110 protein-coding genes, 1 tRNA gene and 2 pseudogenes (2 of these 113 cut by a window edge) are annotated in these 113,546 nt (G+C 59.6%); 49 read left to right on the top strand and 64 right to left on the bottom strand.

Annotated features, from left to right (window positions below; translation table 11 throughout):
* The 3 genes from PSPTO_RS11130 to PSPTO_RS11120 form a co-directional block, all read right to left on the bottom strand.
* Positions 1-1,572 carry the 5' portion of a non-ribosomal peptide synthetase gene (locus tag PSPTO_RS11130; RefSeq protein WP_011103871.1) on the bottom strand. The gene continues 6,306 nt to the left of window position 1, outside the view, so 1,572 of the gene's 7,878 nt are visible here — the first part of the coding sequence; it begins with the start codon at positions 1,570-1,572; its stop codon lies beyond the left edge, outside the window.
* Entirely contained in the window at positions 1,569-4,979 is a 3,411-nt protein-coding gene (locus tag PSPTO_RS11125) for a non-ribosomal peptide synthetase (RefSeq protein ID WP_046464036.1), read from the bottom strand. The genes PSPTO_RS11130 and PSPTO_RS11125 overlap by 4 nt, the downstream gene beginning before the upstream one ends.
* 189 nt (positions 4,980-5,168) lie before the next feature.
* The gene (locus PSPTO_RS11120) at positions 5,169-6,146 is read right to left on the bottom strand and encodes a TauD/TfdA family dioxygenase (protein ID WP_011103869.1); all 978 of its coding nucleotides are present in this window, start codon (positions 6,144-6,146) and stop codon (positions 5,169-5,171) included.
* A 313-nt stretch (positions 6,147-6,459) separates the two neighbouring features.
* Here PSPTO_RS11120 and PSPTO_RS11115 point away from each other — a divergent pair, with 313 nt between their 5' ends.
* From PSPTO_RS11115 to PSPTO_RS11080, 8 genes are read left to right on the top strand one after another with little or no spacing between them, the layout of a single operon-like run.
* Complete coding sequence (locus PSPTO_RS11115; RefSeq protein WP_044390137.1) at positions 6,460-7,674, top strand: PepSY-associated TM helix domain-containing protein; 1,215 nt, start codon at positions 6,460-6,462, stop codon at positions 7,672-7,674.
* On the top strand, positions 7,671-8,213 hold the full coding sequence (locus tag PSPTO_RS11110; protein ID WP_005770684.1) for a hypothetical protein: 543 nt from the start codon (positions 7,671-7,673) through the stop codon (positions 8,211-8,213). Before PSPTO_RS11115 ends, PSPTO_RS11110 begins: the two co-directional genes overlap by 4 nt.
* On the top strand, positions 8,210-8,542 hold the full coding sequence (locus PSPTO_RS11105) for a hypothetical protein (RefSeq protein WP_005770686.1): 333 nt from the start codon (positions 8,210-8,212) through the stop codon (positions 8,540-8,542). The genes PSPTO_RS11110 and PSPTO_RS11105 overlap by 4 nt, the downstream gene beginning before the upstream one ends.
* A complete protein-coding gene (locus PSPTO_RS11100; RefSeq protein WP_005770688.1) occupies positions 8,539-9,111 on the top strand; it encodes a DUF6162 family protein in 573 nt (190 codons plus the stop codon). The genes PSPTO_RS11105 and PSPTO_RS11100 overlap by 4 nt, the downstream gene beginning before the upstream one ends.
* 35 nt (positions 9,112-9,146) lie before the next feature.
* The gene (locus tag PSPTO_RS11095) at positions 9,147-10,079 is read left to right on the top strand and encodes a metal ABC transporter substrate-binding protein (RefSeq protein ID WP_010204647.1); all 933 of its coding nucleotides are present in this window, start codon (positions 9,147-9,149) and stop codon (positions 10,077-10,079) included.
* Positions 10,076-10,828 carry a metal ABC transporter ATP-binding protein gene (locus PSPTO_RS11090; RefSeq protein WP_005770693.1) on the top strand — a complete coding sequence of 251 codons (753 nt, stop codon included), beginning with the start codon at positions 10,076-10,078 and terminating at the stop codon, positions 10,826-10,828. Before PSPTO_RS11095 ends, PSPTO_RS11090 begins: the two co-directional genes overlap by 4 nt.
* The gene (locus PSPTO_RS11085; RefSeq protein WP_011103866.1) at positions 10,828-11,727 is read left to right on the top strand and encodes a metal ABC transporter permease; all 900 of its coding nucleotides are present in this window, start codon (positions 10,828-10,830) and stop codon (positions 11,725-11,727) included. Before PSPTO_RS11090 ends, PSPTO_RS11085 begins: the two co-directional genes overlap by 1 nt.
* Positions 11,728-12,657, top strand: a complete 930-nt coding sequence (locus PSPTO_RS11080) for a metal ABC transporter substrate-binding protein (RefSeq protein WP_005770697.1) — start codon at positions 11,728-11,730, stop codon at positions 12,655-12,657.
* A 119-nt stretch (positions 12,658-12,776) separates the two neighbouring features.
* On the opposite strand, the gene PSPTO_RS11070 is transcribed toward PSPTO_RS11080, so the two are convergent.
* From PSPTO_RS11070 to PSPTO_RS11055, 4 genes are all read right to left on the bottom strand, one after another.
* Positions 12,777-13,004 (bottom strand): MbtH family protein, encoded by a 228-nt coding sequence (locus tag PSPTO_RS11070; RefSeq protein WP_005770699.1) that lies wholly within the window; start codon positions 13,002-13,004, stop codon positions 12,777-12,779.
* 81 nt (positions 13,005-13,085) lie between these two features.
* Positions 13,086-14,498 carry an aspartate aminotransferase family protein gene (locus PSPTO_RS11065; protein WP_005770701.1) on the bottom strand — a complete coding sequence of 471 codons (1,413 nt, stop codon included), beginning with the start codon at positions 14,496-14,498 and terminating at the stop codon, positions 13,086-13,088.
* A gap of 163 nt (positions 14,499-14,661) precedes the next feature.
* Positions 14,662-27,672, bottom strand: coding sequence for a non-ribosomal peptide synthetase (locus PSPTO_RS11060; protein ID WP_011103865.1), 13,011 nt, complete (start codon positions 27,670-27,672; stop codon positions 14,662-14,664).
* A gap of 104 nt (positions 27,673-27,776) precedes the next feature.
* The gene (locus PSPTO_RS11055; RefSeq protein WP_044390135.1) at positions 27,777-28,535 is read right to left on the bottom strand and encodes a thioesterase II family protein; all 759 of its coding nucleotides are present in this window, start codon (positions 28,533-28,535) and stop codon (positions 27,777-27,779) included.
* A 316-nt stretch (positions 28,536-28,851) separates the two neighbouring features.
* Between PSPTO_RS11055 and PSPTO_RS11050 the strand changes: the two genes are divergently transcribed.
* Positions 28,852-29,388: an RNA polymerase factor sigma-70 gene (locus PSPTO_RS11050; protein ID WP_007246342.1), complete on the top strand. Its 537-nt coding sequence runs from the start codon at positions 28,852-28,854 to the stop codon at positions 29,386-29,388.
* Positions 29,389-29,462: 74 nt separating this feature from the next.
* On the opposite strand, the gene PSPTO_RS11045 is transcribed toward PSPTO_RS11050, so the two are convergent.
* On the bottom strand, positions 29,463-29,987 hold the full coding sequence (locus PSPTO_RS11045) for an SgcJ/EcaC family oxidoreductase (protein ID WP_005617103.1): 525 nt from the start codon (positions 29,985-29,987) through the stop codon (positions 29,463-29,465).
* 223 nt (positions 29,988-30,210) lie between these two features.
* Between PSPTO_RS11045 and PSPTO_RS11040 the strand changes: the two genes are divergently transcribed.
* Genes PSPTO_RS11040 through PSPTO_RS11025 form a run of 4 tightly spaced genes read left to right on the top strand, consistent with a single transcriptional unit; the run spans position 30,211 to position 34,845 of the window.
* On the top strand, positions 30,211-31,395 hold the full coding sequence (locus tag PSPTO_RS11040; protein ID WP_011103863.1) for a sensor histidine kinase: 1,185 nt from the start codon (positions 30,211-30,213) through the stop codon (positions 31,393-31,395).
* Complete coding sequence (locus PSPTO_RS11035; RefSeq protein ID WP_005617102.1) at positions 31,392-32,060, top strand: response regulator; 669 nt, start codon at positions 31,392-31,394, stop codon at positions 32,058-32,060. Before PSPTO_RS11040 ends, PSPTO_RS11035 begins: the two co-directional genes overlap by 4 nt.
* Positions 32,057-34,384: an ATP-binding protein gene (locus PSPTO_RS11030; RefSeq protein WP_046464039.1), complete on the top strand. Its 2,328-nt coding sequence runs from the start codon at positions 32,057-32,059 to the stop codon at positions 34,382-34,384. The genes PSPTO_RS11035 and PSPTO_RS11030 overlap by 4 nt, the downstream gene beginning before the upstream one ends.
* Positions 34,381-34,845, top strand: a complete 465-nt coding sequence (locus tag PSPTO_RS11025; RefSeq protein WP_003382984.1) for a response regulator — start codon at positions 34,381-34,383, stop codon at positions 34,843-34,845. Before PSPTO_RS11030 ends, PSPTO_RS11025 begins: the two co-directional genes overlap by 4 nt.
* Positions 34,846-34,871: 26 nt before the next feature.
* Here PSPTO_RS11025 and PSPTO_RS11020 read toward each other — a convergent pair whose 3' ends face one another.
* Positions 34,872-35,303: a universal stress protein gene (locus tag PSPTO_RS11020; RefSeq protein WP_005770721.1), complete on the bottom strand. Its 432-nt coding sequence runs from the start codon at positions 35,301-35,303 to the stop codon at positions 34,872-34,874.
* Between the two features lie 114 nt (positions 35,304-35,417).
* A complete protein-coding gene (gene dusA, locus PSPTO_RS11015; RefSeq protein WP_011103861.1) occupies positions 35,418-36,428 on the bottom strand; it encodes a tRNA dihydrouridine(20/20a) synthase DusA in 1,011 nt (336 codons plus the stop codon).
* On the opposite strand from dusA, the gene PSPTO_RS11010 reads away from it, so the two are divergent.
* Complete coding sequence (locus tag PSPTO_RS11010) at positions 36,399-36,617, top strand: hypothetical protein (RefSeq protein ID WP_162491832.1); 219 nt, start codon at positions 36,399-36,401, stop codon at positions 36,615-36,617. The two genes, dusA and PSPTO_RS11010, sit on opposite strands and share 30 nt — an antisense overlap.
* Before the next feature lie 177 nt (positions 36,618-36,794).
* Complete coding sequence (locus tag PSPTO_RS11005; protein ID WP_046464040.1) at positions 36,795-37,124, top strand: DUF2388 domain-containing protein; 330 nt, start codon at positions 36,795-36,797, stop codon at positions 37,122-37,124.
* Between the two features lie 35 nt (positions 37,125-37,159).
* Here the strand turns inward: PSPTO_RS11005 and PSPTO_RS11000 are convergent, their stop codons facing one another.
* From PSPTO_RS11000 to PSPTO_RS10975, 6 genes are all read right to left on the bottom strand, one after another.
* Positions 37,160-37,417, bottom strand: coding sequence for a DUF1652 domain-containing protein (locus PSPTO_RS11000; RefSeq protein WP_005617091.1), 258 nt, complete (start codon positions 37,415-37,417; stop codon positions 37,160-37,162).
* A gap of 236 nt (positions 37,418-37,653) precedes the next feature.
* On the bottom strand, positions 37,654-37,932 hold the full coding sequence (locus PSPTO_RS10995) for a hypothetical protein (RefSeq protein WP_046464041.1): 279 nt from the start codon (positions 37,930-37,932) through the stop codon (positions 37,654-37,656).
* Between the two features lie 117 nt (positions 37,933-38,049).
* Positions 38,050-39,177, bottom strand: a complete 1,128-nt coding sequence (locus tag PSPTO_RS10990) for a sensor histidine kinase (protein WP_046464042.1) — start codon at positions 39,175-39,177, stop codon at positions 38,050-38,052.
* Positions 39,178-39,258: 81 nt separating this feature from the next.
* A complete protein-coding gene (locus PSPTO_RS10985) occupies positions 39,259-39,510 on the bottom strand; it encodes a hypothetical protein (protein WP_003382970.1) in 252 nt (83 codons plus the stop codon).
* Between the two features lie 75 nt (positions 39,511-39,585).
* Positions 39,586-40,029, bottom strand: a complete 444-nt coding sequence (locus tag PSPTO_RS10980) for a S24 family peptidase (protein ID WP_011103857.1) — start codon at positions 40,027-40,029, stop codon at positions 39,586-39,588.
* A 109-nt stretch (positions 40,030-40,138) separates the two neighbouring features.
* Positions 40,139-41,386 carry a M20/M25/M40 family metallo-hydrolase gene (locus PSPTO_RS10975; protein ID WP_011103856.1) on the bottom strand — a complete coding sequence of 416 codons (1,248 nt, stop codon included), beginning with the start codon at positions 41,384-41,386 and terminating at the stop codon, positions 40,139-40,141.
* Between the two features lie 288 nt (positions 41,387-41,674).
* Between PSPTO_RS10975 and tal the strand changes: the two genes are divergently transcribed.
* On the top strand, positions 41,675-42,604 hold the full coding sequence (gene tal, locus PSPTO_RS10970) for a transaldolase (protein ID WP_005771350.1): 930 nt from the start codon (positions 41,675-41,677) through the stop codon (positions 42,602-42,604).
* Between the two features lie 74 nt (positions 42,605-42,678).
* On the opposite strand, the gene rssC is transcribed toward tal, so the two are convergent.
* Entirely contained in the window at positions 42,679-43,164 is a 486-nt protein-coding gene (rssC, locus tag PSPTO_RS10965) for an anti-sigma factor antagonist RssC (protein ID WP_003315067.1), read from the bottom strand.
* Positions 43,161-44,345: a two-component system response regulator RssB gene (gene rssB / locus PSPTO_RS10960; protein ID WP_011103855.1), complete on the bottom strand. Its 1,185-nt coding sequence runs from the start codon at positions 44,343-44,345 to the stop codon at positions 43,161-43,163. Before rssB ends, rssC begins: the two co-directional genes overlap by 4 nt.
* Positions 44,346-44,613: 268 nt before the next feature.
* On the opposite strand from rssB, the gene PSPTO_RS10955 reads away from it, so the two are divergent.
* Positions 44,614-44,913, top strand: a complete 300-nt coding sequence (locus tag PSPTO_RS10955; RefSeq protein ID WP_003382960.1) for a PilZ domain-containing protein — start codon at positions 44,614-44,616, stop codon at positions 44,911-44,913.
* An 87-nt stretch (positions 44,914-45,000) separates the two neighbouring features.
* Here PSPTO_RS10955 and PSPTO_RS10950 read toward each other — a convergent pair whose 3' ends face one another.
* On the bottom strand, positions 45,001-45,702 hold the full coding sequence (locus PSPTO_RS10950; protein WP_003382959.1) for an MlaA family lipoprotein: 702 nt from the start codon (positions 45,700-45,702) through the stop codon (positions 45,001-45,003).
* A gap of 199 nt (positions 45,703-45,901) precedes the next feature.
* On the opposite strand from PSPTO_RS10950, the gene PSPTO_RS10945 reads away from it, so the two are divergent.
* A complete protein-coding gene (locus PSPTO_RS10945) occupies positions 45,902-46,510 on the top strand; it encodes a phosphatase (protein WP_046464043.1) in 609 nt (202 codons plus the stop codon).
* A 101-nt stretch (positions 46,511-46,611) separates the two neighbouring features.
* Positions 46,612-46,881 (top strand): DUF4404 family protein, encoded by a 270-nt coding sequence (locus PSPTO_RS10940; RefSeq protein ID WP_007244210.1) that lies wholly within the window; start codon positions 46,612-46,614, stop codon positions 46,879-46,881.
* A gap of 341 nt (positions 46,882-47,222) precedes the next feature.
* Here PSPTO_RS10940 and queF read toward each other — a convergent pair whose 3' ends face one another.
* The 4 genes from queF to PSPTO_RS10920 form a co-directional block, all read right to left on the bottom strand.
* Entirely contained in the window at positions 47,223-48,053 is an 831-nt protein-coding gene (gene queF / locus PSPTO_RS10935) for an NADPH-dependent 7-cyano-7-deazaguanine reductase QueF (RefSeq protein WP_005771341.1), read from the bottom strand.
* A 109-nt stretch (positions 48,054-48,162) separates the two neighbouring features.
* A complete protein-coding gene (locus tag PSPTO_RS10930) occupies positions 48,163-49,407 on the bottom strand; it encodes a lipoprotein-releasing ABC transporter permease subunit (RefSeq protein ID WP_005771340.1) in 1,245 nt (414 codons plus the stop codon).
* Positions 49,408-49,481: 74 nt separating this feature from the next.
* Positions 49,482-50,165 (bottom strand): lipoprotein-releasing ABC transporter ATP-binding protein LolD, encoded by a 684-nt coding sequence (gene lolD / locus PSPTO_RS10925; protein WP_007244212.1) that lies wholly within the window; start codon positions 50,163-50,165, stop codon positions 49,482-49,484.
* Positions 50,166-50,172: 7 nt separating this feature from the next.
* A complete protein-coding gene (locus PSPTO_RS10920; RefSeq protein WP_007244213.1) occupies positions 50,173-51,423 on the bottom strand; it encodes a lipoprotein-releasing ABC transporter permease subunit in 1,251 nt (416 codons plus the stop codon).
* Between the two features lie 102 nt (positions 51,424-51,525).
* Between PSPTO_RS10920 and PSPTO_RS10915 the strand changes: the two genes are divergently transcribed.
* The gene (locus tag PSPTO_RS10915; protein WP_005771334.1) at positions 51,526-52,113 is read left to right on the top strand and encodes a PilZ domain-containing protein; all 588 of its coding nucleotides are present in this window, start codon (positions 51,526-51,528) and stop codon (positions 52,111-52,113) included.
* A 59-nt stretch (positions 52,114-52,172) separates the two neighbouring features.
* Complete coding sequence (locus PSPTO_RS10910; protein WP_003383089.1) at positions 52,173-52,895, top strand: glycerophosphodiester phosphodiesterase; 723 nt, start codon at positions 52,173-52,175, stop codon at positions 52,893-52,895.
* A gap of 42 nt (positions 52,896-52,937) precedes the next feature.
* On the opposite strand, the gene sthA is transcribed toward PSPTO_RS10910, so the two are convergent.
* Both sthA and PSPTO_RS10900 read right to left on the bottom strand, forming a co-directional pair.
* Complete coding sequence (sthA, locus tag PSPTO_RS10905; RefSeq protein WP_005771330.1) at positions 52,938-54,332, bottom strand: Si-specific NAD(P)(+) transhydrogenase; 1,395 nt, start codon at positions 54,330-54,332, stop codon at positions 52,938-52,940.
* A gap of 142 nt (positions 54,333-54,474) precedes the next feature.
* A complete protein-coding gene (locus PSPTO_RS10900; protein ID WP_005771329.1) occupies positions 54,475-55,458 on the bottom strand; it encodes an FAD:protein FMN transferase in 984 nt (327 codons plus the stop codon).
* Positions 55,459-55,893: 435 nt separating this feature from the next.
* On the opposite strand from PSPTO_RS10900, the gene PSPTO_RS10895 reads away from it, so the two are divergent.
* Complete coding sequence (locus PSPTO_RS10895; protein ID WP_011103852.1) at positions 55,894-57,192, top strand: MFS transporter; 1,299 nt, start codon at positions 55,894-55,896, stop codon at positions 57,190-57,192.
* 78 nt (positions 57,193-57,270) lie between these two features.
* Here PSPTO_RS10895 and PSPTO_RS10890 read toward each other — a convergent pair whose 3' ends face one another.
* Positions 57,271-58,533, bottom strand: a complete 1,263-nt coding sequence (locus PSPTO_RS10890) for an MFS transporter (protein WP_011103851.1) — start codon at positions 58,531-58,533, stop codon at positions 57,271-57,273.
* Positions 58,534-58,693: 160 nt separating this feature from the next.
* Entirely contained in the window at positions 58,694-60,157 is a 1,464-nt protein-coding gene (locus PSPTO_RS10885) for a glyceraldehyde-3-phosphate dehydrogenase (protein ID WP_007244218.1), read from the bottom strand.
* Positions 60,158-60,346: 189 nt separating this feature from the next.
* Here PSPTO_RS10885 and mfd point away from each other — a divergent pair, with 189 nt between their 5' ends.
* From mfd to PSPTO_RS10870, 3 genes are all read left to right on the top strand, one after another.
* Complete coding sequence (mfd, locus tag PSPTO_RS10880; protein WP_011103850.1) at positions 60,347-63,799, top strand: transcription-repair coupling factor; 3,453 nt, start codon at positions 60,347-60,349, stop codon at positions 63,797-63,799.
* An 11-nt stretch (positions 63,800-63,810) separates the two neighbouring features.
* Positions 63,811-64,335, top strand: coding sequence for a CsiV family protein (locus PSPTO_RS10875; RefSeq protein ID WP_011103849.1), 525 nt, complete (start codon positions 63,811-63,813; stop codon positions 64,333-64,335).
* A 74-nt stretch (positions 64,336-64,409) separates the two neighbouring features.
* Positions 64,410-67,166 (top strand): DEAD/DEAH box helicase, encoded by a 2,757-nt coding sequence (locus PSPTO_RS10870; protein WP_011103848.1) that lies wholly within the window; start codon positions 64,410-64,412, stop codon positions 67,164-67,166.
* Between the two features lie 7 nt (positions 67,167-67,173).
* Here PSPTO_RS10870 and PSPTO_RS10865 read toward each other — a convergent pair whose 3' ends face one another.
* On the bottom strand, positions 67,174-67,740 hold the full coding sequence (locus PSPTO_RS10865) for a cysteine hydrolase family protein (RefSeq protein WP_011103847.1): 567 nt from the start codon (positions 67,738-67,740) through the stop codon (positions 67,174-67,176).
* A 111-nt stretch (positions 67,741-67,851) separates the two neighbouring features.
* Between PSPTO_RS10865 and PSPTO_RS10860 the strand changes: the two genes are divergently transcribed.
* Entirely contained in the window at positions 67,852-68,601 is a 750-nt protein-coding gene (locus PSPTO_RS10860; RefSeq protein ID WP_005771315.1) for a 3-oxoacyl-ACP reductase family protein, read from the top strand.
* A gap of 177 nt (positions 68,602-68,778) precedes the next feature.
* Positions 68,779-68,868 (top strand) — tRNA-Ser (locus tag PSPTO_RS10855).
* 198 nt (positions 68,869-69,066) lie between these two features.
* Here PSPTO_RS10855 and PSPTO_RS10850 read toward each other — a convergent pair.
* From PSPTO_RS10850 to PSPTO_RS10805, 10 genes and pseudogenes are all read right to left on the bottom strand, one after another.
* Positions 69,067-70,311 carry an SGNH/GDSL hydrolase family protein gene (locus tag PSPTO_RS10850; RefSeq protein ID WP_011103846.1) on the bottom strand — a complete coding sequence of 415 codons (1,245 nt, stop codon included), beginning with the start codon at positions 70,309-70,311 and terminating at the stop codon, positions 69,067-69,069.
* Entirely contained in the window at positions 70,308-70,520 is a 213-nt protein-coding gene (locus tag PSPTO_RS10845; protein ID WP_011103845.1) for a hypothetical protein, read from the bottom strand. The genes PSPTO_RS10850 and PSPTO_RS10845 overlap by 4 nt, the downstream gene beginning before the upstream one ends.
* Positions 70,521-70,532: 12 nt before the next feature.
* On the bottom strand, positions 70,533-71,048 hold the full coding sequence (locus tag PSPTO_RS10840; RefSeq protein WP_011103844.1) for a DUF2514 domain-containing protein: 516 nt from the start codon (positions 71,046-71,048) through the stop codon (positions 70,533-70,535).
* Positions 71,045-71,578 (bottom strand): glycoside hydrolase family 19 protein, encoded by a 534-nt coding sequence (locus tag PSPTO_RS10835; RefSeq protein ID WP_011103843.1) that lies wholly within the window; start codon positions 71,576-71,578, stop codon positions 71,045-71,047. The genes PSPTO_RS10840 and PSPTO_RS10835 overlap by 4 nt, the downstream gene beginning before the upstream one ends.
* Positions 71,579-71,657: 79 nt before the next feature.
* Positions 71,658-73,085: a tail fiber domain-containing protein gene (locus PSPTO_RS10830; RefSeq protein WP_011103842.1), complete on the bottom strand. Its 1,428-nt coding sequence runs from the start codon at positions 73,083-73,085 to the stop codon at positions 71,658-71,660.
* Positions 73,086-73,112: 27 nt separating this feature from the next.
* A complete protein-coding gene (locus tag PSPTO_RS10825; protein WP_007244228.1) occupies positions 73,113-73,775 on the bottom strand; it encodes a hypothetical protein in 663 nt (220 codons plus the stop codon).
* Positions 73,772-74,140, bottom strand: a complete 369-nt coding sequence (locus PSPTO_RS10820) for a hypothetical protein (protein WP_011103841.1) — start codon at positions 74,138-74,140, stop codon at positions 73,772-73,774. Before PSPTO_RS10820 ends, PSPTO_RS10825 begins: the two co-directional genes overlap by 4 nt.
* The gene (locus PSPTO_RS10815; protein ID WP_011103840.1) at positions 74,137-77,418 is read right to left on the bottom strand and encodes a phage tail protein; all 3,282 of its coding nucleotides are present in this window, start codon (positions 77,416-77,418) and stop codon (positions 74,137-74,139) included. The genes PSPTO_RS10820 and PSPTO_RS10815 overlap by 4 nt, the downstream gene beginning before the upstream one ends.
* Positions 77,418-77,816 carry a DUF6950 family protein gene (locus tag PSPTO_RS10810; RefSeq protein ID WP_011103839.1) on the bottom strand — a complete coding sequence of 133 codons (399 nt, stop codon included), beginning with the start codon at positions 77,814-77,816 and terminating at the stop codon, positions 77,418-77,420. Before PSPTO_RS10810 ends, PSPTO_RS10815 begins: the two co-directional genes overlap by 1 nt.
* 2 nt (positions 77,817-77,818) lie before the next feature.
* Positions 77,819-78,139, bottom strand: a pseudogene (locus tag PSPTO_RS10805) (hypothetical protein); the annotation flags it as partial.
* Between the two features lie 98 nt (positions 78,140-78,237).
* Between PSPTO_RS10805 and PSPTO_RS30235 the strand changes: the two are divergent.
* The 5 genes from PSPTO_RS30235 (at position 78,238) to PSPTO_RS30230 (ending at position 80,866) form a co-directional block, all read left to right on the top strand.
* Positions 78,238-78,420, top strand: a complete 183-nt coding sequence (locus tag PSPTO_RS30235) for a hypothetical protein (protein ID WP_011103837.1) — start codon at positions 78,238-78,240, stop codon at positions 78,418-78,420.
* A 70-nt stretch (positions 78,421-78,490) separates the two neighbouring features.
* The gene (locus PSPTO_RS10795; RefSeq protein ID WP_046463351.1) at positions 78,491-78,964 is read left to right on the top strand and encodes a hypothetical protein; all 474 of its coding nucleotides are present in this window, start codon (positions 78,491-78,493) and stop codon (positions 78,962-78,964) included.
* A gap of 17 nt (positions 78,965-78,981) precedes the next feature.
* Entirely contained in the window at positions 78,982-79,233 is a 252-nt protein-coding gene (locus PSPTO_RS10790; RefSeq protein WP_011103835.1) for a hypothetical protein, read from the top strand.
* A gap of 65 nt (positions 79,234-79,298) precedes the next feature.
* A complete protein-coding gene (locus PSPTO_RS10785) occupies positions 79,299-79,976 on the top strand; it encodes a hypothetical protein (RefSeq protein WP_046463350.1) in 678 nt (225 codons plus the stop codon).
* Positions 79,977-80,032: 56 nt separating this feature from the next.
* Positions 80,033-80,866 (top strand): tail length tape measure protein, encoded by an 834-nt coding sequence (locus PSPTO_RS30230; RefSeq protein ID WP_011103833.1) that lies wholly within the window; start codon positions 80,033-80,035, stop codon positions 80,864-80,866.
* A gap of 90 nt (positions 80,867-80,956) precedes the next feature.
* Here the strand turns inward: PSPTO_RS30230 and PSPTO_RS10775 are convergent, their stop codons facing one another.
* The 6 genes and pseudogenes from PSPTO_RS10775 to PSPTO_RS10750 form a co-directional block, all read right to left on the bottom strand.
* A complete protein-coding gene (locus PSPTO_RS10775) occupies positions 80,957-81,409 on the bottom strand; it encodes a phage tail terminator-like protein (RefSeq protein WP_011103832.1) in 453 nt (150 codons plus the stop codon).
* Positions 81,406-81,786: a hypothetical protein gene (locus tag PSPTO_RS10770; protein ID WP_011103831.1), complete on the bottom strand. Its 381-nt coding sequence runs from the start codon at positions 81,784-81,786 to the stop codon at positions 81,406-81,408. Before PSPTO_RS10770 ends, PSPTO_RS10775 begins: the two co-directional genes overlap by 4 nt.
* On the bottom strand, positions 81,786-82,148 hold the full coding sequence (locus tag PSPTO_RS10765; protein ID WP_011103830.1) for a hypothetical protein: 363 nt from the start codon (positions 82,146-82,148) through the stop codon (positions 81,786-81,788). Before PSPTO_RS10765 ends, PSPTO_RS10770 begins: the two co-directional genes overlap by 1 nt.
* A gap of 2 nt (positions 82,149-82,150) precedes the next feature.
* The gene (locus tag PSPTO_RS10760; protein ID WP_011103829.1) at positions 82,151-82,528 is read right to left on the bottom strand and encodes a hypothetical protein; all 378 of its coding nucleotides are present in this window, start codon (positions 82,526-82,528) and stop codon (positions 82,151-82,153) included.
* 10 nt (positions 82,529-82,538) lie between these two features.
* A complete protein-coding gene (locus PSPTO_RS30225; protein WP_226992690.1) occupies positions 82,539-82,859 on the bottom strand; it encodes a HeH/LEM domain-containing protein in 321 nt (106 codons plus the stop codon).
* Between the two features lie 82 nt (positions 82,860-82,941).
* A pseudogene (locus PSPTO_RS10750) lies at positions 82,942-83,037 on the bottom strand (chemotaxis protein); the annotation flags it as partial.
* A 208-nt stretch (positions 83,038-83,245) separates the two neighbouring features.
* On the opposite strand from PSPTO_RS10750, the gene PSPTO_RS10745 reads away from it, so the two are divergent.
* The 6 genes from PSPTO_RS10745 to PSPTO_RS10720 all read left to right on the top strand — a co-directional run bounded on the left by PSPTO_RS10745 (position 83,246) and on the right by PSPTO_RS10720 (position 87,454).
* Positions 83,246-83,779 carry a hypothetical protein gene (locus tag PSPTO_RS10745; protein WP_024667440.1) on the top strand — a complete coding sequence of 178 codons (534 nt, stop codon included), beginning with the start codon at positions 83,246-83,248 and terminating at the stop codon, positions 83,777-83,779.
* Positions 83,780-84,707: 928 nt separating this feature from the next.
* Complete coding sequence (locus PSPTO_RS10740) at positions 84,708-85,001, top strand: hypothetical protein (RefSeq protein WP_005766829.1); 294 nt, start codon at positions 84,708-84,710, stop codon at positions 84,999-85,001.
* 64 nt (positions 85,002-85,065) lie between these two features.
* A complete protein-coding gene (locus PSPTO_RS10735; RefSeq protein ID WP_005766831.1) occupies positions 85,066-85,644 on the top strand; it encodes a hypothetical protein in 579 nt (192 codons plus the stop codon).
* A 120-nt stretch (positions 85,645-85,764) separates the two neighbouring features.
* Positions 85,765-86,268, top strand: coding sequence for a cupin domain-containing protein (locus tag PSPTO_RS10730; RefSeq protein WP_005766833.1), 504 nt, complete (start codon positions 85,765-85,767; stop codon positions 86,266-86,268).
* Between the two features lie 219 nt (positions 86,269-86,487).
* Positions 86,488-87,018, top strand: a complete 531-nt coding sequence (locus tag PSPTO_RS10725; RefSeq protein ID WP_011103825.1) for a hypothetical protein — start codon at positions 86,488-86,490, stop codon at positions 87,016-87,018.
* 67 nt (positions 87,019-87,085) lie between these two features.
* Positions 87,086-87,454, top strand: a complete 369-nt coding sequence (locus PSPTO_RS10720; protein WP_011103824.1) for a c-type cytochrome — start codon at positions 87,086-87,088, stop codon at positions 87,452-87,454.
* Between the two features lie 51 nt (positions 87,455-87,505).
* Here PSPTO_RS10720 and PSPTO_RS10715 read toward each other — a convergent pair whose 3' ends face one another.
* Positions 87,506-87,691: a DUF6021 family protein gene (locus PSPTO_RS10715; protein ID WP_005617022.1), complete on the bottom strand. Its 186-nt coding sequence runs from the start codon at positions 87,689-87,691 to the stop codon at positions 87,506-87,508.
* 150 nt (positions 87,692-87,841) lie between these two features.
* On the opposite strand from PSPTO_RS10715, the gene PSPTO_RS10710 reads away from it, so the two are divergent.
* Positions 87,842-88,261, top strand: coding sequence for a DUF4124 domain-containing protein (locus tag PSPTO_RS10710; RefSeq protein ID WP_024667446.1), 420 nt, complete (start codon positions 87,842-87,844; stop codon positions 88,259-88,261).
* A 1-nt stretch (position 88,262) separates the two neighbouring features.
* Here PSPTO_RS10710 and PSPTO_RS10705 read toward each other — a convergent pair whose 3' ends face one another.
* Positions 88,263-88,592 carry an EthD family reductase gene (locus tag PSPTO_RS10705; RefSeq protein ID WP_007244311.1) on the bottom strand — a complete coding sequence of 110 codons (330 nt, stop codon included), beginning with the start codon at positions 88,590-88,592 and terminating at the stop codon, positions 88,263-88,265.
* Between the two features lie 165 nt (positions 88,593-88,757).
* Here PSPTO_RS10705 and PSPTO_RS10700 point away from each other — a divergent pair, with 165 nt between their 5' ends.
* The 3 genes from PSPTO_RS10700 to PSPTO_RS10690 all read left to right on the top strand — a co-directional run bounded on the left by PSPTO_RS10700 (position 88,758) and on the right by PSPTO_RS10690 (position 90,963).
* Positions 88,758-89,051 (top strand): DUF6388 family protein, encoded by a 294-nt coding sequence (locus PSPTO_RS10700; protein WP_005738377.1) that lies wholly within the window; start codon positions 88,758-88,760, stop codon positions 89,049-89,051.
* A gap of 125 nt (positions 89,052-89,176) precedes the next feature.
* Positions 89,177-89,866: a crotonase/enoyl-CoA hydratase family protein gene (locus tag PSPTO_RS10695; RefSeq protein ID WP_005738376.1), complete on the top strand. Its 690-nt coding sequence runs from the start codon at positions 89,177-89,179 to the stop codon at positions 89,864-89,866.
* A gap of 125 nt (positions 89,867-89,991) precedes the next feature.
* Positions 89,992-90,963, top strand: a complete 972-nt coding sequence (locus PSPTO_RS10690; protein ID WP_005617011.1) for a magnesium and cobalt transport protein CorA — start codon at positions 89,992-89,994, stop codon at positions 90,961-90,963.
* A 59-nt stretch (positions 90,964-91,022) separates the two neighbouring features.
* Here the strand turns inward: PSPTO_RS10690 and PSPTO_RS10685 are convergent, their stop codons facing one another.
* The gene (locus tag PSPTO_RS10685; protein ID WP_011103822.1) at positions 91,023-91,751 is read right to left on the bottom strand and encodes an amidotransferase; all 729 of its coding nucleotides are present in this window, start codon (positions 91,749-91,751) and stop codon (positions 91,023-91,025) included.
* Positions 91,752-92,366: 615 nt separating this feature from the next.
* Between PSPTO_RS10685 and PSPTO_RS10680 the strand changes: the two genes are divergently transcribed.
* Positions 92,367-92,738: a rhodanese-like domain-containing protein gene (locus PSPTO_RS10680; RefSeq protein ID WP_005766850.1), complete on the top strand. Its 372-nt coding sequence runs from the start codon at positions 92,367-92,369 to the stop codon at positions 92,736-92,738.
* Positions 92,739-92,781: 43 nt separating this feature from the next.
* Here the strand turns inward: PSPTO_RS10680 and PSPTO_RS10675 are convergent, their stop codons facing one another.
* The 8 genes from PSPTO_RS10675 to PSPTO_RS10640 all read right to left on the bottom strand — a co-directional run bounded on the left by PSPTO_RS10675 (position 92,782) and on the right by PSPTO_RS10640 (position 101,116).
* Complete coding sequence (locus tag PSPTO_RS10675) at positions 92,782-93,612, bottom strand: transglutaminase family protein (protein WP_003378608.1); 831 nt, start codon at positions 93,610-93,612, stop codon at positions 92,782-92,784.
* Positions 93,609-94,568 (bottom strand): alpha-E domain-containing protein, encoded by a 960-nt coding sequence (locus tag PSPTO_RS10670; RefSeq protein WP_003378609.1) that lies wholly within the window; start codon positions 94,566-94,568, stop codon positions 93,609-93,611. Before PSPTO_RS10670 ends, PSPTO_RS10675 begins: the two co-directional genes overlap by 4 nt.
* A 12-nt stretch (positions 94,569-94,580) precedes the next feature.
* Positions 94,581-95,990 (bottom strand): circularly permuted type 2 ATP-grasp protein, encoded by a 1,410-nt coding sequence (locus PSPTO_RS10665; protein ID WP_005617003.1) that lies wholly within the window; start codon positions 95,988-95,990, stop codon positions 94,581-94,583.
* Positions 95,991-96,498: 508 nt separating this feature from the next.
* Positions 96,499-96,840, bottom strand: a complete 342-nt coding sequence (locus PSPTO_RS10660; RefSeq protein WP_005617305.1) for a ribonuclease E inhibitor RraB — start codon at positions 96,838-96,840, stop codon at positions 96,499-96,501.
* Positions 96,841-97,086: 246 nt separating this feature from the next.
* Positions 97,087-97,323 (bottom strand): hypothetical protein, encoded by a 237-nt coding sequence (locus PSPTO_RS10655; RefSeq protein WP_003378612.1) that lies wholly within the window; start codon positions 97,321-97,323, stop codon positions 97,087-97,089.
* Between the two features lie 190 nt (positions 97,324-97,513).
* On the bottom strand, positions 97,514-99,601 hold the full coding sequence (locus tag PSPTO_RS10650) for an LTA synthase family protein (RefSeq protein WP_011103821.1): 2,088 nt from the start codon (positions 99,599-99,601) through the stop codon (positions 97,514-97,516).
* 264 nt (positions 99,602-99,865) lie between these two features.
* Positions 99,866-100,726, bottom strand: coding sequence for a polyamine aminopropyltransferase (gene speE, locus PSPTO_RS10645; protein WP_005766858.1), 861 nt, complete (start codon positions 100,724-100,726; stop codon positions 99,866-99,868).
* Between the two features lie 198 nt (positions 100,727-100,924).
* Positions 100,925-101,116, bottom strand: a complete 192-nt coding sequence (locus tag PSPTO_RS10640) for a PLDc N-terminal domain-containing protein (RefSeq protein ID WP_002552853.1) — start codon at positions 101,114-101,116, stop codon at positions 100,925-100,927.
* Between the two features lie 154 nt (positions 101,117-101,270).
* On the opposite strand from PSPTO_RS10640, the gene PSPTO_RS10635 reads away from it, so the two are divergent.
* Entirely contained in the window at positions 101,271-102,188 is a 918-nt protein-coding gene (locus PSPTO_RS10635; RefSeq protein WP_007244314.1) for a ZIP family metal transporter, read from the top strand.
* Here the strand turns inward: PSPTO_RS10635 and PSPTO_RS10630 are convergent.
* On the bottom strand, positions 102,185-102,703 hold the full coding sequence (locus PSPTO_RS10630; protein ID WP_011103820.1) for a hypothetical protein: 519 nt from the start codon (positions 102,701-102,703) through the stop codon (positions 102,185-102,187). The two genes, PSPTO_RS10635 and PSPTO_RS10630, sit on opposite strands and share 4 nt — an antisense overlap.
* A 98-nt stretch (positions 102,704-102,801) precedes the next feature.
* Positions 102,802-103,347, bottom strand: a complete 546-nt coding sequence (locus PSPTO_RS10625) for an ankyrin repeat domain-containing protein (RefSeq protein WP_011103819.1) — start codon at positions 103,345-103,347, stop codon at positions 102,802-102,804.
* Between the two features lie 362 nt (positions 103,348-103,709).
* Here PSPTO_RS10625 and PSPTO_RS10620 point away from each other — a divergent pair, with 362 nt between their 5' ends.
* Complete coding sequence (locus PSPTO_RS10620; RefSeq protein WP_003315128.1) at positions 103,710-103,988, top strand: DUF3509 domain-containing protein; 279 nt, start codon at positions 103,710-103,712, stop codon at positions 103,986-103,988.
* Positions 103,989-104,128: 140 nt separating this feature from the next.
* On the opposite strand, the gene PSPTO_RS10615 is transcribed toward PSPTO_RS10620, so the two are convergent.
* From PSPTO_RS10615 to aroC, 6 genes are all read right to left on the bottom strand, one after another.
* Positions 104,129-104,851 (bottom strand): helix-turn-helix transcriptional regulator, encoded by a 723-nt coding sequence (locus PSPTO_RS10615; RefSeq protein WP_003378621.1) that lies wholly within the window; start codon positions 104,849-104,851, stop codon positions 104,129-104,131.
* A gap of 274 nt (positions 104,852-105,125) precedes the next feature.
* Positions 105,126-105,809, bottom strand: coding sequence for an acireductone synthase (mtnC, locus tag PSPTO_RS10610; protein WP_005766869.1), 684 nt, complete (start codon positions 105,807-105,809; stop codon positions 105,126-105,128).
* 16 nt (positions 105,810-105,825) lie between these two features.
* Positions 105,826-106,371 carry a 1,2-dihydroxy-3-keto-5-methylthiopentene dioxygenase gene (locus PSPTO_RS10605; protein ID WP_011103818.1) on the bottom strand — a complete coding sequence of 182 codons (546 nt, stop codon included), beginning with the start codon at positions 106,369-106,371 and terminating at the stop codon, positions 105,826-105,828.
* Between the two features lie 81 nt (positions 106,372-106,452).
* Positions 106,453-107,067 carry a methylthioribulose 1-phosphate dehydratase gene (locus PSPTO_RS10600; RefSeq protein WP_005616977.1) on the bottom strand — a complete coding sequence of 205 codons (615 nt, stop codon included), beginning with the start codon at positions 107,065-107,067 and terminating at the stop codon, positions 106,453-106,455.
* Positions 107,064-108,233 carry an MFS transporter gene (locus tag PSPTO_RS10595; protein WP_011103817.1) on the bottom strand — a complete coding sequence of 390 codons (1,170 nt, stop codon included), beginning with the start codon at positions 108,231-108,233 and terminating at the stop codon, positions 107,064-107,066. The genes PSPTO_RS10600 and PSPTO_RS10595 overlap by 4 nt, the downstream gene beginning before the upstream one ends.
* A 31-nt stretch (positions 108,234-108,264) precedes the next feature.
* Entirely contained in the window at positions 108,265-109,356 is a 1,092-nt protein-coding gene (gene aroC / locus PSPTO_RS10590) for a chorismate synthase (protein WP_007244321.1), read from the bottom strand.
* A 141-nt stretch (positions 109,357-109,497) separates the two neighbouring features.
* Here aroC and PSPTO_RS10585 point away from each other — a divergent pair, with 141 nt between their 5' ends.
* Complete coding sequence (locus tag PSPTO_RS10585; protein ID WP_011103816.1) at positions 109,498-110,529, top strand: alpha/beta hydrolase; 1,032 nt, start codon at positions 109,498-109,500, stop codon at positions 110,527-110,529.
* A gap of 96 nt (positions 110,530-110,625) precedes the next feature.
* The gene (locus PSPTO_RS10580; protein ID WP_011103815.1) at positions 110,626-111,429 is read left to right on the top strand and encodes an N-acetyltransferase; all 804 of its coding nucleotides are present in this window, start codon (positions 110,626-110,628) and stop codon (positions 111,427-111,429) included.
* 79 nt (positions 111,430-111,508) lie between these two features.
* Here the strand turns inward: PSPTO_RS10580 and prmB are convergent, their stop codons facing one another.
* The gene (gene prmB, locus PSPTO_RS10575; protein ID WP_011103814.1) at positions 111,509-112,417 is read right to left on the bottom strand and encodes a 50S ribosomal protein L3 N(5)-glutamine methyltransferase; all 909 of its coding nucleotides are present in this window, start codon (positions 112,415-112,417) and stop codon (positions 111,509-111,511) included.
* A 261-nt stretch (positions 112,418-112,678) separates the two neighbouring features.
* On the opposite strand from prmB, the gene PSPTO_RS10570 reads away from it, so the two are divergent.
* Together PSPTO_RS10570 and PSPTO_RS10565 are read left to right on the top strand one after the other, a co-directional pair.
* Complete coding sequence (locus PSPTO_RS10570) at positions 112,679-113,269, top strand: cysteine hydrolase family protein (RefSeq protein ID WP_003378637.1); 591 nt, start codon at positions 112,679-112,681, stop codon at positions 113,267-113,269.
* A gap of 176 nt (positions 113,270-113,445) precedes the next feature.
* Positions 113,446-113,546: the beginning of a hypothetical protein gene (locus tag PSPTO_RS10565; protein ID WP_003378639.1), read on the top strand. The gene runs 217 nt beyond the window's last position; 101 of the gene's 318 nt are visible here — the first part of the coding sequence; the start codon lies at positions 113,446-113,448; its stop codon lies off the right edge, out of view.

Below are 113,546 nucleotides of genomic sequence, written 5' to 3'. Positions count from 1 at the left end.
ATCCAGACAGCGGGCGGCCAGCGCATCGGGCTGGCTTTCGACCTGCCGGTCCCAGAGCTGCAATACCTGAGGTGCGGGCTCACGAACTTCGCGCGGCAGCTCCACCGCCAGCGCGCCAAGGCTGAACAGTGGCACATCCGGTGCATTGAGCAAGGTCTTGAACAGGTCGAGCAATTCGGGGATGAAGCCCTCGACGGTCGCACGCCGATACAGGTCGCTGGCGTAGGTCATGTCACCGTGGATCAGCGTGCCGTCGTCGGTAATGTCCAGTGCCAGATCGAAATGCGCACCCTGCTTTTCAAACGCATATTCGCTGACCTCCAGCCCTGCCAGCTTGAGGGCGGTTTTCTGTTTGAGGACCACGTTCTGGTTGAACTTGGCCTGGAACAGAGGGTTGTGCCCCAGGTTGCGCTCCGGCGCGAGGTGATCGACCAGCTGCTCGAATGGCACGTCCTGATGCGCCTGCGCGCCGAACGAGGTGTCGCGAATCTGCGCCAGCAAATCGAGGTAACTCAGGCGCTCGTCTATCTGGCAGCGCAGCACTTGAGTGTTGATGAAGAAACCAATCAACCCTTCGGTTTCCGCGCGGCCACGGTTTGCGTTGGGCACGCCGATGCGGATATCGCGCTGCCCGGCCTTGCGCGACAAAAACAACGAAAAACCGGCCAGCACCAGCATGAACAGGCTCATGCCTTGGGTGCGGGCGAAGGTATTGAGTTGGTGCGACAACTCAGCGCCGAAGTCGAAGCGCAGGTGCTCGCCCTGAAAGCTTTGCGTGACCGGGCGCGGGAAGTCCTGCGCGGCGTCCAGCAGCGGCTGCTCGTCACCCAACTGGCCGCGCCAGTAATCCAGTTGACGCTCGCCCTCGCCCGCCTCCAGCCAGCGGCGCTGCCAGATGGCGTAGTCGGCGTATTGCAGCGGCAACGCCGGCAGACTCGGTTCGCGACCTTCGACATACGCCTGATAGCAGTGGACAAACTCCTGAATCATCACGTCCATCGACCAGCCGTCGGAGACGATGTGGTGCATGTTCACCACCAGCACATGCTCGTCGCTGGCGAGGCGGAACAGGTGCGCACGCAGCAACGGGCCCGTGCGCAGGTCGAACGGCTGACTGGTGAGCGTGGTCACTTGCAGCGCCAGTTCAGCGTCACGCAATTCGCTATCGGCCAGAACCGACAGGTCAATGCTGTCCAGCGCGATGCTCTGGTTGTGCAGCAGCACTTGCAGCGCCTGATCGCCATCGGTCTGGAACACTGTGCGCAATACTTCGTGGCGTTCGATCAGGTGATCGAACGCACGCCTTAGCGCTGACTCGTTCAGCGGGCCTTGCAGACGCAGGCCGGTGGTCATCTTGTAGGCATCGCTCAGCGGGTCGAGCTGCCAGAGGAACAGCAGGCGCTGCTGGGCAAATGACAGTGGAATCGCGCTGAAATCATGACGACTGACCGGCACCGGCAACAGGCTGAAATCCTTGCCTTCCTGACGCAGGCGGGTAAGGAACTGTTGGCGTTGTTCCAGCGAAAGGCCAACAAAACGTTTCGCGATACGTGCAGCAGTGGTCGCGGTCATGCGCCAAATTCCTCCAGTGAATCCATGAACTGGTCCATGTCGCTCCAGTCGTTATCCGTTGCGTTGTCGGTCAGCAGCGCCACTTCGGCGGCGAGTTCGCCCAGCAGCGGTTTTTCAAACAGCACGCGTAGCGGCAGGCTGACGCCCAGTCGGGTCTTGATCCGCGCAATGACTTGCGCGGCGAGCAGCGAATGGCCGCCCAGCTCAAAGAAGTGATCGTCCAGCCCGACCTGCTGCGCGTGCAGGACTTCCTGCCAGATAGCCGCCAGGCAGATTTCCACCTCGCTGTGCGGCGCGCGATAACGGGCCTGCAACTGGCTTGAATCGGGCGCAGGCAACGCCTTGCGGTCCAGTTTGCCGCTGGGCGTGAGTGGCAATTGCGCCAGCAGCAACAAGTGTGTCGGCACCATGTAATCCGGCAGGCTGGCTTGCAGTTGACCCTTGATGCGCCGGCGCAAAGCCATTTGTTCGGTATCGCTGTTTGCCACGACACTTGGCACTACGTAGGCGACCAGTTGCGCACTGCCGGCCAGCGCAACCGCCAGTACCACCGCTTCGCGCACGCCCGTGCATTGCTGCAGGCGCGATTCGATTTCGCCCAGCTCGATGCGGAAACCGCGAATCTTCACCTGATGATCGACCCGGCCAATGTATTCGATGGCGCCATCAGCGCGCAGTCGGGCACGGTCGCCAGTGCGGTACAGTCGCTCGCCGGCAACGAACGGATCCGCCACGAAACGCTCGGCGCTCAGGCCTGGCTGGGCGTGATAACCCCGTGCCAGACCCGGCCCGCCGATGTACAGCTCGCCCAGCGCGCCTTGCGGCAGCAGGTTCAGTTGATCGTCGAGCACGTACAAACGACGCCCCGCCAGGCCTTTGCCGATCGGCACGCCGCGCCACGACACCTGCTCCGGGGTCAGCGCGCTGCAATCGTGAATGCTCGACACCACCGTGGCTTCGGTCGGGCCATAGGTGTTGAGCAGGCGCACATGCCCCAGCCCGGCGTGCTGCCACAGACGCAGGCCTTCAACGGCCATCGCCTCGCCGCCGACGTGAATCTGCCGTAATGCGCCGTAATGCACGGGCGGGCTGGCGGCAAAATCCTGAACCAGGGTCAGCCAGTAGGCTGCTGGCAGGTCCGCGAGGGTCACGCCGTGTTCGACGATGGCGTGATGGAAGGTGGCGCTGTCCCACAAACGCTCGTCACGCAGCACCACGGCCGCGCCGCGACACAGCGGCGGGTAGAACTGCTCGACGAAGCCGTCGAAACTTTGCGTGGCAAATTGCAGAACCCGATCGCCTTCGCGCAGGTCGCTGTAGTCCGCGCCCAAGGTGACGAACTCGGCCAGTGCGCCATGACTGATCGCCACGCCTTTTGGCCGGCCGGTCGAGCCCGAGGTGTAGATCACGTAGGCCAGATGGGCCGGATCGATATCGACAACCGGATTTTCTGCGCTGGCTGCTTCGCTGTTCATCTGATCAATGCACAGGCACTGAATGCCCGCCAGTTCAGGCAGCGTCGGCCGCTGTTCGCTGTGGGTCAGCAGCCGTTTCAGGCCGCTGTCTTGCAACACATGACGCAAACGCTCGCTCGGCGCGCTGAGGTCCAGCGGCACGTAGGCACCACCCGCCTTGAGCACGGCCAGCAGCGCGACGGGCATGTCCAGCGAACGGCCCAGCGCCACTCCGACCAGCACGTCCGGGCCGACACCCTGCTCGCGCAATTGCCAGGCCAAGCGGTTACTGCGCTCGTTCAGTTCGCAATAGGTCAGGCTCGGTGACGGGCTTTCACCGGCGAGGATCAGCGCCAGTGCGTCCGGCGTTCGCTGCACTTGCGCTTCAAACTGGCGATGCGCCGGGGTGGTGGTGTCTGCCTTGATGGCGCTGTCGACAGCCAGCAGGTGCGTGCGCTCGTCGGCCGAGAGCATCGACAGCTCGGCAATGGTTTGCAGCGGGTCAGCGCAGACCGACGTCAACAGGTTGCGCCAGTGCGCGGCCAGGCGAGCGATGGTCGGCTGATCGAAAATGTCGGTGGCGTAGGTGAAGGCGGCGTTCAGTTGCTCGCCCTCACCGCTGGTGGCGAGCATCAGGTCACTGGCAGCGGCGTGCGAGCGCTGGGCCAGTGCTTGTTGCTCGGCGGACAGATTGGCCACGCGCAGGCCGCCGCTCAGTTGCTTGTCCAGCAAGTCGGCCACCACCGGCTGGTGATTGAACATCACCTGGAACAGCGGGTTGTGGCTTTGGCTTCGCTCAGGCTGCAAGGCGTCGATGATGGCGTCGAATGGCAGCTCCTGATGCGCCTGGGCACCGGTCGAGGCATCGCGCACGGTGTGCAGCAAATCGACAAAGCGCGTCTGCGCCGTAACTTCACTGCGCAGTACCTGGGTGTTGATGAAGCAGCCGATCAGGCCTTCGGTTTCACTGCGCGTGCGGTTGGCGATCAGGCCGCCGACGCGAATATCGGTCTGCCCGCTGTAGCGATGCAGCAGGCTTTTGAAGGTCGCCAGCAACACCACGAACAGGGTCACGCCCTGCCGTTGCGCAAGGATTTTCAGGTTGCGCAGCAGCTCGGGCGCAAGCGCCAGTTCCAGACGCGCGCCTTCATGACTGGGCAATGCCGGGTACGGGCGGTCGGTGGGCAGTTCGAGTACCGGGTGTTCTTCACCCAGGTGCTTGCGCCAGTAATCCAGTTGGCGCTCTTGTTCGCCAGCCTCCAGCCAGCTGCGTTGCCAGACGGCGTAATCGCGGTACTGCACAGCCAGTGGCTGGAAAGGCAGTGGCTTGCCGCCCAGCAACGCGTCGTAACCGCGCAGCCATTCATCGATCAGCACGTTCATCGACCAGCCGTCGGTGATCATGTGGTGCAGGTTGAGCAGCAGCAGATGTTCTTGCTCGGCGAGGCGCAACACCTGTACGGTAAACAGCGGCCCGCGCTGCAAGTCGAAGGTCTGCGCCGACTGCTCGGCCATCGCCTGCCGCGCGTTCGACCAGCGCTGCTGCGGCGGCAACGGGCTCAGGTCGATCAGGCGGATATTGACCGGCGCGGGTGGCGCAACACGCTGAAACGTCCGATCGCCTTCCTGACCGAAGGTCGTGCGCAGGCTCTCGTGGCGCTCGACCAGCGCGCTGAACGCCCGCTCCAGCAGCGGCAGCTCCAGCGGGCCGTTCAGGCACACCGACATCGGCAGGTTGTAGGCTGCGCTGTGCGGGTCCAGTTGCCAGAGAAACCACATGCGCTGCTGGGCATAGGACAACCCGTCACGCTCGGCCAGCCCTGCGCAGGAAGGGATCGGGAACAGCGCGAAATCCATGTTCTCCTTGCGCATGCCATCGAGAAACAGACGACGTTTTTCAAGGGGCAACTCGACAAAACGACGAGCGAGTTTCTGGGCGTGTTCGGGGTTCATGGTCGAATCCTTGCTGAATGGGGCTGACCGTCGGGCGGGGTCGTATCAACAAGAACGAATTGGCGGGGAAATATTTAGAAAGGTTTCTCGAGGCTGGCGCTCTGCATTGCACCGCACACCCAAGAGAGGACGCAGAGCGTCCAGAACTGCATGCCTACGCGGAGCGCAGGCACGATAATCTACAGGCGGTTACTTATCCGAATGCCCCTGCGCCATGGCCACCACGACTTTGCGCTTGCCGGTGAACGGCGCTCGGGAGTGGGCGGTGAGCATGTTGTCGAGCATCAGCACGTCGTTTTCCAGCCACGGGAAGCTGACGGTGCAGTCGTCGAGTACGCCGCGAATCTCGTCCAGCAGGGTTTCTTCGATGGGCGAGCCATCGCCGTAGTAGACGTTGCGCGGCAGGTCTTCTTCATCCACAACGTCCAGCAGGGTTTCGCGCACTTCCGGTTGCAGGTTGGAGATGTGGAACAGGTGCGCCTGGTTGAACCAGACCGTGTCCTGGGTCACCGGATGGCGGGACACTGCCTGGCAGATTTGCCGGGTGCGCAGTTCCCCGTCGTCTTTCCATTCGCATTCGATGTTGTGTGCCTGGCAATACGCTTCGACTACACGTTCATCTTCGGTGTTGAACACCTGGCTCCATTCCACATCCAGCCCGTTGCCGTAGTTGCGCACGTACATGAGCTTTTTTTCAATGAAGCGATCACGAATGCGCGCCGGAATGCGTCGGTAGATCTCGCGACTGTCGGCAATCGGCGTTTCGCCGCCGGTCTGCGCCGCGATCATGCTGTAGAACCAGATTTTCATCGGCCAGTCCAGCGTGTAAGCCTGTTCGTTGTGCAGCGGGATGCTCTGGTGCGCCGGGTATTCGGTCGAGGTGTACACCCCTTTGGTCACGTTGCTGCGCGGCGTGGAGCCAAACTCATAATTGAGCAGCGGATCGCCGAAACCGGCCGCGAACTCACGAAACGCCTCGGCGCCGCCAACCTCGAAACCGCGAAACAGGATGCCACCCGCGCTGTACAGGTGCTCGGCCACCAGCGGCTTTAGCTCACCCAGCGCTTCCATCAAGTCCAGACCTGGCTCGGGCGCCTGCACCAGCATGGGCAACGTGCCCGCCCCCGCCAGCAGCGGCCGGATATCCAAACTCAACGCATGACTCATGATGTCTCTCCCTCGATGGCAAAAGCGCCAGAACCCCTGCGGCCTGGCGCAACACCCATGTGCAGATTGAACGTACTTCGCGGCTGAAAAATTAGCCGCCTTACGCCATTTCCGCCCCGCCACATTTGGCCCTCGATACCGCTGAAACAACTTTTTTCATTTAAACGCAAAATATTCCTACAGGAATCTCGTTCTCATTCGTCTTTAACTGAATGCGAGGCTTTATATCGCCCGCGCGTAAAGAAGCTGCACGTAAAAAACAGGGAGCCCGGCCTTGCGCACGCTCTACATCGTGAATCGAGATTGTTTATCCATGTCGAAGAAGTCCCGTTCAAAAATCTGGTTTCTCGTCCACAGCTGGCTGGCCCTGCCCATCTGGTTCTTCGTGCTGATCGTCTGCGTGACCGGCACGCTGGCGGTGATCAGCAAGGAAATCATGTGGCTGGCCAATTCGGAGATGCGTGACAACCGCCCCTCCGATGATGCCCAGCGCATGAACTTCGAGCAGATTCGCGCCACCATCGAGCGCAACGAGCCGGACCTGATCGTGGGCACGATCATGCAGCCCGACGGCGACTATTTCGCCCTCAGCGTGTTCGTGACTTACCCGGACGGCCGCTCGGTGCCGGCTTACGTCAACCCCTACACCGGGGTGATTCAAGGCCTCACGCCGTCTTTCGACTTCCGCCGCTTCACCCGCGCCCTGCACGGCTGGTGGCTGGTGCCGTTCACCAATGGCTATTCGTGGGGCTGGTATCTGGTGTCGATTCTTGGCCTGCCGTTGCTGGCTTCGCTGGTGACCGGGCTGGTGGTCTACAAGAAATTCTGGCGCGGCTTTTTCAAGCCGGTGCGTTTCAGCCAGGGCCCACGGATTTTCTGGGGCGACATTCATCGGCTCAGCGGCGTGTGGTCGATCTGGTTCATCGCGGTGATTTCCATCACCGGCACCTGGTTTCTGATTCAGGCGATTCTGGGTGATAACCAGATCAGTATTTCCAGCAAATCCCAAGTCGCGTCGATCATCCCGCACAGCGCCGTGCCACTGACCGCCGACGGCAGCCCCGCGCCGACCATCAGTCTGGAAAAAGCCGTGGCCATCGCCAAAGAGCGGATTCCAGGTCTCGAGGCGAGCTTCATCACCCCGCCGTTCAATGCCTACAGCAACATGCAGGTCGGCGGGCGCAGCTGGTACCCGCTGATGTTCCAGACCGCCGAAATCAATCCGTACAGCGGCGAAATAGCCGCCTCGCACCTGCTGTCGGACCGCAACAAGCTGGAGTTCGTCACTGAATCCATGCGCCCGTTGCACACCGGCGACTTCGGCGGTATCTGGATCAAGCTGATCTGGGCGTTCTTCGGCCTGATCCTGAGCATGATGGTCCTCAGCGGCCTGTTGATCTGGAGCAAGCGCACCGCACTGGCGACGCTTAACGCCCTCAAGCGTGAAGGCAAAACCAGGTCTGTCGCGTACACGCCGGAACCCCACACCTCGCCAGTGGCGACCCGCACCCCGGAGAACAGCCTGTGAGCAAGGTCGCTGTCGCACCACCTGCATCGTCGCTGAGCCGTTTCTGGCACAAGTGGCGCTTCCACATCAACGTGCTGCTGGTGCTGATCCCGCTGGGTTTCATGCCCAAGTACTTCTCCGACAACGCGCTGGATCGCGGCGACAAGGGCCTCGGTCAACGCGAGGTCGGCGAGATTCAGGTCGGTCCGTGGAGCCTGCGTCTGGCAGAGGACCGCAACGAAGCCCCGCGCCTGTCCGGCCCGTCGGGCTACATGAAAAGCTTCAACGCTGCGCTGTGCAACGCCTGCATCGACCGGGTCAAGGCCACGTACCTGCGCATCGGCAAGCCGCGCAGCCTGCGCACCGCCGGGGTGATTTTCTTCGGCGGCGGCTACCGCATGAGCGCGTTCATGCAGGTTGCCGAAAACACCAGCCCCGACTCCGACCTGTGGATCACTATGGAAGGCTGGGACGGCACCGTGTATCAGACTTCCATCCCTCTGCAACAGGCTTCGCCGACTACCGTGGCGTGGCTGAAAAAACAAGGAGCCACACCATGAGTGCCCGCCCTTCCCTGCGCTGGCTGACGGCCGGCGCCCTGTGCCTGCTTGGCCTGAGCGGCAACGCTCTGGCGCACAACCCGATGTGCGAATGCAAACAGATCGACAACGAGCAGATCCGCTGCACCGGCGGTTTTTCCGACGGCAGTGGCGCACCTGGCGTGACCCTCGACGTGATCGGCTACGACGAAACCATTCTGGTACCGGGCAAGCTGGGTGAAGATTCGACCGTGACCTTCAAGCGCCCGGCGTCCGAGTTCTACGTGCTGTTCGACGCAGGCCCTGGCCATGTGGTGGAAATCGATCAGGCGGACATCCCGACCCCATGAGTGCACCCACCCGACAAATCGTCCGTCCGGCAGGTGCCGGGCATGAAACCCTCTACGTGTTGCTGCTGTGCGTGCTGATCATGGCCGCTGCCGCCAGCGTGGTCAGCCTGCACCGCGAAACACAGGACGTGCACAGCGTGGCCAGCCATCAACTCGATGCGCGACGTGACCTGACCGCCGCCGAGCAAGGCATCTACGCCGACCTACGCGTAACGCTGGATGAGATTCGCTTGCTGACCGAAGAGCAGCAAACGCCGATTACCCCGCAGCAACTGGGCGAAGAAGGCTTTGCGCCGTTCGCCCAGGACGCCAGTTCGGTCAGCCGTGGCGGCCATGCCTGGCAAATGGTCGAGCAGTCCTATCTGGGCTTGAGCCAGACGCCAGGCGTGGCCGGTTCGTTTCTGATGCGCGTCGACTCATCCCGTGGCAATCAGGCCGACATCTGGATCAACCGCAGCGCCCCGATACCCCCTGTCAGCGACCTGGGCGACAAGGCCTTGATCGACGCCGGCTGGAAACAGGTCGTCGCGCAATTCGATGCAGGCGTAACCCGTCAGCACCCGCACTGAAACTCCGCATTCCTTTGAAAGAAGACCGCTTGCCCATGCCTATTTCATTCAAACGCCGCCCTTTCCTTCGCGTTCTGTTGCTCAGCCTGTTTGCCGCCATGCTGGCGCCCGCCAGCTTCGCCGCCGACCCGGCCAAGCGCCTGCGCATCGGCATCACCCTGCACCCGTATTACAGCTACGTGAGCAACATCGTTGGTGACAAGGCCGAAGTGGTGCCGCTGATCCCGGCCGGTTTCAACCCGCACGCCTACGAACCCCGCGCCGAGGACATCAAGCGCATCGGTTCGCTGGACGTGATCGTGCTCAACGGCGTGGGTCATGACGATTTTGCCGACCGTATGATCGCCGCCAGCGAAACGCCAGACATCAAGACCATCGAGGCCAATGCCGACGTGCCGTTGCTGGCGGCCACCGGCGTTGCAGCGCGTGGCGCAGGCAAGGTGGTCAACCCGCACACGTTCCTGTCGATCAGCGCGTCCATCGCTCAGGTCAACAATATTGCTCGCGAACTGGGCAAGCTGGACCCGGACAACGCCAAAACCTACACCACCAACGCCCGCGCCTACGGCAAACGCCTGCGACAGATGCGTGCCGACGCCCTCGCCAAGCTGACCAAAGCGCCCAACGCCGACCTGCGCGTGGCCACGGTGCACGCGGCCTACGACTACCTGCTGCGCGAATTTGGCCTGGAAGTGACGGCGGTGGTGGAACCTGCGCATGGCATCGAACCCAGCCCCAGCCAGTTGAAAAAGACCATCGACCAGTTGCGTGAGCTGGACGTGAAGGTGATCTTTTCGGAGATGGATTTCCCGTCCACCTACGTCGATACCATTCAGCGTGAATCCGGGGTCAAGCTGTACCCGCTGTCGCATATTTCCTATGGCGAATACACCGCCGATAAGTACGAGAAGGAGATGGCCGGTAACCTCGACACCGTGGTGCGGGCGATTCAGGAGTCCGGCGCATGACTGTTGCGCAGAACCTCGACATCGTCAGCCAGGGGCCAGGCATCGAGTTCAATCAGGTGAGCCTCACATTGGGGCGCACCACGATTCTCGACCAGGTGCATTTCAACGTGCGCGCCGGCAACGTGCACGCACTGGTCGGGCCGAACGGCGGCGGCAAAAGCTCGCTGATCAAGACCCTGCTCGGGCAAACACCGCATCAGGGCCAATTGAGTTTGCAATGGCCTGCCGCGCCGGGCCTGATCGGCTACGTGCCGCAGGCGCTGGAGTTCGACCGGGGACTGCCCATGACTGTGGACGATTTCATGGCGGCCATGTGTCAGCGGCGTCCGGCGTTTCTCGGTTTGTCGAAGCACTACGCAGGGGCGATTGGCGAGGCCCTGGAACGGGTCGGCCTGCAGGATAAACGCAAACGGCGCATGGGCGCGTTGTCTGGTGGCGAACGCCAGCGCGTGCTGCTGGCGCAGGGGCTGATTCCGGCGCCGAAATTGCTGGTGCTGGATGAGCCGATGTCGGCGCTCGATGAAGCGGGCATTCAGGTGTTTGAGCGTTTGCTGGGTGACTGGCGTCGCAGCGGCATCACGGTGCTGTGGATCGAGCATGATCTGGATGCGGTGCGGCGGCTGGCGGATCAGGTGACCGGGCTCAATCGCCGCGTGCTGTTCGACAAGCCTGCCGCCACGGCGCTGACGCCGGAGCGCCTGCTGACGTTGTTTTCTGCTCATCCCCGCAATGACGGGAGCACCCTGTGATGGATTACGAAACGTTTCGCCTGTTCATTCAGGGCCTCGCCTCTTCCGGTTATCTGCCCGAAGCGCTGGCGTATGGCTTTGTGGTCAATGCCCTGCTGGCCGGGCTGCTGATCGGTCCGGTGCTCGGTGGTTTGGGCACGCTGGTGGTGGTCAAGCGCTTCGCGTTCTTCTCTGAAGCCGTCGGCCATGCTGCGCTGACCGGCGTGGCCATCGGCATCCTGCTCGGCGAGCCCTACACCGGGCCTTATGGCGCGCTGTTCGGCTACTGCCTGTTGTTCGGCATCGTCCTCAATTACCTGCGCAACCGCACCGGGCTGGCGCCGGACACGCTGATCGGTGTGTTCCTCTCGGTGTCGCTGGCACTCGGCGCGAGCCTGCTGCTGGTGCTGGCCGGCAAGATCAACGTGCACATTCTGGAAAACGTGCTGTTCGGCTCGGTGCTGACCGTCAACGGCAATGACCTGCTGGTGCTGCTGATCGTCGGTTCGCTGGTCATGGGCCTGAGCCTGCCGTTGTACAACCGCATCATGCTGGCCAGTTTTAACCCGCAACTGGCGGCTGTGCGCGGTGTGGCGGTGAAGACGCTGGATTACCTGTTTGTGATTCTGGTAACGCTGATCACCGTGGCCGCCGTGAAAGTCATCGGCGCGATTCTGGTCGGTGCGCTGCTGGTGATTCCGGCCGCAGCGGCCAGGCTGCTGAGCCAGTCGCTGAAAGGCTTTTTCTGGATCTCGGTGGCTATCGCGACCGTCAGTACCTCGTGCGGCATTCTGCTGCCTATCGTCTTCGACCTGCCGGTGCCGTCCGGCGCGGCGATCATTCTGGTGGCCGGCGTTGCCTTCGCCCTGGCCGCCATCGCTCGCGGCACACTGCCCGGCCTGAAAGGGAATATTGGATAAATGCCTACTTTACGCACATTGACCCTGGCGCTGGCCCTGACCGGTCTGTTCAGCAACAGCCTGTATGCGGCCGACACCCAGGCCGACAGCGCTCAACCGGTACGGGTGCTGGCCAGCCTGCCGATCACCTATGGCCTGAGCGAGATGCTGCTCAAGGACAGCGGTGTCGTGCTGGAACGCGCTGCTGCGGCCAACCTGCCCGGCTCGCGCCAGACCGCTTACTTCACAGGTCGTGGTGCCGATGCCCTGCGCGGTCTGGCGAACAACGCCGACGCGGTAATCGGCTTGCGTTCGATCTGGGCGGATGACCCGCTCTACCCCAACGCCCGGCGCAGCAATATTCGTATCGTCGAGATTGATGCGGCGCGGCCGGTGGACGGTGGTTTGCCGGGGATCGCCGTGCAGCCGGGGTCGGGCACTGACGGGCTGAACAGCCAGCCGTGGCTGGCGAGCAACAACATGGGGCGCATGGCGGACGTGCTGGCGGCGGACCTGGTGCGTCTGGCACCGGCGGCCAAGCCGAAGATCGAGGCCAACCTGGCGGCGTTCAAGCAGCGGTTGCTCAAGCTGAGTGCCAGCAGTGAGGCGGCGCTGGCCGGTGCCGACAATTTAAGTGTGGTGAGTTTGTCGGACCGTTTTGGTTACTTGATCAGCGGGCTGAACCTGGAGCTGATCGACAGCCAGGTGCTGACCGATGAACAGTGGACGCCCGAAGCCTTGGGCAAACTGAGCGCGACCCTCAAGGATAACGACGTGGCGCTGGTGCTCGATCATCGCCAGCCGCCAGAGTGGGTGAAGGCTGCGATTGAAGCGGCAGGTAGCAAGTTGCTGGTGCTGGGGATTGATGGCGCTGATCCACTGGCCGAGTTGCAGGGGGATATTCAGGGGATTGTAAAGGCACTGGGTGAGAGCGGGAGCGTCGCACGATAGTTGGGTTATCGTTCCGCACGCTCCAGCGTCGGAATGCGGTTCGCGACGCTCTGCGTCGCAAAGAGGACGCAGAGCGTCCGGAACGGCATGGCGACGCGGAGCGTCGCACGATAGGTCAATCAGTGACTTACCGCCGTCTGCGCTTCCATTTTCTGGCGCAGGCTCAGGGGGCGCATGTCGGTCCAGACTTCCTCGATGTAAGCCAGGCATTCTTTCTTGAAGCCGCTTTTGCCGACCGTGCGCCAGCCGTTGGGGATGGCTTTGTAGTCGGGCCAGATCGAGTACTGTTCTTCGTGGTTGACTACAACTTGAAAGACGATGTCTTCCCGATCGAATACTGAAGTCATTGCTGCTCTCCGTGGTTGTTCAGTGCTGCCATGCCAATTCATGGCAGCTATAGGGATTGAACGTATCGCTACGTCGAAAAATTAAAGCTGTGCGACGGCGGCGTTAAGCGCACGACCAAAGATTTCTGCCACTTCGTCGATCTGCTCGGCGGTGATCACCAGTGGCGGCAGGAAACGCACCACGCTGCCATGCCGACCGCCCAGTTCCAGAATCAGCCCGCGCTTGAGGCATTCGCGCTGGATCAGCGGGGCCAGACGGGCAAACACCGGTGGATGACCTTGCGCATCGCGCGCACCCGCCGGGTCGACCAGTTCGACACCCAGCATCAGCCCGCGACCGCGAATGTCGCCCAACTGCGGGAAGTCGCGCTGCAGCGCTTGCAAATGACCGACCAGCCGCGCGCCCATCGCCGTCGCGTGCTCACAGACATTGTGTTCCTGGAGATAGCGCATCACCGCCGAACCGGTGGCCATCGCCATCTGATTGCCACGGAATGTCCCGGCATGCGCGCCCGGCAGCCAGGTGTCGAGCCAGGAACGGTAAACCACCACCGCCAGCGGCAGGCTGCCGCCGATGGCTTTGGACAGGACCACCACATCGGGAATGATCCCGGCGTGCTCAAAGGCAAACATTTTGCCGGTGCGCGCAAAGCCGCTCTGAATTTCGTCGACGATCAGCGCCACACCGGCCTTTTCCGTGATCCGTCGCACACCGCGCAGCCAGTCCAGATCAGCCGGGATCACCCCGCCCTCGCCCTGCACCACTTCAAGAATGACCGCGGCAGGCAATTGCACACCCGCTTCCGGGTCATTCAGCAGGTTTTCCAGGTAGTGCAGGTTGGCGCGCACGCCCTGTTCGCCACCCAGCCCGAACGGGCAGCGGTAATCGTACGGATACGGCAGAAACTGCACGCCGCTGCTGAGCAAGGCACCCAACGGCTTTTTCGGCCCAAGACTGCCCATCAGGCTCAACGCGCCCTGGCTCATGCCGTGATAACCGCCCTGAAACGACAACACGGTGCTGCGCCCGGTGGCAGTGCGCACCAGTTTCAACGCAGCTTCCACCGCATCGGTACCGGTCGGGCCGCAGAACTGGATCTTCGCCTCATTGGCCAGCGCTGGCGGCAGCAGGCCGAACAGGTCCTGCACGAACTGGTCTTTGACCGGCGTGGTGAGGTCCAGGGTGTGCAGCGGCAATTCATCGCTGATCACCTGCTGAATCGCGTCGATGATCACCGGATGGTTATGCCCAAGCGCCAGCGTGCCCGCGCCTGCCAGGCAATCGATGAAGCGCCGCCCTTCGACGTCCTCGACATGAATGCCCTTGGCGCGCTTGAGCGCCAGCGGGATGCGCCGTGGGTAACTGCGCGCGTTGGACTCCTGGCGACTCTGCCGGGCCAGCAATGGCGACTCGTCGAACTGGTAGAGCGTCTCGGCCGCTGCCGGAGTTATCCGGGTCAACTGATCATCGATAAACCTGGTAGCGACTGACATCTGTGCAACCCTCAATACGCTGGTTGAATGACCTGATGCATGACGGTGGGCCATGCCGGTTCAGGCGTTTATTCCATCCCTTGAAAACGCGCCAGCGCGCTGCGGATTTACACCCGGTAACGAGTTTTTTATCCGCAGCGCCGGCGCGCCGACCGAAGGCCGATCAGAACCCTTCCAGTTCCGCCATCAAGTCCGCCAGGCGGTCGAATTTCTGCTCGTCGACCTGCGCCCCGCCAAGGCTTTCAAGATGCTCGGCCAACGCCTGAACGGTGTTGAATTCGAACATCGCCCGCAATGGCACGTTACGTTGCAGCAGCTTCTGCGCACGGGTGACCACTTGCGTGGCCAACAGTGAATGCCCGCCCAATTCGAAGAAGTTGTCAGTGATGCCCACCCGCTCGACTTTGAGCACATCGGCCCAGATGGTCGCCAGTTGTTGCTCCATTTCGGTCTGCGGCGCGAGGTATTCCTGCTGCGCCTGGCTGACGTCCGGCGCGGGCAGAGCCTTGCGGTCGAGTTTGCCGTTCGGCGTCAGTGGCATCGCGTCCAGAATCACCAGATGCGCAGGCACCATGTAGTCCGGCAAGCTGGCCTTGAGGTGGCTTTTCAGCGCGTCTCGCAGCGCATCGTGATCCTGCGTGGCAGCGCTTGGCACCAGATACGCCGCCAGCACTTTGCCCAGCGGACCGTCGATGTCCAGCACCACCGATTCACGGATCGCCGGATGCTCCAGCAGACGGGTTTCGATTTCGCCCAGCTCGATGCGGTAGCCGCGAATCTTCACCTGATGATCGACCCGGCCGACGTACTCCAGCACGCCGTCCTTGCGCCGCCGCGCCAGGTCGCCGGTGCGGTACAGACGCTCGCCCGGCGCACCGAACGGATGCGGCACGAACACCGGCACGGTACGCGAAGGATCCGCGACATAACCACGACCGACCCCGGCCCCGGCGACGCACAACTCGCCCACTGCGCCCAGCGGCACAAGGTCCAGCGCGTCGTCGAGCAGGTACAGGCGATTGTTGTCAGTCGGCGAACCGATCGGCAGGTACGCGCTGCGTGTGGAGTCCGCGTCAACGCGGAAGAACGCCACGTCGTCGGAACATTCAGCCGGACCATAGGCATTCACCAGCCCGATAGCCGGGTAGCGTTGCAGCCACTGGCTGGCCAGCTCCGGCGGCATGGCTTCGCCGGTCGGCAGCAGCCAGCGCAGGCTGTCGAGGGTGGCGTGCTGTTCGGCAAGCAGGCCGGTAATCAGCGACGGCACGCTTTCCAGCACGCTGATGCGCTGCGCCTGCACATGCGCCAACAGGGCCTGCGGGTCGCGGGCGATATCGTTCGGCACGATGTCCACCCGCGCGCCAAACAGCGGCGCGGCGAGGAACTGCCAGACCGAGATGTCGAAACTTTGCGAAGCGGTCTGGGCGATCACATCGCTGTCGCGCAGGTTCAGGTAGGGCACCTTGCTCAACTGGTTATTGAGCATGCCGCGCTGCTCAACCATCACGCCCTTCGGCAGCCCGGTGGAGCCGGAAGTGAAAATCACGTAAGCCAGGTTATCCGCCGCGCTGTAGCGACCCGGATTGTGCTGCGCTGATTCGCTCTGCTGCACGTCTTCCCAGACCCTCAACTGCGGACGATGGGACTCGGGCAGCACCTCAAGCAGCGCCCTGCCCTGATCCAGACATTGCGCACTGCACACCAGCACCGGCGTGCGGCTCTGGGCGATGATGCCGCTCAATCGCACATTCGGCAGCGCCGGGTCCAGCGGCAGGTAACCGGCACCGGCCTTGAAGCTGCCGATGATCATGCCGAGCAATTCAGGCCCGCGCTCGGCCAGCAAAGCCACCGGCTGATCGAAGCCAACCCCGGCCTCGATCAGCGCATGGCCCAGTCGATTGCTGGCGATATTCAGCTCGGCGTAGCCAAGCTGGCGATCCAGACAACTGACCGCAATACGCTCTGGATGCGCTTCAACCTGCGCTTCAAACAGTTCGACGTAGCTCTTATCCAGCGGGTAAGCGTGATCGCTCTGGTTGCAGCCCTCGATCAGGAACGTGCGCTCCTGCTCGCTGACCAGCGCCAGCCCGGCCATGTCGCCATGGAAACCTTCGATCAGCGCCAGCAGCAGGCGCTTGAACTCGTCGAGCATGCTCTGCACGGTGGATTCGTCGAAATAACGCTGGTCGTAGGACAGGTGCAGGCCCAGGTCATCACCCGGATAGCACACGGCCGTCAGCGGATAGTTAGTGTGGGTGCGGCCGGAATCAGAGGTGGCATTGAGGCTTTGCGCACGGTCGAGCACCGAGACTTCCACCGGCGCGTTTTCAAACACGAACAGGCTGTCGAACAGCGGTTGGCCCTTGGGCAGCTCGCTGTTTTCCTGAATGGTCACCAGCGGCAGGTATTCGTACTCGCGCAGTTGCATGTTGCTGTCCAGCAACTGGCTTAGCCAGTCACGAACCGTGCAGCGCTGTTCGTCGCCCGGCATGCCCACGCGCAGGGCGATGGTGTTGATGAACAGGCCGACGGTGCGCTGCATCTGCGGCAATTCCACCGGTCGCCCGGCCACGGTAACGCCGAACACGACGTCGCGATCACCGCTCATGCGCCGCAAGGTCAAGGCCCACGCCGCCTGGGCGAACGTGTTGACGGTCAGTTGATGCTGCTGGGCCAGTTCACGCAGTTGTGCGCCGTCGCGCTCATCAAGACGGGTGTAACAATCGCCCACCACCATGCCGCCGCTGTCACCGGCATGTTCACGCAGGAACGGACGGTCGCTGGGGATCGGCGTCGGCCGTTCAAAGCCGCGCAGGTTGTGCTGCCACCAGTCGCGCGCCTGCACCAGGCCACGGCGTTGCAGCCAGCCGATGTAATCGCGATAGCGCGGCGCAGGCGTCAGTTGTGCTTCACGCCCTTCACCCAACGCGGTGTAAATGTCGAAGAAGTCGTTCATCAGCAGCGAACGGCACCAGGCATCGATGAGGATGTGGTGGTTGCTCATCATGAACCAATAGCGCGCTTCATCGACGCGGATCAGGCGCAGGTGGAACGGCGGCTGATTGAGCAGATCGAAACCAGCCTCGCGCTCGGACTTGAGCAAGGCCTGCAAGCGCGGTTCCTGTTCGTCCGCAAGCACATCACGCCAGTCCAGATAATCAATCGGCGTGCTGCCTGGCTTGTGAATGACCTGCAGCATGGTTTCGCCAATGTCCCAGCAGAACGAGGCACGCAGCGCTTCGTGACGGGCAATCACCGCCTGCCAGGCCTGGGCGAAACGCTCCGGGTCGAGCGCGCTGTTGATGCGGTAGCGGTCCTGCATGTAATACAGGCCGGTGCCGGGTTCCAGCAGGGTGTGCAGCAGCATGCCCTCCTGCATCGGCGTCAGCGGGTAGACGTCCTCAATGTGCGTCGCAGGGACCGGCAGCGCGTCGAGTTGCGTCTGATCCAGATCGGCCAGCGGGAAGTCCGAAGGCGTCAGACCACCGCTGCCATCGCTCAGGCAATGGGCAATCAGCGCCTGCAACTGATTCAGATAAGCCTGCGCCAACGCTTCGATGGCCGCGGGCTGATAACGCTCGGCGCTGAAGGTCCAGCGCAGCAGCAGTTCGCCGCCATACACTTGGCTGTCGATGCTCAGCTCGTTGGGCAGCGGCGCGTGCGGATCGTGGGCCGCGCCCGCCGACTCTTCCAGCGGACGGAACAGCGCATCGTCGGCGAAGCTCTGGTCGAACTGGCCAAGGTAATTGAAGGTGATCGGCGCCACTGGCAGCGCCTGCATGGCGGCCTTGCTGGCAGCGTCGGCCAGATAGCGCAGCATGCCATAGCCAAGGCCTTTGTGCGGCACCTGGCGCAGTTGCTCCTTGATCGCCTTGATCGAGTCGCCCGGCGCTGCGTCGGCAGCCAGTGCTGGCGTGAGGCGCAGCGGATAGGCGCTGGTGAACCAGCCCACGGTGCGGGTCAGGTCGATGTCGTCAAACAGGGTTTCGCGACCGTGCCCTTCCAGCTGGATCAGGGCCGATGGCTGCCCGCTCCAACGGCAGACCACTTGCGCCAGTGCCGTCAGCAGAAGGTCGTTGACCTGAGTGCGGTAGGCGCTGGGGGCCTGTTGCAGCAGTTGCCGGGTACGTTCGGCATCCAGCCGCACGCTGACCGTTTGCGCGTGACGATTCTGCTGGCCGCCCTGCGAGTTATGGCACGGCAGATTGGTCGCAGGACCGCCCAGTTGACGCTGCCAGACATGCAACTCTTCACGTAACGATTCATTACCCGCATAGGCCTGCAAGCGCGCGGCCCAGTCGCGGAACGCACTGGTCTTGGCGGCGAAACGCACTGGCGTAACGTCGCTCAACTGGCGATAAGCCGTTTGCAAATCGTCGAGCAGCACACGCCACGAAACGCCATCAACCACCAGGTGGTGAATGACCATCAACAGGCGTTGCTGGCCCTGCGCCCCGTCAACCAGCAAGGCACGCAGCAGCGGGCCGTTTTGCAGGTCGAGGCTGCGCTGGGTATCGGCGTACAAGGCTGCACATTCGGCCATGTCGGCAACCCGCGCCTGGATCAGCAGGGTTTCAGCGGTGACGGCGCGGTGCTCGGCCTGCCACTTGCCGTTCTGCTCGGTGAAACTCAGGCGCAAGGCGTCGTGCTGTTCAAGCACGGCCCGTAACGCCTGCTCCAGAATACGTGGATCAAGGGCGCTGACCGGCTCCAGCACCAGCGACTGATTCCAGTGCTGGCGCTGCGGGATCGGCGTGTCGAAGAACCAGTGCTGAATCGGCGTCAGCGCGGACGCACCTTCAAGCAGCCCCTGTTCGGCCTGAATCAGTTCACGGGTGGTCGCCACAGCGGCCAGGGTCTGCACGGTCTGATGCTGAAACAGATCACGCGGGCTGAAATGAATACCCGCCTGACGCGCGCGGCTAACCACTTGAATCGACAGGATCGAATCACCGCCCAGCTCGAAGAAGTTGTCGTTGAGGCCGACTTTCTCGACGTTCAGCACCGCGCACCAGATCGCCGCCAGTTGCTGCTCCAGCTCGCTGGCGGGCGCGATGTAATGCTGACGATTGAGCTCCGGGCCCGGTGCAGGCAAGGCGCGGCGATCCAGCTTGCCGTTGGCGGTCAGCGGCATGCTGGCGAGCAGCATCAGGTGGGTTGGCACCATGTAATCCGGCAACTGCGCCTTGAGGTGCGCTTTCAGCGATTCACGCAGTTGCGCCTGCTGTTCATCGCCCTGACCGGCCATCTCACTGACCAGATAGCCTGCCAGTTGCTTGCCCGACGGCGTGTCCAGCGCCAGCACCACGGCTTCGCGAATCGACTCATGCTCAAGCAATCGGCTTTCGATTTCGCCCAGTTCGATGCGGAAACCACGAATCTTCACTTGATGGTCGATACGCCCCAGGTACTCCACCAGACCGTCAGTGCGCTGGCGCACCAGGTCGCCGGTGCGGTACAGACGCCCGCCATTGCTGGCGAACGGATCAGCCACGAAACGCTCGGCGGTCATGCCGGGGCGCTGATGATAGCCCTGAGCCAGACCGGCACCGCCGATGTACAACTCACCACTGGCGCCCTGCGGCACCAACGCCAGATCGGCGTCGAGAATATAGGCAACGCGCGCCCCGACGATGCGGCCAATCGGTACGCTGGCTTCGCCTTCCTCCAGTTGCTGCGGCGCCAGGCTGGCCAGCGGCATGACTACCGTTTCAGTCGGGCCATAGGCGTTGAAGAACAGTTCCGGCTGAAAGACTGCACGAATGCGCTGCAAGTGTTCGCCGGTCAGCGCTTCGCCGCCGGTGATGCACATGCGCACCGGCAAGGTCTGACCCTGGATCGCCAGCCATTGCGCCAACTGGCTGCCATAGCTGGGGGTGAAACCGAGAATATTGACCTGCTGCTCACGAATCAGCGTGCAGATTTCTTCGGCGTCCCACTGGCCTTGCGCGCGCAATACCACGCGTGCGCCGCTGAGCAACGGCACCAACAGACGCTCGGTGGCGGCATCGAAGTTGATCGAATAGAAATGCAGTTCGCAGTCGTCCGGCTGCATGTCGAAGCGACGCATCACCGCCTGGCAATGCATGGCGATTTCACCATGGGACACCACCACGCCCTTGGGCTTGCCGGTCGAACCGGAGGTGTAAATCAGGTACGCCTGATGCTGCGGCAGGCTGATAAACGGCAGTTCATCGGACGAGAAAGCCTCCAGCAGAGGCTGATCGTCTTCCAGGCACCAGTGGGCCACACCGGCAGGCAACTCGCCCAACGCGGCAAACAACGCTCGATCGCTCAACAACAGACCGACGCCGCTGTCTTCGATCATGTAGTGCAGGCGTTCCAGCGGGTATTCCGGGTCGAGCGGCACGTAGGCGCCACCGGCCTTGAGGATTGCCAGCAGGCCGACAACCATGTCCAGCGAGCGCGGCAGCGCCAGACCAACCCGCACCTGCGGGCCGACGCCGCGCTGGCGCAGCATTCCAGCCAGTTGGTTGGCACGGGCGTTCAGCTCGGCGTAACTCAGGGTTTCGCCGGCAAAGGTCAGCGCCGCCGCCTGTGGGCGCAATCGGGCCTGTTCGGCAAACAGGCTGTGAATGCACTGATCGAGACGCTGCTCGCCCGCTTCAACACCGAGGCTGTCGAGCAACTGCTGGCGCTCGGCGTTCTGCAACAGCGGCAGCTCACTCAAACGCTGCTGCGGATTGACGAGCAACGCTTGCAGCAGGTTCAGCCAATGTTCGGCCATCTGCGCGATGCGCGGTTCGTCGAACAGATCGGTGCTGTAGGTCAGGCAGCAACCCAGGCGGTGATCCAGCTCGGTGACTTCCAGGTTGAGGTCGAATTTGGTAGCCCGCGCATCGTTGACCAGGTAGTCGACAGTCATGCCCGCCAGATCGCGGCTTTGCTGGAATTCCCAGCGCTGCACGTTGCACATCACCTGGAACAGCGGGTTGTAGGCCGCGCTGCGTGGCGGTTGCAGGGCTTCGACCAGATGATCGAACGGCAAGTCCTGATGCGACTGACCTTCAATTACCGTGTGGCGCACCTGTTCAAATAACTGCGCGACGCTCATCTGCCCGTCGAGCTGCACGCGCAGCACCTGGGTGTTGAGGAACGCGCCGATCAACCCTTCGCTTTCCGGACGAATGCGGTTGGCCACCGGTGCACCGATGCGCAGGTCATTCTGGCCGCTGTAACGGTAGAGCAGCACCGCCAGCGTGGCGGTCATGGTCATGAACAGGGTCAAACCGTTGCGGGCATTGAAAGCGCGGACTTTGGCGGCCAGCTCGGGGTCCAGATCGAAGCGGTACAGCTCGCCCTGATGGCTTTGCACGGGCGGACGCGGCCGGTCGCAAGGCAGTTCCAGCAGCGGATGCTCGTTGCCCAGTTGCGCGGTCCAGTAATCCAGTTGGCGCTGACGCTCGCCGGCTTCCATCCACTGACGCTGCCAGACGCTGTAATCGAGGTACTGCACCGCCAGCGGCTCCAGCGGCGACGGCTTGCCGTCCAGAAACGCTTCGTAAAGCAGGCCCAGTTCGCGGGCGAAGATATCCATCGCCCAGCCTTCGGTGACGATGTGGTGCAGGGTCAGGACGAAGTAATGTTCAAGCTCCGCCGCCCTGACCAGACAGGCACGCAGCAACGGCCCGGTTTCCAGATCGAAGGGTTGATGCGCCTCGCTGTCGGCCAGCGCCTGAATGCACTGCTGACGAACCTCGGTAGGCAGCGCATAGTAGTCCTGCCACTGCACGCTCAGGCCGGTCTGCCCGGAAACTTTCTGGCAGGCCACGCCGTTGACGCTCGGGAAGGTAGTACGCAGGGTTTCGTGGCGCAGGATCAAGGCTTGCAGCGCGGCCTCGAAACACTCGATATCGAACACACCGTTCAAGCGCGCCATGCCGCCGACGTTGTACGCCGGGCTGTCCGGTTCCATCTGCCAGAGGAACCACATGCGTTGTTGCGAATAGGACAGCGGCACCGGCTGGCTGCGATCGACGCGGGCAATAGGTTGCAGGCTGTTGCGTGCGCCAGACTGCTGAAGGGTTTGAACCTGTTCAGCGAATGCGCCCAGCTCGCTGGCCTCGAACAGCGCCCGCAACGGCAGGTCGATGTCGCAAGCCTGACGCACACGGGAAATGATCTGCGTGGCCAGCAACGAGTGCCCGCCCAGCTCGAAAAAGTCATCGCGCAGGCCGACACGCGGCACGCCCAGCACTTGTCGCCAGACAGCGGCGATCTGCTTTTGCAGGTCGGTGTGCGGCTCGACATGTTCGCGGGTTTGCCATTGCGGCTCGGGCAAGGCGCGGCGATCCAGCTTGCCGCTCGGGCTCAGCGGCATGCTGTCGAGGCGCACCAGTTGCGCCGGGACCATGTAGTCCGGCAGTTCCAGCGCCAGGGCCGATTTGATGTGCTCGGCCTGAACTTCCTGCCCGGCTTCGGCGGTGTAATAACCGATCAGTTGCGGGCCAGCGGCGGTTTCGCGCACCAGCACGGCGGCGTGACCAACGCCCGGTTGAGCCAACAGGCGGGCTTCGATTTCCTGCGGTTCGACGCGGAAACCGCGCAGTTTGACCTGCTGATCGAGACGCCCCAGATATTCCAGCGCGCCATCAGTCGCCCAGCGCACAAGGTCACCCGTGCGGTACAGGCGTTCGCCCGGCTGGCCCAGCGGATCGGCGATAAAGCGTTCGGCAGTCAGGCCCGGACGGTTCAGATAACCACGCGCCAGGCCGATGCCACCGATGCACAGCTCACCGGCCACCCCGCGTGGCAGCGGGTTCAGCTCGCTGTCCAGCACCCGGCACAGCACGTTACCCAGCGGACGACCGATGGGCGAACGCAGGCCATCGGCACGCAGGCACTGCCAATGAGTGACGTTGATCGCGGTTTCGGTCGGGCCATAACGGTTGTGCAACTGCACGTTCGGCAGTTGCTCCAGCACCCGGTTGCGCAGTTCACTCGGCAGCGCTTCGCCGCCGGAGAACAGGCGACGCAGGCTACTGCACTGCTGCGTCAGCGGTTCGTCGATGAACAGTTGCAGCAGAGGCGGCACGAAATGCAGCGTGGTCACGCCATATTCGTTGACCAGTTGCGCGATTCGGTGCGGGTCGCGGTGTTCGCCGGGGCCTGCCAGCAGCAGGCGGCTGCCGGTGATCAGCGGCCAGAAACATTCCCACACCGACACGTCGAAGCTGATCGGTGCCTTTTGCATCAGCACGTCGGTTTCGTCCAGCGCGTACGTGGCCTGCATCCATTGCAGGCGCTCGGCCAGGGCCGCGTGGGTGTTGCCGACGCCTTTGGGCTGACCGGTGGAACCCGAGGTGTAAATCACGTAGGCCAGATTGTCGCCGTGCAGGTGCAGGCCCGGCGCGCTGACCGGCCAGTTGTCCAGGTGCAGCATGTCCATCGCCAGCGTGCAAACGCCCTCGGCACTCGGCAGGTCGCCGAGCAGATGGCTCTGGGTCAGCAGCAGTTCGACGCCGCTGTCCTGCAGCATGTAGGCCAGTCGATCCGTCGGGTAATCCGGGTCCAGCGGCACGTAAGCGCCACCGGCCTTGAGGATCGCCAACAGACCGATCAACAGCTGTGGCGAACGCTCGGCGGCAATCGCCACCTTGATGTCCGGGCCGACGCCTTTGTCACGCAGGTAATGCGCCAGACGATTGGCCTGGGCATGCAGGCTGGCGAAATCGAGGCTGCCGCCCTCCCACACCAGCGCAATACGCTCAGGGGTTTGCAGCGCCTGACGCTCCAGCAATTCAGGCAACCAGTTTTGCGCAGGCGTGCAGGCCGCGGCGCTCCATTGCGCCTGTTCGGCCAGCTCGTCAGCGTTGAGTAATTGCAGGTCGCCCAGCGCGACCTGTGCCTGCTGGCTGACCTGGGTCAGTAACTGAACATAGTGCCGGGCCAGACGCACGATAGTGTCGCGCTCGAACAACTCGTCGGCGTAGTCGAAGGACAGGTTGAGGCGACCGTTACGGTCCTCTTCGCTGTGCAGTTGCAGGTCGAACTTGGCCTCGCGGCTGTGCCACGGCAGCTCTTCGGCAAGCAGCCCCGGCAGCCGGCGCAAGGCGCTGAGGTCGCGTTGCTGGTGGTTGAACATGACCTGAAACAAACCATGCTCACGCGCCTGCGGGAAGGCTTCGACCAGTTGCTCGAACGGCACGTCCTGATGCGCTTGGGCGTCGAGTGCGGCTTGGCGGGTCTGGCTCAGCAGGGTCGAAAACGGCAGGCGTGGGTCCAGTTGCGCACGCAGCACCAGGGTGTTGATGAAGAAGCCGATCAGGCCCTGAGTTTCATGGCGCGGGCGGTTGGCACCGGGCACGCCGATGCGAATATCGGTCTGCCCGCTGTAGCGATGCAACAGGGTCTGGAAGCCGGCCAGCAAGAGCATGAACGGTGTCGATTGCCAGGCCTGCGCCGTATTGCTCAGCGCCGCGCTCAGTTCGGCGCTCAGGCGCAGGCTGTAACGCGAAGCGCTGTGCTGCTTGCGCAGCGAACGCGAGTGATCGGTGCTCAGCGTCAGGGTTGGCTGCTCATCACCCAGTTGCTGCTTCCAGTAGTCGAGCTGACGCTCGGCCTCGCCTTGCGCCAGCCATTCACGCTGCCATTGGCCGTAGTCGGCGTAGCGCAGCGGCAAAGGCGTCAGTTCCAGGGTCTGACCTTGAACAGCCGATGCATAGAGGCGCGAGAACTCGTCGATCAGCACATTCAGCGACCAGCCATCAGCAATGATGTGGTGCAGCGTGACCAGCAACTGATGCTCTTCTTCGTCCAGTTGCAGCAGCGTAACGCGCAGCAACGGGCCGTTTTGCAGATCGAACGGCAGACGCGCCTGCTCTTCACGGATCGCACGCGCACGCGCCTGGCGCTCCTCGCCGGGCAGCTCGCTGATGTCGATGCTGTGCAACTGGAATTCGCCCGCTGCGTCGATGCGTTGCAGGGCCACACCGTCCTGTTCGTAAAACCGCGTACGCAGTGATTCATGCCGTTCAATCAGGCGCTGGAAGCTGCTGCGCAATGCATTGATATCCAGCTCGCCACGCAGGTGCAGCCCACCAGGAATGTTGTAGGCGCTGCTTTGCGGATCAAGCTGCCAAAGGAACCACAAACGGTTCTGCGCCAGCGATTGCGGCAGATGCTCGTTGCCCGGCAGGCGAACGATAGCGTTCTGCGCCTGACTGTTGCCTTGCGATGCAGCGATCTGAAGCGCTTCTATCTGCGCAGCAAAGGCTGACAGCGTTGGCGCTTCAAACAGCAGCCGCAGGTTCAGGTCGATGCCCAGCGTCTCGCGCAACCTGGCCACCACCTGGGTCGCCACAATCGAGTTGCCGCCGAGCAGGAAAAAATGATCGTCGGCGCTGACCTGTTCGCACTGCAACTGCTCGCACCAGACGCTGGCGATCTGCGCTTGCAGTTCCGAGCCGGTGCTTGAAGTGTGGTTTTGAATGGTTGTACCGGATGCAGGAAATACGGCATAGCTGTCGAGGCTGCCATCGGCCAGTCGGATGCGGCAGGCCGAACGCTGCAATTTGCCGCTGGAAGTCTTGGGCAACGCCCCCGGATTGAGCAGCACGACAACGCTCGGCGCTTCCTGAAAGGCTTCGGCCACGGTCTGCCGGATGAGTTTGATCAGCGCTTCGGGCGGCAGGATTTTCTGCACGCTGCGGCTGATTTCAGCGGCAATGCCGATGCCTTCACTGCCGTCCTGATTGACGGCAAATGCTGCAATGCGACCTTTGCGCACCACATCGACTTCGCGCTCGATCACTTTCTCGATGTCTTGCGGGTACAGGTTGTGCCCGCGCACGATGAGCATGTCTTTCAAACGGCCGGTGATGTACAGCTCGCCGTGGCGCTGAAAGCCCAGATCGCCGGTGCGCAGCCAGGTCTGGCCGTCATGCTGGACGAAGGTTTTGGCGCTGGCTTCAGGGTTGCGCCAGTAACCGTGGGCGATGCTCGGCCCACTGGCCCAGACTTCGCCAATGCTGTTTTCAGCCAGCACGTGCAGGGTGACAGGGTCGGCAATCAACACGCCGTGCCCCGGCTGGCCGGTGCCGCAGCTCATGACCGGTTGACCGTCGCCCGGTTCGGCCACGTTGCGCGCCAGCGCCTGCGTATCCAGACGCAACGAAGGAATGCCCTTGCCGCGCTTGCCGCCGGCCACATACAGCGTGGCTTCGGCCAGGCCGTAGGACGCCATGAAGCTGTCCGGCGTGAAGCCACAACTGGCAAATTTCTCGGCGAACGCATTCAGGCTGTCTTCGCGGATCGGCTCGGAGCCGGAATACGCCACGCGCCAGCGACTCAGGTCCAGCCGCTCCAGCGCCGAATCGCTGACCCGTGCGCTGCACAGTTGGTAGGCAAAATCAGGCCCGCCGCTGATGGTGCCACCGTATTCACTGATCGCCTCCAGCCAGCGTAACGGCCGCGTGAGGAAATAGGCCGGGGCCATGAGGATGCACGGCACGCCGCTGAAAATCGGTTGCAACAAGCCGCCGATCAGGCCCATGTCGTGATACAGCGGCAGCCAGCTGACGATCACGTCGTCCGGGTTGACGTCGATGCCAAAGCCATGCCGAATCAACAGCTCGTTGGCGACCAGATTGCCATGACTGACCTGCACGCCTTTGGGCAAGGCCGTCGAGCCCGAGGTGTATTGCAGAAACGCGATGTGGTCGGCTTGCAACTGCGGCCCCTGCCAGCCATCGGCCAAAGCGCTGTCCAGCGTATCGACACACAGCAGTGGCGGCGCACCGGCAGCGGCCAGTTCTTCCATCTGCAACAAGGCAGGCTGCACGTCGGAAGCGGTCAGCACCAGACGTGGCTCGGCATCAGCAATGATCGACAGCAGCCGCTCCTGATGATGACGGCGGTTGGATTCCGGCGGGTAAGCCGGCACCGCGATCACACCGGCGTACAGGCAGCCGAAAAACGCAGCGACATAATCCGGCCCGCTGTGGAACAGCAGAATCGCCCGATCGCCCGGCGCAGCCTGGCTTTGCAGCGCGGCGGCGATGGTGCGTGCGCGCAGGTCCAGATCACGGTAGGTCAACACCAGCCCTTGGGTTTTCTCGTCGGTGAGAAAACGCAGGGCCAGCCGATCCGGCGTCTGCGAGGCGCGACGCTGAAGGGCCTGAGCCAGGGTGTCGGGGAGTTCAAACGCATCCATGATGGGGTTCCTGCTAGATTCGGCGTGCCAGATAAGATCTGAATGTCAAGAAAAACGCGCGCCCTGGGGTGGGGCCGCGCGCGAGGCAAAAGAGCCAGAAACGCTTAACCGGCGGCCCGGCTCAACTGCCGTGAAGCGCTATTGCGCCAACGGGCCAGGTGCTGCTCGCAGTACCGCCGCAGATGGCGAAGCAATTGCGCTTGCTCATCGACCAGATAGAAGTGGTGCCCTTCGAACATGTCCAGCGAAAAGCCAGTGCAGGTTTCCTCCTGCCAGTCGAGCAGTTGCTCGACGCTAACGCTGTCCTGCTTGCCGCCAAACACGTGAATCGGCACGCTCAACGGCTCGCGCCGGCCGTACACAAAGCTGCCGCAGAGCAAAAAGTCGGCGCGCAGGATCGGCAGCATCAACTGCATCAGCTCTTGGTTGGCGATAACGTTTTCGCTGGTGCCCTTAAGCGTGCGCAGTCGCGCGATCAGTTGCTCGTCGGTCTTGGCGACCGCGTATTCGCTGACATCGCGACGCACCGGGCCCGCAGTGGCCGAGGCAAACAACGCCAGCGGCGCGGGCAGACCTCGCTCACGCAACGCATGCACCAGTTCGAAGGCCAGCAGCCCGCCCAGGCTGTGACCAAACAGCGCATAAGGTTTGTCCAGTTCGGCGCTGATCTCGTCAGCCAGGTGGTTGGCCAGTCGCACGATGTCGGCCTGCAACGGTTCGTCCATACGCATGCCGCGACCGGGAAGCTCCAGCGGGCGCACGTTCAGCCACTCGGGCAATTTGCGCCGCCAGGGGCTGTAGAACATCGCGCTGGCGCCAGAGAACGGCAGGCAGAACAGCGTCAGGCTCACAGGCGTGCTCATATCGAAACCGTCCGGTGGTGGGCGCGGGTGTAAAAGCGGCGAGGCGCGTGATCGAAACGCATGGGGTTCTCCTGAGGTATTCCCTGGCCGCAACCGTGGTCGGGCCTGTCACCAATGAGAACGGATGGCGTCTGCAAATAATTAGGCGTGAATGCCCGCCGCGAGCGCGTGGCCAACCGAGTCGCACTTTTAAAGTGCGCTGATTGGCTTTCGCATTTGACAATAATTATCATTAAGGCTAATTTGTTGCCCCATGTGACGGCGCTGCTTCTCGTGCAGCCCTCCCCCCCATTGGCTTTGCAGCAAGGTGAATTCCATGACGGAACACGTAATCACAAGTAAGTGCGAGTCACCGCTACTCCAGGCATTCGTCGACAACTATCTGCTGCTGGTCAAGATTGCCGCGCGCATCGTGGGCTGCCGGTCTCGCGCCGAGGACGTTGTGCAGGATGCGTTCTTCAGATTGCGCTCCGCGCCTCAGGCCACGCTGACCTTCAAGGCACAGCTCAGCTATCTCTTTCAGATCGTGCGCAATCTGGCCATTGATCACTACCGCAAGCAGGCACTGGAACAGAAATACACCGGCCCTGAGGCCGAGGGGCTGAATGTGGTGATTCAGGGTGCATCGCCAGAAATCTCGCACATCAATTTCACAAGCCTGGAGAAAATCGCCGACGCCCTGAGCGAGTTGCCGCCCCGCACCCGTTACGCGTTCGAGATGTATCGCCTGCACGGCGTGCCGCAGAAGGACATCGCCAAGGAACTGGGCGTATCGCCGACGCTGGTCAATTTCATGATCCGTGATGCGCTGATTCATTGCCGCAAGGTCAACGGCACCACTGCCGAAGCCTGACCCTTCAGACAGACGAAAAAAATCCGGGGCCATGGCTCCGGATTTTTTCGTATCAGCTGACTATCGGTTGTCGATCAGCGGCTGACCTGGTACTCAGGCTGTATTTCCGGCATGGCCGAAGAGTGGTGGTTGAGAATCTTCCACTCGTTGCCGATGCGGTGGTAAAGGAACGAATAACGTGCCTGCACCTTGGTTTTTTTGCCGTCTGCCGCTGTCAGGGTGAAGGTGTAGACACCGTTGTCCGCTGCTGCATCAGGCCCCAGGCGACGGATCTCCCGGTAGTTGATCTCGCCAACCGGCTTGAGCACCAGGAAGTGATCAAAGTAGTCGGTGATCTCAGCCGGGGTAGCACGTACCTTGTTGGAGACCGTAGGCTGCAAGACTGCATCCTGTGCATACAACGAGGCGACTGTCTTCGGGTTACCGGTCTGCAAGGCTTTGTTCCAGCGATCAAACAGACCGGCAATTTCCTTGTCATTCACGCTGCTTGGCGCCTCGGCGACCATGCGGTAGGTGTAGCCGGACGGCTCGGCAGCAGCCTGAACCATCGGTGCACTCACAGCCAGCAACAGGGCCAGGGCGGTCAATTTCGTTTTCATCGCTATTCTCCTACGGGGATCTGTTCAGGGATTCAGTGAGAGCTACTTTGCCTTCCCCGCCCCGGCTAGCCATCGGCCAACCGGGGTTATCTTTGTATGCCGATCGGCAGATGGGCTTTACCTCCTGTTACAGTTCTAATAGCGTCACTTCTCTATATGCCAACGCTGGCGTGGCGTCTCGCCGACGCAGCCCTCGTTGACATAGCCCTTCGCTGGAGACCCCATGCAAAGCCCACCCCACGACCCGGCAAGCGCGCTGGCCATCCGCAACCATTATCGCCAGTCGCAAAGCCGTGCCGCACGCCTTCGTCTGCTGGTCGATACGGGTCAGGAACTGATCCAGTTGCCCCCCGAAGCCATGCGCAAATGCGTGTTGCAGCGAGCGTGCGCGTTTGTGGCGATGGACCACGGCCTGCTGCTGGAATGGGGCGCCGACAACGGCGTGCAGACCACCGCCCGTCATGGCAGCAAAGAACGCCTGAGCACCCTCGAAACGACTGCCGACCCGCTGGCCATCGGTCCGCAATGGCTGGAGCGGCCGGGCACTCACCTGCCCTGCGTACTGCTGCTGCCTTTGCGCGGCGCCGATGAGGGCTCTTTCGGTACGCTGGTGCTGGCCAACAGCGTCGCCATCAGCGCACCCGATGGTGAAGACATCGAGTCTCTGCAACTGCTCGCCACCCTGCTCGCGGCGCATCTGGAGAACAATCGCCTGCTCGAAGCGCTGGTTGCGCGCGACCGAACCATGTCACAACTGGTTCGTCAGCTGTTCACAGCGCAGGAAGACGAACGCAAACGCGTGGCCTACGACCTGCATGACGGGCTGGCCCAGACTCTGGCTGGCCTTCACCAGCGCTTGCAGGGGTTTGCCGGTCGCTGCCCGGAACTGCCAGCGCAACTGGACGCCGATCTGCAGGCCATCCTGAAACTGGCGCAGCATTGCGTTGGTGAGGGTCGGCAATTGATCAGCGGCCTGCGACCGGCCGTGCTGGACGATTTCGGGCTGTGGCAGGCCGTCGACAAGGAAGCCGATCGGCTGCGTGAAGCGGGCATCATCGTGCAGTGGACGTCGCAGTCTCTGGAGCGCCTGCCCAGCCACCTGGAAATCGCACTGTTCCGCATCGCTCAGGAAGGCATCAATAACGTGCTCAAGCACGCCAATGCCAGTTGCGTAGAACTGGCGCTGGAACTGAGTGACGGAAACGTTTCACTAAGGCTGCAGGACAACGGCCGTGGTTTCATCACCGAAAAACCAATCAACGGCACGGGCGTGCAGAAGCTGGGCCTGGTGGCCATGCAGGAACGCGCCAGCCTGCTGGGTGGCCGCCTGACCTGCGTCAGCCGCCCCGGGCGTGGCACCCGGCTACGCACCATCGTCCCTTTTACTGCAGACAAGGCAATAACATGACTGACACTGTGCGACTGGTTCTGGCGGACGATCATGAGGTGACCCGCACCGGGTTCGTCTCGTTACTGGCGGGCCATCCGGAATTCGAAGTGGTTGGCCAGGCTGCCGACGGCCAGCAGGCGATCGACCTGTGCCAGGCGCTGCAACCGGACATCGCGATTCTCGATATCCGCATGCCGGTGCTCAACGGGCTGGGAGCGGCGCGTATTCTTCAACAACGCATGCCCGGTCTGAAAGTGGTGATTTTCACCATGGACGACAGCACCGACCATCTGGAAGCTGCCATCAGCGCGGGCGCGGTGGGCTATCTGCTCAAGGATGCCAGCCGCGACGAAGTGATCGACGGCCTGCAACGCGTGGCACGTGGCGAAGAGGCATTGAACAGCGCCGTCAGTGCGCGCCTGCTGCGACGCATGACCGAACGCAACACCAGTGGCGCGAGCGTGCCGGAAGCGCTGACGCCCCGTGAACGCCAGGTGCTGGGGCTGGTTGCAGGCGGCTTCAGCAATCGGGAGATCGGCGAAAAACTCGGCATCACCACCGGCACCGCCAAGGCGCACGTGGAAAAGGTCATTGGCAAGCTGGGCGCTTCGGATCGCACCCAGGCGGCGGTACGCGGCGTGGCACTGGGGCTGGTGAGCCAGTCGGCGAGCGACTGGCGATGACGGCAACCGGCAGCAGCCGCTGGGAAGACCTGCCGTTACGCGGCAAGGCGCTGGTTGCGATTTCCCTGCCGCTGGCAATGCTCATGTTTTCGCTGGTGCTCATCTACATCGCCGAACGCCAGACCGCGCAAGCCGAGGAAGATGTGCGCCGGGTGCTGCTGGTGCAGGGCGACATTCAGACGCTTCATACCCAAATCGCAGAAGGTGCGGCCAGTGTGCGTGGCTATCTGCTCACCCATCAGGAAGACTTCCTGCCCGGCTACATCAATGCGCAACCGCTGATAAACGCGGCGCTGGTGCGGCTCGATGCCAATATCCGTGATCAGCAGATGCGCGAGCACCTCAAATCCATCGAACCGCTGATCCGCACCAAGGTGGACGGCCTGGAAAGGCTGCGTTCGATGGGCAGGGAAGACCACGAAAACGTTGCCGCCATTCTGGTCGAAAACAAGTACGTTCTCGACCAGTTGCGCGAACGGATCGGCGTGATGCGCGAGCGCGAGGACGCCCTGCTGGCGGAGCGTACAGAAGCGGCGGCGGCGACCCGTGAGCGCTTGTTGTGGTCTACCCTGCTGGCGGCGGCCTGCGGAATTTTCGGTGCCATTCTTGCGGTACTGATGCTGTCCAAGGGCATCGTCGCCAGGGTGCATCAGGTGCAACGCAATGCTCAGCGTCTGGCGCTCGGGCACCCGTTGCTGCCCCAGCCACCCGAAAAAGACGAGATCGGTCAACTCGGCACGCGCCTGGTCGAAGCTGGCCAGTTGCTGGCCGAACGCGAACGGGCGCTGCGCGACAACGAGGAGCGCTTGCGGCTGATTATCGAAGGCGTGAAGGATTACGGCATTTTTGCGCTGGACCGCAATGGCTATGTCACCACCTGGAACGCAGGCGCCGAACGCATCAAGGGCTACACCGAGCAGGAAATCATCGGCCAGCATTTCTCGGTTTTCTATCTGCCGCAAGAGTGCCCGCAACACCCTGACATGGCGCTGCACGAAGCCACCGTCAACGGACGCTACACAGAAGAGAGCTGGCGACGGCGCAAGGATGGCAGCCGTTTCTGGGCCAGCGTGGTGATCACCGCGCAATACGACAGCAACGATGAGCTACGTGGTTTTTCCAAGATCACCCGCGACATCAGCGATCGTCGCGTTGCCGAAATTGCCCTGGGTACTGCGCGTGAAGAAGCCGAGCGCGCCAGCCGGGCGAAGAGTGAATTTCTCTCGCGCATGAGCCATGAACTGCGCACGCCCCTGAACTCCATTCTGGGCTTCGCCCAGTTGCTGGACATGGATTCGCCCGCCAGCCAGAGGCCGCAAGTAGGCCATATCCTGCGCGCGGGCCAGCATTTGCTGAAGTTGATCAATGAAGTGCTCGACATCGCCAGAATCGAAGCCGGGCATGTGTCCCTGAGCCTCGAACCGGTCTCGCTGTCCAGCGTCCTCAAGGAAACGCTGGTGCTGGTTTCGCCGATGGCTGCGGATGGCAACATCGAGCTCAAAGAGTTGCCGCACCTGCCTGACGAACTCGGCGTTATCGCTGACCGCCAGCGTCTGGTTCAGGTGCTGCTGAACCTGCTGTCCAACGCCATCAAGTACAACCGCCCCGACGGTCAGGTGCGCATTGAGGTCGACAGGTCGGCTGAGCACGTCACCGTGAGCGTGGTAGACACCGGCTATGGCATTGCGCCGGAGCGTCTCGGTCAGTTGTTCAAGCCGTTTGAACGGCTGGATGCCAACCCGAGCGTCGAAGGCACAGGGCTGGGGCTGGCGCTGAGCAAGAGCATGCTGGAGATGATGAAAGGCACGCTGTCAGTGCAAACCACACAGAACGAAGGTTGCCGTTTCACCCTTGCACTGCCTTTTGTTGCCGTGCACGCGCCGACCGTTGCGACGCCGCGTCCGGCCGATGCCGTACCAATAACCCGCCCCGCTGCTCGTCCGGCTTATCATGGCAAGCTGCTGTGTATCGAAGACAACCTGTCGAGCATGGCGCTGATCGAAACGCTGTTGCAGCGCAGACCCGGCATCCAGTTGTTGTCGAGCATGCAGGGGCAACTGGGGCTGGACCTGGCACGCCAACATGCGCCCCAGCTGATTCTGCTGGACCTCAACCTGCCGGACATCAAAGGGCTGGAGGTGCTGCAACGCCTGAGGCGCCTGCCCGCAACCGCCAACACGCCGGTGCTGATGATTACCGCCGACGCCAGCGTCAATGCCCAACGCGAACTGAAAGAGGCCGGAGCAACGGCCATTCTGATCAAACCCATCCAGGTGCCGGTGTTCCTCGCCCTCCTGGACCAGTACTTGCCGGAGCCCGTATGAGCGGAGACTTTCGTATCCTGATCATTGACGACCAGCGGCCCAACCTCGATCTGATGGAGCAGTTGCTTGCCCGCGAGGGGTTGACCAATGTGCTGAGCAGCACCGAACCCTTGCGCACGCTGGACCTGTTCAACAGCTTCGAGCCCGACCTGGTGGTGCTGGATCTGCACATGCCCGATTTTGATGGCTTCGCGGTGCTGGAACAGCTAAACCGACGCATCCCGGCCAATGACTACCTGCCGATCATGGTGCTGACTGCCGACGCGACACGGGATACGCGTCTGCGCGCCCTTGCATTGGGCGCGCGGGACTTCATCAGCAAACCGCTGGATGCACTGGAAACCATGTTGCGCATCTGGAACCTGCTGGAAACCCGTGCGCTGTATAAATCGCTGCGCAAGCTGGTGCCGCCGGAAAACATCGAGTTGCTGCGCCAGACACGCGTGCCCGCGCAGCCGTGAGGCGCAGTTTTTAGCTGATAAGCGTGCTACTTGATGAGCGTAACGGGCACCGACACTTCATGGATCACTCGCGTGGCCACCGAGCCCAGCAACAGACCGCCAAAGTTGCCAAGCCCGCGAGTGCCCATGACCACAGCATCGCAACCCAGCCGCTGAACTTCGGCCTCAACCTGCTCGGCAACGTTGCCCAGATCGACGTGGGCCTGGAACGGCACGCCCGCGGCCGCCAGCAGCGCAATCGCATCATCGAGCACCCGCTTGCCTTCATTTTTCAGCCCGGCCTTCACGCCATCAATCATGTCGGGGGCCAGATAAAGGCTGTAATCGATAGGGCTGGCCTGCACGTTCAGCACATGCACTTCCAGCGGCTTGTTGAGGTCGCCAGACAGCTCGATGACATAGCCCAGGGCGCGCATGGCGTGCTCGGAGCCGTCGAAAGGAACCAGGACTTTGTGCATGTGCGTTTTCCTTGTTGGGGTATGCCGACAACATAGCCCGAGCCCGGCAACGCCGCCACTGGAATAAGCGCTTCTTTTGACCCGGAACAACCAGATTGCACGGTGCGCGCGAGATCAATGCCCTTCGAGAAACTTCGCCGCCTGATCCAGCAACAGCAGCGGATTTTCCGCTTTGTGGATATCCACCGACAACAACTGCCGAAAACGCCGCGCGCCGGGGAACCCCAGACCAAGCCCGAGCATATGCCGGGTCACGTGGTGCATGTTGCCGCCGCTGGCAATGTGCGCGGCGATATAAGGCCGCATCGACTCCAGTGCCGCGTGACGACTTATGACCGGCGCAACACTGCCGAACAATTGCTGATCCACCTGCGCCAGCAGATACGGGTTGTGATACGCCTCACGACCCAGCATGACGCCATCAAACGTCTGCAGATGCTCACTGCACTGCTCCAGCGTCTTGATGCCGCCGTTAAGGACGATCTCCAGTTCAGGAAAATCAGTCTTCAGTTGCGCAACCACGTCATAACGCAGTGGCGGAATATCGCGGTTCTCCTTGGGAGACAGCCCCTCAAGAATCGCGATGCGCGCATGAACCGTAAAACTCTGGCAACCCGCATCATGAACCGTGCCGACGAAATCGCACAACTCGGCATAACTGTCGCGGCCGTTGATGCCGATGCGATGCTTGACCGTGACCGGAATGCCCACCGCATCGCGCATGGCCTTCACGCAATCAGCCACCAACTGCGGGTGCGCCATCAGGCACGCGCCGATCATGTTGTTCTGCACCCGATCACTCGGACACCCGACGTTCAGATTGACCTCGTCATACCCCGCCGCCTCCGCTAGCCGCGCACACGCCGCCAGGCCCGCCGCCGTGCTGCCGCCCAGTTGCAATGCCAACGGGTGCTCGGTTTCGTCGTGACGCAGGAAACGCTCACGGTCGCCATGGAGCAAGGCACCGGTAGTGACCATCTCGGTGTAGAGCAATGCCTGGCTGGAGAGCAGCCGCATGAAATAGCGGCAATGGTGATCGGTCCAGTCCATCATGGGGGCGACGGAGAAGCGGCGGGATAGGCCAGGCCTTGTTGAATGGGGGTTTGGTGCGATATCTGGCTGCATGGTCATCAGTATTTTCAGCAAAAAAAGAGGCAGCATCCCTACATTCGTTGCTACAAATCAGCAATCGGCAGTAGTGATGTAGCAACAGAAGTGATGGCAACAATCACCCTGAATTGGCGAAGGCTGACGCGCAGCATCAAAGGTGGTTGCTCAGGAAACGGCAGTTTATCAGGAAGTGCAGGGCTTTGATGGGTACGGATTGTCTGCGTCTGATGACGTGCATTTCGCTTTGTGGGACAGAGTGCAGTTGATAACCTAAAGCACTCACTTTGCGGTTGGGAATAAATCAATTTTCAAAGCCGACTTCGCCAACCACGCAACTCTGCTACCGTGCCCGCTCACAACATGCACTGGACGTATCGAACAATGAACTCACGGAAGACACTGGCTATCGCTCTGACAGCCTGGATCAGCATTCAAGTAACGCCTGATGGTTTTGCAAACGAACGCAACGGTTATGGGCCAAACACAGTTGTTCTGAGCACAGTAGCATCGGCCTTGTTAACGACAATGGCTGCCGACAAAGTTGCCGATTTTTTCCGACCCGCGCAGGACGATGCGTTGGCGTTCGTCGGCTCGGATGGCGAAATACGTGGCGCACAATTTGAGCAGGCTGTTCAGCACTACCGTTCTATTTCCGCGCAACCCCGGATGTCCGAGCGGCAACTGGCTCAGGCCATCGCAGCGATTTACTGACGGCGCTGGACAAATACCGGGCTGCTCATCCGGCCTTACGCCAGTCGCCTCATGGACAAATCCATCTGACCCATCAGGTCTCTCTGCTCTTTCAGGGAGAGCACCAGCCGTGCGATGGATCGGCTGGTGGATAGCTCAGACAGAGGCATACCCGCCACAGATAGCTGGATATCACCAGATACGGGGTCGAAAAGCTTCACGGAGAAGCTTTCGTTGGCCGCGATGACGCACTCGCACCTGGAGGGCAAAAAAGCCGTTTCAAGAACTCGCTGAAGATCGGGTTTTGAATACATGGTGCGTCCTCTGCTGGTCTAATTGTTTGACCCAGTGTAGACAAGTTTCACACACATTTGTTGCAGACCTGCGCCAGGCGCTGCGCAGCGCTTTTGCGCTCCTGCTCCCCTTCCAAACGCATGGCCTGCGTACGATGCGAAGGCCTGCGGCGGTCGCCACCAGCTTGCCAAGGCTTTGACCATCGATCATGGCGACCTCGGTGCTGGGCGTTGACTGAGGAATATCACGCCGTCAACTACCGAAAAAAGACGATTATCAAGCCAAACAGAACAACGGTAGAGATCGCTTCTTTTCTGGAAAAAAAGAACGCTATGACAACCTGCAAGATCACGGCAACAAAAACAAGCAGGCCTCGAAATCCTTCTCGATTACCGGAATTTTCAGCGGATATTGCGGGCCTGTACTGAGGTTCCATCCAGTCATATTCCGAGCCTTGAAACAACGCGAAAAGTAACAAGCACCAAAAATACGCAGAATACAAAGCAAGCCGAAGAAGGATCTTTGCTACTTTCATACTTTTCACATAATCAAATTATCAAGACGACGCCACCCATCCAAAATAAAATCCCGGCACCTGGCATCTTTTCATCTCATTAAGGAACAGTTCGTACCGCGACTATAACCAGCGCCCTCACCCTGCCTTCAACGGAATAAACACCGCAAACGTAGTGCCCTGCTCTGCTTTCGATGTTACCTCGATGCGCCCACCATGAGCGTCCACTATCCTCGCAACGATAAACAAGCCAAGCCCGAGGCTGGAATACGGGCCGTTGTCGGTCATCTGTTCGGGTGAGTAGCGTCCCATCGGGTTGAAAATGAACGGCAGTACGTCTGCCGGGATTGGAGTACCGGTGTTGTGGACGGTGAATTGGAGTGTGCCGTCGGAGGCTGCCAAGGTAACTTCGACAGGATCGCGGCTGTTGCCGTGCTGGACGGCGTTGCCGATGAGGTTTGAAAAGACCTGCTCCAGCCGGTCACCATCGAAATCACCGACTACCGGTTCGATCGACGTCAGGCGAATGTCTGCCTCGGGGTTGACTGTGCGCGACTCGTCGACGATACGGGCGCAAACGGGCTGAATGTCTATTTCGGTTTTTTTCATCGGTATGCCGGGACCGATCTGTGAGCGAGTGAAGTCCAGAAGATCACCGACGATCTGGCTGGCTCGTTTCACGCTGGAATAGATTCTTGAGGCAACCTTGGTCGATCTCGGCCCCAGATCACTGGTGCGCAGGAGCACGTCGGCACCCAGCAGTATGGCGCTTAGCGGGGTTCGCAAGTCATGCCCGAGGATGCCCAGGAAGATATTGCGCGAGGCCTGAACCGCGCCGGTATAGCTGGAAATGGACTCTGCGAGCGCCTGATCGATTGCTTCGTTGAAGCGGATCATGTCGCCAAGTTGCGACTGCGTGTTGCCTATTTCCTGAGCCATCCACAGCTTGATGACGCTGGCCCGCAAGGCGCGAAATTCCGAGACCACCTGGTCGATGGTAAAGCCTGACATGAGCCGCGTCATGGCATGGGTTTTCGCAGCGGTTTTTTCTTCCGACACAACTTGCCCCTGCGACTTGTCAACCTGCTCCTGCGAAGATTGCCTGGTCAGAAGATCTGCAGCAATGACTTGAAGCATTTGCTCGGCATGATCTCTGAGCGCTGTGATGTCGAGAGGCTCTCCGGGCGTGGCCATGGTGTGCGCAAAATCTGCCCACTCCGTCACGATCGGTTCGATGTTCTCAAGAATGAAGCCCGATAACCGCATAGCAATTCATACCCGAAATAAACCGCGCAAATTGCTGGTTCAGGGGCGCAGTTAAGCATCAATACAGAGTAAAGACGCAGTTTATCCGGCGAGCGCCTGCAACCGCGCCTGAACGGCGTCGTCAAAAATGATGTAAAGCTTCTCGGCATCGGCGGGGCGAAGTTTTCCGCCTTTGCCCTTGGTGGTTTCCAGGCGATGGATGTATTCGATTTGCAGCGCGCCCTCGGCTTCTATATCGGCGCGGGTGCTGGCGGCGTCAAGCGCTCTCACCAGATCACTTATTTCTGCCTGAATAGCCTTGGGCAGCCGTAACTGGTCAATTTGTTCCTGCATGCTCGATTTCCGGTTCAGTAGTGTAGGGCGGCAGGAGATCACGCGATGCTGTGCAATGCAAGGCCGTGAGGCTGCTCATCGAGGGGACGAGCACGCCGCGCGCCCTTCAAGAAGGCTTTTGAGGCTATAGGTCACGACCCCCAGAATGATCAGGTCGTCGTTGTCGGTCACGTGCAGCGGCGGGTAGTCTGCGTTTTCGGACTGCAGAATCACGACGTGACCACGCATGTGCAACCGTCGGCATATCTGCCGGGTATTGAGCGAAGCGACGACGATATCACCGTGCTCTGCGTACTGACTGCGATCGACTACCAGCATGTCGCCGCGGGACATGCCGCACCCTTGCATGCCCTCATCCTCGACCCTGGCCAGGTAGACATGCGGCTCGCGAACGCCACACAACTCCGCAATCGAGACGTGCCTCTCGATCACGGGTGACTGGGAGCCAACCGCTGACATGGATATGAACGGGAGCTTGATGCCCCCTGCCGAAAGCGGGCCGAGGAATGTGACACTCATGAGGTGAGCCTTTTTTGATTAACTGTATGCATATACAGTTAATCGTTTATCGCGCGCCAGGTCAATCTCGAATGCCCGGTGCGTCGACGAAAGGCCTTGGCTCAAGCTGTCAGGGCGCGGCAACAGCCTGCGACAATTGCGTGATCAACGCGACCGTCAAATAAAGCCTTGGCGCAATGCTCGACAGCTCGATGTATTCATCATCCGCGTGCAAACCGGCCCCGACCACGCCCATGGTTTCCAGCACCGCTGGCTTGGCGCTGTCCGGCACATAGGCGTAGCCCGCATCCGTGCCGAAACGCATGGCAATCGGCTCGATGCTGCGACCGATTTTGGCGTAAAGCGTCTGCGCAGTTTTTGCCAGTTGCTCGGAGCCAGGGTTTTTGGCCAGCGGTGGACGGCCTTTTTCCATGCGCAAGGTCACTTCGGTGCCATCCACGAGGGTTTTCCTGACAAGACGCTGGCCGTCAGCCATTACCCGGTCGCTCTCGCTTGGATCGGAGTAGCGCATGTCCGCTTCGGCCGAGGCGCTGGAGGGAATGATGTTGCGCTTCTCCCCGCCCTTGATCAGCGTCCAGTTAACAGTGGTGCCTTTGCCTGGGTCGCCAAGGTCCTTGAGTTGCAGCATCTGATGCGCCAGCTCAATGGCTGCATTGCGCCCGGCTTCGGGGGCGGAACCTGCGTGCGAAGACTTGCCCTTGACGTCGAGCAGCAGGCCATTGATGCCATTGGTGGCTACCGTCACAGCGTCCTTGTCCGGCGGCTCGTAAGAGAAAACGTAATCGTTCTGGCGAGCCAGTTCAGCGATGACTTTTTTCGAACCGCTGGAACCGGTTTCTTCGTCAGGGTTAAACAGCACGGTCAGTGTGCCGAAGTCTTTGAACTGCTCGTCCTGCAACAGTTTCAGCGAATGCAGGATCATCGCTACACCGCCTTTGGCGTCTGCAACTCCCGGGCCGTAGGCACGCTCGCTGTCGAGCCGAAACGGACGCCTGGCGGCGGTGCCAGGGCCGAACACGGTGTCGTAATGGACCATCAGCAAAAAGGATCGGGTGCCGTTGCCCTTGAACGTGCCGACAATGTTGTCACCGGCGGAGGGGTTCGCAGGCGTCGTTGTGACCTCGGCGCCCAGCGCCTTAAGGCGTTCGACCAGTAGCGCGCTGACGGTTTTCAGGCCCGGTGCCTGGCCGGTGCCCGTGTCGACGCCCACCAGCTCCTTGACCGTGGCCAGATAGGCTTTTTGTTCAGCCTGGGCTTTGTTCAGCAGTTGATCAGGTGACAGATCGGCGGCCAATGCGCCCAGAGACAGCAGGGAAAAACCGAGGGCGGCGACAGTAGGGAAAGATCGTGAGTGCATGCTGGTTCCTTCAGATCAGTGCAGTGAGATGCAACATCTTTAACCCAACACAGCGCTCAACACCAGATTGCCTGTAATGAACGCTTCTGGCGGCCGGCTTATTGGGGTTAAATTCAGAATGAGGGAACAAGCAGTCTGTGGGAGGCTCAAAAACAGTCTCGACACGGTATTCACGGCAGTGCCGCTTCTTAACGTCCACCCTCCATCCGCAAGCGATATGCCCTGCGGCCTTGAGTGGGCGGCATTGCTCGGGTAATGTCATCCAACCGCACAGGACAGAGCACGCTCATGACTTCCAAGCTGGATCAACTCAAGAAATTCACCACTGTTGTTGCCGATACCGGCGATTTCGGCGCCATCAAAAGCCTCAAGCCTCAGGACGCCACGACCAACCCTTCCCTACTGCTCAAGGCCGCTTCGAGCGAAAGCAACGATCAGATGCTTGCCGACGCGTTCAGCGGTGCCAAGGGCGACATCGGTCTGGCCTGCGACCGCTTTGCAGTTGCCATCGGCCAGGAGATTCTCAAGGTTGTACCGGGTCGCGTGTCCACTGAAGTAGACGCACGCCTGTCGTTCGACACCGACGCGCTGATCGAGCGCAGTGAGCGCATTATCGGCCTCTACGATACTGCGGGCATCAGTCGTGATCGGGTACTGATCAAGCTGGCGGCGACCTGGGAAGGTATTCGTGCTGCCGAGAAGCTCGAGAAGGACGGTATTCAGACCAACCTGACGTTGCTGTTTTCCTTCGCCCAGGCCGTTGCTTGCGCTGAAGCGGGCGTGTTTCTGATCTCGCCGTTCGTGGGCCGCATTTACGACTGGTACAAGAAGTCGTCGGGCACCGATTATGTCGGCGCAGACGATCCCGGCGTGCAGTCCGTGACGCGCATCTACAACTACTACAAGGCCAATGACTTCAAGACCGTGGTGATGGGTGCCAGCTTCCGCAATCTGAACCAGATCGAACAACTGGCGGGCTGTGATCGCCTGACCATCAGCACCGAGTTGCTCAAGCAACTGGCTGAAGACACTGGCACGCTGGAGCAGAAACTTGCGCCGGGCAATGCAGGTGAAGCGCGTCAGAGCCTGACCGAGAGCCAGTTCCGCTGGGCGTCCAACGAAGATGCCATGGCCACTGAAAAACTGGCTGAAGGTATTCGTCAGTTCGCCCGCGATCAGGAAAAACTGGAAGCGCTGCTGTCTGCCAAAAAGTCCTGACAATATAAAAGGGCGGCACCCTCGCGGGTGTCGCCCTTTTTATCGCCTGCCATTCGAGCCCGTAAGTGAATTGCCTAGCGCTGACCTTCCAGCGCGTTGACCAGATCGTGGAATGCTTCACGATTCGAGTCGTTCAGGCCCATCAGTATCTTGTGCGCTTCAAGCACCTTGGCTTTGACCACTTCTTCGCACTGATCCTGTGACGGCAGGTCAGTCAGGCACTCAGGACGCGGCAGAGGCCGGTCAACGATATTGAACACCTGATCGAAGCCCATCGACTGCAACAGGCGCGTGATGTCTTCGTGAGTGGTGACCAGCGTCGGCAGCAGGCCTACCTTCTGGCGCGACAGAATCGACAGCTTCGCCAGCAAGCCAAGCGTGGTGCTGTCGATGCTGCGCGTCTCGGTGAGGTCGATCACCACTGCGGAAAAATTCAACGCAGTGAAGATACGCTCGATGGTCGCATCCAGGGCCGAACACAGCGTCAACCGCACTTCACCCACGAACTTGAGAACGAAGGTGCCTTCCTGCTCGGCGAACTGGATTCTACCGGTACTCATTCAAGATTCCTGCTTAACACTAACAAGGCGATATCATCCGGCATCTCCCCAAGTGTTGCCAATTCAAAAACCCGCTGCAAGCCATCCAGTCTGCCGCCAGCCTTCTTCACCAACTCCGGAAGAATGGCTTCTTTCTCTTTGAGTGTATCACCGGGCAACAGATCCAGTATGCCATCAGACAACATGGTCAGACTGAAGGACGCTGGCAGGTCGATTTCATGATCCTGATACGTCGCTTCATTGAACAGCCCGACCGGAAGCCCACGGCCGTCCAGATAACGCGCCTGCCCCTCGGAATACAAGACCGGCAGCGGCAAGTGGCCGCCGACGGCATACGTCAGTTTACCCGACTCTTCGTCAATGACACCGCCGACCATCGTCACATGCTTGCCCAGCTTGCAACTGATGAGCCCGCGATTGATGTGCCCCAGTACGTCCGACGGCTTGAATTCGGGCAACGTGCCACCGCGCTTGGACTCGAACAGCAAACGCGTGGTCATGAATTTCAGCAGCACGGTAATGAACGCCGATGACGCACCATGGCCAGAAACATCCGCCAGATAGAACGCTACACGCCGTTCGTCGACCCGGAAGTAGTCCACGAAGTCGCCGGACAGGTACAGGGACGGGATGATCTGATGCGCAAACTTGAACTCGGCAATTGACCAAGGGGTGATGGGCAGCATGTTGATCTGTACTTGCCGGCCTGCGTCCTGGTCTTCCTGCAAAAGATGAAGGCTGGCTTCGAGCTCGCGATTGGCCTTCTCCAGTTGTTCACGATAGACCTGATTTTCATTGAGCAGGCGTGACCGATCCAGTGCGCGGCGCACCGAATGCTCGAGGACCGCGAGGTCTTCAAGCGGCTTGATCAGATAATCGGCGGCGCCCAGGCGCAGGGCTTCAACCGCATCGCTCATCACGCCCGCACCGGAAACCACGATGACAGGGGTCTGAGGCGCGATAGCGGTGACCTGACGGATCAGCTCAAGACCGCCCATCTGTGGCATGCGCAGATCGCAGACCACAAGATCGGGGTTCTCTTGCTCGAATATCTGAATTCCCTGCAAGCCGTTACTGGCCTGCAGAACGCTGAAGCCACTGTCTTCCAGGTAGGCGGCAAGGCTTGCGCGCACTACGTCGTCGTCATCGATAATCAGCAGCTTGGCACTGGTTTTTGGCATGGGGGCAAACGGCGCCAGATCAGGTTGGCGTAGGCGGTCCGGTATTACCGGAACCCGCTTACTGGATTCGCTTCTAGCCTCTCCGTAATAACACGCGCACAACTGGATGTGCCTTTCGTGTTTCAGAGGTGCCCTTCAAGGCGCAGACGGTACTCCCATCCGACGGGTGTTTCAAGCATGCTCCTGCCCTCACTTTGCGCTCTTTACATCGCAAATCACCCAGAGTTATAAGAACTGACACATCAGCAACTAAATCGAAGGACTGTACATGAGTCGAAATGATCGAGACTACGAGGAAAAGCGGGATTACATCCGTATGCGCGTCGATGCAGACGTCAACCTGATTCACGCGGGTCAGGTGATTCCCGCCGTGTGCATTGACCTTTCCAGCTCGGGCATGCAGGTACAGGCGCCCCGCGCATTCCAGATCGGCGACAAGCTCAGCGTGCGCATCGACTCCGATCATGCTGCGCTCAAGGGGCTTGAGGCAGAAACCGAGGTGGTGTGGGTCAATGATGAAGAAGGCGGCGGACAGAAACTGGGGCTTTCAATCGTGTCCATGAGCTGACTGCGAGCGGAACCGGTTCACACTTTCAAAAAAAACAAAGGCGACCCGAGGTCGCCTTTATTGATTTACGCAGATACAAATTGACGATTAAAAATCGTCTTCGACCTGCCCGTCCTTGACCTTGAATTCGCGGTTCTGCAAGTAAGCGTTGCGGATGAAGGTGTAGCGATCACCACTGACCAGGCGCTCGGCGGACAGCAGGCTGGCACGCGTGTCGACCAGATTGACGCCCAACGCCGTGTTGCGGGTGGGTACGTGATCAATATAGCGGTACGGGGAGGTGTAGGTGTCCGGGTACTTGGCAATGGCGTCACGCACCGTGCTTGGGCCCAGCAGCGGAATCACCACGAACGGGCCGCTTGGCACACCCCAGTAGCCCAGTGTCTGGCCGAAGTCTTCATCACTGCGTTGCAGGCCCATGCGGGTGCCGACGTCAATGAAGCCCAGCAGACCGAACGTAGTGTTGACGATAAGGCGTGCGGTATCTACACCGGCCGCTTCAGGTTTGGCCTGCAAGACGTTGTTCGCCAGATTGCCGACATCGCCGATATTGCTGAAGAAGTTATGAATACCGTCTTCGACAAACTGCGGAGCGATGTACTGATAACCCTTTGCCAGCGGCTTGAGCGTATAAGCGTCAAGGGTATCGTTGAAGCTGAAAATGGAACGGTTGATGCCTTCCCAAGGATCGCTTTCGGCTGCCTGTACGGCCACCGGGACCAGCGCCATGCCGGCGCAGAGGGACAATTGCGTCAAACGCTTGATAAAGCCTGCACCAGTGACGGGCATAGCTGACACTCCTGATCGAGATATCGAAATAATGACGCGGGTGCTACGCCCCACACGCTAAGGTGAGGGAGTATAAAGCCTTCTGTCATGAATAAGGCAGGTCTGTCAGTCATGAGGGACGGATAAACTTCGTCATCGCAGATTCATTGAAGTGTCACAAAAGGTCGGTAGCGTTTTTGAATATTTCAGAGAGATATTCATGCTCGCGCCGCGCCTTATGCCTTTACCAACCTTTCCCGCCCTGCTGTTCGGCCTTAGTGGCTGCCTGGTGGACTTCGGTGCGCAGGCCGCGACGTCAGACACGCCCGACGATGAGCACGCGCAGCTTACGCCTGGCGCGCAGAACGCATTGAAGGCATTGCGTGATCAGGGAATGCCTTGCGCGTGGATCGACGAGTTGCCTGAAGCCCTCAGCACTCCTCTTGCAGCTCCCGTGAACGACTGGATGATTGCTGCACCACGCCCGACTGCCGGCTGGCCTCAGCCTGATGCCTGCTGGATGGCCCTGATGGCATTGAACGTCAGCCAGTTGGAGGGTTGCGTGCTGATCAGCGGCGACCCGCGTCTATTGCAATCCGGCCTGAACGCCGGGTTGTGGACGATCGGCCTGGCGTCGTGCGGCCCACTGTGCGGGCTGTCTCCGTCGCAATGGCAGGCGCTGAACAACGCCGAGCGAGAGCAGCGGCGTGCGCAGGCCACGCTCAAGCTTTATTCGCTGGGTGTGCATTCGGTCATCGACCACCTCGGTGAGCTGGAGTCATGCCTGGCCGACATTGCGCTGCGACGTAGCAAAGGTGAAAAACCCTGATACGTGCACAGGCGAGCTTACTGGATTAGTCTTGAGTCACTACGGACCTTTAGCCGTTCGGCGAAGTCCATGAGACAGACTTATCAATCAAGGAGCACGTCATGCCCGCCCGCGAACTTCAAAAACAACTCGATACCCTGCGCGAGCAACTTGAGTACAATCCGCCGATATCAGAATCCGAGCGGGACGACCTGAACGAACTGATGCAACAAATTGAAATGAAAATTCAGCTGGAACAAGCAACTCATGAGCAGGACAGCAGCCTGGCAGATGGCGTGAACCTGGCCGTGGAGCGTTTTGAGCTGGAGCATCCGACCATTGCCGGAACGCTGCGCAATATTGTGCAGACATTGGGCAATATCGGGGTTTGATTGAGTTGGGTTAGTACTTTGGCTCGTTCCGCGCATTAAAGAGTCCTATGAGCGCGGAAAACGAGCTTCTGCCCGGAGGGCGTAGGAGTGGACTTGTCCACGAAGGGTTGCGAAGCGGCCCTGAAACCGGTGACCTCGGTTGTGTCCGATGTACCGTATGTATAGATTTTGCTGCCGGTTCCCGGCAGTTCGCGGACAAGTCCGCTCCTACAAAACCGAGATATAGCGAACGAGCGAAGCGTAGCCCGGTCCGATCCCACAAGGGGAGCGTCCAGCTCTGCGTCATACAGCGGTTTTGCGATGTCAGTGGTGTTTGTTTACGGTTCAAGGCACGGACGAAGCTACTGTCGAGCCAGCCTGCGATTGTCCACGTCGAGCACTTCGGTGCTGCGGTAAGGGTTGATGTCCAGACCGCCGCGGCGTACGTAGCGGGCGTAGACGGTCAGCTTTTCCGGTTTGAGCAGACGCTGCAGGTCGAGAAAGATTCTTTCCACGCACTGCTCGTGAAAATCCGAATGCTGGCGGAAGCTGACGATGTAGGCCAGCAGGCTCGCATGATCCAGCGCTGCGCCGCGGTATTCGACCACCACGCTGCCCCAGTCGGGCTGGCTGGTGACCGGGCAGTTGGATTTGAGCAGGTGGCTGTGTACGGCTTCCTCGATGACCTGCGAATCATCACAGCGCAACAGCTCGGGCTGCGGCTGGTCGTAGCTGCTGACGGTGATGTCCAGTTCGTCGATGCACACACCCGGCAATACCGCGACACCCTCCTCTTCGATTTCCGCCAGGTTGCGAATGCGCACACCGACCAGCTTGCCAGCAGCGGCTGACAGGTCTTTTTCGAGCGTTGCCTGTACCCGTGCAGCGCCATCGAACGCAGTCTGGTTCAGCGAGTTGAGGTACAGCTTGAAGGACTTCGACTCAATGATATTCGGCGAATCGGCCGGAATGCTGAACTCGGCAATCGCAACCACTGGCTTACCGGATGGCAACAGCCAGGACAGCTCGTAGCAGTTCCAGAAATCGACGCCCTTGTACGGCAGCGTCTGCGCGGTCAGCCCCAGCTCGGCCCATTTTGCGGCACGCGGGATGGGGAACAGCAGGGACGGCGTGTAAGTGGCGATGTATTCACTGGATTTGCCCAGCGGCGAGTGTTCGGCTGCGGGATGCATGGCGATACCTGGATCGATAATTAACGCGGCGAGTTTATAGGGTTTGCAGCGGGCTTTCAGCGCAAATCCGCTTCAGCCCGCAAGCCATCGTTATGCGCAACACACTTGATCACTCATAACGCAGTGCATGCGCCGGCTCGATCTGCGCGGCGCGCCATGCCGGGTAGACCGTGGCCAGAAAGCTCAGGATGAAACCGGCGCTGCAGATTAGCAACACATCGCCGCCTTGCAGCTCGGAAGGCAGGTTGCTGATGAAGTACACATCGGAACTGAAGATGTGCTGGCCGCTGACCCGTTCGATCCAGCCCACCAGGCTGCTGACGTTCAAGGCGGCAATGATGCCGAGAACGCCCCCGATCAACGTGCCGACAATACCGATCACGGTGCCCTGAACCATGAAGATCGCCATGATCTGCCGCGGCGTCGCGCCGATGGTGCGCAGGATGGCGATGTCCGCGCCCTTGTCATTGACCACCATGATCAGCGTGGCAATGATGTTGAACGCTGCAACGGCGACAATCATCAGCAGTAACAGGCCGATCATGGTCTTTTCCATTTTCATCGCGCTGAACAGGCTGCCTTGTGTGTGAGTCCAGTCATCGGCGTGATAGCCCTCACCCAGCCCCGAAGCGATCGCCGTAGACACCTGCGGCGCCTTGTACAGATCTTTGAGCGCCAGACGCACGCCCTGCACCTGATCAGGCTGCCAGCGCTGCATCTGCGCGGCGTCGGCGATGTTGATCAGTCCCATCGAGCCGTCCAGCTCTGCGCCGACCTTGAAGATACCCACCACCGTCAGGCGTTGCAGGCGCGGCGTGATGCCGCCCGGCGCGCTGCTGACTTCGGGCACGATCAAGGTCAGTTTGTCGCCGATGGTCAGGCGAAAGCGCCGCGCAGTGAGATCACCCAGCACCACTCCGAACTCGCCCGGTTTCAGGTCTGCGAGGCTGCCGCGGGTGATGTGCTGAGTGACGATGGAAACTTCGTGTTCCAGCGCAGGATCGACGCCGCTGATCTGGATCGGTTGCATTGAACCTTTGTAGGAGAGCATGCCTTCCATGTCGGTAAACGGCACGGCAGCAGTGACTTCCGGGTTTTTCAGGGCGGCTTCGGCCAGCGGCTTCCAGTCATCCACCGGCTTGGCGCCCGCGATCACCGCATGCGGCACCATGCCCAGAATCCGCGAGCTCATTTCCCGCTGGAAACCGTTCATCACCGACAAGACCACGATCATCGCCAGCACACCAAGTGCCAGACCGATCATCGAGGTCATTGAAATGAACGAAATGAAGCTTTTGCGGCGTTTGGCGCGGGTATAGCGCATGCCGATAAAGAGGGGTAACGGTCTGAACATTGGCGAAACACCGTGGAAAATAGCGTCGTGAAAATGCAAAAACCCGGCGCGATGGATTGCGCCGGGCCAGTGAATCAGGCTTCGACCAGACGCCCGCCTTCCAGACGCAGGATGCGGTCCATCTGTCTGGCAAGGCTCATGTCGTGAGTCACGATCAGAAATGCCGTACGCGACGAGGTGCTCAATTCACGCATCAGGTCCTGGATGCCCTGCGCGGTATGGTGATCGAGGTTGCCGGTGGGCTCGTCGAGCATCACCAGACCCGGCTGATTGATCAGTGCACGAGCAATGGCGACACGCTGACGCTCACCGCCGGACAACTCGGAAGGCTTGTGCGCCAGACGATGACCGAGGCCGACACGCTCCAGCAACGCCGTGGCACGCTGGCGCGCCTCGGGGATGGCGGTGCGGCCGATCAACAGCGGCATGCAGACGTTTTCAAGTGCGGTGAACTCGGGCAGCAAGTGGTGAAACTGATAGACGAAACCCAGCGCCCGGTTGCGCAGCAGGCCACGGGCCTTTTCGCCCAGTGCCGACAACTCTTCGCCCGCCAGCCAGACACTGCCTTCGGACGGCGTGTCCAGCCCGCCCAGCAGGTTCAGCAAGGTGCTTTTACCCGACCCGGAAGTACCGACAATCGCAACCCGCTCACCCGGATGCAGCTCCAGTTGCAGGCCGGACAACACCACCACAGACTCCGGGCCTTCCTCGTAGGACTTACCCAGATTGCGGCAACTCAATACTGCTTTATCAGACATGCCCGACTCACTCATAACGTAACGCCTCCGCCGGCTGGGTGCGCGCAGCACGCCAGGCCGGATACAGGGTGGCGAGGAAACTCAGGACCAACGCCGCACCGCAGACCTGGAACACGTCCTGGGCCATCAGTTGCGAAGGCAGGTAATCAATGAAATAGACATCGGCATTGAGAAACTTGTGGCCGATCAGCCCTTCGAGCATCGAGATGGCCGCACTGACATTGAGCGCCGCCAGAATGCCCAGCGCCGCACCGATCAGCGTGCCGACCACGCCGATCACCGTGCCCTGCACCATGAAAATCGCCATGATCTGCCGTGGTGTAGCACCCAGCGTGCGCAGAATGGCGATATCGCCTTTCTTGTCGTTGACCACCATCACCAGCGTGGAAATGATGTTGAACGCCGCGACGGCAACAATCAGCAGCAACAACAGGCCGATCATGGCTTTTTCCATGCGGATGGCCTGATAGAGGTTGCCGTGGGTACGCGTCCAGTCACGGGAATAGAAATTGTTTTCGCCCAGCTTCTGCGCGATTTCCCACGAAGTGCGCGGCGCAGCGAACAGGTCATCGAACTTCAAGCGCAGGCCCTGCACCTGATCGGGTTTCCAGCGATGCAGGCGGGCCAGGTCGTCAAGATTGGTCAACCCCAGAAACCCGTCGATCTCGCCAGCGCCGACGTGAAAAATGCCGGTCACTTCAAAACGTTTCATGCGCGGGAACATGCCGGCAGGCGTAACCGTGACTTCGGGCGCGACAAAGGTCAGCTTGTCGCCCACCACGACACCCAGTTTGGCCGCCGCCTTGTCGCCGATCATGATGCCGAAGCTGCCCGCAGACAGGCTGTCGAGCTGACCCTGCTGGATGAAGTGGTCGATGATCGACACCTTGCGCTCTTCGGCCGGGTTGATGCCGTTGAGCAGCACCTTCTGCACCTTGCCGTCATGGGTCAGCAAACCCTGCATTTGCGTGAACGGCGCAACCGCCAGCACCTGCGGGTTTTCCTGAACCTTTGCGGCCAGGCCACGCCAGTCGGTAATGGGGTCAGCGGATTCGATGGTCGCGTGGGGCACCATGCCCAGCACGCGGGTACGCATCTCGTGATCGAAACCGTTCATGACCGATAACACGACTATCATCACCACAACGCCGAGGGCGAGGCCGATCATGGACGTCAGGGAAATGAAGGAAACAAAATGATTGCGTCGCTTCGCACGGGTGTAGCGCGTGCCGATGAATACAAATAGAGGTCTGAACATGTAGGATTTTGTTCGCAGGAATGAGGACGTCCATGTGGCGGGCCTTGCCGTGCAGCTTTACACTCGAAACTCTCTGACCACCGCCGCTAGCTTGGGTTCGCCATGTCGACATTAGATGAAGCAGGACGCCGCGAATACTACCGTATCGATGACAGCGTCGCACTGGAAATTAACCCTTTGTCCTCCGCCGATCAGGCGAGCCAGGACGCCATGCATGACACGTCGACCCTGTTCGACCTGCTCAGCGAACTGCACGTCAGCGAGTTCGAATCACAGCATCTGATGCGCCAGCTCGACGAGCGCGACCGGGTGCTGAACAGCTTTCTCAAGTCCCTGAGCAAGCGCATCGACCTGCTCGGCGAAGTGGTTGCCCACACTGCACTGGGCAAGCTGGGGGCGCCTCAGCCGGTCAAATTGTCCGAAGGCGGCATTCAATTCAATTCGCAACAAGGTTTTGCAGTGGGCGAGCAGCTGTCGATCAAGATGGTGCTGATGCCCCAGGCTGCCGGTCTGATGCTGCGCGCCCGAGTCTCGCAGTGCGATGCGCTGGCCGATGGCAATTTCGACATCAGTACCGACTTCATCAATCTGCCGGACGCCCAGCGTCAGTTGCTCGCGCGCCACGTGCTGCAACGCCAGGCTCAGCATCGGCGGCAGGCTCTGGAACAAGGCCAGCCCTCCGGCAACTGAGCCTGCCCTGACTTTCTCATCTCATACAGCAGTTGGCGCCTTACAGGCCAGGAGTAAACGTGACGCTTATCTACGGCCACCGCGGCGCCAAGGGCGAAGCACCGGAAAACACCCTGGTCAGCTTCCAGGAATGCCTCAAACACGGCGTGCGCCGCTGTGAACTGGACCTGCATCTGTCACTGGACGGCGAGTTGATGGTCATTCACGACACGACCCTCAAGCGCACCACCGACCGGCGCGGCAAGGTCAATGAGCATGCCGCCGCAGACCTTGTGACCTACGACGCGCGCAAGGGTGGCCCCGGCTGGGTCTCGCCCTGCCCGATTCCGCGCCTTGAAGAACTGTTCGAGCAGTGTGACTTCGAGCACTGGCAGCTGGAAGTCAAAAGCGCCTCACGCACCCGCGCAGCCAATACCGTGCTGGCGATTCGCGAAATGGTTCAGCGGCATGGCCTGCTCGACAAGGTCACCATCACCTCCAGCTCCCGCGAAGTGCTGCGCGCCGCCCAGGACCTGACCCCGGACATCTCACGCGGGCTGGTGGCCGAATACGCCTGGCTTGATCCGTTGAAGGTCGCACAGAGCTACGGCTGTGAAATTCTGGCATTGAACTGGACACTGTGTACCCCGGAGCGCCTGCAGAAAGCACAGCGTCAGGGCCTGCATGTGTCGGTGTGGACAGTCAACGAGCCTGCACTGATGCGCAGGCTCGCTGATTTCGGCGTCGACAGCCTGATTACAGACTTTCCCGGTTTGGCCACTGCCACGCTCGGGAATCGCTGAAATCGGTCTCCCCGGCCGGCTCAGGCCGCCGGCCGGAGTTGCTCAAAAAAGCCGGTTGAGGCCGTCATAGGCCGCAACCCGGTAGGCTTCGGCCATGGTCGGGTAGTTGAACGTGGTGTTGACGAAATACTTGATCGTGTTGGCTTCGCCCGGCTGGCTCATGATCGCCTGGCCGATGTGCACGATCTCGGACGCCTGGTCACCGAAGCAATGCACGCCGAGCACTTCCAGCGTCTCGCGGTGGAACAGAATCTTCAGCATGCCGACCCGTTCACCGGAGATCTGCGCACGGGCCATGCCCTTGAAGAACGCCTTGCCGACTTCGTAGGGCACCTTGGCCTGAGTCAGTTCGTGCTCGTTCTTGCCGATCGAACTGATCTCGGGGATGGTGTAGATCCCGGTCGGCACGTCGTTGACATAGCGCCAGCTGCCGTTGTCGACCATGCTGCCAGCCGCTGAACGACCCTGATCGTAAGCAGCGCTGGCCAGGCTAGGCCAGCCGATCACATCACCTGCGCCATAGACGTTGGAAACACTGGTGCGGTAAGCCTCGTCCACTTCGATCTGACCGCGGCCGTTGGCCTTGAGACCGATGTTTTCCAGCCCCAGCTTATCGGTATTGCCGGTACGACCGTTGCACCACAGCAAGGCGTCCGCCTTGATCTTCTTACCGGACTTGAGGTGCAGAACCACACCATTGTCCAGGCCTTCGACCCGCTCGTATTCCTCGTTGTGACGAACCATCACGTTGTTGTTGCTGAAGTGATAGCTCAACGCCTGGGAGATCTCCGAATCGAGGAAGCTCAGCAGTTGATCGCGGTTATCCACCAGCTCGACCAGAACACCCAGACCGCTGAAGATCGAGGCGTATTCGCAGCCGATCACGCCCGCGCCATAGATGATCAGTTTGCGTGGGGTGTGGCCCAGGCTGAGGATGGTGTCGCTGTCGTAGATACGCTTGTGGCTGAAATCGATATCGGCCGGGCGATAAGGGCGTGAGCCGGTGGCGATGATGATCTGGTTGGCGACCAGTTTTTCCACCACACCGTTGGCACAGACCACATTGACGCTGGTCTCGTCGGCAAAGCTGCCGGTGCCGAAGAACACATCGACGCGGTTGCGGGCGTAGTAGCTGGTGCGCGAGGCCACCTGCTTGGAGATGACCATCTCCGCGTTCTTCAACACATCCGGAAACGAAAACCAGCGCGGCTCGCCGATGGCCCGGAACATGGGATTGGTGTTGAACTGGATAATCTGTTTGACCGAGTGACGCAGGGCCTTGGACGGAATGGTGCCCAAATGGGTGCAGTTGCCGCCCACTTCCCGACGGCTGTCGACCATGGCGACTTTGCGCCCCGCCTTGGCGGCGTTCATTGCCGCGCCTTCTCCGGCAGGGCCGGAACCCAGTACTACCACGTCGTAGTTGTAGACAGCCATGCGTACTCCTTTAAACAGACCGAGGCGCCACTCTGGCATCTCTGGCTAAATCACGCGGCGCAGTCTAGCGCCGCACCGAGGCGGCGAACATTAACCCTTGGTCGCGTCGAAGGCCAATTTTTGTCTGTATGCAGCGCAAGACTTACTGCGACGACCTCACAGCCAGGCGATCAAACGACGCGTTGCTGCGAATGATAAAGCGCTTATCGGCACGAATCACAAAAAAAGCAGGGATTTTGTGTTCTTGCGCATAATTCCAGCCCCGCTCCGGGCCGAGAATCAACAGCAGCGAAGAGAGACCGTCAGCCATCAGCGCCGAGGGATGAAGCACTGTCACCGAGGCCAGACCATGATTGACCGGACTGCCGGTCAACGCGTCGAGCGTGTCGGAAATATGCCGCCCGTTGCCGCCCCTGTAACGACGATAATCGCCCGAGGTCGACATGGCGTGGCCAGTGAGCGGGAACAATTTTGGTGCGTCGTACCCGTCATCGCTCGGTGCATCAAGGTTTACACGCCAGGGCGAGCCATCGGGTTTGAGGCCGCTGACTTTCAGTTCGCCAGTGGCCTGGACCATGTAGTCGTGCACGCCAAGCGCGTCCATCCGCTCAGTGATACGGTCTACTGCGTAACCGGCGGCGATGCTGTTGAGGTCCACTTGCACGGCAGCGTTCTTGCACAACTGCTGCCCGACGATGCGCAGGTTGCGATAACCCACCAGCGTACGGGTCCGGGCCAGCTGCCGCACCAGCGGCATCTGTTCAAACAGCGCATGAGCGCCCAGCCCCCACAAGTCCATCAGCGGCTTGACGGTCAAATCGAAAGCACCGTCGCTTTCACGGGACAGCTGCTCGCCAACGCGGATAAGGTGCAAAACCGACGTGGACATGATCTGGCAGCTGTTGGCTGGCAGCGCATTGAAACGCTCGATGTCCGAGTCACTGCGCCACAGCGACATCTGTTGATCGACGTCAGCCAGAATGGCTTCGACCTCCGGGCGCATTACCACCGGGTCAGGCTGCCCGGCACCGCGGACATACACCACTGAATAGTGACTGCCCATGGTTGGCCCGCCAAAGCTCTCCAGCTTGCGCTCCTGGCCACAGCCACCACACAGCAGCAACACAAGGCACGCTGCAATCCTGTAAAACCCTCGCAAATCCATGCCCCACATTATCAAAAACACCCAAAGTGGCTCGCCGTCAGTGGCAGATGAAACAGAAAACTGTCCGTGAAGACTTGCTGGAAATGCACAGCACCGACCCGACACAAGGCCGGGCTGAACACTGAGTGGTCAATGACCTGCGCAGGGTTCCCACACGGCCTGTTTGTCTGCCTGCGTGCACCCGAAAAGTGATGGCTCGACGTCTTGGACATTCTCAAAAATCAAAACCTGTCAAGCGTCTGTTAAGTGATAGCAAATCGCCGAAACGGTTGTTTTTGAGCCCTGTAACACATACTGTTACAAATGTGCATCGCCAGTCGCACACACGTAATGGCGATGCAAACGGGATAACAACGACAACGGACTCCAAGCCGATGAGCCTGAGCGAGTAACTAAATGGCCTCCACAACAAGCACAAGCAAGGGCAAAGCGATCTTTCGCGTTGTCAGCGGTAACTTCCTCGAGATGTTCGACTTCATGGTCTATGGCTTTTACGCCACGGCCATTGCCAAGACCTTCTTCCCGTCCGACAGCGCATTCGCATCGTTGATGCTGTCGCTGGCGACGTTCGGCGCAGGCTTTTTGATGCGTCCGCTGGGTGCGATATTCTCGGGTGCCTACATCGACCGTCACGGACGCCGCAAGGGGCTGATTATCACCCTTGCCATGATGGCAATGGGCACTCTGTTGATCGCCTGCGTGCCGGGTTACGCCACGCTGGGCGTGATTGCACCGCTGCTGGTGCTGCTCGGCCGACTGCTGCAAGGCTTTTCGGCGGGTGTGGAACTGGGTGGTGTTTCGGTCTATCTGGCCGAAATATCGACACCGGGCCGTAAAGGCTTTTTTGTAAGCTGGCAGTCCGCCAGCCAGCAAGCCGCCGTGGTATTCGCCGGTTTGCTGGGCGTTGGCCTGAACCACTGGCTGAGCCCCGAGCAGATGGGCGAATGGGGCTGGCGCGTACCGTTTCTGATCGGCTGCCTGATCGTGCCGGCGATCTTCATCATCCGCCGCTCGCTGGAGGAGTCCCCGGAGTTCGAAGCCCGCACCCATCGCCCCACCTTGCGTGAAGTGGTGCGCTCCATCGGCCAGAACTTCGGCCTGGTGATCGGCGGCATGGCGCTGGTGGTCATGACCACTGTGACGTTCTACCTGATTACGGCGTACACCCCGACCTTCGGCAAGAACGAGCTGAACCTGACCGACCTTGAAAGCCTGCTGGTGACGGTCTGCGTCGGCGTGTCCAACTTCATCTGGCTACCGATCATGGGGTCGTTCTCGGACCGTATCGGCCGCAAGCCACTGCTGATTGCAGCAACCGTGCTGGCCATCGCCACCGCCTACCCTGCCCTGTCGTGGCTGGTAGCGCACCCAAGCTTCGGCAACCTGCTGATGGTCGAGTTGTGGCTGTCGTTCCTGTATGGCTCCTACAACGGGGCGATGGTCGTGGCGCTGACCGAGATCATGCCGGTCGACGTTCGCACCACCGGCTTCTCGCTGGCTTACAGCCTGGCAACGGCGACCTTCGGTGGCTTTACGCCTGCGGCCTGCACCTACCTGATCCACGAACTGGGCAACAAGGCAGCACCAGGCATCTGGCTGACCGGCGCCGCCGTGCTGGGTCTGGTTGCGACGCTGGTGCTGTTCCGCAAGGGCGGGCAAAAGCTTGAGGCCCCCGGAGCCGCTGCCAACGCTTGATTCAGGGCGGCATCGGTAATCTGTTACAGGTGAACAAAAACCCCGGAACGAGTTGAACTCGGCCGGGGTTTTGCTTTTTCAGACAGCGCGTTTCCAGGGGCGGAAGCTGAGCCAGAGCAACACGCCGGGCAATTGCAACGCCACCATCAGGCCCAGCGACCACTGATAGGCCTCAAGCGGATGACCGGCACCCTGCGCCGCTGGCCACAGATTGAGCACCACACCCATCAGCCACTGAAGAAAAAACGCCAGCACGAACACCACCAGATTGAACGACGAACTGACCCTGCCCGCCAGTTCTGGCGACACCGATTGCGCCACGATGGCGTAGTTCATGGTCGTCGAGGTGCCGAAGAAGCTGAAGCCCATGGCAATCAGATAATGCGATACCGGCAAGCCGCTGGCCATCAACACCTGGAAGCCGATGAAAATGACCATCCCGGTGCCACAGATCATGATCGGCTGTAAGCCGAACCTGCGCAGGTAATCGGTGATCGCGCCGAACGTCAGAGACCCCGCCACCATCGCGATGGCCCCGAACAACAGCACACTGGCCATAGCGGAATCACTCAAACCCGCCATGTCGCGCAACCACGGCCCCATCCACAATGACAGCACCGACATGTAGATGGCGTGTGCGAACACCGAGTACAACGCCAGACGCCAGAACGTCCACGACGAGTACAGTTTGCCGACCGCAGCAAACATATCGCTGTATCGAGTATTTCTGCTCTCGTAGGCTTTGGGAACGCTGAAATGTATGACCACAACCACACAAAAGGTCAGCAGCGCCAGAACCAGAAACGCTTCTCGCCAGGTCAACCAGCTCAGCAACGCATGCAATGGTGCGGTCGACGCCATCGCGCCCAGCCCGCCAATCGACAGCAGGCACGCGGTGCTCAGCGGCAAACGCTCGACCGGCAACCAGATGGCACACGCCTTGATCGCACTCATCAGTGAACCCGCCACCCCCAGGCCGATCAGGCCACGTCCGATCAACAGTCCGGTCTCGGTACTGGAGACACTGAAAATGACCGAACCGGCGACCGCGAACAGCAGCATCGGCGCCTGCACGCTGCGCGGGCCATAACGGTCGAGCATCACGCCAAGCGGAATCTGCGCGGCGGCGAAGGTCAGAAAGTACACGCCGGTCAGCAAACCCAGACTGCTGGCGGGCAAGCTCAGGTCGGTTTGCAGATCGACGTAGATCACCGCATTGACGGTACGAAACAGGTAGGAAACGAAATGCCCCAGGCCAAAGGGAATGAAAATTGTCAGAAACAGCAGCAAGAAGCTGCTCTTGAGCTTTTGCTGCGAAGCGTCCATGGCAGAACCGCTCATCCTTTCTCCACCTCATTATCCATAAGGGCCACAAGAAACATCGCCTTACAGATTCTCATGGCACGCCACAAAACAAAACGGGCCGAACCCTGTTTGCACAGGATTCAGCCCGTTTTTTTATCGCTGCCCGGTCACACCGGGCAACTCATACGCTTGATGCTTACTGCGGGAACGCTGGCGGATTGACGTCTGCCATGTCTTCCATCACGCGAACAACCTGGTGGCTGTAACCGAATTCGTTGTCGTACCAGACGTACAGCACAACGCGGTTATCGTTGACGATGGTGGCTTCGGCATCCACCACACCGGCGTGACGCGAGCCGACGAAGTCGGTGGACACCACTTCCTGCGAGTTCACGAAGTCGATCTGCTTGTGCAGGTCCGAGTGCAGCGCCATGTAGCGCAGGTACTCGTTCATTTCTTCACGGGTGGTCGGCTTCTCGAGGTTGAGATTGAGAATGGCCATGGACACGTTCGGCGTCGGAACGCGGATTGCGTTGCCGGTCAGCTTGCCGGCCAGCTCAGGCAATGCCTTGGCAGCTGCGGTCGCTGCACCGGTCTCGGTGATGACCATGTTCAGCGCGGCGCTGCGGCCACGGCGATCGCCCTTGTGGAAGTTGTCGATCAGGTTCTGGTCGTTGGTGTACGAGTGAACCGTTTCAACGTGACCGTTGGTGATGCCGAACTTGTCGTTGACCGCCTTGAGCACCGGCACGATGGCGTTGGTGGTGCAGGATGCCGCCGAAACGATCTTGTCGTCGGCGGTGATTTCACCGTGGTTGATGCCGTGCACGATGTTCTTCAGCTTGCCTTTGCCCGGCGCGGTCAACACCACGCGGTCGATGCCAGGGCACGCCAGATGCTGGCCCAGGCCTTCGGCATCACGCCATACACCGGTGTTGTCTACCAGCAGCGCGTCCTTGATACCGTACTGGGTGTAATCCACCTCGGTCGGGTTCTTGGCGTAGATCACCTGAATCAGGTTGCCGTTGGCGGTGATGGTGCTGTTGGCTTCGTCGATGGTGATGGTGCCATCGAACGGGCCGTGCACCGAGTCACGACGCAGCAGGCTGGCACGCTTGACCAGGTCGTTTTCCGCACCTTTGCGGACCACGATGGCGCGCAGACGCAGGCCCTCGCCACCCCCGGTCTTCTCGATCAGGATCCGCGCCAGCAGGCGACCGATACGACCGAAACCATACAGCACAACATCAGTACCCTTGCGGCGGCTGGTGCTCTGCTGACCCACTACACTGGCAAGTTCTTCGCGCACGAACTGCTCAGGCGTGCGGCCATTGCCTTCGGTCTTGAACTTCACGGCCAGCTTGCCCAGGTCCACCGAAGCGGCACCCAGTTTGAGCTCGCTCATCGCTTTGATAAGCGGGAACGTTTCATGTACGGACAACTCAACCGCATCGGACTGACGGTGACGCGCAAAGCGGTGGGCTTTGAGAATCGCGATGACTGAACGGTTGATCAGGCTGCGGCCATAGATCGAACTCACCACATTATTATTGCGGTAGAGCTGACCGATGAGAGGGATCATCGCTTCGGCGAGTGCTTCACGATCAATCCATTCACCAAGACACTGGTCGGGCTTCTGAGTCACGGGAACCTTCCACATGTAGGGGCTGAAAAAAGGGGCTACATTATGACCGCGCCAGTGTTTATGAGCAATACGCGGCTGTCAGATCATCCGGCACTACATAATTTTTGCCCGTAAATACGTGGTAACACTGCGGAAAACTGACAGCCACCACCTTCCCCCGTTACAATCGCCGCCCCTGTCGCAACGCCTGGAGCCTGACCTTCCGTGCCAGTTCTGCGTCTACCGCTTCTTTCTGCCGCTGCAGGCAAACAACACTGGGGCAATCTTCCCGGTGCTGCACTGAGCCTGGCCATTGCCGAGGCCGCCAGCGCGGCCAAGCGCTTCACCCTGCTTTTGACCGCCGACAGCCAGAGCGCCGAGCGGCTTGAGCAAGAGCTGAAGTTTTTTGCGCCCACGCTGCCGGTTCTGCACTTCCCGGACTGGGAAACCCTGCCCTACGATCTGTTTTCGCCGCACCAGGACATCATTTCCCAGCGCATCGCCAGCCTTTATCGCCTGCCGGAGCTGGAGCATGGCGTTTTGGTAGTACCGATCACCACCGCCCTACACAGACTCGCGCCGACCAAATTTCTGCTCGGCAGCAGCCTGGTGCTGGACGTCGGCCAGAAGCTCGACGTGAACGCCATGCGCACACGCCTGGAAGCCAGCGGTTATCGTTATGTGGATACGGTTTACGAGCACGGCGAGTTCACAGTGCGTGGTGCGCTGATCGACCTGTTCCCGATGGGCAGCAAGCTGCCGTTTCGCATCGATCTGTTCGACGATGAAATCGAAACCCTGCGCACTTTCGACCCGGACACCCAGCGCTCCATCGACAAGGTCGAATCGGTACGCCTGCTGCCGGCCCGTGAATTCCCGTTACAGAAAGAAGAAGTCACCCGTTTCAAGGCGCGATTCCGCGAACGCTTCGACGTGGACTTCCGGCGCAGCCCGATCTTCCAGGACTTGAGCAGCGGTATCACGCCAGCCGGTATCGAGTACTACATTCCGCTGTTCTTCGAAGAAACCTCGACCCTGTTCGATTACCTGCCGCAGGACACTCAGGTGTTTTCCTTGCCGGGCATCGAGCAGGCCGCCGAGAATTTCTGGAACGACGTGCGCAACCGCTACGAAGAACGCCGCGTCGATCCAGCCCGGCCGCTGCTCCCCCCGGCCGAGCTGTTCCTGCCGGTGGAAGACTGCTTTGCGCGCCTGAAAAACTGGCCGCGCGTAGTGGCCAGCCAGCAGGATGTCGACGCCGGAGCCGGGCGCGAGCGCTTCCCGGCCCAGGCCCTGCCGGACCTTTCGATTGAAGCCAAGGCCACTCAGCCGTTGGCTGCGCTGGCAAAGTTTCTGGATGATTTTCCCGGTCGCGTGCTGTTCACTGCCGAGTCCGCAGGACGCCGGGAAGTGCTGCTGGAACTGCTCGAACGTCTGAAACTGCGACCGAAAACCGTCGACGGCTGGCTGGACTTCGTCGAGGGCGAGGATCGCCTGGCAATCACCATTGCGCCGCTGGACGAAGGCCTGCTGCTCGACCAGCCGGCACTGGCACTGGTCGCGGAAAGCCCGCTGTTCGGCCAGCGCGTCATGCAGCGCCGCCGTCGCGAAAAACGCACCGATGGCGGTAATAACGACGCCGTCATCAAGAACCTGACCGAACTGCGCGAAGGCGCGCCGGTGGTGCACATCGATCACGGTGTCGGACGCTACCTGGGCCTGGCCACGCTTGAGGTCGAAAATCAGGTCGCCGAATTCCTGATGCTGGCCTACGCCGAGGACGCCAAGCTGTACGTTCCGGTCGCCAACCTGCACCTGATCGCCCGCTACACCGGCAGCGACGACGAAATGGCGCCGCTGCATCGCCTGGGCTCGGAAACCTGGCAGAAGGCCAAACGCAAGGCCGCCGAACAGGTTCGCGACGTGGCAGCCGAACTGCTCGACATCTACGCTCGCCGTGCAGCCCGCGAAGGCTATGCGTTTGCCGACCCGAAAGCCGATTACGCCACGTTCAGCGCAGGCTTTCCATTTGAGGAAACCCCGGATCAGCAGACCACCATCGAAGCCGTGCGCGCCGACATGCTCGCGCCCCGGCCGATGGACCGCCTGGTGTGCGGCGACGTGGGCTTCGGCAAGACCGAAGTGGCCATGCGCGCCGCATTCATTGCCGTGCACGGCGGGCGTCAGGTCGCGATTCTGGTGCCGACCACCCTGCTCGCCCAGCAGCACTACAACAGCTTCCGCGACCGCTTTGCCGACTGGCCGGTGACGGTCGAAGTCATGAGCCGCTTCAAGTCGGCCAAGGAAGTCAGCGCAGCCGTCGCCAATCTGGCCGAAGGCAAGATCGACATCGTCATCGGCACGCACAAGCTGCTGCAGGATGACGTGAAGATCAAAAACCTCGGCCTGGTGATCATCGACGAAGAACACCGTTTCGGTGTTCGCCAGAAAGAACAGCTCAAGGCGTTGCGCAGCGAGGTCGACATTCTGACCCTGACGGCAACGCCGATCCCGCGCACCCTGAACATGGCCGTGTCGGGCATGCGTGATCTGTCGATCATCGCCACGCCACCGGCGCGCAGGCTGTCGGTGCGCACCTTCGTCATGGAGCAGAACAAGCCGACGATCAAAGAAGCCCTGTTGCGCGAGTTGCTGCGCGGCGGGCAGGTCTACTACCTGCACAACGACGTCAAGACCATCGAAAAATGCGCGGCGGACCTGGCCGAACTGGTGCCGGAAGCCCGCATCGGCATTGGCCACGGCCAGATGCGTGAACGCGACCTCGAGCAGGTGATGAGCGATTTCTACCACAAACGCTTCAACGTACTGATCGCCTCGACCATCATCGAGACCGGCATCGACGTGCCGAGCGCCAACACCATCATCATCGAGCGTGCCGACAAGTTCGGCCTGGCGCAATTGCACCAACTGCGCGGGCGCGTCGGGCGCAGTCACCACCAGGCTTATGCCTACCTGCTGACACCGCCACGCAAACAGATTACCTCCGACGCCGAAAAGCGTCTGGAAGCGATTGCCAACACTCAGGACCTCGGCGCGGGCTTCGTACTCGCCACCAACGACCTGGAAATACGCGGTGCTGGCGAACTGCTTGGCGACGGCCAGAGCGGCCAGATCCAGGCCGTGGGCTTCACGCTGTACATGGAGATGCTCGAGCGCGCGGTCAAGTCGATCCGCAAAGGCGAACAGCCCAACCTTGATCAGCCGCTGGGCGGCGGCCCGGAAATCAACCTGCGCGTACCGGCGCTGATCCCGGAAGCCTATCTGCCGGATGTGCATACGCGCCTGATTCTCTACAAGCGCATCGCCAACGCGGCTGACGAAGACGCCCTGAAAGACCTGCAAGTCGAGATGATCGACCGTTTCGGTTTGCTGCCGGAGCCGACCAAGAATCTGGTGCGCATTACCCTGCTCAAGCTGCAAGCCGAGCAACTGGGTATCAAGAAAGTCGACGGCGGGCCGCAGGGTGGGCGTATCGAGTTCGCGACCGAAACTCCGGTCGATCCGTTGACCCTGATCAAACTGATCCAGAGCCAGCCCAACCGCTACAAGTTCGAAGGTGCCACACTGTTCAAATTCATGGTGCCCATGGAGCGCCCTGAAGAGCGCTTCAACACGATCGAAGCGCTGTTTGAGCGCCTGACCCCGAAAACTGCCTGAAGGATTCACGCATGCGTCTGTTTCGTTCATTGATCCTGCTGCTGACGCTGGTCGCGCCGACCGCGTTCGCCGACGGCTCGTATCAGGTCGAAATACTGCTGTTTCGTCAGAACGGCGAGCCGGCCTCGACCCGCCAGCTTGCCCCGGAAAACTGGGACAAGGGCGCGCAGCGGATCGATTCGGGCAACGAGCGCAGCCCGGCACTGAATGATCTGGCGAACAAACTGCAAGGCAGCGGCAACTATCAGGTGCTCATGCAGCGCGCATGGCAACAGACTATCAGCACCGAGCCAGGCAAAATGGCGATCAGCAGCGGCGAAGAGAAGCTCGGGCATTTCCCCATCGAGGGCACCGTGAGTCTGGCGATGGCACGTTTTACCGATATTGATGCACAATTCTGGGTCAACCAGTTGGACCCGCATGGCGTGGTCATCAGCAGTGAACGATTGAAGCAGACCGCCAGAGTAAAAAACGGCGCACTGACCTATCTGGACAATGGCAACCTCGCGTTGCTGATCAAAGTTTCTCCTCTTTGATCTTTACGTACGCAAGGGGCGCTACAGCGCTCCCTTTCTTTTGAGCATCGCTGCGGCGTAGGGCCTTTTAAAACTTGTCGTCCATTCTCGAAAAAGTCCTGGCTTCGGCCTGGACAGACTTATTCAACGATCGAACGCTTGAGCGGGGGCGCGACTACGCCCGGCAAAAACGCATCGTGCTGGAAGACTCCAGCCCGCAGATCATCCGCACCGCGTGCAGGGGCTCGGGCCTTGAAATCTATACCCAGACTCTGCTGTTCAAGGACCCGGATCGCTACAAGAATTACCTGACCTGCAAATGCACCTGCCCGGTACGCAACGATTGCAAGCACTGCGTGGCCGCGCTGCTGTTTCTCAAGGACCCGCAAAACCGGCCACTGCTGCAAGCCGCGCTGGGTTCGCACCAGCGGGAAACAGAGCAGCACGTCGAGCAGCAGATCGCGCAAAAGCCCCGGCTGCCGGAACGCCTGATCGATGATCTGCAACCGCGCCCCAGGCTGATTCTGGCCAGTATCGAGTTCAGCGCCTACGAGCCACGTAACGGGCGCATGCAGCGGCATATTCAACATCGTGCCGCGCTCGCCTTTGCCTACGGCAAGCATTACGCCGTTGGCACCACCAACGTGAGCATTCTGGTCAGTTCGCTGGGCAGTGATCTGGTCAACCAGAAAAGCGATATCATCGAACACACCGAAACCGAGACGCTGCGCATACGTCGTCAGGGCGAAAAAGAGCGGCAGCTGCGTCAGGAGCTGGCCGACCTGGGCTTCAAGGTCGCCACCCGGCAGAGCAAGGCGTTGCCTGACAGCGCGGGCGACATGTACGAGCTGCCCAACGACAAGGCCTGGCTGCATTTCGTGCTTGATGACCTGCCACGGTTGCGCGAACAGGGTTGGGAAATCGAGATTCAGGAAGAATTCGGCTTTGACGTCACGCCGGTCGATGACTGGTATGCAGTCATCGACGAAGAGACCGAACGCGACTGGTTCGACCTGGAACTGGGCATCATCGTCAACGGTGAACGCCTGAGCCTGCTGCCGATCCTGATCAACCTGATCCGCAGCCACCCCGAACTGATGAGCCCGTCGGCGGTGGCCAAGCGCGGCGACGAAGAACAACTGCTGGTCCAGCTCAACCACTTCACCCAGAGCGGTGGCAGCCCGGTGCAGATTGCCCTGCCATACGGCCGGCTCAAGCCGGTACTGGCGACATTGGGTGACTTCTACTGGCGGCAGGACGGCAACAACGCGCTGCGCATGAGCAAAGCCGATGCGGCGCGCCTGACCCAGCTCGAAGACCTGCCACTCACCTGGCAGGGCGGCGACCGTCTGCGCCATTTCGCCGAGCGCCTGATCAACATCAAGGACGCGCCGGTCAACCTGCCCGACGGCCTGAATGCCACACTGCGTCCGTATCAGCTGGAAGGCCTGAGCTGGATGCAGTCATTGCGCGAGCTGGAAGTCGGCGGCGTGCTGGCCGATGACATGGGCCTGGGCAAGACCCTGCAGACCCTGGCTCACCTGCTGATGGAAAAACAGGCCGGACGCCTTGACCGCCCTGCGCTGGCCGTCATGCCGACCAGCCTGATTCCCAACTGGCTGGATGAAGCCGAGCACTTCACCCCGGACCTCAAGGTGCTGGCGCTGTATGGCGCCAATCGCCATCAGGACGCGGGCAATCTACAGGATTACGATCTGATCCTGACCACTTACGCACTGCTGCCCCGGGACATGGAGATGCTCGAAAAGCAGCCGCTGCATGTGCTGATTCTCGATGAAGCGCAGTACATCAAGAACCCCAACAGCAAGGCCGCGCAGGCCGCGCGCAACCTCACTGCCCGTCAGCGCCTGTGCCTGAGCGGTACGCCGCTGGAAAACCACTTGGGCGAGCTGTGGTCGCTGTTCCACTTCCTGATGCCCGGCTGGCTGGGCAACAGCAAGGAATTCAACAGCAACTACCGCACGGCCATTGAAAAGCACGGCAATCAGGACCGCCTGCATCACCTCAATGCGCGCATCAAGCCGTTCCTGCTGCGCCGTACCAAGGAACAGGTCGCCACCGAACTGCCGCCCAAAACCGAGATCATTCACTGGGTCGACCTCAACGACGCCCAGCGCGATGTGTACGAAACCGTGCGCCTGGCGATGGACAAGAAAGTCAGGGACGAGATCACCCGCAAGGGCGTGGCGCGCAGCCAGATCATCATTCTGGAGGCGCTGCTCAAGCTGCGTCAGGTGTGCTGCGACCTGCGGCTGGTCAACCACGACATGCCGGTCAACAGCAAACAAGGCACGTCAGGCAAGCTCAACAGCCTGATGGAAATGTTCGAAGAACTGCTGGCCGAGGGCCGCAAGATCCTGCTGTTCTCGCAGTTCACCTCGATGCTGAGCCTGATCGAAGAAGAATTGAAACAGCGCGGCATTGCCTACGCACTGCTGACCGGCTCGACCCGCGACCGACGCACGCCGATTCACGACTTCCAGAGCGGCAAGCTGCCGATCTTCCTGATCAGCCTGAAAGCCGGCGGCACCGGCCTCAACCTGACCGCCGCCGACACCGTGATCCACTACGACCCATGGTGGAACCCGGCAGCGGAAAATCAGGCGACCGACCGCGCCTACCGCATCGGCCAGGACAAACCGGTGTTCGTTTACAAGATGATCGCGCGCGGCACCGTGGAAGAGAAAATCCAGCGCCTGCAACGGGAAAAATCCGCGCTGGCAGCCGGCGTACTGGATGGCCGTACCACCGGCGACTGGAAGCTGCGCGATGAAGACCTGCAGGCCCTGTTCGCGCCCTTGCCTGCCGCGCCAAAGAAGACCCGCAAGTGAGCTGAGTTTAGTGGGCGGCAGCGTGCTGGAGAACCTGCGCGGTGGACAAAACCGTGGCGTATTCGCCGTGCACATTGGCCAGCGACATCGCATGCACGTCTTCGGCACTGCGCGGCGTGCCGAAGAAATCCTTCTGGTCGAAGGTAAAACAGGCGTCATGCGCCACCACCACCCCAAAGCCGAGATTGCCGCCGCTGCGCGCGGTGGACTCGATTGGGTTGTTGGTCACCACCCCGACAATGACCACCTGCCTGATCCCGTCGGACCGCAACCACATTTCCAGAAACGACCCGCAAAACGCATCAGGCACCTGCTTGCTCAGCTCCCGTTCATCGGCGTGCGGCACGAACGCAGGTTGATACTCGACACCCGATTGTTCGGGCCAGAACACCGACTCCGGTGAGGTGGAAAAATGCCGGACGTGAATCACCGGCCGCCCGGACTGCCGCCAGGCGCTCAGCAGCGCGCCTATATTCGTCTCGGCCTGCGGATTGTTACGCCGGCCCAGTTTGGGGTGATTGATGCCCTGCTGCATGTCGATCAGGATCAACGCGCTGTTGTCATGAATATCCATAATGAATCAGTCCGAACTTTTGGTTCAGGAAGACTATCGCAATCAGGGTCTATTCTGGTCGCAATCGTCGACGGCTTCTGGCTGTCCGAGACCTGCCCAATTGAGAACATCATGATCGAACACCTCAAACTCGCCGGCAAAGTCGCTTTGGTGCAAGGCGGCTCGCGCGGCATTGGAGCCGCCATCGTCAACCGCCTGGCCAAGGAAGGCGCGGCCGTCGCGTTCACCTACATCAACTCTGAAGTCAACGCACTGGAGATTCAGGACAGCATCAATGCCAATGGCGGACGGGCACTGGCCATTCGCGCAGACAGCGCCGATGAAAAAGCCATCCGCCAGGCCGTGCAGACCACCGCCGAAACCCTGGGCAGGCTGGACATTCTGGTCAACAACGCCGGCGTGCTGGCCATCGCACCGCTCAACGAGTTCAGCATGCAGGACTTCGACAAAACCCTGGCCATCAATGTACGCAGCGTGTTCATCGCCAGCCAGGAAGCCGCCCGGCATATGGAAGAAGGCGGCCGCATCATCAACATTGGCAGCACCAACGCCGAGCGCATGCCCTTCGCAGGCGGCGCCACCTACGCCATGAGCAAATCGGCGCTGATCGGCCTCACCAAAGGCATGGCCCGCGACCTAGGCCCGCAAGGAATCACCGTCAACAACGTCCAGCCCGGCCCGGTCGACACCGACATGAACCCGGCACAGGGCGAATTCGCCGAAAGCCTGAAAGCGCTGATGGCACTCCCCCGCTACGGCAAAAGCGAGGAAATCGCCAGCTTCGTCGCCTACCTCGCAGGCCCGGAAGCGGGCTACATCACCGGCGCCAGCCTGACCATCGACGGCGGCTTCAGCGCCTGAACCACCTATGGCAAGCGGCCCTGCACACAAGGGCCGCATCGCGTGCCAAGGCTTTTTGCTGGCGAATAAGCATTTATTTGCTTAACCACATGAAAAATCTGAAAAAAAGTTTTGCGTTAGGAAAAGCTTTCGACTACATTAGCGCGCCTCGACAGACACAACGTGTCGTCGAGATACGGTGAGGTGTCCGAGTGGCTTAAGGAGCACGCCTGGAAAGTGTGTATACAAGAAATTGTATCGAGGGTTCGAATCCCTCCTTCACCGCCATATTGAATTATCAACAAGGCCCTGATTTTCATAGAGAAAGTCAGGGCCTTTTTGTTTCTGATAGCTCGAATAGGACCATTTTAGGACCAAAACCGAGCTTTCCAGTCCGCTCGACACCCCTCTATACCATCCACCGGCGTCCTGCCGACGAACAAACCAAATCCCCATTCAGAAATTCAGTTAATCCGCCAGACCGACCTATATCTTCCTGATGCCGAACTGCGCGACCTTCACGATCGAGTTCTGCGCCACACCAGCGGCCAGGTACAGACCCATGCGCGAGGTGATCACCGTCTCGGTCAGGTCAACAGTACCGCGCTGCGTCTCAAGTTGCCCGATGAAGCTGGCGGGCAGCGTGAACGGCTCCTGGTACTTGTCCATCGACCGATAGTAGATAGTGGTGGACGTGCCGCTGACGGGCTTGGTGAATGTCAGCTCAGCCTCCCAGCCCAGAATTCCGCGCGATGAACCAGCAATCTCCACGGCCGATACCATCTCGATGACGTCGCCGGCTGCCAGATTGCCCATTGTGACGTTGGCGATCGGCTGCACATACACATAGCCACCCGCCGCCGCCAGGGTTCCGCCCAGCTCAATGCACTGCGCCTCGCCATAGGCGGCAGGCTCCTTGTACCACCGCGTGGTGATACCGGTCAGGCCAGAGCCAACTGCCTTGTAGCCGTCCGCCAGCACAGACCCAGCCACAGCGTTCACTCCAGCCGGAAGCGTGCCGCCAGTACCCGCCAGCAGAGGATTGGCATTGAGGCAGCCGAACGGACGAATAGCCGAGTAGATATCGCCAGCGTCCGTAGGCAACGGAATGCCCGCGAATTCGAAGTTGGCGTTGATGATTGGCACCACTCGCGAACTGATGAAGTCGGCACCCAGGATGTTGGGGTGTAGGCCTTCCACGGTCATGGCCTCGGTGAAGCCGTCCCAAATGTTCACCACAGGTACGAACTGGCTCACGTAGCTGATTACCCACTCTTTATAGGCGATCGCATCAGCCAAAGCTTGGCCACTCAGCGCCTTGCTACCGAAACGCGGTGTGCCGGTGCCGACGATCAGGTACTTGCCTGGAGTGTTAAGGAACGCGGTTACGATCTTCATCACGTTGGCCTTGGAGTCGGCCAGCGTCATTCCCGACGTCGTGCTGTCGTTGGTGCGGGACAGCAGCATCCACAGATCGGCGGTCGATGAGGTGATGCAGGCAGGCAGCCTGGCTAGGAATTGTCCGGTGTGATCTCCGACCTTGCCTTGATTGTCAAGGTAGCTCGGAAACAGGCCGGTGCGCGCCGCGATCATCGCCGCGTAGCCATAGGCCTCGGTGCCGAATGCCGTCGCCGCGATGGTGTGGCAGTTTCCAGAGAAGCTATCGCCGAGCAGGCCCAGACCGCGACGGATCGGTTGGCGGATCTGGGGTTGGTTGATAAGAAGACTCATCGCGTCACCTCGAAGTAAGCGCCGGCATACGGGGTGATGCGCGTCGAGGAATTGCCGAGCTGGAGCAGATAACCGCCGTCTTTGGCGAAAGTGTCAGTCACAACCCAGTTGTCACCGGCTTTTTTCTCCACTGTCACAGTGCCGCCGTTTGCCTTGACGATCAGCATCGTCTCGCCCATGTATTTCTGAATCAGCTGCGTCGTGGCCATTTCGTTGTTCCGTTACTCAGAGGTAATCAAGGATTGGTAGGATCGCTCACACGCCAGCCCTGCTACTCGGGACTGGTCATAAGCCTTTGCCAGCTCTCCCGCTCGCGAGTCAGCCCGGCCGAGCAAGTCGGAGAGCACCATAGCGGCGCGGGTGGCTGCCTTGCCTCGCTCGGAAGCTCCGGTATCGCCGGGCACACAACCTGCTGTGGCTGCCAGCTTTCCTGCTTCGATGCGCAACCGGCCGCCAGCAGCGTCAGCGACAGCAGCATCAGTAAGCGCAGCGGTCTGTTCTTGTCTCGCATCGTTTGCCACCTGGTTGGCCGCTTTCTGGCGGCGTTGCTCTTCGGTCCGATATTCGGCGGTGGTTGTGGCCACGGCCTGCGACTGGGCGCTGACCTGTTCGGACCACTTCGCCTGCCACTGGCTGTCAGTCACGCTCACGCCGTGCCGGTATGCGCCGTACAGCGCACCTGCCACGGCCAGCAGAATCAGCAGCACACCGCCGACCCTGGCGTAAAGGCCGGTCACGCCAGCACCTTCAGCGCCCGGTCGTACAGCGCCTGCCGATCCGCCAGTCCATTGGTGCCTCCGTTGATTCTTCGGGTAATTTGAAGAAAGTCCCCTTTGTCGGCCAGCGAGTTCAGGCCACGGCTGCTCCAGTACCACGCTGCCGACATTGTGGCGTGCTCCGGCTGCTCGAGCAGTTCCGGGTGATGGATCAGGTCTAGGCCCAGCGCCTCGCCGCATTCGGCATAGTTGGCCCGGCCGGTGATCTGGATCAGGCCGCGCCCGCGGTACTTCGAACCATCACCCGCCACGGTATTGCCGAGGTCCTTGCGGCCTTCATAACCCAGCTGCTGCGGAGTCGGCCCCCAAATCTCGCGGACGTAGCGCAGTTGGCCGGACTCATGACCGACCTGGGCGATGAAAGCCGCGATGCGCAGCGGCGTCAAGATCTGGTGCTTGCTCATCGCTGTGTTCAGGACGGGTGCAAAAACGCCGGCTTTCTGGCCAGCGCTCGGGAGTATCTGCAGCAACTGCTGCGCGGTGATCGGCATTTGGGTTCTCCAGGCAAAAAAATACCCGCTCGATGGCGGGGTGCGGTGATGCTGTGCAGGTGTTATGTGATGGCGTGATTTATGCCTTTAGTGCGTCCAGTTCGGCGCGCAGCTTTTTAACCTGCACGCTAAGCTCCTTTATAGCCCCGAATGCGTCTGTAATTAGTGCTATAGAATCAAGCTGCTGAATCCAAATGTTCCCATTCGCATCTACGTCGTCTTTCTTTCCTGTCGCCGCCAGAGGGTTGATCTCTTGGACTTCATGGGCAATCAGACCTTGAATAAGATTTTCTCCGTCCTTGAAGACTTCTCCGTATGCAGCTCTCTTGAATGTAACTATCCTGTAGGCGTTTACTCTTTCAAGGAACGGAGCGGAAAACTCTTCTACTTGACGCTTAACCCGGTAATCGGATTGAAGCAAAGTAAGAGCCCCAACATAACTTGCATCAATGTAAACGTCTACATAACCGCTATTGCTTGTATTCCAGTTGAGGTTGTAAATATTAGCGCCTCTTGAACCATTCAGACCGGTTCGGCACCACGTTCCTTTCGATGCAAGTCGACCATCGAGCGTCAGCGTTCCGGCTGAGTCATTGATCAGGCGGACGTCATAGTCAGCGGCCGTGTTGTTGAAGTGAAAATCGATCCACGGGGTTGTGTGGGTCAGCTCCAGCGCCCTGAAGGTAGCGACATCGGTTGTGCCGAGACCTATCCCGGAGCGTGCGCTGGGTCCATCTGTGCCACCAGTACCGCCCTTTGTGATCGGCACTGTATTTTCAATCGCTGCACTCCCAAGCCCGAGATTTGTTCTGGCTCCCGCCGCTGTATTTGCGCTTGTTCCGCCAGACGAAATCGCAATAGGGCTGGCAGTGACGCTAAGTTGGGCGACGGAAAGAACGCCGGCATAGGAGTAAGTCATCACCGGCCCAGCAGCCGTATTGTCCGAGTTCACAGACCACCAGGAATGCCCGCCGCCCGCGCCCCCGCGATTACAGATGTAGTTCGCGCCCCCGTCGCCATTGCCGTTCCAGCCCATATACAGGCCTTGAATATTGTATCCGACGGGCGTGCCGCGAAAGCCAATACTCTTGACCAGCAGATCGTTGGCACCGCCTCTCAGCCCAAGGTTTACGAGCGCCGTGGCACCATCAGTAGCGCCGGTCCCGCCTTTGGCAATCGGCAGAATGTCGTAGTTCCCGGTCGTGCCCAGCGCGGCCAGCTTCTGGCCGTACTGAAGGACCAGAGCGCGCAGCGCATCGGCGGAAGCCTGCACGTAGCCCTGCAGCGGAGCCAGCGCATACCCGCCCGCGCCGTTGGTAGCACCCTGATAGTTTGGCGATATCGACATGGCCGTATCACTGGCGATGTTCGTCACCTCGTACCAGCCGCCATCCGGGCCACGAAAGCCATCGCCGACGCGGCTGTTTGCAATGAATGCCGTACCAATGCCAATAACGGCGTTTGAATTTTGGGTGACGGAAACCGTCCCGGTCTTATACCAAGGCATTGAATTCTCCTAATTATATGCCTTGATTCAGGCGGTTAGTTTTGCGCAGAGGAATGGCCGGTGGCCCTGATCTGTCCATGCCGTTGTAGCGAGGCTATACATCATTATTTTTGAATTGGTGTAATCGACTGCTATTCCGCAGCCTCCACCGCTTGCGCCGTTGTGACAACTCATAGCAAATGAATTTATTGATATAAACTCGCCGGCCCCAAGCAATTTATCGATGCTCCATATATACCGACGACCGACGCTAAGCTGATCGCTCCCGACGTATGTCCAGTTACCCGCAGCAAACGTTACGACAACTGGAGGTGCACCGCTGTCGTATACAAGCTCGCCGCCAGCTCCCCAAATACGCATCCCAAAAGAGGCTGTACTCATGGCTGCCCATGCGGCAATAAAATATTGACCGCTCAGCGTACTCTGTACGTTTGAGGCTTTCATTGCGAAGCCTGTCCAATTGCCCGGACCACCTGTAAACCATACTGATATCGGCACCTGGACGATGCCGTTTTGATCGGGCCTGATGAACACTATTGGAGGATCTGCACTTGTTACCGCGCGTGGAAACGTGACGTTTGCGTTTGTGGTTCCTGAATAAGTGCCCTTCGTGAGTACGCAAAGCCTAGGCGTTTCCGAATCAATCTGCACGAAAGAGCTTTCATTGATGCTGATGACGCCAAAGCTCATACCTTAAACCTCACTGCGTACCCCTTGGCAACAATCCTTGTCTGGTTGGTGTTCCCGAGATTTGCTGATGGATTTGCTGAGCGGATGACTACTAGGTCTTTTGCCGTTGTTACATACGGGTAGGACTTTATGTTTCCGAGAGGGTCGGATTCAGCGTTCTGGATATCTTGGGCTCGGGTGGGAATAATCATGAAAACGCAATTGGCCGGGTCGAAACCCGGAATGCTCAGCGTGATTACCTTGGCTGTTGATCCGGTTGTATCGCTGAAATCCACTACCCCCTGCCAAATCACCTGATAAGTGTACGTGGTCGTATCCATGACCAAATTCCCGTTTTCGTCCCAAACTCTGGCTCCGTAACTCATGCGGCTAAATTCCCCCACTGGTAGCGCAACTGGCCTCGCTCGTCATAAACCTTGCCGCCTTGACCGTTAATGACCTGCCTGCCTCCCCCGGCAAGTGGTGAGTTGATTTCGAACGTACCGTCTTTGCTCAGAATCCAACCGCTCTGCCCGGCCAGGTAATTGGTCGAACTGATGTAACTCCCAATCTTGGCGTTGGTGATCGTGCCGTCTTGGATGAACGTCGGACCAAGGAACAACTGGCCGTTCTGTGCAACGAAAGGCGTCGAAATAGCACCACCCGCTAACGTGTTCACCAGCGCAAACCGATCAGCCGACATGAGGATCTGGCTTTGCAGCACACCGCCAACATTCTCAATCCCTGCGCCTATCCCGGCCATGACGTACTGGCCGTTGGAGTTGACTTGCAATTTGACGGTATACATCGCCGTCAGCTTGCCGTCAGTGCTCGCCTGGGCTGTGCTTACGGTCTGAACCGCAGCACTGGCGTTATTAGCAGTTGTTTGAACCCCATCCACTCGCGTGGACAGCGCGCCGTCTGCGTTGGCTCTGGTGGTTGCTTCAGACTGGATGGCGGCCTGATTGCTACCGACGGACGAGGTCAGCGTCTGTATCTGTTGAGCGGTGGCCTGCCGGTCCGTGTTTGCGGTTGACTCAATCGTCGTGATCTTCGATTCGCTCGTACCTACGCGAGAATCGATTGCCGTAATCCGCTGGGCAGTCGCCTCGCGGTCCGTGGCAGTCGTCGTTTCGACGGTGGTGATTCGTGCCTCATTGGTGCCGACACGCGCTTGCAGAGTCGTGGTGCGCTGAGCCTGGGCGAAATCCTCTTCCGCCCTGATCTTCACTTCCTGTGCCGCGCTGGCCGTGCTGTCCCAACCTCTGAGCGCATCGAGCAGATCGCCTTCCCCGCTGTCGGCCCGGTACTGCGCCTGCACTGCCTGGAGCTGACTTGCGGTCGCCGTGGTCCTGCCGTTCACCGTCTCGATGTTGGCTGTGTTTTTGGAAACCTGATCAGCCTGGGCGTTAGCGGCGCGAATGGACTGGCCTGTGTTCACCCAGTAAGCCGGGTTCGGCGGGCCGTTCGATCCATTGGCAGCCGCAGGCACCGCTGCAATGGCCGTCCAGAGGTTGTCACCCACGCGCACGGTGTTGTCGCGGACATAGGCGTCAGTCGGCACATAGACCAGCGCGTCGGTGATTTCTCCGATCTCGGCCTTGAGCTCAGCCAGGCGCTCATTAACCGATCCGTCACCGTCGCCACTAATCAGCTCAATCTCTGAAAGCAGGTTCTGCGCAAGCTCGGTCTTGCTGATCTTGCCGGCCAGAGCAGACAGATAGGCCGACACATCGTTTGATGTCGACGTAGGCACATAAAGAAAGGCGCTCTTCCCGTATGCGTTGGTCGAGCGGATGAAGTAGTAATAGTTGGTGTAGAACGCCAGATCGTTGTGGGTGAACGACTGGCCCTGGCCCAGGTACTGCGCCGTGCCCGATGTCGCATTGGGGTTGGTGCTGAAAAAGTACTCGTAGGTGCCGCCGTTCAAGCCGTGGTTCGGGTTCTGCGGGATCAGCACGATACTGTCGATCGACGATTGCACCACGCACGACTCAGGGATAGGAGGCCCCTGAATGCTCACCGATATACTCGCTTCGCCAGATCGGGCCATTGGGCCCAGGGCGGCCACACTCATTGTGTATATGCCTGACGCCAATCCGTTGATGGCAAGCGTGTTGGCCGTCGCGGGCACCGAGCGTGACTGAGCGACACCACCGCCCTGGCGGACCGTGACCACATAGGAGGTGACGATGCCCAGCGGTGGAACCCACGACAGTACGCCCTGCACCACCTCAGCAGCATCGCCAGGAGACCATGCAAGCCCGGTGGGCGAGCCAAGCCCGCCGCTTGGCAGGTTGATGAACCCCAGCGGGTTGTAAGGCTGGCCCACGGCATCATCGAAGATTGCCGCCTCGTACTGCTTGACCTGAACCGTGCATCCTTCGCTGTCACCCATAGACCAGTCGGAGACGATGAACTCGCCAAGGATGTTCAGTGACGGCAGGTTCACACGCACTACTCGGCCAGGCCGGCAGTTGTAGCCTGAGAAGTTCATCGGCAGGCTGATTGCGCCGCCAGCACGCCTTTGGCGCATGGCGATGTTCGCCAGGCGCTGAGGCTGATAGGCGTCGGTCACATACGAGAACGTCATCGTCTCAGCAGCTTCGCCGCCGTCCTCAAGAATCCATTCGGAAACGCTGACCTCTGGGTAATCCGTCTCGGTCCAGGACTGTTCAGGATCAATGAACGTGCCGCGCACCGTGTTGATGGCGGAATCGTTCGTCGACTCGGTACTTCCAGAGACCGTGCCGATGATCATGTCTTCGGTGATCTCGAAGTCATACGGGCCGTAATAGGCCCCTGCCTGGAGCATCCAGCGGCCGCCGACGCGGATCAACTTGCCGGCGCATGACGCTTCCAGCTTCTGCAGTACGCCCGGACGTTGCTCATCAGCACCAATCACGCAAGAAGTGCGATAGCGCTGGCTGACGGAGCCATCGGCATTGGTCAGCGCTTCATCGCAGACGTTTGCCGCACTGGCAAATGTCTCGAAAATGATCTCGTCATCCGGAACGTTGCAGCGGGTGCGTAGATACCAGAGGATGTGCAGCGCGGTGTTGGCGGTGTAGATGTTGTTGCCGGTGCGCGGGTCGTAGATGTCATTACGGCCACGGACCACAAAGCGGGTGTCAGGGATGCCAGACGGGAACTTCTCGGCGCTGTACTTCAGGGTGATGCGCACGAACGACAGGCCGCGCCCGATCTGGCTGTCTTTCCAGTCCTGGCAGTTGGCCTTGAGGAATGCGTTCACCTCTGTCGGGTTGACGATCAGCTCATAGCTCGCGAACTCACCGAACGAGCCGATCTCTTCCTCACCTAGGTAGATGTTCTCCAGGCCATCGATCGCGCCTTCACACAGCACGTATACGAGGTGAATTTGCTCGCCTTCTGTGAGGGTGCCGGACTGCTCCTGCGCCCAGACCAGCACGCCGCCGGTGGATACGCGGCCAAGGATGAATCGGATCGGTGCTTTGGACGACCTCACCGTTTGAGCGGACGGCTCGTTATCGCGCAACGGTGATTTGGTGTTGAGCTTCTCCTGCTGTGATGCTGCATAGAAGGCCAGGCCAGCGCCGATTGCAGCGCCGACCGGGCCACCTTGCACGAAGCCGATCACAGCGCCGACGGCTACCTGGGCAATCTTTTTAACGCCACTGGGCATTATTCAACCCTCCAGGCTGACAACGGCTCACACACAACTCGAGCAACGCCGTCATCGGTCGTTGCCCAGTAATCACCCGCCCAGAACACGGCCATGCTGCGACCTGCTGGTGCTTCGTACATCACGACGTCGCCGCGCTGGATGAACGGGACTGCCACCCTTGCAAAGCAGGCATCCCATGCAGATTCCAGGCTGCCGTGACGCTTCTTCAGCGCACGCTTGGCACCCGCCTCGGTCTTGTAGGTGCCTCGGTATTGCTCTGCAGGATCGACACCGCACACGGCGCTCGAGCAGTCGGCGGCGAACAGGCAACAGTCAAATTCGCCCCACAAAAAAGGCCGCCCTTGGGCAGCCTTGATTACTTCGTTCAGACGCGTGGTCCAGTCTCGATGGCGCATATCTAACTTCCGTAGTTGAAGGTCGGCGCATCCTTGGCGGACCCCCAGTAGATGGGCCATTCGGACATTTGCGCGATTGCGTAGAAGAAGCGGTCGCCCTGGTGCCGGGCGCGGTGGTTTTCGTCAGTCCAGCGCTCGGTGCCGGTTCGGCTCCACTCGGCCATGCGGTCAATGACCGGCACGGTGATGGTGTTGCCGTCCTGGCCATTGCCCGCGAACGAGAACTTGGCGGCGTCCATGCGCCCAGAAAACAGGATGTCGGCGGCGTAGTTGCCAGCCTCGTCAAACACCACGAAGATGACCTTGGCCATTCGGCCCCGGCATCGCCACCGAGGCGGCCATCACCGGCAGCATCACTCTGGCATGGTCCAAGCGCGCGTGGCAGATCTGGAAGAACACATTCACCCGGCTGCCGATTGCCGTGCAGTTCCCGATCACCGACTCGCTGGGCAACAGCTACACGTTCAACTTCCCAGCAGTGGAAGTGGATGGCGAACTGCCCAGCGGTGGTAAGCGGGACCTGATCGAGGTCGAGCTGAGCTACACAGTGGCCAAGCAGAGCCCGACCATCACCCGCTTGGCTGCACCAGATCCAGACGCATAACCCTTTTGGCTGCCCCGGTGATAACGCCTGCCGGGGCGGTCCTTTTATGGCGTGGCGTTGAGGTTGCATCATGGCTATCAAGCTGAAGAACAAAGAAGTGGTCGATACCGCTGCGAAGTGGTTCGATTTCGACGCAGACACCAAGGTAATGCTGGTCTCTCTGGACAGCACCGAATACCAGATCGCGATGGAGCGCATGCGCAGACGCGTGCAACGCAACGACGCCCAGTTCCAGGAAGGTGACATCGGCGTGATCGCAGGCGAGAAGACCGAATACGCCAATCACTGCCTGGCTATCGCCTCGTTCCTGCTGAAGGACTGGACCGGCGCAGTGGATGGCGACGGCAACGAAATCAAATACACCGAGCAGGTCGGCGCTCAGATGCTCGAGGACAACGTCGAATTATTCCTGTTCGTTCTGGAGCACAGCGGCGACCTGGCCGCCTCCAAAAAAGTGGAGCAGGTCGAAACGCTGGAAAAGTCATCGCCCGCTTCCAGTGGGAAAGCGAGTGGGCAGGGCCGGAAGCCGAAAAGCGCAAGCTGATCTTCCAGCGGTTTGGCATGCCTGTTCCAGATGAGCCGCCCCAAGACCCGATAACGGCATACCTGCTGAACACTTTCAGGGGTGTTTGCCGGGGGCGGCGGTACATCTCGGGCATGGGCGGCGTGTTCCCAATGCCGCTTTCTGCCCGCGAGATATCGGACTGGCTTGACGCAAGGCCCTCTCCGATACCTCGGGAAGAGGTCGACGAAGTGGTCTTTGAGCTGGATCGTCTTTTCATGGATCAGGACGACGAGGAAGAAGAGGATTAACGGTCGTTCGCCGTTGCGCCCGATGATGGTAGATTGCTGGCATTAATTGGAATCGGAATTCAGAAATGGAAGCCAGAAGGGAAAGCCTGAGAGCTCTTGCGGTAGCGCTAGCTGACAGGACTGATGCGGTGCGCAATCAGGTCATGCAGCAGGGAGGCGATATTCTCGCTGCCTTGGCAAAGGAGCGCGATTACGTAATTGAGGTGATGGCGGATATGGACGAAAAAGACGCCGTTTTATTTCAGCAACTCCACACCGAGGAGCTTGAGAGAAGGATTAAATTTTTAGAGGAAAGCAACGACGAATCAACACGTTACCTCGACGAGCTTTGCTTAAAGCGAAATGCTGCGCTCGAAAGATGGATGCCTAGCGGGAAAGTCTGCCGGGAGACGGTTCGGGCGTATGTAAAGAGCGAGCTTGAGGCCCTTGAAGCGGTTCATAAAAATGGCGGAAACAGGCACCAGAAGGCTCTTGACCAGCAAGACGATTTGGAAGCTCTGCTGGAGGGGCTTAATGACGACGAAAAGCTGAAGATTATCAACATGCAGACTGCGGAGATATTAGCCGCTGATGCAAAAATGAAAGATGATCTTCATGAGATTCTCAATCCCCCGCTTGAAACTATAGATCGTGACCCTCAGCCTTCTTCAATTGAAATAGAGCCGAGCTCGGGCAAGGGAATCATGGTAGTGCTGTTGTTTGTGGCGGTTGTAATGCTGGTTCTTTTCAAAATTGCGTCATAGACGAATTACCAAATAAACGCCCGCTTCTGCGGGTTTTTTTATGCCCGGAGAAAAGTATGGCCCTCACCTCACGCCTCGCTATTGAGGTCGATAGCCGCAGTGCTCAGCAGAAAGTGGACGATCTTCGCCGAGGTCTACAGGCGCTGAACGATGCGGGCCTGAGGACTGGACCGATTATTTCCGGTGCTGGCAACGCAATTAACGGCGCCGGCCAAAATGCCAGATCAGCTACCGCTCAGGTTCAAAGCCTAGAGCGTCAAGTAAAGTCGCTTGGTAGTGCTGCTGCTGGCATGGCTGGGCCTCTGGCGGCTGCGTTCAGCGCTAAGGCTTTCTACGATGCAGCCGAGGCATACAGCACACTCACGAACCGCATGAAGCTGGTAGCTGACAGGCAGTTGCAACAGATCACAGAAGGCACCAAGCCAAACAAGAACGCCGGCAAGGAGAAGGCGTATCAGGAGGATGCCGGAACCAAGATGCTCGACGACGCGCGCCAGCGCTACGCGGTGCTGGTTGCGCAGAGCAAGGAGCTATTGAATCAGGACGGCACCACCAAATCGATAGGGGCGGAGCAGAAGAAGCTGGTCGAGCTGGAGACTGAAATTGCTCAGTTGAAGGAAAAGAAAACGCTCACCTCCTCGCAAAAGCAAGTTCTGGCCATGGCCGAACTGAACATTGCGCAGCAGAAGCAAAACGCCAGCCTTGAAAAGGAAGTCGAGCTCAGGAAATTGGCTGCTGAGGAAACTCAGAAGATGATTTCCTTTCAGGCGAACCTGAACAGCCAGCTATCCAAGGATCAGGTCGGCCTGAACAATAGCCTTGCAGGCCAAGGAATGGGCGACCAGGCGCGCGCCCGACTTCAAGAGGAGTTTGGGATTCAGGAGCAGTAACGCCGGGCGTCACCTCCTTGATGATGTGTGAAACGACTTTTGCGCCGGAACTCATGTGAGTCTCCTTTCTGCGGGCATAAAAAAACCCGCTCAAGGCGGGCCGGATGGGTGCTTCAGGTTCAACCGGCGCGGAAACCGGATATTCACGTTGATCTGATAGAAGCCTTCGTACTCGCCTGCGTCGACCTGGCTGGCCTCGATGCACTCAAGGTCGCCTTCAGTCCAGTAGGCAAAGTGCGCTTCCAGTGCGTCGGCCAGTTCATTCAGGCCGCGCATGCCGGTGCGAAGCCGGGCAAAGCACTGCACGACGATAATGCCGGGCTTTCGGGTGTAGGGCTGGTCGGCCATGCCGGCCATGAAGGCGGTGGCGTGCTGGATGTGTAGGCGGCACCATAGGCCGTCGGCAGGCGGCTTGAACACGCCTGAGCCGTCTTGGTTCTGAGCCGGGTACTGAGCGTTGGGATAGAAAATGCGTTCCTGCTCAATCCCGGTGAAGGCCACCATGCGCGCCGTGATAGCTCTGCGGATCTGCTCATAGGTCATGATGCATACGCCGCTGCCACGCCAGCGAAGGCGAGCCCAAAAATTCCATTGGGGGCTTGCTTGGAATGGCCGTTCTCTAATTTTTCGGCGTAAACCAAATTATTCTGGATGTAAATGATCGAAAAAGGCTTGAGGCCAGCCAGAACCGAAGCGCCCTTGCTGATCGTGGCAGCTCCGGTCGGGTCCAGGGTCTGGCTGTTCGAGAACACTGGCGAGCCAATCGTGACCGTTGTGTTCCCGCGAAACCTTCCGGTGTCCACCGGGGAGCGACTGATGATCTCACCCAGGAGCGCCATTGCGATGATTCTCAGCTGCTTGGTCATATCGCCTTCAATCTGAGCGATGAATGCTGTGGGGGGCGTGCTCCATCCGGCCATCAGATTTGCCTCAGTTGGATTTGATAGATGGCAGCTGTCGGATCGGTACCCACCGCGAGCACGTCATACCCGTTAATCTTGTGCCCTGCCTGCGGAACGCCTGTCACCTCGTTTGTGAGCGCGGTTAGTTGCTGGTCTGATGCCTTGATGCTCTCACCGTCAATCAGGTTGGCCTTGTAGCTCCCGAAAATTCCGCGCCCGCTGTATTCAATAACGGTCGGTGGCCCGCTGATTTCGCTGACAGGGTCCCAGCTACCCGGCAGGGTTATGCCGCCAGTGAACTGCTGTACGGCGTCAGCCAGGCCGTCAGGATCGTCGAACGCCTCCGCCAGTTCAGCCTGAATTTCTTCACGCATGCCCATGATCAGATCCTTTTCAGCATGATAGTGCCGGACCGCTTGATCCACGGCGCCAGAAGCGCGATAGCGAAGTTCTCGCCCTGAGACATATCCGAACTGCCGGCGACGTAGGTCTTGCTGACCGAAGTGCCAGACTGAGCAGAAACGGTCTTGCTCTGAACTTCCTTCTGCGTGGCCTTGTACAGATTGCCTGCGGCCGCCTCTTTAGCGACCTGAGCGCCAGCCGTTTTGATCTCGACGGGCGTCGGATCGGGAACGACTCGCTTAATCTTGGCCGTGAGCCAGGCGTTTGCCATCGTCACAGCAAGGACCGGATCACCTGTACCCGCCCAGGCAGGACCAAGCTGAGCATTAACATCGGCAACATTGATGAAATCGGTCATGTGCGTGTCCTTATTCCTTCGGCACCAGAGCCTGCAGGTCTTCTTTCTTTGCCGTTGCGTCGAACTCGATGCCCTTGGCGGTGAGCCACTCTTTCAGCTCCGGGACCTTCATTTTCAGAGGGTCGGTTTCCGGCGCTTCCTGCTCGAGCTTCAGCGCTTCAGCGATCTCCTCAGCCGAACTGCGAGATTCGTAGCCCTTTGGCGGGTAGTTGCTGGCCTTGTAACCAGCGGCGACGTACTCAGAGACGGTTGGGCCGTCTGTTCGAAGCCGCCAGCTCTCATCGCTCCCGCCAGCTTGGTTGCCACCCTGGCTTACAGGTGCGGTTCGCACTTGATTGCGCAGTTTATTGATTTGGGCACCTCCACCCGACGCCACCAGCGGCGAGCGATGAAATCAATTGCGCATCTTTCCATCAGTTGATACCTCCGAGACGCGAACGCAGTCGAGCGATCTCGTCGCTCTGCGTCGTCACCTTGTCAGTGAGCTGAGCGACTTGACTGGTAGCTGCACAAGAGACAAGGCCAGTTCAGGGCGTTGCAGCCATAGCCAATGACAAACTTAAAAAAACCGATTTATCTCCAGGTGATATTCTTATATTACTTGATCAACCTGACAACACTTGCTTTACGCATAAAATTATAAAAACAGGCCAGCTCCTACCCTCTCTTTCCGCGCTGCGCACTAACAAAGGCGATCCCGCACTGGTCCACTCCGTAATATGGTCAAAAACACAAAAGAACCCGGACAAACTTGAAGCTAATGGCAAAGGAGAACCAGAAATCGTTCAGATGCGAGGCGGAAATCAGCAGTCTTCATTGTCAGGCCCAGTTCAAAAAGGTCTGTACAAGGTTTATTCCCCAAAAGATAAAAACCTGGGCGATTGGGCGGCCCAGATTGGCCAAATGTGGAGCGCGGACAAAAAGGTTCCTTACTCAAAGCTAAAATGCGTATTGAGTGTTGTACGCAACTCTGGCTTCAAGAGCGGTGGCAAAGCAGCCAGCGAGAAATATGGAGCTCAAGCCTTTGAAAATTCGCCTCGTATACGCGGCGCTTTTTGCTCTCACTTTGTACTTGCGGCGTATCAAGCTGCTGCCAAGAAAATCGGAATCCCTATCAGCGGCGCTTTAAAAGTTGATGCAGAAGCAACCTCTGTCAGAACATTAGAGCATTACCTAAAAAAGGACGACCAAGGCTTTGATTTTAAAGGCTATCTAAAAATCGAACCTGAGGATGTGCTGTACCAAGAGTAAGATAGTTGCAGCTCATAACTTCGTGAAGGACGCTGCTGGGAGAAAGATAGCTCACCGCATGCAAAGACCGTCCAATGCAGCCCGGCTTTCATACTCGACCCGTTTTAGGCTCATTTTGTATAGTCCGCGCCATTATTTCAAAAGCGCCAGATTTCGCGAGGTCAGCAGCATTGGAAAAGACGGTGCAACGGTCGCGGTAGGAAGGGCAATCACCTACTGCCCCCCCCCCCCGCACAGATACGCACGTGCAGAATTAACGTATACGGCTCCTGCCTTGGGTTTTTACGCCAAAGCGAGTTATGGGATAAGGATGCATGGTTAGCTCTGGGGATAGGTATGAACGACCGGGCAACGCAGTCATGCGCGCCCAATTCAAACGGTGTTGCTCTTATAAGCTTGGCTATGGCCATGCGCCCAGCCACGAACATACCGCTCTTTGGTTTGATCGCAGAAATGCGCGAACCTGAGAAGGTCGAATGTTTCGGGCTTTCCCTCTCCACGCTTCCTGCAATCTTCGACCGCAAACCAGCCAAACCGTAGCAAATGTGTTCTCTCTGGAAGTAGCCTCAGGTTGAACTGAGCAAATCGAACTTCCCAGTGCCCTGCGAAAAACGCCATGCATCTTCATGCGCTTCAAACCCACGCACACTGTCGTCGGTGTACCGCACGGCGATCATCTCACTCTGCGCCGCACGCCCAAGCCATTGTCTGACCCACAAATCCATTATGTAGCGCAGGTAAGTATTGGTTAGCAGCGGTGAGATGGGCGCTCCTTGTGGTGCGCCCTACCAGCAACATCGCGTCGAAAAGTGGCCCCTTCATAAACCATGGAGTTTGGCCATAATCATTTCCCGGAAGGTCACGACGGTCGTAGGGCAAAGATACCCCCGCGCTGTAATGAAATTAAAGGATTCAAAATGATTTATGTATGCCTGTGGATGAACGGATGCTCGATGCAGATGCGCCCAAACTGTTTTTTGATGACGTGATCCGGTTTTTGAAAGGGGTCAAGGCAATGAGTGCGTGCACATCGTGCAGCGCGCAGTCCTGGGAAATACCTGCCGGCTCGTTCGAGCACTCAGAGGTCGTGCTGACTCAATCGGGGATGACACAGGAATCCGTCATGCTTATGTGCAACAACTGCGGCATGCAGCGTGCTCATTCGGCCAGGTTCATAGGCAACTGGCTACTGAAAGACACAGAGACGTCTGCCGATGAGTGAGTGCTGTCTCATATTCACAAGAAACCATCTGCCCTCGCCACGGCTGTCGATTACAAGAGCTGACATGAAGACCCCGAAGGGAGATACTCCAGTCATGACCGAGATCACGCGCAATGAGATGAGGGATACGCTCTCTGCCATCGAGAACAGGATGGACAAGCGTATTGATCGAATGGAGCAAGCGGAGCTTCAGAGGCACGAGTGGGCGGCGCGCGAGCATGAAGCCTACCGCCGTGAGCAAGAAGCGCGCGACAGGCTCTACTCGGAGCGTTTTGAAGCGACAAACCGTCGTTTAGAGGATCGGGAAAGCGTGATGGATGCGAAGCTCGATGCTTTCAATGCTTCCATAAAGCAGGTGAGCAGCACCATCGCTGGCTTTTCAACAACTCTGCCCGAGCTTCTCAAGGAAGTGAAAAGCTCTAACCGAAACACTGTTCTGGCGATTCTCGCGATCGGGGTTGCAACCGTTTTAGGCCTCTGGGGTGCGAACTCCACGATTATTGGCAGCGCCGGTTCAATCTTTCAATCCGGGTACGAACAAGCGGCTAATGCACAAGACGTGAAAAGCCTCATTGAGGAGGTAAAGGCTGGATCTGATGAGACCAAAGCCTTGCTTGAGGCAATCAGGGCACAACGGTCGTAGTCGCCGCCACATCCAGACGGTATAGGCCTACCGACGGTGTGCCGAGTACTCGGGAAAAGCGCCCCTGCCTTCACTGGTCTAAAGTACCCTCTCCTGAACTCTTCCAGAGCCTTCACCCTCATGAATGACCGCGCACGTGAACTGGCGTCTCGTCTGATCCGCAATTTCAATGAAGCGTCACTCGAACATGAAGTTCGTGAGCCGCTGTATGAAAGCGCAGCAGCGCGCCTCGGCACTGGGACGGTGGCACACAAGCTTGGGGCTTCTGTCGATGTCGTCGCGCCCGGCAAGCGCTCGTGCCCTTATCATTTCCATCACGCTCAGGAAGAAATGTTCGTGATCATCGAGGGCGAAGGCAGTTTGCGTGTTGCCGGCGAGATGTTGCCGATCAAGACGGGCGACGTCCTGTTTATTCCAGCGGGCCCCGAATACCCTCATCAGATCATCAATACATCACAGGCACCGCTCAAGTACCTGTCGATCAGCACGCGGGAGACGCCCGAGGTGTGTGAATACCCGGACTCCGGAAAGTATCAGGCGATGGTTTCAGCCAACGGGGCACGTGTGTTCACCGCCAACCAGCGGACCACTGAAAACGTCGATTACTGGGACGGCGAACCCTGATTTCAATTGTTTGAAAATTGTATCCGGCAGTTCACGCTTTTTTCACGTTCGCGGGTTTATTGTTAACTCAATTCCCAGCAAGACCTTAAGCCCGCTACCCCCCATCGCGGGCTTTTCTTTGTCTGCGATTTGAGTGCAAGGCCGCCTCCTGGCCGCGCGGGAACATCACGCAGCAAACGCTTTCCAAGCCCTATCCCTCCAGATGAAACCCTTGCGAACATGAAAAACACCCTGAAAAAACTGGTCATCAGCGTTGCTTGCCTGGCCGGGGCTCCGGTTTATGCGGCTTGCCAGATGACGCCCATTACGTATGACATGCCGACGCAACGCCTGGATGAAGCCTTGCAACAACTGGCCCACCGATCCGGTTGCCCGGTGACGGTTGACCTGGGCGCTGACAGCAGCAAAAAGGTCAAGAAATTCAAGGGCACGTTCACGCCGGACAGGGCGCTGTGGCTGGTACTGAAGAAAACCGGGCTGGAGGGCTATGTTGAAAACGACGGGCTCACCGTTGATCGCCGGGGCCAGGATTTTGTCCATGCGCGGGCAGCAGAGATTCGCAAGTCGCTTGATGATGCAGGGACAAAGGTCAACGCCGGAAAGAAGAAGCGCTTCCTCCACGAACTGACCAGTATCGAAACCGGCGCAAAAAAGCTGGTTCTGGAGCAGAGCTTTGTCAGCGCGGCCGAGATGGCGAGTTACAAGCGTGACTTCGATGAGTTGTCGAGCCAGATACCTGCCAGCAAGTGAGTGCCGGAAAATTGCGCTAACATTCGCAGCTTTTGAAGAAGCTGCCCCGGCGCGCTGTGGAATATCGATGAAAAGAACTGCGTTATTGGTACTGGCACTGGTGCTGCATCCGATGGCCCAAGGTGCAGGCGATGCAGAGGCCGGGAAGGCAGTGTTCACCCGCCTCTGCTCAGGTTGCCACAAGATCGGCCCTTCTGCGCGCAGCGCATTTGGCCCACCGCTTAACGGCATCATTGGTCGGAAGGCAGGTCAGCAGGAAGGTTACGTGTACACCGATGCGATGAAAAACTCGGGGCTGATCTGGACGCGCGAAGAATTGCGCATGTACATCAAGGACCCAAGCGAAGTTGTGCCCGGTACACGCATGAAACTGTGGTGGATGGGCAACGATGAAAGAATGGAGGACCTGCTCGAATACCTGGATGCCAACAAGTAAGACAGGCCGGTAATAAACCGCCCTCGGTATCGGCCGAGGGCAATCGGTCAGTTATTTGTCGGGCGTGTACGGCGGGTAGTCATCCTTGCTGCCCTTTTCAGTGGCCGGCGTTGTTGCAGGCTCAGTCGGGTCGATCTGCGGGTCTTGGGTCTTCGGTGACTCCTCGTCGAAGCCCGGATCATTTTTGCCTTGATTGCTCTTGTCTTGGTTGTTGCTGCCTGGCGTTGTGCCGGTCATGTGCACCTCCACTGTAGAATTCAGAACCTGATATTCAGAGAACCGACACGCGCAGCCGTGCGATACGTCTGACGAATGGTCCCTCGCCGCGAGATGATCTGGCGGCATTTACAGGCAACTGGTAGCCTTGCGCCATACAGGGAGAGAACCATGAAAAGGCTTTCAATGACACTTGCAGTGGCAGCGTTGCTGAGTGCAAACACGGCGCACAGCGAGATATTCAAATGCACGTCAGCGCAGGGAAAGGTGAGCTACGCGTCAATCCCCTGTGAAGGCGACGCTCAGAGCACCCCGCAGCGGCAAGGCCCGCCGAACATGCGGCGCGACGATGAACCGCTGGATTACGTCCACAAAACCAATCTCAAAGCCACCGAATACCTGAAGGTCAGCGGCCGCACGCACGTGACGGTATACGAGACGGAGCGCTACAAGGCGTTTCAGAGAAACCGCCCGCCACCGCCAAGCGTGCGCTCGCAGTGTCAAAGCCCGCTGTACAACAGCCAGTGTTTTGATCCGTCGGGTGGTATGTCTTCAAAGAAACAAGCGGCCTGGCAGGATACTGCTCGATAACTTACGACGCGGTTTTCACATCAGCACGTACTTCACTGATCTGTATCTCCGGAATCAGATCGGTGTAGTTGATGATGTCCGCATTGATCTGCTTTGAGTGCGGCCCCATACCGGCTTCAAAGTCTGCAATGGAGTCGCAGTAAATGTGGCACATACCGATGTAGCGAGGGTCAGAGCCAGGCGTTGCGCCGCCGATGCCCCTGTCGACGCTGTAGCCCTTGCAGTAGCTGCCCATCAGTTCCTGCACCAGCGGCAGGTGTTTGTCGCGATAGTAGTCGTGATCAAAACGGGCACCCTCTTCGTACGCATACAGCACACTGACTTTGATCATATCGATAGACTCCTGAATGAATGGTCAATAAAACTTCCTCTGGACACTCTAGCGATTATTGCGAGCAGGTGCTGACATCAATGGCCTGCTCCCTCACAATCACGCCGTCTCGCCAGGCTGCCTTGATCCGCGGCATGGCCCTGAAATTCGTTTGAGGAACCCGGCATGAATACACTTGAGTGGAACGAGGCTGCGCTGGCGAAATACCTCGCGACCCATCCGACCCTGAAAGATGAAATCAGCGAGCTGAGCCCCAAAGAGCAAAAGCAGCAACTGCAGTGGGCCTTCGAGGACGAGGCCGAAGGTCAAGGTATCGAGCCTTGGGAGCTGGCGCTGGAGTTGATTGCCGAGTCGCCGGAGCAACTGAAAAGCATGCGCCTGGAAGCCCATGCGCAGGTAGCAGAAGCGCTGGGTATGGAATGGGAAGAATATTGCGCGTTCAATGACATCCAGCCATGAACGTGGCGGCTGTCGCGGTCGAATCGGTCATTTGACAGCAAGCTGTTGCGTGACTACTCAGTCAGCGCTTTACCTGCTCTGTGCGGGTGAGTAACGTCTGCTCACTTCAATAAAGGAATCACGTCATGAGTGATCTGGTCTCGTACCATCTGGACGACGGCGTCGCTACGCTGACCCTGAACAACGGCAAGGTCAATGCCATTTCCCCGGACGTGATAATTGCGTTCAATGCCGCACTGGATCAGGCCGAAAAGGATCGCGCCATCGTGATCGTGACGGGGCAGCCCGGCATTCTCTCGGGCGGTTACGACCTAAAGGTCATGACCTCGAGTGCCGAAGCTGCCATTAATCTGGTTGCTCAGGGCTCTACCCTGGCGCGGCGCATGCTGTCGCACCCCTTCCCGATCATCGTCGCCTGCCCAGGCCATGCCGTCGCCAAGGGCGCTTTTTTGCTGCTGTCAGCCGATTATCGAATCGGCGTCGCAGGCCCGTTCAGCATAGGGCTCAACGAAGTTCAGATCGGCATGACCATGCACCACGCCGGTATCGAACTGGCCCGCGACCGGCTGCGTAAATCCGCATTCAACCGCTCGGTGATCAATGCCGAAATGTTCGACCCCGAGGGCGCGATGGCAGCGGGTTTTCTGGACAAGGTGGTCAGCGTCGAAGAGCTGCAGGGTGCCGCGCTTGCCGTCGCGGCACAATTGAAGAAAATCAACATGAACGCGCACAAGAAAACCAAGCTCAAGGTCAGAAAAGGTTTGCTCGACACCCTCGATGCAGCCATTGAGCAAGACCGCCAACACATGCTTTGATACCCGCCGCAGGCCCGCCGATGCGGGCTTTTGTTTATCAGCGAACTCATACGCATTTGTTCGATCTGATCAGCTACCGCGCATGATTTTTTGCGCCACTGACATAGTGAAGAAGCGATAGCACCATGGGTCGAGTTGTTGCAGCAGCGGTTTACACCAAAGGCAAAAAAGTCCGCGACATTACCCTTGATGAAGGCGCTGCCTGGGCTGCAAAGCCCGAGCACTTTGTCTGGATCGGGCTGGAGCAACCCAGCGCCGATGAGCTGACCAGTCTCAAAGAGCAGTTCAACCTGCATGAACTGGCCCTTGAAGACGCGATGGAAGTTCACAGTCGCCCCAAGCTTGAAACCTTTGGCGATGCGCTGTTTATCGTGACCTACGCGCCGGTGCGCGATAACGGCAAACTGGTGTTCATCGAAACCCATATCTTCGCGGGCAAGGGTTACGTCATCACCTCGCGCAATGGCCATTCAAAGTCTTACGGGCTGGTTCGTCAGCGCTGCGAAGCGCGGCCTTTGCTGCTGGAACACGGCGAAGACTTCGTGCTTTACGCCCTTCTGGATTTCGTCACCGAGAACTATCAGCCGGTGACCGAAGCCATTCACACCGAGCTTGAGCTGCTGGAGCAGAGCGTCATCGGCGGTTCACTGCGCGAGTCTGATATCCAGCATATTCATGCACTGCGTCGCGACCTGTTGCGAATGCGCCGTTACGTGGCACCGATGGTGGAAGTGGGCGAAGAACTGCAGCGACTCAGTTTTCCGTTTATCGACAAGAACATGCGCCCCTACTTCCGTGACGTGGAAATTCACGTGAAGCGCCAGATGGAGGACCTGGGCAACCTGTGTGACATCGCCAGCCAGACCATCGAAATAGGCCTGCTGCTGGAGTCCTCGCGACAAAGCATCGTGCAGCGCAAGTTTGCCGGGTGGGCAGCCATTCTGGCGTTCCCGACGGCGATTGCCGGCATCTACGGCATGAACTTCGAGAACATGCCCGAGCTCAAGTGGCACTACGGCTACTTCATCGTGCTGGGCGTGATCGTTGGCGGCTGTACGGCACTGTTTGCCAGCTTCAAGCGCTCCGGCTGGCTATAGCCGCCCCGCTACCTTTCAGAAAACCGGTCGGGCGCATGACGATGAGCCATGCGCCTGGATCAGGCTGATTGATTGTCCGGCTTGTGCGCCACGAAGCGCATCATCCATTCCGCCACGGTGGCGCCGTGGTGGTCATGATCGAGGCTGGCGACACCCTGTTTGTAAACTTGCTCGCCGAGCGCCTCCTGGCGAAGATCAAGCAATGTCCGTGAAAAGTCATGAATAAATTCAGGGTGGCCCTGAAAGCACAGCACTTGATCATTGATGTGGTAAGCCGCAAACGGACAGAACTCGCTGGAAGCAATAACCGTTGCCTGCTCAGGCAGCGCGGTGACCTGATCCTGGTGGCTGATCAATAGCGTGAGGTTGTCCATAGCCGGGGTCATCCACGGTCTGGCCGGGGCCAACTGGTAATGATGAATGCCGACTCCCCAACCTTGCGCCGCACGCTCGGTCTTGCCGCCCAGCAACAAAGCCAGCAACTGGTGGCCAAAGCAGATACCCAACAGCTTCTCGCCGCGCTGGTACAGCTCCAGCAGGTAGACCTTCAGCGTCTGAATCCAGGGATCGGTGCCAAACGAATCGGCCTTGCTGCCTGTCACAAGATAAGCGTCGAATTTTTCGCCCTCGGGTGGATAAACTCCCTGCACCACGTTGTATACCGACAACTCTGCAGCAATCGGCTGACGCGCGAACAGCCGCTCGAACATTCGACCGTACCCATGATATTGCTCGACCAGCTCCGCGCGCAGATTGTCGGTTTCCAGAATACAGATGCGTAAAGGCATAAATGGGACCCTGAAGCGGTAATAAGACGGTGGATCAGAAGCAAAGCCTGCCTTGAAGACCTTATCAAATCAAGCAGCGGCCCGTTTCACAGGCTTGTCGCAATCCAGGCGTAGGAAAAATCTGACTCGGACGAACGGTAGCGGACCAGGGATTTTGAGCGAAGTGTCTAGCAGAGGCCTGCGCATGCGGTGGCTTGATCATTAATAACATTCAGCATTAAAAATTAAAATAGACATACCTAACAGTTCTAGGCCTGAGGGCACCTCGGCTCTATGGTTAGATCTGTAACAGGGAGCGTGCAAAATCCATTCAGCGCTCGGGTTAGCGGTCAGTTGACCGGACCCGCCTGTTCACTGCTTCACCTAGCCAGCAGTCCAATCCCTGCACTGGATTCGACGTGCTTCTGTCGCTCAGGAATAACAAAAAAAGGCGGTCAGCCATGTTCAAGTTCAAATTCAAACACTCGAAAGTACGCCAGGCGGGATGGATTCTCTTCACCACCACGTTGTTATTGATCGTGCCGAATCTGAACAGGTTATTTGGCTGACTCGATGCACTTTCGAACAGCGTGTAACTGTGCCACTCTTTCCACTCGCATTGAAGGAGAGGGGCGTATGCGTCAATGGATTGCTGTATTTGCACTGGTCGGCAGCGTCGCTGCACAGGCGGGTGTGGCGGATCAGGCTGCGGCCGTGTCGGCATTGAAAGAAGGCAAGCTGGCCATGGATGTTCGTAGTCAGACCGACTACGAGGCTGGCACGGTCTTGAATGCGGTGCGGGTCGATGAAAGGCGTCTGGTCAATCAGATGAAGCAGGTGCTCAGTGACCGCAATGCGGTGTTTGTCATCTTCAGCAGCACTGACAGCAAAGCCGACAAGGCTCAGGAAAAGCTCAGGGCTGCGGGTTACTTCAGCGTGATCAACGGCGGCAATTACGAAGAGTTGCACAACGCGCTCTACGACATCACCGACGACCCTGCAGAATAAGCAACGGCCGGGCTTTCCCGCCCGGCCATGACCACTTGCTGATTCACTGATGCTGCGTCTGAACCTGCACTCGGGTTTTCACCTTGGGCGTACCGGTCATGGGCGAAACCACCACCTTGGCGTGCATCTGTTCCGATCCGCCGCCACGGCGCATGCCGCGCACCGGACAGGCATCCAGATAATCCAGCCCTACCGCCAGTTTCAAATGGCGCTCGGGAATGGCCAACTGGTTAGTCACATCGAAGCTGTACCACGCATCGTCAATCCACGCTTCGGCCCAGGCATGACTGGACAGGTGTTCGCTGTCTTCGCTGCACAGGTAGCCGGACACATAGCGTGCAGGCACGCCGAGGCTGCGCGCGCAGGCCAGAAAAGCGTGGGTATGGTCCTGACAGACCCCGGAGCGCCCGGCAAACGCCTGAGCGGCGCTGGTGTCGACTTCGGTTGCGCCCTGCGTGTAGGTCATGTGCTGATTGAGCGCCTGCATCAAATCGATCAAGGCAGTACGGTCAGTACGCTTGCGACATTCTTTGGCGGCGAAACTGCGAATCGCTTCGTCAGGTTCGGTCAGCCGGGTGACGCGCAAGAACGGCAGCGCTGACTGGCTTTCGTGCTCGGCCTCGCGGGTCTCGTCGATTTCCACCTGCCCACGCGCGCCGATGATGATCGCCTCGTGCGGTTCTTCAAGGCTCAGGACGTGCAGGATGTTGCCAAATGGATCGATCTGCGCACGCACCGGGCGTGGCAGCGTCAACTGCCAGCTAAGCACTTGCTGACGCTCGCTGTCATGAGGCGTCAGGCGCAGGTACTGGATACTGGAACGCACCTGATCATCATAGTGATAGGTGGTTTCGTGGCTTATAGAGAGTCTCATGCAGCCTCCAGGTACGAAGTGTGGATCGCATCACCCAGTTGGGCCAGCATTGGAATGAATTCGTTCAACCACTCGTGCAGGCCTTCATCCAGGATCTCGTCGATACTGGTGTAGCGCAATCGTGCATCCATCTCGGCCGCCATGCGCTGCGCAGGTCGGCCGTTGACGCCGGGAAGACTGGCGAGAATGACATCCATCTCCTCCAGACAGGCGCGCAACGAACGCGGAATATCGGCACGCAGCAACAGCAGTTCAGCCACCTGACGCGCGCCCGGCGCATCCCGATAAACTTCAGTGTATGCCTCGAACGACGACAGTGCGCGCAACAAGGCGCTCCACTGGTAGTAACCTGCTGCCGAGTTGTCTGCGGCAGCGTTGGCCTGCGGCCCGCGCAGTTCGAGCATTTCGTAGCGCGCGTCGAGCATGCGCATGGTGTTGTCGGCGCGCTCGATGAATGTTCCAAGGCGAATGAAACGGAACGCATCGTTGCGCATGATGGTGCCGTAGGTTGCGCCGCGAAACAGGTGCGAGCGCTCTTTGACCCATTCGCAGAAGCGACTCATGCCATAGCGGGTCAGGCCCTGCTGGGCGATACCGCGAATTTCCAGCCAGGTGGAGTTGATGTTCTCCCACATGTCTGCGGTTATACGACCGCGTACCGCGTGCGCGCTGGCCCGTGCGGCCCCCAGGCAGCTGTAGATGCTGGCCGGGTTGGTCGCGTCCAGGGCGAAGAAATGCAGCATACGCTCGGCATGCAGCTCACCATGACGCTCGATGTAGGTTTCCAGCGTTCCGGTAATCAGCAACGGCATGGCTATTTCATCCAGCCCGTCGCCACGCCCGTCCTGGGGCATCAACGACAGCGAATAGCTTACGTCCAGCATTCGGGCGAGGTTCTCCGCTCGCTCCAGGTAACGCGACATCCAGAAAAGATCCGAGGCAGTTCTACTTAACATTGGCAGGCATCCTTAATCCTCGACCACCCAGGTGTCTTTGGTTCCGCCACCCTGAGACGAATTCACCACCAGTGAGCCTTCACGCAAGGCCACTCGGGTGAGCCCGCCAGGAACGACGCGGGTTTCGCGTCCTGACAGAACAAAGGGGCGTAAATCAATATGTCGCGGGGCGATACCGTTCTCGACAAACGTCGGACAGGTCGACAGGCACAATGTGGGTTGGGCGATGTACGCATGTGGCTTGGCTTTCAGCCGTGCGCGGAACGCTTCGATTTCAGCGGCGGTCGCTGCCGGGCCGACCAGCATGCCGTAGCCGCCGGAGCCCTGGGTTTCCTTGACGACCAGATCGCCGAGGTTGGCCAGCACATGGGACAGCTCTTCGGGCTTGCGGCACTGCCAGGTCGGCACGTTCTTGAGAATCGGCTCTTCGTCCAGGTAGAAACGAATCATGTCAGTGACATACGGGTAAACCGATTTGTCATCCGCAACGCCGGTGCCGATGGCATTGGCCAGCACCACATTGCCGGAGCGATAGGCCGCCAGCAGGCCAGGCACGCCCAGCATCGAATCAGGGTTGAACGCCAGCGGATCGAGAAACGCGTCGTCGAGGCGGCGGTAGATGACATCGACAGCCTTGGGGCCATCGGTGGTGCGCATGAACACACGGTCATCGCGGACAAACAGATCGGCACCTTCGACCAGCTCTACACCCATTTCGCGCGCCAGAAACGCGTGCTCGAAAAAGGCGCTGTTGAAACGCCCCGGCGTGAGGACCACGACGCTCGGGTTGTCCAGGTGGCTTGAACTCTTGAGCGTGTCGAGCAGCAGATTGGGGTAGTGATCGATCGGGGCAATGCGTTGTGCCGAGAACAGCTCGGGGAACAGACGCATCATCATCTTGCGGTCTTCGAGCATGTAGCTCACGCCACTCGGGGTGCGCAGGTTGTCTTCCAGCACGTAATACGTGCCATCACCGTCGCGAACCAGATCGACACCGGATACATGTGAATACAAATCGCGGTGCAGATTCAGGCCCTGCATCGCCAGTTGATATTGCTCGTTGGCAAGCACCTGTTCGGCAGGAATGATCCCGGCCTTGATGATGCGCTGATCGTGATAGAGATCGGCCAGAAACATGTTCAGCGCCTTGACGCGCTGAATGCAGCCACGCTCGACAATCCGCCACTCGCTGGCAGGAATGCTGCGCGGGATGGTGTCGAAAGGAATAAGCCGCTCGGTCCCCTGCTCATCGCCATACAGCGTGAACGTGATTCCCGCGCGGTGAAACAGCAGATCGGCTTCGCGCCTGCGTTGAGCCAAAAGCTCGGGAGGCGTGTCACCCAGCCAGCGGGCGAACTCCCGATAGTGCGGGCGAACTACACCGCCAGCGTCGTACATCTCGTCATAAAAGGTGCGGATCATGCCGTACTCCTTGTCACCATGGACACCAAGACCATCGCAAAGCCCGTGCCACCGGCATAAACGCTTCAATATCAGTAAGTTAGGTAAATACTCAACGCCCTGCGCACCATTCCTGTGCACTAAACGCCCAAGCCGATTCTTTTACGCTTCATTCGGAGGCGTCATTCAACCGTGAAATCTATGATCAGCATAGTCAGAGTTGATTTCCGCCAACGATATTAGTTCGCCATACTCACCAGCAACCGAGCAAACAGGGCACCAAACGCCGCTTTTTGCCTCACGCAGCATATTGCAGAACAGGCGACATTTGCCTGCCGAATTTAAACAGACTTCCCTTTGAGCCACTCGTTTGAGTGGCTTTTTTTTGACCACTGTTTATGACACTGCTCGTATTTCTGCGCGAAGACCGGGCCTGGCACATCAAACAGCGCGAGCAGAAACAAAACCGGCCGATCCGGAAAGTCATCCCGAATCAGCCGGCAGTGTGCTGCTTCCCGATCAGGCAACATCAAGCGTGCAGTCTTCTGATCTCCTGAGTGACACCCCAGCCTTCCACTTCTCCGTCCATGGGTGAAATCACCATCTGAAAGTCCTGTTCGAAATCACCGATACCGTCGTAAGTGGCATACATCACTTTGCTCAGTTGCAGGTGCCAGGCACCGTCATCACGTACGTTTATCTGGGTATTGAGGGATTCGCCGCGAAATTGCTCTGCAGCCTGCCGTGCCCGTTCCTCGTCCGGGAAAATGGCGTAGAACTCGATGGGATAGATTCGCGCGAAATCGAAACCGCCTTCTTTCATGCGGCGCAGTACATTACTGCTGATGTCCTCTTGATAGGCTGTGCTCATGAAACGTCCTCCTATGCAACGATAGATAGAGTTTCAACTCTTCCAGAGCGACCACCGGATCGGGGGCCACCGCACGACAGATAATCCGGCGTGGGGAATCAAGCATGTAGCTGACCAGACCGGGCCTGCGCGCAGGCCGGGAATCGAGAGGTCAGAGGCCGGGTGAATGGCCTTATCTGCAGAGTAGCCCTATCGCGGACCGGATGCCAAGTGATTGCCACGAAAAGGTTTTTGATCGATGAACGATCAGCTCATTTCTGTGATGGAAATGATCTGCACGCTGTTATGGTCTTTGAGTGTCTTCACGGTAGGCTCGTCGGTACGCCCGTCCAGATCGTTGAGGTCCAGCTCATCGGTGACCGGATACAGGTCCTTGCGCAGAAGACGTGCAACCTCCTCCTCGCTGGGACGCTCTGCAAAGCCGGCCTCAAGGCGCTGCTGCACACCATCCTTGTCAAGGTACAAAATGGCCCACTGTTTCATCAATGCCTCCAGAACGAAGCCAGGCACTCTGGCTTATGTGATAAGGACCTTTTGAGCCGCGCATTCGTTCCACCGGATTCGTGTCACGCGGCCAGCACTGGCGCATGAAAAAGGCCCTCGCAGCGGGTGCGGAGGGCCTTTGTCTGTTGCGTGATCCGACTCGCCGGTTATCCGGACGAGTCGGTCTTCATCAGTTGCGGTTCTTGCTGGCCTCGACACCGGCCGTGTTGTCCAGAAGGCTCTTTGTCGCCGTCTGCAGGAAGCTTTCGAGCTTGCGCTTGAGCTCCTGTGTGTCCGGCGCATCGGGCACTTCTTCGGCAGACGGTTTGGCACCCAGCGTATAGGTCAGCAGCTTGGCGGGCATCTCCGTCGGTTCGATGAGAATGCGGTTGCCACTGATGATGGCGACCACCTGCTCACTGCCCGACGGCTTGATCACACCAAAGCCCTTGTCGCCTTCCGGCAGGTTCAACAGGTCGCGTCCCCAGCACTGGTTGCGGTTCAGACCGCCCAGGCGGCCCATGATGGTGGGCACGACATCGACCTGCGTACCGACGATGCTGCTGCGCTGTCCGAACTTCTCCTGTACACCAGGACCGATCAGCAGCAACGGCACGTTGAAGCGCCCCAGGTCCATTTCGGTCAGTTGCTTGTTGTTGCCGAAGCCATGATCGCCCAACACCACAAACAGGGTGTTTTTGAAGTAAGGCTCTTTTTTGGCCTTCTCGAAGAACTGGCCCAGCGCCCAGTCGGCGTAACGCATTGCGGTCAAATGCTCATCCAGCGAACCGTGCCCTGTCACACGTTCGACCGGCAGAGGGTCCGGCAGTGCGTACGGTGTGTGGTTGGACAGGGTTTGCAGCAGCGCATAGAACGGCTTGCCGTCCTGCCGGGCTTTGAGTTCCTGCGCGCCACGGTCGAACATGTCCTGGTCGGAAACACCCCAGGTCGGGTCCGAGAACACCGGATTGACGAAGTCTTCGCGACCGACAAAGTTGGTCATGCCCTGGTTGCTGAAGAAACCCGACTGGTTGTCCCAGGCAAAGTTGCCGTTATAGACGTAGACGTCATCGTAGTTACGACCGGTGCTCAGCAGCTGTGGCAGGCCCGACAGCTTGTGGCTACCCTCCGGCGTCTGCATCAGGTATTCGAAACCCGGCAGGTTCGGGAAGCATGCCATGGTGGCAAACATGCCCTGGTGGGTGTGCGTGCCGTTGGAGAAGAAGTGGTCGAACAGCAGACCTTCTTTGGACAGCTTGTCGAAATACGGCGTGATGTTGGCATCGTTGCCCAGCGCACCGACCGAGTGGCCGGCGAAGCTTTCCATCAGGATCACGACCACGTTGCGAATCGGCAGCGTGTTTTCCACTGGCGGCGTGAAGTCACGGCGCACCGCAGCAATGTCAGACTCGACCAGCTTGTCGTGAGGCGTCAGCAGCATGTCGCGTACAGTCTGCTGCGCATCCGCCTGCGGCAGGGTGGCTTTCCAGATGTTGTCGCGATCTTCGGACATACGGCTCTTGGCCGCAGTGATCAGGGTCAACGTGCCATTGAGGCCCAACTGGTTGGCGAAATTGGAATCGGTGGTGTACGCATCACCCCAGCGCAGCGGCGGGCCCTGACGCAGGGTGCCACGGATGCACACGACCATGACCAGCAAGACCAGAACGAAAACACCAATGCGCAGGTACCACGGCGCAACGCTGCTGACATGGTGGGTGCCCGTGGTCGTAACGTGGCGGGGCCGTGTAAGGCGGTCGATGCCCTTGAACACCAGGCTCAACAGCCAGGTCACAATGGCCCAGGCGAGCAGGTAACGCACCACCGGAAAGCCGTACCAGAGCATGCTCAGAACGGTCTTCGGGTCTTCCTTGACGTACTGGAACACCAGACCGTTAAGGCGCTGGTGGAACTCACGGTAGAAGTCCATTTCCATCAGGCCGAAGAACAGCGTGATGCTGCCGACCAGCGTCAGCCAGAACCGGAAGAACCCGCGCGCCGCCATGGCCCGGGCGCTGAACAGCGACAGCACCAGCGGAATGAGCAGGTACACGGTCAGGCGCAGGTCGAAACGCGTGCCATTGAACAGCGCTTCGAGGAAGGTCGAGGCTGGCGTATCGCCAATCATCTCGCGGTTGTAGACCAGCAGACCGATACGCAACAGGGTGTACATCACCATCAGAGCGAAACCGCTGAGCAGGATGTAAGCCAGATGCGATTTGACAGTCGGGTTTTGCAGGCGGGCTTGCCGATGAAGCTGGGCGTCCGTTTTGGCCATGGTTGTCAGGATCCGGTGGATTCAGAAAATAGGTTCGAGAGTGCAGCACCGCCCTGTTCTCGGAGCGGGCGGCGTGCAGCAGGGCGCAGATATTACTTGATTGCGGGTCGCCTTGGGGCCAGGTCGCCGGTGAAGGTGCACGCCTGTTCAGTTTCGCGCGCAATTCTGGGACAGCAATTGTGAAATTTCTGTCGCCCGCCACGCGCCTCAAAGCGCGTGTGGCAACGTTTCAGGCCATCAGGCCTGAAACGTCTCGACTGTCTGTCAGTCGTTACTGGCCTTGTTCACAGCGTGCAGCACGTACTGTGGCAAGGCGAATGCGCCGATGTGAACTTCCGGATTGTAATAGCGCGTAACAATACCGCTGCCCGAGAAGCGCTGACGCAGAGTTTCCAGCGGCAGTTTGCGATAGCTCTTGTCGGTAGCGCCCCACGCGAAGGTCATTGCCCCGCCGATGTAGGTCGGGATGGCCGCCTGATAGAAATGCCAATCGGCAAACAGACCGTTCATGCGCCCGGCCGTGGTTTGCACGCCGCTCAACTGCATGAAAGGCGTGCCGTTCTGGGTGACCAGAATGCCGCCCTCGTTCAGGCAGCGATGGCAGGCCTGATAGAAGTTTTCCGAGAACAGCACTTCACCTGGACCGATCGGGTCGGTGGAATCGGAAATGATCACGTCGAATTTTTCTTCGGTGGTCGCTACAAAGCGCATGCCATCGTCGATGACCAGGTTCAGACGCGAATCATCAAAAGCGCCACTGGAGTGATTGGGCAGGAACTCCTTGCACATCTCGACTACCGTGGCGTCGATCTCGACCATGGTGATGTGCTCGACGGTCAGGTGCTTGGCGACTTCGCGCAGCATACCGCCATCGCCGCCGCCAATGATCAGTACGCGTTTGGCAGCGCCATGGGCCAGAATCGGCACGTGAGTGAGCATTTCGTGATAGATGAACTCATCCGCTTCGGTGGTCTGGATCACGCCATCCAGCGCCATGACCCGGCCCATGCGCGGGTTCTGGAAAATAACCAGGTGCTGATGCTCGGTGCGTACTTCGTGCAGCATTTTTTCCATACGAAAGCGCTGGCCGTAGCCTTCGTACAACGTTTCCTGATAATCGCTCATGGGTAAGCTCCCGCTGGGTACTGATGACAGGACGGCCGACCGCCCACAACAAAGGCGCGCATTCTACGTCGAGGAACATGACAGGTCGAACCTCTCTGCAGCCAACCGCCCTCGTCCATGTGGCAAACGCCCTGCCCCGAAAACAAAAAACGCCTGATTACCCAAGTAATCAAGCGTTCGGGGCAGCCTGGTAACGTATCAGATACGCACGTTGCCACGCGGTCCGAGGATCGCCCAGATGATCAGGCCAACGACCGGCAACAGCACGATCAGCAACACCCAGAGAATTTTCTTGCCGGTCTCTGCGCCGCTTTTCAAGACGTTGATGATGGCCCAGATATCGAGCGCGAGAATAATCAGGCCGACAAGGCCGTTGAAGCTGGAACCCATGATATTACCCCTGGAATGAATGCTTACCTTGCTAGGATAGTTGCGCCGTTCGGGGGTTCCGTTGAACCAACCTTATATTCTCGGGCTCCCAATCGGGGTCATTTTGCATTTTTACTCGCCATCGCATTAAACCATCACACAGGTGAACCCCTTCATGCCAGCACCCGCACACCCCCGAATGACCTGGTCCAGCCATTTTCAGGCCAGCCCACTGGTGAGTCTGGGCTTCGCGCTAGCCTTGCTGATCGTCGTCGGCCTTGGCGGCGTCAGCCTTTACAACGCGTTTTATGGCGCCAGCCAGGTCAATTTCAATCACGCATTGCTGGGCGGCACCGCGGGCTTTCTGGCCACGGCGCTGGGTGCGGTGCTGGCGGTTGCACTGCGCGAGGTGTCACAACGCGCACAGGACATCATGCTCGGCTTTGCGGCAGGCATGATGCTGGCTGCCAGCTCGTTCTCGCTGATTTTGCCTGGCCTTGCGGCCGCCCGTGACATTACCGACAGCGGCCCCTGGGCGGCTGCCACAGTGGTGGCCGGGCTTGGGCTGGGCGTATTGTTGATGCTGGGCCTGGACAAATTCACCCCGCATGAGCACGAAAGCGTCGGCCGTCAGGGACCGCACTCGGAGCGCATCAATCGGGTCTGGTTATTTGTACTGGCGATCACCCTGCACAACCTGCCGGAAGGCATGGCGATTGGCGTAAGCTTTGCCAGCGGTGACATGAATGTCGGCTTGCCGCTGACCACCGCTATCGCCATTCAGGACATCCCCGAAGGCCTGGCCATTGCGCTGGCGCTGCGCTCCACAGGCCTGTCGGCGTTCAAAGCCATGCTGGTGGCAATCGGTTCAGGCCTGATGGAGCCACTGGGCGCGCTGGTAGGGCTGGGCATTTCCAGCGGGTTTGCCATCGCCTACCCGTTGAGCATGGGGCTGGCTGCTGGCGCGATGATCTTCGTGGTGTCCCATGAAGTCATCCCGGAGACCCATCGCAACGGCCATCAGACCTCGGCAACGCTGGGCCTGATGGGCGGTTTCGCCGTCATGATGTTTCTCGACACCGCACTGGGTTAACCGCGCAAGGCCTGCAACGCCGGCGCGGCATATATGCCCGCCGATGCGGCCAGTTCGATGACCCGCGCCTCGTCACAACCGTAAACCAGCACCGCCTGCAATTCATCATCCAGCGGCTGGCTGAAATTCATCAGCACGTAGCCACCCATTTCCTTGTTCATGCTGCTCAACTGGATCTGGATGCGATTGACGGCGACCAGAGGCTCGACCTTGGCCAGTTGTTTGGGCTTGATGTTGAACGTCACTTCCTTGCCGAACGACTGAACGATCTGCTCGAACAGGTCCATGTAGCTGTCAGCCTGAAACAGCACGGTCTCCGGCAGGCTGCCAACCACCACCCACTCGCCCAGCGGGATCGGGAAGCTGTCGTCATAATTGATGTCCGGGTTGGCAGCCAGAAACGCCTGCGGGTCGGCATAGGCCTGCGCGGCGTCATCAGCGATCTGCACGATTTCGTCTTCGCCCATGCAGCCGGAGCTGATTTTGCTGATTAATTCGACCAGTGAGTCTTTCATGGGGGCGATCCTGCGGCAGGCAAAAAAAGAGGCGCGAAGGATAGCGGTAAATCCCTCGCGCCTCTATGTGTTAATGCCTGATGCATTAATGCCTGGCTTCAGGCCCGGGCAGCCTGCACGCCCAGCCTGGTCAGTTGCTCGGCCGTCACGGTTGCGCCCATTGCCTGCGCCGCGCCCAACGCGGTAATGCCCTTGGCATCGCAGGCATGCGGGTCCGCTCCCTGGCCGATCAGGTAATCGACTATCTCATTGCGGTTGAACATGGCAGCCATCATCAAGGCGGTGCGACCGTCAGCCGCCGCGCCTTCCACGTTGGCGCCCGCCTCTACCAGCAATTTGACTACCGCCATGTCGCCCTTGAAGGCGGCACCTGCAATCGGGCTCTGGCCATTGTCATTGCGGATTTCAGGATCAGCCTTGTGGTTCAGCAGCACGCGTACCGCGTCCTGATGGCCGTGGTAGCTGGCCAGCATCAGCAGCGTGTCACCCTTGTGATTACGCAAATCCGCTGGCAAGCCCTTTTCCAGCAGACGCTCCAGCATCACGACGTTGCCCTGGCGAGCGACGTCGAATACCTGTTCGGCGAACTCTGCGGCCTCGTCTTCGGTCATGGTTTTCGACTGGCTGATAGCTGAATCGGTCATTGATCACTCCTTGGCAAACGGTGCCACGGGAATCCCGGTTGTCCCGGTGGCGGTCAATACACTGACCGCAACGCTTGCCAGCTGTTCGATCAACCTTGAGCAATGCAGCCGATAGCGATTCTGGTCGGCCGAGCTCAGGGTGACGCGTTGCCATGCCCGATCGTTATGCCCGATGTCGATCGTGCAAGAAACGGCAAAATGCAGGGTGCACGATGGTCGTTCATGCAAAATGCACGAGACACAAAATTGGACTATCTTTCAAGTCATTGATTTTAAAGGAATAATTTTAGTGCAAATACTGGCACAGACACTGCAATAGTACTTCCAAGCTTGTTATCCCATGAGCAATGGAGCCGCCAGACATGACCTTTATTCAAGAAAAATTCGCTTCCGTATTCTCCGACTACACCGTGACTACCCAGCCACGTCCTGATGGCGGTGTCCTGTTGTCACTGCGTACTCAAGATGGCAAACAGATACGTCGCTCCGTGTCTTATGCTCAGTTGCACACTCCGGTTCAGCTGGAATGGGTCATCAGCGCAATTCGCCGTGACCTGGCTGCACAAGCCAGCGAACTGCCTGCGATCTCGATGCTGCAAAGTCAGCACCGCTTCGATCTGCCGACTTACCACACCCGTTAATCGTTCTGCCGCCCTCACGGGCGGCTTGTTTACGCTGTTGTACGCTCTCTCATCCCTTGTTTGCCGCGATTACACCTTGTTTTCGCGGCTTTTTTTTGCGCTTTTTTTACCAGTACTCGCTTGGCTCGCTCGTTAGCCCGTTACCTGATAAGGCCGCGGCACAGGGCTTCGCCTACCGCCTGCGCCCTGTTGGCGACGCCGAGCTTTGAGTAGATGGTCTTGAGGTGGTACTTCACCGTCGACTCGGAGACATCGCGAATTATCGATATCTCCCAAGCGGTTTTTCCATCCCTCGCCCACTGCAGCACTTCAAGTTCACGGAGCGTCAGGCCGCGAGAAGAGAACTTCAGCCCGCGCGCCACACTGTGCAACACAGGCATGAGACTGCTGACCAGGTATTTTTGTTCAGCGGAAATCGTCCGTTCCACTTCGCTCAGCGTACAGACCGACGTCACGCTTTCTGTGCCACGGCAATGGCTGGTGTAGCCGTAGGAAATGGCCGGGAGCAGTTCGCAGGCATCGACCGCCTCTTCGTAACAGGCTGACGCCGGGTATTGTTTGAACGCATCCTGCCAGTTCAAAAAGCCCAGTTGGTTGCGATAACAGCGGATGACCGGGTCCTGCGTGATCAATTCATGCTGCCGATACGCCTGACCCCACGCATCGTCAACATTGGAGGTGATGAACGTCAGCAGCATCGGGCCTTTAAACTGATAGAACATGGCCCGCTCACTGTCGCATTCGCGTCGCAGCCACTGGAGGGCTTTTTCGATGGCGGTCTGGCCATCGAGCTCAGTAATTGTGCTCACCATCTGCTGTATCAATAGATCCTTGGTTGCGCTTTCTGTCATGGCACTGCACATCGCTGCCGCTCCTTCTGTTCACGTGAATGTGCCCGTGAATGCGTCCGTGAATCGGTACAGTTGTTGCCCGTGATTCAGGGGACGCGCAGAAGTTACACGAATAATTGCGTTGAAAAACAACGACTAAACCAAAACAGAATCAACGCACTTTCAGGCAGGCAACGTCCCACTCGAAAGCAGGACGCTGCCTACAGAAAATAAAACCCAGGCGTGATGACAGGCAAAATTGCGCACCGCGGCATCAGGACGATGCCGCGCAGAACAGGCAGGTTTTCTAGAAAGAAGCGGGATCGATGAGCGTAAAACTGTTCACATGCCGGTGTCCCGCGAGCACTCCGCCATCACGCGCCAGGCCGCACGTGAGCATGCCGGCAGCTTTTGCGGCGTCGAGTTCTTCGACAATATCCGAGAGAAACAGAATCTCTTCGGCGGCAAAGCCTGTGGCGTTGGCGATTGTCTGGTAAGACTGCGCCTCGCGCTTGGGCCCCGACGTGGTGTCGAAGTAGCCGCTGAACAGACCGGAAAGATCGCCCGCTTCCGAGCAGCCGAAAATCAGTTGCTGGGCCTGAATCGAACCCGACGAATACACGAAAAGTCTGTAGCCCTGCTGGTGCCAGTGTTGCAGTGCGTCAACGGCGTCGGGATAGACATGCCCCTTGAGCTGCCCGGCGTTATAACCCTGCTCCCAGACCATGCCCTGCAATGCCTTGAGCGGCGTGGCCTTGCGGTCTTCGGCAATCCACTCAAGCAGAATCGCGATCACCCGCTCGACATCGGCATCCGGCTCGGCGCTCTGCGTGCGCACCGCCTGCAACTGCGCCGCCACCTGAGGCTGCTCGGCATGTTGACGAACAAAATCGGGCAGGTGCGCTCTGGCGAACGGAAACAATACGTCGAACACGAAGCTTACGGCACTGGTAGTGCCTTCGATGTCCGTGAGAATGGCTTTGATGGGCATCAGTGTCGGGCTCCTGTCAGTCTTCCAGCCGCGGGAAACGGCCGGCAATGTCTTCACCGGTAAAGTTTGCGACCCAGCCGTCAGGGTTGTTGAACAGGCGAATAGCGACAAAATGCGGGTTTTCGCCCATGTCGAACCAGTGCCGAGTACCGGCGGGTACGGAAATCAGGTCGTTTTTTTCGCACAGCACGGCATACACGTAATCGTCGATGTGCAGCGTGAACAAACCGCGCCCGGCGACGAAAAAGCGCACTTCGTCTTCGCCGTGGCGGTGTTCTTCAAGAAACCTGGCACGCAGTTCGGCTTTCTGCGGGTGATCGCTGTTGAGGCTGATGACGTCCACGGTGACGTAGCCGTGCCGGGTCATCAGCGTGTCGATCTGGGTGCGGTAGGCGTTGATCACCTCTTCCTGACTGGCGCCGGGGGTGATCGGCGTCGCGGCTTCCCAGCGGTCAAACGCCACGCCGTGTTCGGCCAGCGTCGAGGCGATGTCTTCCAGGTGGGTCAGCACCTTGTTGGGAATATCCGGGCTTGAAACGTGATAAACGGACAGGCTGCTCATGGCATGGATCCTCGGTTTGGGGCAACGCCTTCCGGCTTTTACAGGCCGGTCAGGCTGACAGACGGGTTTAATGGGCGATCGTTAACGGTTCATGACCGTACGCATCTTCAGCTCGCACTCGAACAGAAACTCGAACGCTTCGATCTGGCGCAGTGCGTCGCTCATTCTTGCGCCCCAGGTGTAGAGCCCGTGGCCGCGAATCAGGTAGCCGGCGCACTCGGGATGAGCGTCCAGCCAAGGCTGCACGTTTGCGGCAAGCCGGGCGATGTCCTGATCATTGTCGAAAATCGGCACGACAACCTGCGACTCGTGGGTCAGCACGCCGTTGAAGGCTTTTTGCAGCTCGTAGTCCTCGAACACCAGATGGTCTGAGGCCGTCAGCCTGGACAGCACCGTCGCATTCACCGAGTGGGTGTGCAGCACTGCGCCGACCTGCGGCCTGCACAGGTAAAGCTGGGTGTGCAGCAAGGTTTCCGCAGACGGCTTTTTGCCGGGCTCCAGGCTGTTGCCAGCGAGGTCTGTCGCCAGCACATCATCCGGCCCCAGCTGGCCTTTGTGCTTGCCGGACACGGTCAGCAACGCCTCGCTGGCCGACAGGCGCACGGAGTAATTGCTGCTGGTGGCAGGCGACCAGCCACGACCATACAGGAACCGCCCTGCTTCGATGATCTCCTGACTCAGTTGTTCGCGGCTCATACGCCTTCCTCTTTTCTGGATGTGACAATCATGACGGCTGCAGCAAAGGCCGCAAGGCTGGCGATAGCAAATGTCCAGGCCGGCCCCAGCGCGTTCCAGCTGTAGCCCGAGTACAAGGCACCCAACGCGCCGCCCACACCGGACAAGGCGGCATACAGCGCCTGCCCCTGACCTTGCTGACGCGGGCCGAAGCTACGTTGCACGAAATGGATGGCAGCGGCGTGAAAGCTGCCGAAGGTGGCGGCGTGCATCACCTGCGCAATCAACAGCGCAGGCAGGTGCTCGGCGAACATGCCGAGCAACAGCCAGCGTAATGCGGCGAGCAGGAAACTGGCGAACAGGACCTGGCGCACGGAAAACCTATGGAGGATGCGGCTCATGGCCATGAACATCAGCACTTCAGCCACCACGCCGACTGCCCACAGCATGCCGATCAGGCCGCGGCTGTAACCAAGCGCCTCCAGGTGCAAGGTCAGAAAGGTGTAATACGGGCCGTGGCTGAGCAGCATCAGCGCAACACTGATGTAGAACACCCACACACCCGGCCGCATCAGTTGCTTGAGAAAGCCGCCCGCCTGCGCCTCTGCCTGCGGGGTCGAAGTCAGCGGTTGCGCATTGGGCACCCACCAGCTGCTGACTGCGATGCCGGCCATGATCGCCAGCAAGATATAGGGAAACAGGTCCAGGCTGAACCATTCAAACACCCGTCCCAGCACCACGACCGCCAGAATGAAGCCGATCGAGCCCCATAGCCTGATCTGGCTGTAGCGCGAGGTCTGGCCTTGCAGGTGCGCGAGGGTGATGACTTCAAACTGCGGGAGGATGGCGTGCCAGAAGAATGCATACAGCGCCATGACCATCGCCAGCCAGGCATAGCTTTTATCGATCAGAATCAGCGAGAACGCCAGCAGCGTGCAGAGCGCACCAAAGCGCACAATCAACAACCGCCGCCCGGTGTGGTCACCCAGCCAGCCCCAGATATTGGGCGCGACACAGCGCATCAGCATGGGGATAGCGACAAGTTCGCCGATTCGGGCACTGGCAAAACCCAGGTGATGCAGGTAAAGCGCCATGAAGGGCGCCGCCGAGCCGAGCAAGGCGAAATAACACACATAGAACCCGGACAGCCGCCAATACGGCAACTGCCCGTCGGGCGTTGGCGTCACGCTGGCAGACCGCAACCTGTGACAACGCTCATTACAGCTGGGCCAGCACAGGTGTGGCGACGCTGACATCGGCGTTTTGCCCGCGATGACGCAGCAGGTGATCCAGCAGCACGATGGCCATCATCGCTTCGGCGATCGGCGTGGCACGAATGCCGACACACGGGTCATGTCGCCCTTTGGTGATCACGTCGGCAGCGTTGCCATCGACATCGATCGAGCGCCCCGGCGTCGTGATGCTCGACGTCGGCTTGAGCGCCAGGTGCGCAATGATCGGCTGGCCGGAGGAGATACCGCCGAGAATGCCGCCCGCCTGATTGGACAGAAAACCCTGCGGTGTCATCTCGTCGCGATGCTCGGTGCCGCGCTGCGCGACGCAGTCGAAACCGGCACCGATTTCCACGCCCTTGACCGCATTGATGCTCATCAGCGCGTGGGCCAGCTCGGCGTCCAGGCGATCGAAGATCGGCTCGCCAAGGCCGGGCATGACACCTTCAGCCACCACCGTGATTTTCGCGCCGACCGAGTCCTGATCGCGACGCAGCTGGTCCATGTAGGCTTCCAGTTCTGGCACCTTGTCGGGGTCTGGGCAGAAAAAAGCGTTGTCCTCAACCGAATCCCAGGTCTTGAACGGGATCTGGATCGGGCCGAGCTGGCTCATGTAACCGCGAATCACAATGCCTTGGGTCGCCAGGTACTTCTTGGCGATGGCCCCGGCCGCCACGCGCATGGCGGTTTCCCGCGCCGAGCTGCGACCCCCACCGCGGTAGTCGCGAATGCCGTATTTGTGGTGGTAGGTGTAATCGGCATGGGCCGGCCGAAACAGGTCCTTGATGGCCGAGTAGTCCTTGGACTTCTGGTCGGTGTTACGGATCAGCAAGCCAATCGATGCACCGGTGGTCTTGCCCTCGAAGACGCCCGAGAGGATCTCGACCTCATCGGCTTCCTGACGCTGCGTGGTATGGCGGCTAGTACCCGGCTTGCGCCGGTCCAGATCACGCTGCAGGTCTTGCAGGTCCAGCTCCAGGCCCGGCGGGCAGCCGTCGACGATAGCGACCAGCGCCGGGCCGTGGCTTTCGCCGGCGGTGGTGACAGTGAACAGCTTGCCGAAAGTGTTGCCGGACATGCGGGCGCTCCGAAAAATCAGCTAAAAAACCAGATCATTAAACCAAGCGCGCCAGTATACGCAGGCTCGCGGTTCAGTTCATCCTCGAACCTTCTGTCACCGCGTGCGTCCAAGCGAGACTCCCCCCATGATGGCCTTGCGATGTTATCCGGTAATTCCCTGCTTCGAGTTCCAAACGCGCTGCGCCTGTTGGTCCTGCCGGTCACCCTGATCCCGGTACTGCTGCTGAGCCTGATCGCCGGCACAGCCAGCGCGGCGGCGCCCAGCGTGGTGCAGCGCCCCATCAGCGTGGATACCGAAAACGGCAAGCTGTACGGCACTCTACTGCTGCCTCGCTCCGACAAACCTGTGCCGGTGGTGCTGATCATCGCAGGCTCCGGCCCCACCGATCGCAACGGCAACAACCCGGAGGGCGGGCGCAACGACAGCATGAAACGCTTGGCGGTCATCCTGGCCAGCAACAATATTGCCAGCGTGCGCTACGACAAACGCGGCGTGGCAGCCAGCAAGGCGGTCACGCCGGACGAACGCAACCTGAGCGTCGAGCGCTACGTTGCCGACGTTCAGTTGTGGGTCAGAGCCATCAGGGCCAACCCGCGCCTGGGCCAACTGATTCTGCTGGGCCACAGCGAAGGAGCGCTGGTGGCGAGCCTTGCGGCGGAAAAGGCAGAGGCTGCGGCAGTGATTTCCGTCGCAGGCACCGGACGACCAGTCGCCCAGGTGCTGCACGAGCAGTTTCAGGAGCGCCTGCGGCCAGAACTGTTGCAGCGCAGTGACCAATTACTTGAAGAACTCAAGGCCGGCAAGACCGACGACAAAGTGCCGGCCGAGCTGGAAGTGGTGTTCCGCCCCAGTGTTCAGCCGTACCTGATCTCGCTGTTCCGCCAAGACCCGGCCAAAGCATTCGGTGCGCTGCGCATGCCGGCGCTGATCGTGCAGGGGCGTAACGATATTCAGGTGGGCGTGGGCGATGCCCTGCTGTTGCAAAAAGCCCGACCGGATGCAGAGCTGGCGCTGATCGACGGGATGAACCACGTGTTGCGCATCGTGCCGGACAACCTGCAGCAACAACTCTTGTCCTACCGCAATCCGACCCAGCCACTGGCCAGCGAAATGACCAAGCAGGTACTGCGTTTCATAAAGGCGCTGCCAGACACCGAGAAAAAGATCTGAAAGCAGACGTCGCAAGCCCTTCAGTCTCGGTCACTTTGGCCGATAGCGGTGTTCCAGCCTTGTGTTTCAGCGCAAGACTCAGGAAAGGACACCCTAATGACTGACGCGAATCTCATGACTGAAACCATTACAGAACCCACCAATGCAGAGGCTGAAGCCCCGGCAACGCCGCAGCCGTGGGAAGACGTTCTGCCCGAAAACTTTCAGATGTTGCGTCTGTCACCACTGCCCACCGACCGCGCCACGGGTGGACGCCCTCTGCGCTTCGTGCAGTTCGGCCGTGCCGAGCGCCACAGCAAGGAAACAAGCCTGCTGCGCATCAACGTCCAGTTGCCCGGTCAGCGGGTCCGCAAGGAACAGAACAACCTGGACGTCTGGGCAGACCATGAAAAGCGCACCGTGCGGTTCGGCCCTGAGTCAGGCTTGCAGATCGAGCCGTGGAACCGCGGCATTGGCCGTTTCATGATCGCCCACGCCGTGCATTGGGCGCAGAAGAGATGGTCTTCCTACAAGATCGAAGGCGTGGCGCTGGCAAGCAAGGACGGTCTGAACGAGGACACTCGCCTGCGCCGCGATCATTTTCTGCGCAGCCTGGGTTTTGAAGTGGCTTACGCCGACGCGCAGCACATGAAAGGCAGCATCAAGGATGTGCATGTCGGCAACCTGCACAGCACCTGGAACAACGACAAGGTACAGATCATCGAGATTCTCGAAGCATCACAGATGCTGGAAAAAGCCGAGAAAAACATGATTGAGCAGGAAGTGACCATTCGCCAGCACGAAGACCGGGTCAGCAAGTACAAGCGTGAAGACACCGGCCTGCGCTTCACGATTGCCTGTCTGGTGACCTTCGCAGTGTTTCAGGCAGGACTGCTGATCTGGATCGCGACCCACCGTTAGGCTCTGTACGAAAAGTCGGCGAGCGAAGGTCAGGCAAGGCAAAAACCGGGGCTTTTACAGGCCCCGTATCCATCCAGCCTCACACCCGCGACTGAAACAGCGCCTGATGGTTGCGGCATTGTTCCTCAGTAAGCATGAACACGCCGTGACCGCCGCGCTTGAAGTCCAGCCAGGCGAAATCGACTTCCGGGTACAGCGCCTGCACGTGCACCTGGCTATTACCGACTTCGACGATCAGCAGCCCCTTCTCGTTCAGGTGGTCAGCCGCCTGGGCAAGCATGCGACGCACCAGACTCAGACCGTCACTGCCACAGGCCAGCGCCAGTTCCGGCTCGTGCTGATACTCGTCCGGCATGTCGGCAAAGTCTTCGGCATCCACGTAGGGCGGGTTAGAGACGATCAGGTCGAAGCGCTGGCCCGGCAGACCGTCAAAGCCATCGCCCTGAACGGTGTAGACTCGATCATCCATGCCGTGGCGCTCGATATTCAGGCTTGCCACTTCCAGCGCATCGTAGGACAGGTCCGCCAGGGCGACTTCGGCGTCAGGGAATTCATCGGCGCAGGCGATGCCGATACAGCCGGAACCCGTGCACAGGTCCAGGATGCGTGCCGGCTCACTCGCCAGCCAAGGTGCGAAACGCTCTTCGATCAGTTCGGCAATCGGTGAGCGCGGTATCAGCACGCGGTCGTCGACAATGAACGACATACCACAGAACCAGGCTTCGCCCAGCAGATAGGGGGTTGGCACGCGGTCGTCGATGCGGCGTTTGATCAGGCGTTGCAGTTCGGATATCTCGTCGACTTCCAGACGGCAGTCAAGGTAGCTGTCAGCGATTTCCCAAGGCAGGTGCAGTGCGCCCAGCACCAGTTGCCGTGCTTCGTCCCACGCATTGTCAGTGCCATGACCAAAAAACACGTCTTCCTCGTGAAAGCGGCTGACGGCCCAACGTATATGGTCGCGCACGGTACGCAAACGGGAAGTGATCATGAACAACTCCTTGAAAAGGCGACGAGCTGCTGTGAGGCCAGCTACGGTGAAAAGCCTGGTGACGAACAACGCTGCCTGTTCGTACCCGATAAGCCTGGAAGTTTCCACGATTCGCGCACAGCCATCAAGGCAAACCGCCAGCTACCGAGCCCGTCACCTGCCCTGCAGACCATAAAAACCGGGGCCTGTGATGGTAGCCATTCCCAGAACGCCTCAGCCAGAGGACAATGTCGCAAAAGCCCCACACCAAGGAGCCCGTGAATGTCCGATTTAAAGACCATGTTCCAACTCAGCGGCCGGGTGCATGCGCCCGCCAACCTGAGCAACGCGACGCTGATTATCATCGACGCCCAGAAAGAATACCTCAGCGGCCCGCTGGCCCTGACCGGCGTCGACGAAGCGCTGGCCAACATCGGCCAACTGGTCGCCAAGGCACGCGCGGTCAAATGCCCGATTGTTCACGTCCGCCACCTGGGCACCGTGGGCGGCCTGTTCGATCCACAAGGCGAACGCGGGCAACTGGTCCCGGAACTGCTGCCGCAAGGCGACGAACATCTGGTCGAGAAACGCCTGCCCAACGCCTTTAACGGCACAGGCCTGCACGAACTGCTGCAAAGCCTCGGGCATCTGGATCTGGTCGTGTGCGGGTTCATGAGCCATTCGAGCATCAGCACCACGGTTCGCGCGACCAAGGACTACGGTTATCGCTGCACACTGGTCGACGATGCCTGCGCAACCCGCGATCTGCCGAGCCCGCACGGGGTTGTCAGCGCGCAGGTGGTGCACAGAACCGAAATGGCGATCATGGCCGACAACTTCGCCACACTTGCGCTGACCAAAGACCTGATCTGACGCCGCCATCCGAGGGGTTATGTGGCCGCGCTCACCTGACCGCCCATCCCTTGGTGCCACGGTTTATACCGGGGACGGGAACCACCTTCCTTTCTTCAAGTCAGAGCGCCGACACCCATTGAGCCGACACCCATTGAGCCGACACCCATTGAGCCGACACCTGCTGAGGAAAAGGCATGAAAACATCAGATGGTTTCGATGCACGTCGCCTGCGCCCCAAGGGCCAGGGCAACTGGCCTAAACGCATCGGCATACTGATCGCGCTGCTGCTGGCAGT

The organism is Pseudomonas syringae pv. tomato str. DC3000, assembly GCF_000007805.1.
GTDB lineage: Bacteria > Pseudomonadota > Gammaproteobacteria > Pseudomonadales > Pseudomonadaceae > Aquipseudomonas > Aquipseudomonas avellanae.
This window is presented reverse-complemented; position numbering and strand designations above follow the sequence as displayed.

Coding starts and splice junctions, on each gene's coding strand:
- PSPTO_RS11125 (WP_046464036.1), bottom strand. CDS start 4,979: ATGAACCCCGAACACGCCCAGAAACTCGCTCGTCGTTTTGTCGAGTTG.
- PSPTO_RS11120 (WP_011103869.1), bottom strand. CDS start 6,146: ATGAGTCATGCGTTGAGTTTGGATATCCGGCCGCTGCTGGCGGGGGCG.
- PSPTO_RS11115 (WP_044390137.1), top strand. CDS start 6,460: ATGTCGAAGAAGTCCCGTTCAAAAATCTGGTTTCTCGTCCACAGCTGG.
- PSPTO_RS11105 (WP_005770686.1), top strand. CDS start 8,210: ATGAGTGCCCGCCCTTCCCTGCGCTGGCTGACGGCCGGCGCCCTGTGC.
- PSPTO_RS11100 (WP_005770688.1), top strand. CDS start 8,539: ATGAGTGCACCCACCCGACAAATCGTCCGTCCGGCAGGTGCCGGGCAT.
- PSPTO_RS11095 (WP_010204647.1), top strand. CDS start 9,147: ATGCCTATTTCATTCAAACGCCGCCCTTTCCTTCGCGTTCTGTTGCTC.
- PSPTO_RS11090 (WP_005770693.1), top strand. CDS start 10,076: ATGACTGTTGCGCAGAACCTCGACATCGTCAGCCAGGGGCCAGGCATC.
- PSPTO_RS11085 (WP_011103866.1), top strand. CDS start 10,828: ATGGATTACGAAACGTTTCGCCTGTTCATTCAGGGCCTCGCCTCTTCC.
- PSPTO_RS11080 (WP_005770697.1), top strand. CDS start 11,728: ATGCCTACTTTACGCACATTGACCCTGGCGCTGGCCCTGACCGGTCTG.
- PSPTO_RS11070 (WP_005770699.1), bottom strand. CDS start 13,004: ATGACTTCAGTATTCGATCGGGAAGACATCGTCTTTCAAGTTGTAGTC.
- PSPTO_RS11065 (WP_005770701.1), bottom strand. CDS start 14,498: ATGTCAGTCGCTACCAGGTTTATCGATGATCAGTTGACCCGGATAACT.
- PSPTO_RS11060 (WP_011103865.1), bottom strand. CDS start 27,672: ATGGATGCGTTTGAACTCCCCGACACCCTGGCTCAGGCCCTTCAGCGT.
- PSPTO_RS11055 (WP_044390135.1), bottom strand. CDS start 28,535: ATGAGCACGCCTGTGAGCCTGACGCTGTTCTGCCTGCCGTTCTCTGGC.
- PSPTO_RS11050 (WP_007246342.1), top strand. CDS start 28,852: ATGACGGAACACGTAATCACAAGTAAGTGCGAGTCACCGCTACTCCAG.
- PSPTO_RS11045 (WP_005617103.1), bottom strand. CDS start 29,987: ATGAAAACGAAATTGACCGCCCTGGCCCTGTTGCTGGCTGTGAGTGCA.
- PSPTO_RS11040 (WP_011103863.1), top strand. CDS start 30,211: ATGCAAAGCCCACCCCACGACCCGGCAAGCGCGCTGGCCATCCGCAAC.
- PSPTO_RS11035 (WP_005617102.1), top strand. CDS start 31,392: ATGACTGACACTGTGCGACTGGTTCTGGCGGACGATCATGAGGTGACC.
- PSPTO_RS11030 (WP_046464039.1), top strand. CDS start 32,057: ATGACGGCAACCGGCAGCAGCCGCTGGGAAGACCTGCCGTTACGCGGC.
- PSPTO_RS11025 (WP_003382984.1), top strand. CDS start 34,381: ATGAGCGGAGACTTTCGTATCCTGATCATTGACGACCAGCGGCCCAAC.
- PSPTO_RS11020 (WP_005770721.1), bottom strand. CDS start 35,303: ATGCACAAAGTCCTGGTTCCTTTCGACGGCTCCGAGCACGCCATGCGC.
- PSPTO_RS11010 (WP_162491832.1), top strand. CDS start 36,399: ATGGGGGTTTGGTGCGATATCTGGCTGCATGGTCATCAGTATTTTCAG.
- dusA (WP_011103861.1), bottom strand. CDS start 36,428: ATGCAGCCAGATATCGCACCAAACCCCCATTCAACAAGGCCTGGCCTA.
- PSPTO_RS11005 (WP_046464040.1), top strand. CDS start 36,795: ATGAACTCACGGAAGACACTGGCTATCGCTCTGACAGCCTGGATCAGC.
- PSPTO_RS11000 (WP_005617091.1), bottom strand. CDS start 37,417: ATGTATTCAAAACCCGATCTTCAGCGAGTTCTTGAAACGGCTTTTTTG.
- PSPTO_RS10995 (WP_046464041.1), bottom strand. CDS start 37,932: ATGAAAGTAGCAAAGATCCTTCTTCGGCTTGCTTTGTATTCTGCGTAT.
- PSPTO_RS10990 (WP_046464042.1), bottom strand. CDS start 39,177: ATGCGGTTATCGGGCTTCATTCTTGAGAACATCGAACCGATCGTGACG.
- PSPTO_RS10985 (WP_003382970.1), bottom strand. CDS start 39,510: ATGCAGGAACAAATTGACCAGTTACGGCTGCCCAAGGCTATTCAGGCA.
- PSPTO_RS10980 (WP_011103857.1), bottom strand. CDS start 40,029: ATGAGTGTCACATTCCTCGGCCCGCTTTCGGCAGGGGGCATCAAGCTC.
- PSPTO_RS10975 (WP_011103856.1), bottom strand. CDS start 41,386: ATGCACTCACGATCTTTCCCTACTGTCGCCGCCCTCGGTTTTTCCCTG.
- tal (WP_005771350.1), top strand. CDS start 41,675: ATGACTTCCAAGCTGGATCAACTCAAGAAATTCACCACTGTTGTTGCC.
- rssC (WP_003315067.1), bottom strand. CDS start 43,164: ATGAGTACCGGTAGAATCCAGTTCGCCGAGCAGGAAGGCACCTTCGTT.
- rssB (WP_011103855.1), bottom strand. CDS start 44,345: ATGCCAAAAACCAGTGCCAAGCTGCTGATTATCGATGACGACGACGTA.
- PSPTO_RS10955 (WP_003382960.1), top strand. CDS start 44,614: ATGAGTCGAAATGATCGAGACTACGAGGAAAAGCGGGATTACATCCGT.
- PSPTO_RS10950 (WP_003382959.1), bottom strand. CDS start 45,702: ATGCCCGTCACTGGTGCAGGCTTTATCAAGCGTTTGACGCAATTGTCC.
- PSPTO_RS10945 (WP_046464043.1), top strand. CDS start 45,902: ATGCTCGCGCCGCGCCTTATGCCTTTACCAACCTTTCCCGCCCTGCTG.
- PSPTO_RS10940 (WP_007244210.1), top strand. CDS start 46,612: ATGCCCGCCCGCGAACTTCAAAAACAACTCGATACCCTGCGCGAGCAA.
- queF (WP_005771341.1), bottom strand. CDS start 48,053: ATGCATCCCGCAGCCGAACACTCGCCGCTGGGCAAATCCAGTGAATAC.
- PSPTO_RS10930 (WP_005771340.1), bottom strand. CDS start 49,407: ATGTTCAGACCGTTACCCCTCTTTATCGGCATGCGCTATACCCGCGCC.
- lolD (WP_007244212.1), bottom strand. CDS start 50,165: ATGTCTGATAAAGCAGTATTGAGTTGCCGCAATCTGGGTAAGTCCTAC.
- PSPTO_RS10920 (WP_007244213.1), bottom strand. CDS start 51,423: ATGTTCAGACCTCTATTTGTATTCATCGGCACGCGCTACACCCGTGCG.
- PSPTO_RS10915 (WP_005771334.1), top strand. CDS start 51,526: ATGTCGACATTAGATGAAGCAGGACGCCGCGAATACTACCGTATCGAT.
- sthA (WP_005771330.1), bottom strand. CDS start 54,332: ATGGCTGTCTACAACTACGACGTGGTAGTACTGGGTTCCGGCCCTGCC.
- PSPTO_RS10895 (WP_011103852.1), top strand. CDS start 55,894: ATGGCCTCCACAACAAGCACAAGCAAGGGCAAAGCGATCTTTCGCGTT.
- PSPTO_RS10890 (WP_011103851.1), bottom strand. CDS start 58,533: ATGAGCGGTTCTGCCATGGACGCTTCGCAGCAAAAGCTCAAGAGCAGC.
- PSPTO_RS10885 (WP_007244218.1), bottom strand. CDS start 60,157: ATGTGGAAGGTTCCCGTGACTCAGAAGCCCGACCAGTGTCTTGGTGAA.
- PSPTO_RS10875 (WP_011103849.1), top strand. CDS start 63,811: ATGCGTCTGTTTCGTTCATTGATCCTGCTGCTGACGCTGGTCGCGCCG.
- PSPTO_RS10865 (WP_011103847.1), bottom strand. CDS start 67,740: ATGGATATTCATGACAACAGCGCGTTGATCCTGATCGACATGCAGCAG.
- PSPTO_RS10860 (WP_005771315.1), top strand. CDS start 67,852: ATGATCGAACACCTCAAACTCGCCGGCAAAGTCGCTTTGGTGCAAGGC.
- PSPTO_RS10850 (WP_011103846.1), bottom strand. CDS start 70,311: ATGAGTCTTCTTATCAACCAACCCCAGATCCGCCAACCGATCCGTCGC.
- PSPTO_RS10845 (WP_011103845.1), bottom strand. CDS start 70,520: ATGGCCACGACGCAGCTGATTCAGAAATACATGGGCGAGACGATGCTG.
- PSPTO_RS10835 (WP_011103843.1), bottom strand. CDS start 71,578: ATGCCGATCACCGCGCAGCAGTTGCTGCAGATACTCCCGAGCGCTGGC.
- PSPTO_RS10830 (WP_011103842.1), bottom strand. CDS start 73,085: ATGCCTTGGTATAAGACCGGGACGGTTTCCGTCACCCAAAATTCAAAC.
- PSPTO_RS10825 (WP_007244228.1), bottom strand. CDS start 73,775: ATGAGCTTTGGCGTCATCAGCATCAATGAAAGCTCTTTCGTGCAGATT.
- PSPTO_RS10820 (WP_011103841.1), bottom strand. CDS start 74,140: ATGAGTTACGGAGCCAGAGTTTGGGACGAAAACGGGAATTTGGTCATG.
- PSPTO_RS10815 (WP_011103840.1), bottom strand. CDS start 77,418: ATGCCCAGTGGCGTTAAAAAGATTGCCCAGGTAGCCGTCGGCGCTGTG.
- PSPTO_RS10810 (WP_011103839.1), bottom strand. CDS start 77,816: ATGCGCCATCGAGACTGGACCACGCGTCTGAACGAAGTAATCAAGGCT.
- PSPTO_RS10795 (WP_046463351.1), top strand. CDS start 78,491: ATGGCTATCAAGCTGAAGAACAAAGAAGTGGTCGATACCGCTGCGAAG.
- PSPTO_RS10790 (WP_011103835.1), top strand. CDS start 78,982: ATGCCTGTTCCAGATGAGCCGCCCCAAGACCCGATAACGGCATACCTG.
- PSPTO_RS10785 (WP_046463350.1), top strand. CDS start 79,299: ATGGAAGCCAGAAGGGAAAGCCTGAGAGCTCTTGCGGTAGCGCTAGCT.
- PSPTO_RS30230 (WP_011103833.1), top strand. CDS start 80,033: ATGGCCCTCACCTCACGCCTCGCTATTGAGGTCGATAGCCGCAGTGCT.
- PSPTO_RS10775 (WP_011103832.1), bottom strand. CDS start 81,409: ATGACCTATGAGCAGATCCGCAGAGCTATCACGGCGCGCATGGTGGCC.
- PSPTO_RS10770 (WP_011103831.1), bottom strand. CDS start 81,786: ATGGCCGGATGGAGCACGCCCCCCACAGCATTCATCGCTCAGATTGAA.
- PSPTO_RS10765 (WP_011103830.1), bottom strand. CDS start 82,148: ATGGGCATGCGTGAAGAAATTCAGGCTGAACTGGCGGAGGCGTTCGAC.
- PSPTO_RS10760 (WP_011103829.1), bottom strand. CDS start 82,528: ATGACCGATTTCATCAATGTTGCCGATGTTAATGCTCAGCTTGGTCCT.
- PSPTO_RS10740 (WP_005766829.1), top strand. CDS start 84,708: ATGCCTGTGGATGAACGGATGCTCGATGCAGATGCGCCCAAACTGTTT.
- PSPTO_RS10735 (WP_005766831.1), top strand. CDS start 85,066: ATGAAGACCCCGAAGGGAGATACTCCAGTCATGACCGAGATCACGCGC.
- PSPTO_RS10730 (WP_005766833.1), top strand. CDS start 85,765: ATGAATGACCGCGCACGTGAACTGGCGTCTCGTCTGATCCGCAATTTC.
- PSPTO_RS10725 (WP_011103825.1), top strand. CDS start 86,488: ATGAAAAACACCCTGAAAAAACTGGTCATCAGCGTTGCTTGCCTGGCC.
- PSPTO_RS10720 (WP_011103824.1), top strand. CDS start 87,086: ATGAAAAGAACTGCGTTATTGGTACTGGCACTGGTGCTGCATCCGATG.
- PSPTO_RS10715 (WP_005617022.1), bottom strand. CDS start 87,691: ATGACCGGCACAACGCCAGGCAGCAACAACCAAGACAAGAGCAATCAA.
- PSPTO_RS10710 (WP_024667446.1), top strand. CDS start 87,842: ATGAAAAGGCTTTCAATGACACTTGCAGTGGCAGCGTTGCTGAGTGCA.
- PSPTO_RS10705 (WP_007244311.1), bottom strand. CDS start 88,592: ATGATCAAAGTCAGTGTGCTGTATGCGTACGAAGAGGGTGCCCGTTTT.
- PSPTO_RS10700 (WP_005738377.1), top strand. CDS start 88,758: ATGAATACACTTGAGTGGAACGAGGCTGCGCTGGCGAAATACCTCGCG.
- PSPTO_RS10695 (WP_005738376.1), top strand. CDS start 89,177: ATGAGTGATCTGGTCTCGTACCATCTGGACGACGGCGTCGCTACGCTG.
- PSPTO_RS10690 (WP_005617011.1), top strand. CDS start 89,992: ATGGGTCGAGTTGTTGCAGCAGCGGTTTACACCAAAGGCAAAAAAGTC.
- PSPTO_RS10685 (WP_011103822.1), bottom strand. CDS start 91,751: ATGCCTTTACGCATCTGTATTCTGGAAACCGACAATCTGCGCGCGGAG.
- PSPTO_RS10680 (WP_005766850.1), top strand. CDS start 92,367: ATGCGTCAATGGATTGCTGTATTTGCACTGGTCGGCAGCGTCGCTGCA.
- PSPTO_RS10675 (WP_003378608.1), bottom strand. CDS start 93,612: ATGAGACTCTCTATAAGCCACGAAACCACCTATCACTATGATGATCAG.
- PSPTO_RS10670 (WP_003378609.1), bottom strand. CDS start 94,568: ATGTTAAGTAGAACTGCCTCGGATCTTTTCTGGATGTCGCGTTACCTG.
- PSPTO_RS10665 (WP_005617003.1), bottom strand. CDS start 95,990: ATGATCCGCACCTTTTATGACGAGATGTACGACGCTGGCGGTGTAGTT.
- PSPTO_RS10660 (WP_005617305.1), bottom strand. CDS start 96,840: ATGAGCACAGCCTATCAAGAGGACATCAGCAGTAATGTACTGCGCCGC.
- PSPTO_RS10655 (WP_003378612.1), bottom strand. CDS start 97,323: ATGAAACAGTGGGCCATTTTGTACCTTGACAAGGATGGTGTGCAGCAG.
- PSPTO_RS10650 (WP_011103821.1), bottom strand. CDS start 99,601: ATGGCCAAAACGGACGCCCAGCTTCATCGGCAAGCCCGCCTGCAAAAC.
- speE (WP_005766858.1), bottom strand. CDS start 100,726: ATGAGCGATTATCAGGAAACGTTGTACGAAGGCTACGGCCAGCGCTTT.
- PSPTO_RS10640 (WP_002552853.1), bottom strand. CDS start 101,116: ATGGGTTCCAGCTTCAACGGCCTTGTCGGCCTGATTATTCTCGCGCTC.
- PSPTO_RS10635 (WP_007244314.1), top strand. CDS start 101,271: ATGCCAGCACCCGCACACCCCCGAATGACCTGGTCCAGCCATTTTCAG.
- PSPTO_RS10630 (WP_011103820.1), bottom strand. CDS start 102,703: ATGAAAGACTCACTGGTCGAATTAATCAGCAAAATCAGCTCCGGCTGC.
- PSPTO_RS10625 (WP_011103819.1), bottom strand. CDS start 103,347: ATGACCGATTCAGCTATCAGCCAGTCGAAAACCATGACCGAAGACGAG.
- PSPTO_RS10620 (WP_003315128.1), top strand. CDS start 103,710: ATGACCTTTATTCAAGAAAAATTCGCTTCCGTATTCTCCGACTACACC.
- PSPTO_RS10615 (WP_003378621.1), bottom strand. CDS start 104,851: ATGTGCAGTGCCATGACAGAAAGCGCAACCAAGGATCTATTGATACAG.
- mtnC (WP_005766869.1), bottom strand. CDS start 105,809: ATGCCCATCAAAGCCATTCTCACGGACATCGAAGGCACTACCAGTGCC.
- PSPTO_RS10605 (WP_011103818.1), bottom strand. CDS start 106,371: ATGAGCAGCCTGTCCGTTTATCACGTTTCAAGCCCGGATATTCCCAAC.
- PSPTO_RS10600 (WP_005616977.1), bottom strand. CDS start 107,067: ATGAGCCGCGAACAACTGAGTCAGGAGATCATCGAAGCAGGGCGGTTC.
- aroC (WP_007244321.1), bottom strand. CDS start 109,356: ATGTCCGGCAACACTTTCGGCAAGCTGTTCACTGTCACCACCGCCGGC.
- PSPTO_RS10585 (WP_011103816.1), top strand. CDS start 109,498: ATGTTATCCGGTAATTCCCTGCTTCGAGTTCCAAACGCGCTGCGCCTG.
- PSPTO_RS10580 (WP_011103815.1), top strand. CDS start 110,626: ATGACTGACGCGAATCTCATGACTGAAACCATTACAGAACCCACCAAT.
- prmB (WP_011103814.1), bottom strand. CDS start 112,417: ATGATCACTTCCCGTTTGCGTACCGTGCGCGACCATATACGTTGGGCC.
- PSPTO_RS10570 (WP_003378637.1), top strand. CDS start 112,679: ATGTCCGATTTAAAGACCATGTTCCAACTCAGCGGCCGGGTGCATGCG.